Genomic DNA, 111,998 nt, shown 5'->3' with positions numbered 1-111,998 from the left:
CGCGGTGGTGCTCCTGCTGGCCTTCCAGCGGCACTGGGGCTGGATGCGCCCGCTGCTGCGCCAGCCCCGCCGGGTCGCGATGCTGGCCGCCGCGGCCACCGTGATCTCCGTCAACTGGGGCGTCTACATCTGGGCGGTCAACAGCGGCCACGTCGTCGAGACCAGCCTCGGCTACTTCATCAACCCGCTCGTGACGATCGGCTTCGGCGTCCTCGTCCTCAAGGAGCGGCTGCGCGCCGCCCAGTGGACGGCGGTCGGCGTCGGCGCGGCGGCGGTCGCGGTGCTCACCGTCGCGTACGGGCGGCTGCCGTGGATCGCCCTCACCCTCGCGCTGTCCTTCGCCACCTACGGCCTGCTGAAGAAGACGGTCGGGCTGAGCGGTGTGGAGAGCCTGGCGGCGGAGAGCGCCTTCATGTTCCCGTTCGCCCTGGCCTACCTGGTCTACCTGCAGGTCAGCGGGCACGGCACCTTCGGCCACACGGTGGCCGACTCGTACGGGTGGGGCCACTCCGGGCTGCTGGCGCTCAGCGGCCTCATCACCGCGATCCCGCTGCTGTGCTTCGGCGCGGCGGCCGTGCGGGTGCCGCTGACGGTGCTCGGGCTGCTGCAGTACCTGGCGCCGGTGTTCCAGTTCCTCATCGGCGTCGCGGTGTTCCACGAGTCGATGCCGCCCGCGCGCTGGGCCGGCTTCGGCCTGGTCTGGGCGGCGCTCGCCATCCTGACCTGGGACGCTCTGCGTCGGGTGCGGGCCGACCGCGCGGAGCGGGCGGCCGCGGCGCGGACGCCGCGACCGGCCCCCGCCCCGGCGGCCACCCGCTGAGACACCTGCGGGAAGGGCCGCTCAGGCGCTGATGTCCCGGCTGGAGAACCGCGCCCAGGCCGCCGAGCCGAACACGGCGACGTAACCGGCCTGCAGGGCGAGGTTCTTCAGCACCCCGTCCCAGTACATCGGCTGGCGCAGCAGGTCCGCGAAGCTCAGCCAGTAGTGGGTGAACAGGAACGGCCGGACCGCGTCCAGCTGCGGGAAGCTGTCCAGGATCTGGACGGTGATCACCAGCACCACCGTGGCGGCCATCGCCGCGATGCCGCTGCCGGTGAGCGTCGAGACGAACAGCCCGATCGCCACCAGCCCGGCCAGCGAGAGCGCCACCACCGCGGCGACCAGCAGCGCGCGCGGCAGCGCGTCGCCGAGGCCGATGGTGTCGCCGGACAGCAGCGTCACCTTTCCGAGCGGGAACAGCGCGGCGCCGGTGGCCAGGGCCGTCAGCGCGACGGCCGCGGTGGCCGCCAGGCAGAAGGCGAGCCCGGCGGTGAACTTGGCGGCCAGCAGCCGCGTCCGCCCGGCCGGGGCGACCAGCAGGTAGCGCAGCGTCCCGGTGGCGGCCTCGCCGGCCACCGAGTCCCCGGCGACGACGCCGACCGTCATCGGCAGGAAGACCGGCAGCGCCACGGCGAGCGCGGTGAACACCAGGAACAGGCCGTTCTGGGTGGTCTGCGCGATGAAGCTCGGACCGCCGCCGTCGCCGTGCGGGCTGTCCGTGTTGACCTTGATGACCACGCCGATCAGGACCGGCAGCGCCGCCAGGATCGCCAGCAGCACCAGGGTCCGCATCCGGCGGAAGGTCAGGTGCAGCTCGTTGCGGAACAGCGCCAGGAACCCGGACGCCGTCTGCGGCCGCCGCCCGGCGGCCCCCGCCCCGGCTCCGGGCGCGAGCGCCACCGCCTCAGCCCGCGACATCGAAGCCCTCCCCGGTCAGCGCCACGAAGGCGTCCTCCAACGTGCCCCGCTCCAGGCCGAAACCGTGCACCCGCACGCCGGCCTCGACCAGCGCCGCGCACAGCTTCGGCAGCGCCGCGTCGTCGACGGCCGCGAGCTCGCCGTCCACCCGGTCCTCGCCGCGCACGACGTCGGCGACCTGGTGGGCCGCGAGCACCTCGGCGGCCCGGTCGGCGTCCGGCGTGCGGACCACCAGCCGGCCCTGGGCCCGGGCGGCCAGCTCGGCGACGGTGCCCTGCACCACCAGCCGGCCGCGGGACATCACGGCGGCGTGCGTGCAGACCTGCTCGATCTCGTCGAGCAGGTGCGAGGAGAGGAACACCGTGGTGCCCTCCGCCGCGACCTCCCGCACCAGCGTCCGGATCTCCCGCATGCCCTGCGGGTCCAGGCCGTTGGTCGGCTCGTCCAGCACCAGCAGTTCGCGCGGCTGCAACAGCGCCGAGGCCAGGCCGAGCCGCTGCTTCATGCCGAGCGAGTACGCGCGGGCCTTCTTGCCCGCCGCCGCGGTGAGCCCGACCCGGTCCAGCGCCTCGTCGACGCGGCGGGTGCGGGTGCGCGGATCGGCCGTCGGGTCGGCGGCGTCGAAGCGGGCGAGGTTGTCGCGGCCGGACAGGAAGCCGTACAGCGCGGGGCCCTCGATCAGCGCGCCCACCCGGGGCAGCACGGTCGCGACGGACTGCGGCATCGGCTCGCCGAGCACGGTCGCCACGCCGGAGGTGGGCGAGATCAGGCCCATCAGCATGCGGATGGTGGTGGTCTTGCCGGAGCCGTTCGGGCCGAGGAAACCGAAGACCGAGCCGCGCGGGACGGCCAGGTCCAGGCCGTCGACGGCGAGCTGGCCGCCGCGGAAGCGCTTGGTGAGGCCGCGGGTGCGGATCACGTCATCGGAACGTGAGGGGGCGGCAGCGGGAACGGGGACCGGACGCGCCTCGGCGCCCCGGCCCCCGGCCGACTCCGTAACGTCCCCCGTTACGGGAGTCTTCGTCACCCCTACTTCACCCCGGCCGCGTTCTGCAGGACGGACTCCGTGACGGCGCCGGCGAACACCCGGCCGTCGTCGGTGATCAGGACGTTGAGCACCTTGGTGCTGATCAGCGTGCCGCCGGCGACCGGCTTGCCGAGCGACTTGGCGAGCGCCGCCGGGTTCTGGAACGAACCGTGGCCGCCGCGCTTGCCGTCCTTGGCACCGCTGTCCGGCGCGCCCGCCGGGGCGCTCGGCAGGTGCGCGGCGATGACCGAGGTCCAGCCCTCGCCGATCACGTTCGTCCCGGCCCGCTCGCCGGACTCCTCCGTGCCGTCGGTGCCGCGCTTGGCCTCCGCCTCGCCGCGTGCCTGCTTCCCGTCCGCCGTGTGCTCCGTCACCTTGGCGCCCTTGGGCACGGTGAAGTCGAAGGTCTTGGCGGCCGGCTCGGCGAAGGAGACGTCCGTGAAGTGCACGTCCAGCACGGTGCCGCCGCCGGTGCCCAGCACCTTGACCGCGAGCGGCACGCCGTTGTCGGCGGCCACCGCGATGCGGACCTCGGAGATCGTCGAGCCGGACTGCTTCGGCTTGACGCTCAGCTGGTAGGCGTTCTGCCCGGCCACCTTGGCGGTGCCGGCCACCGTGACGGAGGTGGTGCTCGCGCTCTTTGTCAGGAACTGCTTGGCGGCCTCCTGCGGCGTCGTCGGCACGCCCGACAGCGGGGCCTTCGGGTGCTCGGCGCCCCGGTGCTCGGCGACCTGACCGGACATGTGCACGGCCTGGTTGGACGAGCTGTCCCACGCCCAGGCCTGGTCGCCGTTGTGGACCAGGGTGTAACCCGCCATGTTCTCCAGCAGGTCGATCCGCTGGCGGTCCGGCCCGTCCACCGCGACCCGCAGGGTCTGGTCGCCGCCCAGCAGGCCGAGCAGCTTGGCCTGCGGATCGGCGGACGAGCCGCCCTGCCCGCCACCGCGCCCGGCCGCGGCGCCGAGGCCGCCGGCCGCCGCGCCGAGCAGCTGGCTCGGCACCCCGAGGTCGGTCGAGAGCGAGACCGTCCCGGAGAGGGCCTGGGCGTCCGAGGCGAGCGCCTTGGCGACCACCTGCTCCGCCGTCAGCGAGGGGAGGTCCGGCGGGGAGTCGGCGGCCAGCGCGGGCACCAGCCCGATGCCCGTGGCGATCGCCGCGGCCACCGCCACCGGAACGCCCGCGCGCATCAGGGTGCGCCGCCGTGAGCGGTACGGCGCGCCGCCGTCCACGTTCTCCCCCGCCGCCGTCTCATTCGTCATGGCGTCATCAACTCCTCTGCGAACCCGCCCGATTGCCTTGCCCTTCCATTAGAGGCCCGCGCCGCGCGCGCGTCATCGCCCTGAGGGGCCACTTCGGGGTAAACCGCCGGGGTACGTCAACCCTGAGACGTCCTCAGGGTTGGCTCCTCCCGGTGTACGACTCCTGGCGTAGTGTCGCCGCATGGACGCAACCGCCGCCGACCGCACCGACTCCCCGACCTCGCCGCCCCCCACCGCCAGCGCCATGCGCCGCGCCCTGCGCCGCGCCCGGGACGGCGTCGCGCTCGACGTCACCGAGGCGGCCGTGCTGCTCCGGGCCAGAGGCGAGGACCTGCGGGACCTCTGCGCGAGCGCCGCCCGGGTGCGGGACGCCGGTCTGGAGGCCGCCGGCCGGCCCGGTGTCATCACCTACTCCAAGAGCGTCTTCATCCCCCTCACCCGGCTGTGCCGCGACAAGTGCCACTACTGCACCTTCGTGACCGTCCCCGGCAAGCTGCGCCGGGCCGGCCACGGGATGTACATGTCCCCCGACGAGGTCCTCGCGGTGGCCCGCCGAGGCGCCGAACTCGGCTGCAAGGAAGCCCTGATCACACTCGGCGACAAGCCCGAGGACCGCTGGCCCGAGGCCCGCGAGTGGCTCGACGCGCACGGCTACGACGACACCGTCGCCTACGTCCGCGCGATGTCCATCCGCATCCTGGAGGAGACCGGCCTCCTCCCGCACCTCAACCCCGGCGTGCTGAGCTGGACGGACTTCCAGCGCCTCAAGCCCGTCTCCGCGTCCATGGGCATGATGCTGGAGACCACCGCCACCCGGCTGTGGAGCGAGCCCGGCGGCCCGCACCACGGCTCCCCGGACAAGGAACCCGCCGTCCGGCTGCGGGTCCTGGAGGATGCGGGCCGCAGTTCCGTCCCCTTCACCAGCGGCCTGCTGATCGGCATCGGCGAGACGTACGAGGAGCGCGCCGAGTCGCTGTTCGCGCTGCGCAAGGTCTCCCGGGCCTACCACGGGATCCAGGAACTGATCCTGCAGAACTTCCGCGCCAAGCCGGACACCGCCATGCGCGGCATGCCCGACGCCGAACTCGACGAACTGGTCGCCACGGTGGCCGTCGCCCGGCACGTCCTCGGCCCGGCCGCGTGCCTCCAGGCGCCGCCGAACCTGGTGGACGGCGAGTACGAGCGGCTGATCGGGGCCGGCATCGACGACTGGGGCGGCGTCTCCCCGCTCACCCCCGACCACGTCAACCCCGAGCGCCCCTGGCCGCAGATCGAGCGCCTCGCCGAGCGCTCCGCGGCGGCCGGCTTCGAGCTGCGTGAACGCCTGGCCGTCTACCCCGAGTACGTGCGCCGCGGCGAGCCCTGGCTGGACCCGCGCGTCCTGCCGCACGTGCGCGCCCTGGCCGACCCGGCGACCGGCCTCGCGAACCCGGACGCGCCCGTGACCGGCCTGCCCTGGCAGGAGCCCGAGGACCTCCCCGAGTCCTACGGGCGCACCGACCTGCACGCCACCATCGACACCGAGGGCCGCACCGGCGACCGCCGGGCCGACTTCGAGGACGTCTACGGCGACTGGGAGGTCCTGCGCGAGCAGGTGCTCGCGGAGGGCGCGCCGCAGCGGCTCGCCGGGGACCTCCGCGAGGCGCTCGCGGTCGCCGCCGACGACCCGACGCGGCTCACCGACGACCAGGCCCTCGCCCTGTTCCACGCCGACGGACCCGCGCTGGACGCGCTCTGCCGCATCGCGGACGACGTGCGCCGCGACACCGTCGGCGACGACGTCACCTACTGCGTCACCCGGAACATCAACTTCACCAACGTCTGCTACACCGGCTGCCGGTTCTGCGCCTTCGCCCAGCGCCGCACCGACGCCGACGCCTACACCCTCTCGCTCCAGCAGGTCGCCGACCGGGCCGCGCAGGCGTGGGAGGTCGGCGCCACCGAGGTCTGCATGCAGGGCGGCATCCACCCGGACCTCCCCGGCACCGCCTACTTCGACATCGCCCGCGCGGTGAAGGAGCGCGTGCCCGGCATCCACGTGCACGCCTTCTCGCCGATGGAGGTCGTCAACGGCGCCACCAGGACCGGCCTCCCGATCCGCGACTGGCTCCAGCGGGCCAAGGAGGCGGGCCTCGACACCATCCCCGGCACGGCCGCCGAGATCCTCGACGACGAGGTCCGCTGGGTGCTCACCAAGGGCAAGCTGCCCGCCGCCACCTGGGTCGAGGTCGTGACCACCGCGCACGAGCTGGGCATCCGCTCCTCGTCCACCATGATGTACGGGCACGTGGACACCCCGGCGCACTGGCTCGGGCACCTGCGGCTGCTGGCCGAGATCCAGCAACGGACGGGCGGCTTCACGGAGTTCGTCACCCTGCCGTTCGTCCACACCAACGCGCCGGTCTACCTGGCCGGCATCGCCCGGCCCGGCCCGACCGCCCGCGACAACCGCGCGGTGGTCGCGATGGCCCGGCTGCTGCTGCACCCGCACATCCCCAACATCCAGACCAGCTGGGTCAAGCTGGGCGCCGAGGGCGCGGCCGAGATGCTGCGCTCGGGCGCCAACGACCTCGGCGGCACGCTGATGGAGGAGACCATCTCCCGGATGGCCGGTTCGGCGTACGGGAGTCACAAGTCGGTGCGCGACCTCCAGGCGATCGCCGAGGCCGCGGGCCGTCCGCACCGCCAGCGCACCACCACCTACGGCGAGGTGCCCGCCGAGCGCCGTGCCGCCGCGCTCGCCTCGGACGGCCACCTGCCGGAGCTGCTGCCCGTCCTCGACTGACGCTCCGCACGACGAGGGGTCCGGCACACCGCCCGCACGGCGCGCCGGACCCCTCGTCGTCGTCGGCGGGGTGGTCGCGCTCGACGGACTGCCGGGCGGCGGCCGGCGCGTCCGCGGGACGGATACGGAGCAACAATTTGTTGAAAGACTGGTGTGCGACGGGACCCGTCGAGCCGCACGGGTCTTCGCATAAGGTGCCAGGGCGCGCGACCGGCCCGAGCGTCGCGCCGCCCCGTACCCCGCAGCTTCCGGACGAAAGGCGCACCCGTCGTGATGCCACTGTGGTCACGCGCACAGCAGCAGGACTTCCGCAGCCGGGTGCGGGGCTGTCTGCTCGGCGGCGCGATCGGGGACGCGCTGGGCGCCGCCGTCGAGTTCGAGGCGCTGGACGAGATCCTCGCCCAGCACGGCCCGCACGGCGTCACCGGCTACGTCCCCGCCCACGGGCGGACCGGCGCGGTCACCGACGACACCCAACTGACGCTGTTCACCGTCGACGGCCTGATCCGCGCCCACATCCGCCGCGACACCGGCAGCTGGCACCCGCCCACCGACCTCCACCTCGCCTACCTGCGCTGGGCCGCCACGCAGCGCGACTGGGGCCCGGACGAGCGCCGCCCCGACCTCGGCTGGCTCGGCCGCGAGGAGTGGCTGTACGCCCAGCGCGCCCCCGGGCAGGGCAGCCTCACGGGCCTCAGCGGGCCCGACGGCGAGCGCCTCGGCACCCTGGAGCACCCGAAGAACCCGCACTCCAAGGCCTGCGGCACGGTCGTGCGGGCGGCGCCGTTCGGGCTGCTCACGACCTGGGAGCCGGGCCTGGTGTTCCAGCTCGCGGTGGAGTGCTCGGTGCTCACCCACGGCCACCCGACGGGCTACCTCGCGGCCGGTGCGCTGGCGGTGATCGTCCAGAGCGTCGCCCGCGGCGGCACCCTGGAGGAGGGCGTCCACCTCGCGCTGGCGCTGCTCTCCGAGCGGCAGGCGCACGAGGAGACGACGGCCGCGCTGCGGGCGGCGCTGGACGCCGTGCGGGCGGGCGAGCCGTCCGCGGCCCGGGTGGAGGCGCTGGGGGAGGGCTGGGTCGCCGAGGAGGCGCTGGCGATCGCGGTGTACTGCGCGCTGGTCGCGCACGACGTCCGGTCGGGCCTGCTGCTCGCCGTCAACCACTCCGGGGACAGCGACTCCACCGGCGCGATCTGCGGCAGCCTGCTCGGTGTCCTGCACGGCGACACCGCGCTGCCGCCGGGGCTGGTGGCCGGGCTGGAGGGGCGCGGCGCGATCCTCGAACTCGCCGACGACTTCGTGCTGGAGCTGGTGCACGGCGCCGAACTGCACGGCCGGGACACCCCGGAGGGCGCCGCGTGGGCGGCCCGCTACCCGGTGGTGCACTGAGCGGCGCTGGGCTGTGTGGTGGGGGGGCTGAGTGGCGGTGGCCCGGCCGGCCGGTCCCGGGCCGCGCGCCCCGGGAAGCACAGTTGCCCGTAGCCGTGTCCGCCGCCGGGGCGACGGGCACCGCTACGGGCAACTGGGCCGAGAGCGGCCCGGGTTCAGGCTGCGCCGAGTTCCGTGCCGGACCCCGCCGGGCCGAACGCCCCTGCTCCGGCGGCGGTGGCGAACGCGTGCCAGGCTTCGGCGGAGAAGCGCAGTTGTGGGCCGTGCGGGTCCTTGGAGTCCCGGACGGCGACGGCCCCCGCGGCCGGCGTGGCGATCTCCACACAGGCGCCGTTGCCACCGCTGTGACTGCTCTTGCGCCAGAGTGCGCCGCTCTCGATGGTGGTGCTCATGTGTGGAATCCCTCTTCAATCTCTGCTATCAGTGTCCGGCTCTCCGCCACACCGAGCGCCGCCGCCCTCAGGTGGTCGTAGAGACTGGTATAGCGGCGCACGTCGGTCTCCTTCTCCAGGTAAAGATCGCTCGTCACCCCTTCGAAGTAGACAACCGTGGAATCGGCTGACTCCGGGAACTCCAGCAGGGAGAATGTCCCGGTCATGCCGGGGTGCGCACCGGCGGCGAACGGGATCACCTGGATCGTGATGTTCGGCCGCTGGCTCAGCTCCAGCATGTGCTTGAGCTGGTGGGCCATCACCTCGCGGCTGCCGACCTCGCGGCGCAGCACCGCCTCGTCTATGACGGTCCACAGGCTGCCCAGCTGCTGCTCGCCGTGGATGCGGTCCTGGCGCTTCATCCGCACCTGTACCCGGCGCTGGACGGCGAGCGCGTCGGTGTCCGGCTGGGTGCCCTCGACGACGGCCTGGGCGTACTGCTCGGTCTGCAGCAGCCCGGGGACGAAGGAGGACTCGTAGGCGCGGATCGAGGAGGCCTCGGCCTCCAGGCCGATGTAGACGCTGTAGGGCGTCGGCATGTCGTTGAAGTCGTGCCACCAGCCGCGCTGGCGGGACTCCTTGGCCATCTCCATGAGGCTGTTGCGCATCTGTTCGTCGGACACGTTGTACACGTCGCAGAGGTCGCGGACGTCCCGCTGGCTGATGCTGCGGCGGCCGTTCTCCAGCCGGCTGATCTTCGACTGGGAGACCATCAGCCGGCCGGCCACCTCCTCCGCGGTCATCCCGAGGCCCTCGCGGAGCTTGCGCAACTCGGAGCCCAGGCGCCGTCGGCGCACGGTGGGATTGATGTTGGCGGACACGTCGACCTCCGGCCGGACCTCTGGTGATCGTTGGAACGGCAGTCCTCGGAACACTTCGGACATTGGGACCAACCCCCCTGACTCGGAGCAGCATGACACCTTGGGCCAGGTCGGCGCCGGGGATTCACAGCAGCGCAATAGAACTGATCATCGGAAAAGCGCTTCTGCGAGACAGCGAGGCCTTCCAGGTGGTAATGCGGCTCAGCGGCTCGAACCGGTACTGCTACCGGCGCTGATTCGTGTGGGCTCCCGGCGGCGCACGTGCTGGTGGCACATGCTGCGGCAGGCTCCGCCGGACGTCCCCGGGCGACCCGGGGCCCTCGGGGACGGCAGAGGGGCGGTCGCCGGGCGACTTCCGTCGCGGGCGACCGCCCCTCCTTGCTCCTGGTACTGCTGGTGGTGCCGGTGCTGCTGGTACTGCTGCTGGTACTGCTGGTGGTGCGTCAGGTGGTCCGGCGCTCACGAACGGCGCGAACGCCGTGGCGCGCGCCGTCGGGTGCGCCCTGGGCCGCGGCGCGGGACGACACACCGGACGTCCCGCCCGGTGTTCCCGGGTGGACTCCCGGACCCCGGAGCGGGCGTCAGCGGACGCCGACCCGGGAGGCGGCCACCCGGCCGCCGGTGCCCCGGCCCGTCGCGCGGGCGCCGGAGGTGCCGGCCGCCCGGCCGGTGCCCGTCGCCGACGGCCCCTGGGCCGAGCGGTTCTGCTGCGCCGGCAGGCCGTTCTGCACGTCCATCACGGCGTGCGCGACCATCCCGCCGAGCGGGTCGTACCGGATCAGGTCGCGCAGCCGCGACCGCGAGGACCGGCCCTCGTTGCCCGGGTACAGGTGCTTGCCCAGCCCCACGGAATGGGCCAGCGCGGCGAGCGCGGCCGTCCGCGGGTCCGGCGGCACACCGGTGCGGATCGCGGTGTCCAGCCGCTGCTTGATCGCGGCGTTGGTGCAGTCGTCGGACGCCTGGTAGCGCGTCGTCGGCAGCACCCCGCACACCTGGCCCGGCACGGCGGTCACCATGCCGCAGCGCTCCAGGTGCGCCAGGTACGTCTGGCGCAGCCCCAGCCGGGGCCCGCCGATCCAGTGCGCCGCGCGGACCGGACTGCCGCGCCGTCGCAGCAGTTCCAGTGCGTGGTCCAGGGTCGGGTCGCCGGTCGGCCGTGCGAGCACGACGGCGATCCGGTCTCCCTCCGGTACGATCCGTCCGGCCAGGGACAGCTCGACGAGCTGCGCCCCGGCGAGTCCGAGGTCGAGGGTCTGCGGCTGCGCCGTGGTACCCGTGGTCGGGTCCAAGGCGAGCAGCAAGAGTTCCTCGGGAACAGTTCTGCGGCTCTTGCCCATCCAAGCCTCCCCGCGTGGATGAGAGACAGGGTGACGCCTCTCACACGGGCTTGTCGAGTACGCCTCCGAATCGTGACCTTGCGGTGAAGGGCTGGAACCACGGGGCGCGGGCCGGGCGTCTGTTCGGTGAACGGTCCGCGATACGGCCGTGTGACGGCAATAAGGGCCGGTCGGGCGGGGTGTGCGCGGCCGGATCGCCCGTCGGTGGCGGAGACTGTACAGGTACACGGGGCGGGGCGTCGGCTTCCCGAAATCGGGTCTGCCGGTGCCCCGCCGGGCGTTGAGGAGGCTGGGTTACGTGGGCGAGTCCCCCGACAGGGTGCTGCGGGACGGCGGGAGCGGGAAGGACCGGGAGCGCGAACGGACCGGATCGACCGCCGCCGGAACGGCCGCTGACGGCGCCTCCGCCGACACCTCGGCCGACACCTCGGCCGACTCCGCGGGCGGCGACGCGCCGAAGGCGGGGGCCAAGGGCGGCTCGACCGTGCAGCTCCGCGTCCGCGATGTGGACAGCAAGACCACGATGCTGCGGCTGCCGGTGGACAACCGCACCACCGCGCTGCGGCTGCCCGACGAGCTCGTGAAGCCGTCCGGTGCCGGAACTTCCGAGGACGAGAGCCCCGAGGCACCCGACGGGGCGTCGGATGCCACCCCGGAGAAGGGGACGAAGCCGTCCGGCAAGCCGTCGGGCGCCGATCCGCGTCTCGGCATGCGGACGCCCGCCGCGGAGCCGGAGAACGGGGCGGACGAGACCGCTGACGCCGACGACGCGCCGGGGGAGGACGCCGAACCGGCGGCCGACAACGACACGCCCGAGAACGACGCTCCCGAGGCTGACGCTCCCGAGGTTGACGCTCCGGCGGATGAGCGTGACGCGGAGGACGCGGAGGCCCCTGCCGAGGACGCCGCTGACGCTCCGGTCGTCGCGGTGCGGCTGAGCAAGCCGGAGAAGCCGGCTCCCGCCGCTCCCGCCGCTCCCGCCGCTCCCGCCGAGAAGCCCGTGCCGGCCGAAAAGCCCGCTCCCGCCGATGCGCCCGAGGACGCCGAGAAGCCGGCCACTGCCGAGCGGGCCCCCGGTCGGGTGCAGTCCGAGAAGCTGGAGAAGTCGCGCCTCTCCCCGCTCAAGGCCGCCTCCGCGTCCGGCACGGCCCCCGCGTCCGGCACCGTCCCCGAGCCGCCCGCCCCCAAGCCCCTGCCCGAGCCCGAGCCGCAGCCCGGCCCGGAGCCCCTGCCGAAGCCGAGCCCCGCCCCGGAGCCCGGCCCGGCCCCGGCGCCCGAACCGCTGCCCGCGCCGGACCCGCGGCCGGTGCCGCCCGTCCCGCCGCTGCCCAAGCCCGAGCCGCTGCCCGGCCCCGAGCCGCTGCCCTCGCCGGAGAACACCGCCGAGGCGATGGAGGTCCTGGCGACCCTCAACGCCCGCCCGGTCTCCCCGCTGCGGCGCGCGCTCAAGCGGGTCACCATCTGGACGGTCTTCCTCGCCGTGGTGCTCGGCGCGGTCGTCGTGGCCCAGCTGCTGCGCCCGCTGCCGGACGCGAAGGTGCGGATGTCCGTCGCCGCCAACTACAGCTTCCCGGGCGACCCGCTCGACCTCGCGTGGCCGGCCAAGGGCCAGTCCGCGGCCGAGGTGGTCGGCGTCGGCAGCCTCGGCAGCTCCGGCCCGGAGACCCCGGCCTCGATCGCGAGCGTCACCAAGGTGATGAACGCCTACCTGATCCTGCAGAAGTTCCCCCTCAAGAAGGGGGAGAGCGGCCCGAAGATCACCGTCGACAAGCAGGCCGCGCAGGAGTCCGGCAACGTCGACGAGTCCAAGGTGACGCTCACCGAGAACCAGGTGCTGACCGAGTACCAGGCCCTGGAACTCCTGATGCTGCCCTCGGCCAACAACGTGGCCCGTCTGCTCGCCCGCTTCCACTCCGGCTCCGAGGCGGAGTTCGTGAAGCAGATGAACGACACCGCGGCCAAGTTCGGCATGACCAACACCACCTACGCCGACCCGGCGGGCTACAACGCGGACACCAAGAGCACCGCCAAGGACCAGCTGAAGCTGGCCGAGCAGGTCATGCAGGACGAGATCTTCCGGCAGATCGTGTCCACCCCGGACACCACCTTCAACAACCAGAAGATCCCCAACACCAACAACCTGATCAACCCCAAGACCGGCGTCATCGGCGTCAAGACCGGCTCCAGCACCCCGGCCGGCGGCTGCCTGATGTGGGCCGCCTACAAGGAGGTCGGCGGCGTGAAGCGGCTGATCCTCGGCGTCACCCTCGGCCAGCAGGCCACCTCGCCCAACCCGGGCGACGGCATCCTGCCGACCGTGCTGAAGGTCAGCGGCAAGCAGATCCAGGCCGCGCAGAACGGCGTGACCGGCCAGACCGTGGTCAAGAAGGGCGACGTCGTCGGCTACGTCGACAACGGCCTCGGCGGCAAGGTCCCGGTCGTCGCGACCAAGGACCTCGTCGTGGCCGGCTTCCCCGGCATCAGCGGCACCGTGACCCTGGACGCCGGCAAGGTCGACCACCACGCCGCGGCGGGCACCGAGATCGGCACGCTGCGCGTCGGCGAGGGCGACGGCAAGAGCGAGGTGCGGGTGGCCCTTCAGACGGACCTCAACCCGCCGTCCATCCAGTCCCGGCTGACCCGGACGCTCTGAGCCCACAACCCGTCGAAGGGGGAGCCGGACCGACCGGCTCCCCCTTCGACGTTTCATCGAGTCGCCGGCCCGAGCCGCGCGCGAGCGGTTCCTCCTCCGCGAGCACCGGCCCGAGGGCCGGCACCACGGTGTGCGCCGTGAAGCTCGCGATCGGCCGGGACAGCCCGGTGAACACCTGGGCGCCATCGCGCGCGGCAGATAGATCCGCCCGGTCCCCCGGAGGCCGACCACCCCTACCCCCACAGCAGCGCGTCCGGCAGCAGCCGAGGCGCGGGCTGCCCGACCAGGTGCCGGTGGTCGCCCGGGCGGTCCGCCGACCGGTCCCCGACCGCCCCGGCGCCGCGCTCCCTGAGCGGGGCCGTCCGTCACCGCGGCGGCCGTCCCCCTCGGGCGCGCCGTCCGCCAGTCCGCCCAGCCCCCACTGAGGCCGCCCAGGCCCCACCCGGGCCGCACTGGGGCCGCGTCCGGGCCCGTCCGGGCCCGGCCCGGCTCAGCCTCGGCGGTCGAGCAGCGCCAGGGTGGCCCCGTCCAACGGCGTCACCCGGGTGGGGGCACCGTAGTGGGCCCGCAGGGCCTGGGCGTCCTCCGGCCGCATCTCGGAGAGCGGGTCCGCCGTCTGTCCGAGGACGACCAGCCAGATCCGGTCGGCCCGCCCGAGGCACTCGGCCGGGACGGCGCACGCCGTCGGCGACAGCTCCGCCGCCTCGACCGCCCCCCGCGCGACGAACACCGGGTACGGGCGCACGTCCGCCGGCAGGTAGTAGTCGACGCCGGGGCCGATCATCGCCCAGCTCTGGTCGCCCAGCGGGACGGCGAGCCCGTCCCCGGGTCGGTAGCCGGCGGCGATCAGCCCCGCGGCCGCGCGGAACGGCTCGTGCGCGTGCGCCGACTCGTACCGCACCGTGGCCTGCCGCGGCAGCGCGGCCCAGGCGGGCACCGCGAGCAGCCCCAGCACGAGCAGCATGCCGGCCACGCGCAGCCTCGCCCGCCGCGGACCGCGCCGGGCGAGGCCGGTCAGCGCCTTGTAGACCGCCGCGACGCCGCCCCCGCCGAGCGCCGCCCAGGCGGGCACGGTGAACAGCAGGTACCGGTCGACGAAGTACGACGTGCCGCCCTGCGACACCAGCCAGACGCCCACCACCGGCACCACGGCCAGCAACAGCGCCTGCAACGCCTGCACCCGCCGGCCCGGCAGCACCACGGCCGGGACGGCCAGCAGGACGACGGCGATGAAGACGTCCGGCGCCCCGGCCAGGGTCTCCCCGAAGTGCCACAGCGCGTCCAGCGTGGGCGTCCCTATCCAGCCCAACTGCCGCTCCGACTGCCGGGCGCCCAGCACCACCACCGGCACCAGCGGCAGAGCCGCCACCAGCACCGCGGCCGGGTACTGCCACAGCAGCCGCCGGTCCGCCGTCCCGCGCGTGCGCCACAGGTGCAGCAGCACCACGGCGGCCTGCCCGGCCACCGTGCTGAACGAGACCAGGTGCAGGATCCCCGCCGTCGCCATCGCCGCGCAGTACGGAGCCCACCGCCGCCACCCGGGCCGCTCCAGCGCCCGCAGCAGGAACCAGGTCGCCGCCGCGATCGCGCAGGTGACCAGCGCGTAGGCGCGCGCCTCCTGGGCGAACCGCGACACCTGCGGCACCGCGCAGAACAGCAGCCCCGAGCCGACCGCCGTCACCCGCCCGCCGAACAACCGCTCGGCGGCGAGCCCCACGAAGGCCGCCGCCCCGGCCATCGCCAGCACCGACGGCACCCGCAGCGAGACCGCGCAGTCCCCGAACACCGCCGTCCAGGCGTGCATGAACAGGTAGTAGGCGCCATTGCTGGCGTCCACGTGCTGGAGCAGCCGCAGCACGTCCGGCAGGGACCGGGTCGCCACCGTCCACGTCGCGACCTCGTCCCGCCACAGCACGGGCGTCCCCAGCCGGAACAGGCCCAAGCCGAGCATCACCACCGCCGGCCACAGCCACACGGACCGCAGGAGTCGGCCGACGGGGCGTACGAGGCTCATCTGGACCTTCGATCGGAGATTCGAGGTTCGAACACGCTCCTCGAAGGCTACTTGCCCCAGTCTGACACCCCGTCGGCACCCGTACCATCCGTCGCCGCCGACGCCCCCATCCCCGATCCGGTACGCTGTGGACGGCCTCGTGACCACACGGCCCGCCTCAGTAGCTCAGGGGATAGAGCACGGCTCTCCTAAAGCCGGTGTCGCAGGTTCGAATCCTGCCTGGGGCACAGAAGCGCAGACGCGCTCAGGCCCAGATCAGAGGGGAAATCCCTCTGATCTGGGCCTCAGTCGTTCCGGAGTGTCAGTCGTCCTGTGCCACGTCCGTGCCAGATTCCTCCGGCGGGGCCTGCTTCTCCAGCTCCTTGCGGACCATCTCGCCCATCCTGTCGGCGATGGCCCGATCCCGGTCGCTGGTCATGTGCTGGTAGATCAGCGCGGCCCGCGCCGTGCTGTGCCCCATGCGGGTCATGAGCTCCCTCGTGCTCGCGCCGCTCTGCGAGGCGAGGGTGTTCCCTGTGTGGCGCAGGTCGTGGAAGTGCACGTCCGGCGAGATCTTCGCCTTCGTCTTCGCGGCGCTCCAGTCGTCCCGGAAGTTGCTACGGCGCAGCCGGCCCCCGCGCGGCCCGATGAACATGTGGCCGTTCGGGCCCTGCCCGGCGTAGTGCTCCAGATGGTGCCGGAGGGCGTCCACGATCGAGGCGGGGAACGCCACAGGGCGGAACCCGGCTCGGCTCTTCGGCGCCTTGTCGTAGAGCTTCCCGCTGTACAGCTCGGCCTGGTTGCGGCTGACCCGCAGAAGCCGGGCGTCCAGGTCGACGTCCCGCCGGCGCAGGGCTGCCAGCTCGCCGAACCGCAGCGTGGTGAACGCGGTGACCAGCACCAGCGCGCGCCACCGGGGCGCGATGGCGTCGGCTGCGGCGAAGACCTCGGCCACCGAGAGAACCGGCCGCTCCGGCACGTCGTACGCGTCGGCGCCCTTGATCCGGCACGGGTTGCGCTTGATCAGCTCGTCGTCCAGGGCGGTGTTCATGATGGCCCGCAGCATCTGGTACGCCTTGACCACGGTCGGCTCCCCAACCCCGGACTCCAGCAGCCGGGTTCGCCAGGTCCGCACCCGCGCCGGGGTGATCTGCACGACGAACCTTGGTCCCAGGGTGGGCAGGATGTGCAGCCGCAGCGCCGTCTCGTACCGCTCGCGCGTGGTCTCCTCCAGCTTGCGCTCCTTGAGCCAGCGGGTGGCGTACTCGCCGAAGTTCACCTTCCCGGCGTCCGGATCGGTCCACTTCTCGCGGGTGATGTCGGCTTCGAGCTGGCTGAGCCTCACCTCGGCGTCCGTCTTGGTGGTGTACGTCTTCTCGTCGGGCCGCAGCGCGCCTGTAAGCGGGTCGCGGTACCGGACCTGCCAGCGGCCGGAGGGGAGCTGGCGGACAGCACCGAAGCGACGTCGGCTGTTCTTCTTGTTGGCCATCAGGCGGCATTCCTGTTCGTGGCGGAGCGGCGGGCGGTGATGGGCTGCACCGTGTTGGCGGCGATGAACTCGGCGACAGCGGAGGCCGGGATGCGGACGAGGCGCCCGACCTTGACGAAGGTGATCCGGCGCTCCTCGATCAGCCGGCGGGGGAAGCGCTCGCCGCTGGTCTCCCAGGTGCCGAGAATCACGGCGACCTCCCGGACGCTCAGCAGCTGCTCCGGCAAGGCCGGGGTGGTCTGGGTGCGCTTCGGTGCGTGGTGGTTGGCCAAGGTGTCCTCCTGTGCGGGTCGGGCCTGCCTGCGGGGCGGATTGGGCGAGCTGAGGGTGGGTCCGGTAGCGGAGACGGGCAGCGCCGCCAGAGTTCGGGGCTTCTCGCGGCGCGTGGTTGTCCTAGGTGCGGATTTCTGCGTCACCGCGTCATCAGCGTCATCCAGGTCTCTGACCTGGGGCTTTGGGCGACGCAGCGGTCGGGGGCTGCGTCACCGCTGCGTCATGGGCTGCGTCATGGGGTGACGCGGGTGACGCAGGGGTGACGCAGCGGCCGTCGTCTGCGTCACCCTCTCCGGTGCAGGTCAGGGGCCGTTTTCCGGTCCTGGTGACGCAGGTGACGCAGTGTCTTCCTACTTAGGAAAAAGGAGGGCTGATTGCTTGTAGTCGGGTGCACCTCAGGGCGTGAAGAAGGAGCCGCTTCGCGGCGCGACCTTTGCGCTTCGCCCGAACAGCAAGAAGAGCACCCGGGCGCCGGTGCTCTTCTTGCTTGTCCGTGCCGCAGTACGGGTCAGAACACCTGCTGCTGCTCGTGCGGGGCAGATGCGGCGGGACGGGCCATTTCGAGGTAGCGGCCCTCCTTCGTGCGGCCGGTGTCGATGAGGACGCCCCGGGCGGCGAGCGTCGGCTGAAGGCGCTTGAGCCGGTCGGACAGCACCTTGCCGGTGGTCGGCCACCCCTTCGGCAGGGACCGCAGCTCGTCGCCGCTGTAGAGGCGGCTCAGGCAGGACAGCCACTCGGTGGACGTCATGCGCTGCGCGGTGCCCTTCTCGATGGTGTCGGCGTGCTTGAGGACGGTCTGCGCGAGCAGGTCGCCCTCGATAACGTCGTCGTTCAGGTCGTTCAGGCTGGCCCGGTAGGCGGGGAGCACCCCGAACCCGGTCGCGGCGTCGAGCTGGGCGCACAGGTGGGCGAAGTCGGCCATGCGCAGGTCGGTCGGGGTCGCGGCCTCGGCCGCACGGACCTGGACCGTGAGGTCGAGCAGGGATCCGAGGACGACGGGCAGCGCCTCGGCGTACTCCGCCCACAGCTCAGCCTCGGTGCGCCGTACCTTCGGCCGCTCCAACCGCAGGGGCAGGAGGCGTTCTGCGAGGTCGGGGCGGATGACGCCGACGTCGATGCCAGTCAGGAGCAGGGGGCGCCGGTAGGCGGAGCGGTGGACGTCGCCGTCGGTGAACAGGGCGCGCTTGACGGACTCGATGCCGGTCACGATGCAGCACATGGCGTCCGACAGGTCGGGGGTCATGTGGGAGAGGTTGTCCAGGGCGGTGACCCACCCGGCGGCGACGGCCGCGACCAGGTTCTCCTCGTCCTTCGGGGCCCGGCGCAGGTCGCCGCTCATGCCCTCGATGATCCGCACCATCATCCGGCCGGCCGTGGACTTGCCGGCCCCCTGCGGCCCGGTGAGGAACGGGGCGGGGACGGGCACCCCGGGCCCCAGGCAGCCGATCAGCCACGCGATGGCCAGGCACTCGGTCTGGGCGTCGGTGAAGTTCGTCAGCCGCAAGAGCAGGTCGATGCCCTTGCCGTCGGTGTCCTTGACCGGGACCGGCAGCTCTCCTGTGAGCTGGGTGCGCTTCCAGCAGACCTCTCGCGGGTCGGGGACGGTGATGTCCCAGCCGGTGGGGTGGATGCGCACGGACAGGCCGTCGGCGCGCCCGAGGTCCAGCCAGGTGGCGCCGTCGAACCCCGGGGCGACGCGGATGTGGACTGGCTGCACCTCCTCGGTCAGGGCCAGGGCCTCGATCAGGTCCAGTGCCTCCTTCATCGCGGTCCCGTTGAAGACTCCGCGCCCGTCCCTGTAGAGGCCCACAAGGAGTTCCTGGCGGTGGCTGCCGGTCGTGCCCTGGGAGCGGATCGGCCGGGCCACCGGGTGGCCGTTCCGTTGGGCGTACACGGTGCCGTCGGCGGTGCGGAAGTACCGGAAGTGCGTCTGCGCGTACTCGGCGATGACCTCACGCGCCGGGTTCTTCTCGTCGTCGGCCACGGCTACATCCCCAGCCTGTGGACAGCGTTGGCCCACGCCTCCGTGCAGTGCCGGGCGGTTTCGCCCTTGGCCTGCGCGGCGGCGAACAACCGGGCGGTGTGGGCGCCGGTCAGGCACCCGCACCGGCCGTGCGTCGACAGCACCGCCAGGAACGTCCCGTAGACGGCGGCGTGCACCGAGCTGTGCGCTTCGGTGATGCGCTGGACGGCCATGGTGATGCCCCGCTCCAGGTACGCCGGGGTGCGGTGCGGGCACCGCCCGCTCCGGGCCGGGACAGGCACCGTGACAGGCGCCGGCCAGGCCGGGACGGGGTCCTTCACCAGAAGGCCCCGGACGGTGTCCGGCAGGGCTGTGAGCGGCCCCTCGCCGTAGCCGAGCCAACGGGCGTAGGCCATCAGCGACTTGATGTCCACGCCGGGCCGCACGGCGTTCGCGGAGGTCATGGCGCCCCGGTAGATCCAGTGCTCGCCCCGGGTGGTCGCGACGGTCCGGGTGGCGGGCAGGTTGGCGCGGGCCCAGGCGATGGCCGGCTGGTTGTCGAGGTCGACGACGGTCATCCCGGCGCCGCCGGGGTGGTAGGCCACTGTCGCTCCTTCGCGCCACGCCCGCATCCACTGGCGGGAGGTGATGGCGCTGGGGCTGCTGGTGGCGGCGGCCCAGCCGTGGCAGGGAGCGAAGCAGTTGCAGGGGCCGGGGGTCTTCATGTTGGGCCGTCCGCCGCAGGCGTTGTCCGCGCAGTTGCGGCAGTTACCGAACGGCAGCTTCCCGGCGCGCAGCGGCAGCACCGGCACACCCTCGGCCGCGAGGTTGAGCGCGGTGGCGAGGTGCTCTCCCCGGATGGGGGCAGCGTGGGTCATGCTGAATGCCTCCAGTTCTCGAAACGGGCTGGATCAGCGGCGGCCCCGGTTCTTGGCGGAAGGGGGCCGCCGTCGTCGCTGTTCAGGGCGTTCTCGGCGCAGACCTTGTGCGAGGGCCTGCGCTGGTCGTCCCGCAGCGGGGTGGGACGGCCGCACCAGCGGCACGGGCGGTCGCCGGTGCGGTCGAAGTGGCGGGCGTCGTGCCAGTCCAGGAAGGCGGGCACGACGTCTCCTAGGCGGCTCGGCGCGCGCGGGCGCTGGGGAGCTGGTGGACGGTGGCGAGTCGGGCGGGCTGCTCGGCCATGGCCGGGGCGGGGGCGCCTTCGCCGCCGTCGGGCGGGGCGGTATCGGTCCCGGCCGCCGCGCGGGCGGCGCGTTCGGCGGCGGATTCGGCGAGGACCTGCATCACGGCGACGGACTCGGCCTTGGCGCCGCGCTGGGAGATGAGGATGGCGGCGGACAGGGCGGCGCCGGTGCCGAGCAGGGCGGCGGTGACGATGTCTGCGGGGGTGCTCACGGGGTTCCTCCGGTGCGGGCGGCGGTGGCGAGCAGGTCGATGAGGTCGGTGCCGAGCAGGGCGGCGCGCTGCTGGATCGCGGTCCAGGAGTCAGGGTCGATGTGCATCAGGGCGGCGAGGGCGGCGGCGGGTTCGCTGTTGGCGGCGGCGGTGAGGGCTTCGCGCAGGTGGACGGCGGCGAGCGGCCGGATCGCGGCGGGGGCGGTCATCTGGGGCGCCGGGTCAGTGGTGGCTGACGGCGGTGACGATCGCGCCGAGCATGTCGTTGACGGGTCCGGCCAGGCCGGTGGAGGCGGCGGTGAGGCCGGAGAGCCAGACCACGGTGGCGGTGCCGGGGCCGACGCGCTTGGTCCACACGAGGACGATCGTGATGACGCCGGTGACGGCGGCGATCGAGAGGGTCACGTTCACGGGCTTGTCTCCTGGTCTTCGGGGGCGGGCGGGTCAGTCGGTGCCGGCGGTCCAGGTGCGGTGGGCGACGTTGTAGAGGTGGCGGCCGACGCGGATGCGCTTGCCGACGCCCCGGCAGCGGCGGCAGTGCTTGCCGCGCTTGGGCTTGCCCTTGCGGTCGGTGACGACCTTGAAGCCGAAGCCGCCGCACTTGCGGCAGTCCCCGAAGGGGCTGGACGCGCACAGGGCGGCGTAACAGAGCGCGATGAGCAGGGCGGCGGCTATCACGGCGAGGATGAGGGGGGTCATGGTGCCTCCAGGGCGGGTTTCGGGAGGTCCAGGGGGTGGCGCGCTAGGAGCTAGCGCGCTGATCAGGGCATGTATGGGCCGCTAGCGGGGGTGCTAGGTCTAGCGGGGGTGGCCGCTAGACCTAGCACCCGTGATGGGCGGTCCAGGGCTATCCGGCGTCGCGCTTCTTGTCGCGCTCGGTGACGGCCGCGTGGACGTCGGTGCGGGTGATGCCGCGCCGGTTGGCGCCCTTGCCGTCCTCGGTGGTGCCCCACACCTGGCCGGTGGCGATGCCGTACGGCTTGAGCGCGGTGACGAGCTGGTCGGCCTTGGCCCGGCCCTCCAGCGCGCCCCACGGCCCGTAGGCGTCCGGCCGCAGCTCGGCGAGGCGGGCGACGATGGTCTCCGACCAGAGCTTGGGCTCGTCGGGGCCCATGACGGCGAGGATGTCGGCGAGCAGGTCGAACCTCGGGGCCGTCGCGGGGGCGGTGTCGGTGCCGCCGGCGGCGTGGCCGGTCAGCAGTCCGGCCTTCTCGCGGGCCTCGCGTCCGCGCTGGGCGATGGCCTCGGCGCCGGGTGCGTCCACGAAGACTGACCGGATGATCTGCGCGTCGGCGCCCTCACCGCCGATGTAGTAGGCCAGGCCCTTGTCGTCGCGGGTGAAGGTGGTGGCCCGGATACCGTTCTTGTAGGTGCTGGTGCCCAGGACCATGTCGTTCTCGGTCTGCCCCATGACCTTCAGGCACAGCCGCAGGATCGCGTTCGCGGAGATGCCGGTGGGCAGGGACTTGGCGTCGGGTCGCTGGGTGGCGGCGAGGAACGTCATGCCGAGCGCCGGGCCGCGCTTGACCAGGTCCGTGCCGATCTCCTCGAACTCCGCCCCGTACTTCGGGTGCTCGAACCACACCTGGCACTCGTCCACGGCGATCACGACCGGGTGCAGCTTCAGCGACTTGTTGTCGGCGAGCTTGCTGGTCACCTTCGACTCCGGGCACACGTCCCGGGGGAGGGACCGGATCACCTTGGCCCGGCGCCGCAGCTCGGCCCGCAGCTCCCGCATGTCGGCGATCGCGTACTCGATGTCCTCGTCGTCGTCCCCGGCCCGGTGCCGGTGGGACACCTTCTCGCCGACCGGGTCGAGGTCGCCGGTGCCCTTCAGGTCGTAGGTGTGCAGCTCGGCCCGGGGGTCGAGGGCGGCGATCAGCAGGAGCAGGCGGAGCAGGAAGGTCTTGCCCATGCGCGGGACCGCGCCGATCACGCCGGAGACGAACATCAGGGTCACGGTGACCCAGGCGCCGCGCTGGTCGGTGGCGAAGGCGACCGGGTCGAACAGGTCGACGGTGCCCTTCTTCGCGAGGGACCAGGCGGGCTGCTTGGCCTTGGCCATGTCCTGGTCACCGACCCAGAGGATCATCCGGCCGGGGTGCTCACCCGCTTTCTGCTCCGGCCACACGGTGCCAAGCGGGCGGCGCAGGCCGGAGGCGAGCTGACCGCGCTTGCCCATCACGTCCGCCACCTCGACGCCGTGGGGCAGTTCGACGTCCGCGCGCCACCCCGGCCCGTCGCGCATGATCGGGGCGGGGAAGGTGATGCCGGAGCCCTTGGACTTGGCGGAGGTGATGCCGCCGATCCCCAGGGACTCCAGGGCCCGCACCACCATGTCCGACGTCAGCTTCGGCGCCTTCGCCTTGACCACCGCCCGGCCGATCAGCGGCTCATCGGCCGGCGCCCCGGCGACGCCGAGCGCGAGCACCAAAGCCGCGGCGAGGGCGAGCAGGGCCGTCGTGCTCGTCATGACCAGCAGCACGATCACGGCGGTCAGACCGAACACCGAGGCCAGCAGCGTGATCAGGGTCCGCAGCCGCACCCGGCCGTCACGCTGCCGCGAGAGCTTCAGGTAGAGCTCGGCGTCCTCACGCCGGGCCGCCGCCGCTCGCAACGGCAGCCCCTCCGCGTCGGACGTCCAACGCCCCAGGAACGTCAGGGCACGGGCGGCGCCGCGCGGCGAGCGCACCGCGAGACGGCCGGCGTAGAGCGGGGTGCGGATCGCGTGGTAGGCCACCGCGTGACCCATCTGCCCGGCGGTGTAGGCGAGTTGGGTCTTCAGCTCGGCCGTGGACAGCAGCCACGCCGGGAGGATCGGGCGGCGGGCGCCGTCGGGCACCGGCAGCGGCGCCGGGGCGGGCTGGTCGACGTAGACGGACGGGTCGTCGTCCTCGCCGTCGTCGTTCACGGCCGTGGCGGTGGGGCGGCGTTCGGCGCGGGCCTTGGCGAGGTCGACCACGCCCTCACCGGCCATCTCGGCGGCCAGGCGCTCGAACAGCTCGTTCTCGGCGTCGTCGCCGGGAGTGCGGTGGTTCACTGGGGGTTTCCTTCCTCACTGCTTGGTGGTGCGGAAAGGGCCCCGGGGCGGCCGGACGCCGGCCAGCTGAGCGGCCGTCCCGGGGATCGTGCGAACCGGGCGTGCCGCGCGCTCTGCGCGGGTCAGGCTCCGGTGTTCAGCGGTTCAGGACCGCCTGAAGGGCGGCGGCGCCCTCGGTGGTGGTGATGGGCTCGCCCTTGAGGTAGCCGCCGTACATGGCGTTCGCTTGGCGGGCGACGTCAGCAGGGGTCGCGGTCGGGCGGCCGTCCTCCCAGGGGCCGAAGGTGACCAGCAGGCCGGCGGCATGGCGGGCCATGCGGCTCCGGCTCTCGGCCTTGCGCTGGGCTCGGCGGCGCTCGTTGCGGGTCTTGCGGTACTGCTGGTTCTCCCATGCGGCCTGCTTGGCGAGAAAGTCGGTGTGGAGCGGGTCGCCGACCGGGCAGGGCCGGGCGGCCTGGCAGGCCTCGCAGCCGAGCAGGTGCTCGGCGGCGGTCTGGAACACGGTCATGTAGGCGATGAACAGCGGGTCGGACGGCAGACCGGGCGTGGTGTTGATCTGCGGAACGCCACTCAGGGGTGCGGTGGTCACGATGCCTGCTCCTCGGGGGAGTCGGGGGTCTCGGTGGTCGTGTCGGCCGCGTTGTCGTCGGCCGGGGCCGGGTCGGGCACGGCGTGCAGCGCGGGCCGCTCCGACTCGACGGCCGCGACGGCGGCGCGCTCGGCGGTGAGGGTGTCGCGCAGGGTGCGCGCGTTCTCGGCCGACGTGCGGACCGCCTTGCGGATCCGGTCGGCGGTCAGTTCCGCGTCGGGCCACCCGGCGGTGGCCGACCGCGCTTCGGCGAGCAGTTCGTTCAGGGTGCGCTTGGGTCGGGTGGTCCGGGCCGACTGCGGGACCGTGCCGGTCGCCCGACGCGGGCGGGCCGCCGGCGGGGCGGTCGGCTTGCGGGTCGGCTCTGCGGGCGCCTGCTCGACCGAGGGCTCGGTCGGCTCGACGGCCGGCGCGGACGGTGCCGGGGCGGGTGTTGGGTCGGCCGACTGATACAGCGGGAAGTCCGGTTCGACCGCCTCGGGTTCGGGCAGGTCAGACCCCGACCGTTTCATCATGGTCTGGTCTGTTTTGTCGACCTTGGGCTTGGTGTGTAGGACCTTCGCCACGAGGTCCGAACCGAAGTAGATCGACCCGACCGGCAGCGACGACGCGAGCAGGACCAGGGCCCAGTGCGCGGGCGCCCACTCGGCCAATCGGGTCCGGCCGCCGCCGTGCAGAGTCGGCACCAGGCCGTGCACGTAGTTGAGCACCAGCGAGGCGGCCGTGTACCCGGCCAGGACCCGCAGGGCGAACCGGCGGTCGGCATCGGTCAGCACCAGGGCGACGACCAGAGCCAGCGCCATCAGCCCGTCGACCACGAGCGGATAGACCGTGGCGGCGGTCGAGTCGGCCCCGATCGCCGACGCGACGTCCCGCAGCGCGTTCCACGAGACGCGGAACGCCATCGCGGCCACGGCCAACAGGCCGACGACCAACCAGAACTTCCCAGCCTTGGTCATCGCCTCCACCCCCGCTTCGGCTTCTCGCCGTCGGTGGTGAAACCGGCGTACCCGCCCTCCGGCGGCTCCGGCGTGCCGTGGAGTTTCTGGGCGACGATCGCGGCCACCCCCAGACCGGAGGTCGCGGCGGCGACCGTCGTCAGGTCGGCGTCGTGCGCGACCGAAGACGCGAACGCCACCACGGTGGAGAGCGTGTGGTTCTCCGGCATCGCCCGCGCCGCGCGGTCGGCGGCCTTTCGCAGGATGCCCATCACGCACCCCCGGATGCGGCGGCGATTAGGGTCTGCGCCGCCTCCCGGGTGGCGCGGGCAGCCTCAGCAGCCGCAGCGGCGGCGATCCGGGCGGCTTCCGCAGCGGCGGCGGCCTGCGCGGCCGCCTCGCGGGCCTCGGCGCTCACGCCGCCACCGCCGGGCGGCCACGGCGGGCGGCGGGGCTCCGGCGCCGCAGCGGGATGGGGGCGGTCCGCATCAGCTCGGCCGCGACCGCCGCCGACTCCGAGTCCGTCTCCCGCAGCTCCGCCAGCACCTCACGGGCGACGTCGGTACGGGCAGCGAACTCCGCCGGGCTCTCGCCGGCCACGCCGCCGAACAGCGCGTCGAACGGCGCGTTGTCGACGCCGAGCGCCAGCTCAGCGAACTCCAGGGCGGTGCAAGCCTGCTGGCCTGCAACAATCGACTTCACGGGTTCACCTCTTCGTAGATGGGTGAGTGAGCCCGAGGGCCGCCGCGCGTTCCTTGGCCGGGAGCGCGGCGGCCCGACTTATTCGGGCTCAGCCACTCGCGATGTACGAGTAGCCATGACCCCCGACCCGCCACAGGCGGCACGGATCGGGGACCAAAGACACTCGTTCTTGATCAGCACACTGTTGAGTTCTCAAGGAGCAAGCGCTGCCTTCAGGGGCTGTCACCCCATCCCTCCGGGCGCCTTTGGCCAGCTCGGAGCAGCCCAAAGAGGAGCCACTCTCTCGCAGTCCTAGGACTGCGAGCGGCCGAGAAAGACGATGCCTGACTGTGCCTCAGCTGTCAACAGTCCTAGGACTGTGTTTGACTGGTCTCGTTGAGAGGAGCTCGCATGGCACCCAAGTGGCGAGAGCTGGCGGACAAGCTGGCTGAACGGATCAGAAGCGGGGAGTACGCGCCGGGGCATCGGTTGCCGCACATTCGGACGCTCGTGGACGCGGGCGAAGGCTCCAAGGCCACGGTGCACGCCGCTTACAAGGCGCTTGAGGCGGAAGGGCTAGTCACCGCTTCGCGAGGGCACGGGACCATCGTGCGGCCGCAGACCCCGCTCAAGCGCTTGGGCATCGATCGATACGACAAGGCCAAGTGGCGCGACGGCGATGAAGTGGCCTTCATCGCGGACCGTGTCGCATCCGGGCGTGCGTACCGTCGGGATGAGCAGACCCAGACGGTGAGCCGCATCGAGGCACCATCCGTTGTTGCTGCGGCGCACGGCCTTCCGGCTGGCGCCGAGGTCTATGCGCGCGCTCGTCTGGTCAAAGATGGCGAGCAGCCGACGCACGTCCTGACCAGCTACTACCGGCCTGAGCATGTGGAAGGGACCCGAATCGTCGATCCGACCCCCGGCCCGGCCGGGCGCGGCGGCGGATTCCGGGTGCTCTACGACGCGGGATATGAGATCGACCACATGCGAGAGGAACTGTTCGCACGGGCCGCCACCGCCGAGGAGGCCAGGCTCCTCCAACTGCCGGCCGGTGAGCCGGTGGTCGAGATGCACCGAACGGTGTACACGGCTGACGGCACGGTGGTGGAGTTCGCCATAGGTGTCCATGCCGCCTCGCGGTTCGCCTGGAGCTACGACTTCCAGGTCCCCGATTCGGCGCAGGGCAAGGAGGAAGATCGATGATCTCGGCGCAAGCATGGGCGGACGCCAAGATGGTCTGGGACTTTCACCAGATGCATCACGAGCCTCGCCCATGCTCGGTTGCCATCGGTCTTGGCAGCCACGACCTGGGCGTGGCGGACGCGACCGTGGATCTGTACCGGCGCGGCATGGCGCCCCTGATCGTATTCACCGGCGCCACCAGTCGCACGACGCAAGCGCTCATGCCGCGAGGGGAAGCCGTCCATTACCGAGAGCGGGCGCTGGAACTCGGCGTGCCGGCGTCGGCGGTGATGGTGGAGCCGCGAGCCCGGAATACCGGCGAGAACATCCGTTACTCACGGGAACTGCTCGAACAGGGAGGCGTGGACGTCTCGTCCGTGCTGCTGGTCAGCAAGCCTTACGAGGAGCGACGAGCGTACGCCACCGCACGGAAGCTGTGGCCAGGGGTTGATGTTGTGAGCGCTTCCACGCCCATGACCTTCATGGAATACGTGGACTCTATCGGGGACGCGAAGCGCGTGATTGACATGCTCGTTGGTGCCTTGCAGCGCTTGCTGATCTATCCCCAACAGGGCTTTATGGTGAGTCAAGCAGTGCCCAATGACGTGAGCGCTGCCTACGCGAGGCTCGTCGACGAGGGCTTCACAAGTCGGCTCGTGCCCGTGCCGTGACGGCATCCAGCGTGACCCTCCGGGAGCGGGGGAGGGTCGGGTTAAGGCCCCCAGACCGGATGGACTCCGCCGCCGTGCTTCAAGCAGGACGACGATGCGACCGTCGCGTTCTGCTAACTGCCGTAATGGGGCAGTGCCGCTCGTGCCACAGCCGTGCCAGAACGGCCGGGGAACCACGGGGAATTGGGGACGGCGGCGGTTAGAACTTGGACTGGGGCCCAGCACCGCTTCGGCGCAGGTCAGGGCGCTTAGGCGACAACTGGGCTCCTAAAGCCGGTGTCGCAGGTTCGAATCCTGCCTGGGGCACGTAGCAGCGAGAGGCCCCCGACCCGTGCGGTCGGGGGCCTCTCGGCGTTCCTGGGCGCTCGCGCGGATCCCGTGGCTGAGGCGGGATCAGGCGAGGACGTGCCCCGCGCGGGCGGTGGGCGTGGGGTGGGCGGCCAGGTCGGCGAGCAGGGTCTCGGTCTCCCGGGCGGCGCGCAGGACGGCGGGGTCGAGGTCGGCGAGGACGATCTCGCGGTCGTCCTCGCCGGCCTCGGCGATCAGGCGGCCGTCCGGGCCCCAGACCGCGCTGCCGCCGCAGGTCTGCCAGCCGCCGGTGACGCCGACGTGGTTGGCGAGCACCGTGTAGAGGGTGTTGTCGAGCGCGCGGGCCGGGAACCAGGTGCGGGACTCGTGGTGGCCGTGCCCCACGCTGAACAGGGCGCCGACCAGGTAGGCGTGGCAGCCGTCCAGTGCGGCCGATCGGGCGTGCTCGGGGAAGCCGGAGTCGTAGCAGATGCCGAGACCGAGCCGCCAGCCGTCCAGCTCCAGGCTGCAACCGACCGCCCCCGGGCGGTAGTAGGCCTGCTCGGACTTGAACAGGTGCTGCTTGTCGTAGCGGGTGACCACCGCGCCGTCCGGACCGAACACGAACGCGGAGACGAGCAGGTCGGGGCCCTCCTGCGCGGCGGCGCCGACCACGGCCGCTGTGCCGGTCTCGCGGCAGGCCTCGGCGATCGGCGCGAGCCGCGGATCGCCGGGCTGGACGGCGCACTTGAGCGGGTCGGCGCTGATCAGCTCGGGCTCGTAGCCGGCGAGGAACTTCTCCGCGAACAGCACCAGCCGGGCGCCGGCCGCGGCGGCCTCGCGGACGAGCCCGGCGGCGGCGGCCGCGTTGGCGGGGATGTCACCGGCGACGGCCTGGGCCTGGACGGTGGCGATCCGCAACGGACGCTCGGGGTAGCGGGCGTGGGCTGAGGACCGGTGCGGGGCTTCCTGGGTACGGGACATGCGCGCCACGTTAGAGGGCGCTCAGAGGGCGGCCCCGTCGGGGTGATCGGCGCCGTCGGCCGGGCGGTCGCCGCGGGTGGGACGGAACGAGGGCACGATGACGCGCTGAACCCTGGGCCTGGTCCGCCAGTTGACCCGCCGGACGTCGCGCGCCAGGGCGCCCGGGCACCAGATCTCGACCGCCGCGGTGACGGCGCCCAGCACGAAGCCGGCCGCCAGCCAGCCGCCCAGCACGTCGCTCGGCCAGTGCACGCCGAGGGCGATCCTGGTCCAGCCGATGGTCAGCACGGCCGCGGTCGCCACCGCGCACGCGGCGATCCGCCCGGAGCGCCCGGCCCGGGGCCAGAACAGCCCGACCAGCACCGCGCAGGTGATCGCGGAGGCCATCGCGTGCCCGGAGGGGAAGGCCGGCCCGCCCGCGTGCGAGACCGGGTCGGTGAAGGACGGCCGCTGGCGGCCGAAGGCGAGCTTCAGTGTCCACTGGGCGCCCCATCCGACCAGGGCCTGTGCGACGGCCCACCCGGCGAGCGTCCGGGCGCCGATCAGCAAGAGCCAGCAGGCAGCGATGGCCAGCAGGGCACGCATCGTGACCGTGCCGCCGATGTCGGAGAGGGTCTGCACCGCGGCCGTCCAGGCCCGGTGCCCACGGGCGTACGAGTGCGTGTCCGCGATCCAGTCGTGGTCGAACCGGTAGAGGGGTTGCCAGTGCCGGGTCACCAGGACCGCCAGTAGGCCGAACAGCAGGGCGCAGCCCACAGCCACCGCCGTGCCCCGCAGGGCCCGACGGTGACGCACGGTGGCGGCAGGCGCGCTGTTGGTCAGGTGCATGTCTGACACCTTCCCAGCGTGCCGCGCCGATCGGGCGCTCGGGTGATAGCGATTCCGCATCTTTTGTGCGGAGGATCTGAGTGTGCGGGGGTGTGGACGCGCGGGAAGGGCGGGGCGTGCGGGAACGAGCGGGGCGCCCAGGGGGTTTCTCTGGATATCGCAGCGAAGCGGTCGCGCCGCGCGCACTCGACGTGCCCGGTCGATCACCCTGCGTCCAGAACCGGGGTGAAAATCGGCAGGATACTGCATCCCTGGGAAGAATCTGAGCGACTTGGGAATGTTGTCCGGAATCTGTTCGTTGGATCGTTACGTGTGAGCCCCCGGGGCCCGCATTCTTGCCCTCTCGGGGCAGGCAGGCATTCCTCGGCAACCAGCAAAGGGAGCAAGCATGGCCACCCGTGCCGTCGTTCGCGACAGGGCCGACCGGACTCGCGCGGCCCGCCCGACCAACCTTGAGGCCGACCGCGACCTGGTCGGCATGTACCTCGACGAGATCGCCAGGACGCCCCTGCTCGATGCCGCCGAGGAGGTCGAGCTCTCGCTGCGGATCGAGGCCGGCGTGTACGCCCAGCACCTGCTGGACGAGGGCGGGCTCCCCGAAGGCGCCACGCGCGAGGAGCTGGAGGCGATAGCCGACGACGCCGAGCGCGCCAAGGACGTCTTCATCCGCTCCAACCTCCGGCTCGTGGTGGCGGTCGCCCGCCGGTACCCGCGCAGCGGCCTCCCGCTGCTGGACCTCATCCAGGAGGGCAACGCGGGCCTCGTGCGGGCCGTCGAGAAGTTCGACTACGCCAAGGGCTTCAAGTTCTCCACCTACGCGACCTGGTGGATCCGGCAGGCGATCACGCGCTCGATCGCCGACCAGTCCCGCACCATCCGGCTGCCCGTGCACCTGGTCGAGGAGCTGGGGCGGATCCGGCGGGTGCAGCGCGAGAAGTCCAAGGAGCTGGGCCGCGAGGCCGAGCCGGCCGAGATCGCGGCCGAGCTGGACACCACCGAGGCCAGGATCAAGGACGTGCTCGACTGGGCCCGCGATCCGGTCAGCCTCAACATGTCGGTCGACGACGAGGGCGAGACCCAGTTCGGCGACCTGGTCGAGGACACCGGGGCGACGTCCCCCGAGGACGCCGTGATGGTGATGCTGCGCCGTGAGGAGCTGGACGACCTGATCGGGCGGCTGGACGACCGCACGGCCTCGATCATCCGCTCCCGGTACGGGATGGAGGACGGCCGCGAGCGCACCCTCACCGAGGTGGGCAAGCAGCACGGCCTCACCCGCGAGCGGATCCGGCAGATCGAGAAGCACGCGCTGGCCGAGCTGAAGAAGATCGCCGACCACGCGGGCTTCGAGGCGGCGTGAGGGACGGGACCACGGAGCAGACGGATCTCGGGCCCGGGTGCGGAGCGCTCCGCACCCGGGCCCGAGGCCGTCCCGGGCTCCTAGGCTGGAGGGACAGGACGACGACCGGGTCGAGCAGCGGGGTGAACAGGGTGAGCGAGCAGGAACAGGACCGGGCGCAGGAGCCGGAGACGCCGGAAGCGGCGGAGCGGGCGGAGAATGCCCGGGCGAAGGCACGCCTCGTCTTCGGGGACCCGCTGGACCGGCAGTCCCGGGACGACACCGACTCCGGTTGGGGCGACCGCCCCGGATCCGGGAGCGGGCGGGGGCTGGACTGGTACCTGAGCCAGCGCCCGCCGCACCACGGGGACTGAGCGGGGGCAGGGGGGAGGGACGGGGGTAGGAGGGGCCGCGCTCAGCGCAGCGGAGCGACCAGCGCGTCGCGGATCTCCGTGAGCAGCTGGACCTCCTTGGCCTCGGCCTCCGCCACTTCCTCGGGGAGGGTCTTGCGCCGGGCGGCCAGGCGGTTCATGGGCACGATCAGGACGAAGTAGACGACGGCGGCCGTGATCAGGAACTGGAGCGCGGCGCTGACCACCGGGCCCCAGAGGATGAGGATCCCGGACACGACCTCGCCGGTGGGAGACACCTCGCAGGGCCCCTTGAGGCAGGAACTGTAGGACCCGAGGTCCTTCGTCCCGAAAACACCGACGATCGGATTGATCACGCCCTTGACGAAGGCGTTGACGATGTTGGTGAAGGCCGCACCGATGACGACGGCGACGGCGAGCTCGACGACATTTCCACGCAGCAGGAATTCCTTGAAGCCCTTCATGCCGCCTCGAACGACGAAGTCGTCGGCCGGTTACGGGTGATCATCCGAAGCTCCGGATTGACAACCCGTGTGGCCCATCGCGCCACCCGACAGCGGCGGCGGCAGGCCCGCCCGCGCGGGCCCGGACGCGAGCGCCGCGGCCACCGCGAGCAGCACCAGCGACGGCACCCCGGCCCGCCGCCGGACGGCGCGCCACCAGCGGTGCCGCCCGCCGGCTCCGCGCCGGATCGGCCGGAAGCTCGGCACGGCCCGCCGGGGCGGCACGGTGGGTGCGGGCAGCGGGACGGCGTGGCTGAGGGCGTTCATCGGGAACCACCTCCGAGTCGTTCGGTCTCTGGTGACCCCACGGTGACCGCCCGCGGCGGAAGCCGGAAGACGTTATCCGCAGCCTGTGGATAACCCCGACCCTGTGGACGATGGCGTGCACCCGTTCGAGCTAGTCGGGTCGTTCGACGTTGACGGGAAGGCCCATCAGGCCGTCCATCAGGCCGTCCACCGGGGCATCCACCAGGGCGTGCACCAGGGCGTCCACCGGAAACGGCCACGGGAACGCCACCGGAACGGCGAAAGGCCCGCCGCCACCGCGAGGAGCGGGGCAGCGGGCCTTCCGGTGCGTACTGGGGTCAGCCGGCGGCCGGAGCCGGGGCGGACGAGCCCGAGGAGGACGACGCCGGGGCCGAGGGCGCCGAGGACGCCGGGGTCGACGTCGACGAGCTCGACGACGAGGAGCTCACCGAGCTGCTCGACGAGGAGCGGCTGTCCGTCCGGTAGAAGCCGGAGCCCTTGAAGACCACGCCCACGGCCGAGAAGACCTTGCGCAGCTTCCCCTGGCAGTCGGGGCAGGTGGTCAGCGCGTCGTCGGTGAACTTCTGCACCGCCTCCAGGCCGTGGCCGCACTCGGTGCACTGGTACTGGTACGTGGGCACTTGTCTTCCTCCTGGCACTCGCGCCTAATGAGTGCTAACGATGGTCAATGATGCGGTATTCCGCTTGATGAGTCCAGCGACTCCGGTGTGACGTGGGCCCGGTCGTCCCGCCGTCAGCCCTTGGCGGCGCCCACCAGCTGCGGCTCGGCGGCGGCCGGGACGGCGCCCGCGCCGGATCCGGCGACCACCGTGCTCGCCCCGCCCGAGGGCGCCAGCAGGTGCCGCAGCGAGACCAGCGCGGCCAGCCCCAGCCCGGCGCCGACGGCCGGCACCAGGAACCCGGCGGACGGCCCGTGGCCGTCGATCAGCCGGCCGGCCACCATCGAGCCGATCGCCAGGCCGAGGCCGATGGCGCCGGTCAGCCAGGTGAAGGCCTCGGTCTTGGCGCCGTCCGCGACCAGCGTCTCGACCAGCGTGTAGCCGCTGATCAGGGTCGGCGCGATGGCCAGGCCGCAGACCAGCCCGGCGATCGAGAGGGTGACCAGGTTGGGCATCGCCCACAGCGTCGAGCAGCCCAGCACCAGCAGGGTGTAGCTGATGATCATGCGCTGCTGCACCGCGCGCCGCCAGGCGATCACGCCGTACAGCACACCCGCCACCATCGAGCCGCCGGCGAAGATGCCGTACACGGTGCCGGCCGCGCCGTGCTGGCCGACCGAGTCGGCGAAGGCGTTGACCGAGACCTGCATGCCGCCGAACACCGCGCCCACGCCGAGGATGACGCCGGCCAGCAGCCGGACGCCGGGCGAGGCGAGCGCGGAGGCGCGCCGCACCCCGGGTCGAGGCACGATCCGGGCCGGCGCGGTGCGGCGCTGGGCCGCGAAGGCCAGGCCGCCGACGAAGGTGAGCGCGGCCTCCGTGATCAGGCTCGCGGAGGGGCTGACCGAGGTGGCGATCTTGGCGGCCAGGATCGGGCCGACGACGAAGGTGAGCTCGTCCGTCACGGACTCGAACGCGAACGCGGTGCTGACCTTGGCGGCGGAGGAGGCGCCGGCGCCCTCCGCGCCGAGCTTGGCCACCCAGCGGGCGCGGACCATCGCGCCGATCTGCGGCACGCTGGCCCCGGCCGGGACGGCGGCCAGGCACAGGCTCCAGGCCGGCGCGTGGCCGTTCGCGAGGACGATCAGCGCGGCGACCGAGGCGGCGTGCACGAAGACCGTCGGGACGAGGACGGTGGCCTGCCCGTACCGGTCGGAGAGCCGGCCGGTCTGCGGGCCGATCAGGGCCTGGGCGACGGCGGCGACCGCGGTGACGGTGCCGGCCGTGCCCCATGAGCCGCCGGTGCCCGTGACGAGCATCAGGATGCCCATGCCGAGCATGGCGTAGGGCAGCCGCGCGACGAACGCGGGTGCCAGGAACGTCCAGGCACCCGGCGTGCGCAGCAGCGCTCCGTACCCGACGCGCGCGGGGGCGGCGTCCGGGGCGGTGGGGGTGTCCGTGGTGTCGTCGACCGTTCGGCGGGCCGTCACGGTCGTCCTTCCTGCTGCCTGGTAGCGCGGCCAGGGCATGGGGTGGCCCCGACGGCGCCGAGAGTCGTCCTCTCGCGCGTCGACCGGGGTAGATACCGGGCCGCTCCGGCGTGGTTGCCGAGAGCCGGGCCGCAGCCGCCGAGCGGTCGCGCCAACTCTGCATCAGGCAGATGACGGGTTGGTCAAAAGCGGTGTTCCGCCAGCATACAGTTACGCGCGTAGATAGCGCTAGGCCCCAACGGATCCAAGCCGGAGCGGGCTTCCCGGCCCCGAAAGCCCGGCCGCTCCCACGGTACGGCTCACTTTCCGTACAGCCACCCCGCGAGCTTGCCGCCCTTGTCCACGGCCCGCAGCCGCTTCTCCGCGGCCTCTCCGACGTCGTCCGTCGTGACGACGAGCAGTTCGTCGCCGCCACGCAGCACCGTCGCCCGGTCCGGCACGAAGGAGTTCCCCTCCCGGACCACCAGGGTGACCGCCGCCCCCTTGGGCAGCCGCAGTTCGCCGACCTCCACGCCGGACATCCGGGAGTCGCCGGAGAGCGCGACGGACAGCAGGTGTCCGTGCAGCTTCTCCAGCGGCGCGGACTCGATGTCGAGGTCCTGGCCCATCGTGCCCTCGCCGATCTTCAGCTGGCGGGCCACCCAGGGCAGGGTCGGGCCCTGGAGCAGGGTGAAGACGACGACGAGGATGAAGACGATGTTGAAGACGTCCTCGGCCTTGTGCGCGCCGGAGACCACCGGGATGGTGGCGAGCACGATGGGAACCGCCCCGCGCAGCCCGGCCCAGCTCAGCAGGGCCTGCTCCTTGCCCGGCACCCGGAACGGCGTCAGCGTGAGCACCACCGACAGGGGCCGCGCGAGGAAGACCAGCACCCCGCCGATGACGAGCGCGGGGACCACCGCGTCGCCCATCGTCTCGGGCGTGCACAGCAGGCCGAGCAGGACGAACATCCCGATCTGCCCGATCCAGGCCAGGCCGTCCGCGAAGCCGCGCACCGCCGGGCCGTGCGGCAGCTTGGAGTTGCCGAGGATCACGGCGCAGATGTAGACGGCGAGGAAGCCGGAGCCGTGCAGCAGCGCGCCGCCCGCGTAGGCGAGCACGGTCAGCGCCATGACGGCGATCGGGTAGAGGCCGGAGGACGGCAGGGCGACCTGCTTGATCCCGAACGCGCCGAGCTTGCCGACCGCGAGGCCGATCGCCGCGCCGATCGCGAGCTCGGCGGCGATCGTGGCGATCAGGACGTACCAGGAGTCCAGCTCGCCGGTGGTGGCGAAGGCGACGACCAGGATGACGACGGGCGCGTCGTTGAAGCCGGACTCGGCCTCCAGCAGGCCGGTGAGGCGGTGCGGCAGCGGGACCATCCGCAGGACGGAGAAGACGGCCGCGGCGTCGGTGGAGGAGACGATCGCGCCGAGCAGCATCGAGGTGCGCCAGTCCAGGCCGACCAGCCAGTGCGCGCCGGCGGCGGTGACGAACACGCTCACCCCGACGCCGACGGTGGCGAGCACGGTGGCCGCCGGCATCACCGGCTTGACCTCTCTCCAGCTGGTCTTCAGGCCGCCCTCGGCGAGGATCACCACGAGGGCCGCGTAGCCGAGCACCTGGGTCAGCTCGGCGTTGTTGAAGGTGATGCCGATGCCGTTCTGGCCGAGGGCGACGCCGATCCCGAGGTAGATGAGGAGGCTGGGTAGCCCTGATCGGGTCGATATCCGCACGGCGACCACCGCGACCAGGAGGATCACGGAGAACTCGAGGAGCAGGTGGTTCAGGTGGTCGACGTTCACGCAGGGGCACCTCGTGCAGGCATGGGGGCGGGCGGGGTGTCTCTCGGTGGTGCTGGTGGGGTTCTCGTGTCTCCCGGCGGTGCCGGGGACGAGCCGGACGCGTTAAGAAGCCGTCAATACTCCTCTTGCGGATCGTTACTCATTCTAACATTTTGCCATATCTTTAGTTGGCCTCCTCACACGGGCCCCGTTCCGGGCCGTCCCCGTGCACGCCGTGCCATGGACTCGGCCTAATGTGGTGCCCTGTCACGGCCCCAGGCCCTGGACACGCCCGCCCGCCCCGAAGTCGAGGACCGCAAGGACCCAGATGCCCCGCTCGAAGAAGTTCCGGCGCGCCCGTCTGATCGTGATCGTGCTGGTCGTGCTGCTGGTGGCCGGTGCCGGCTACGGCGGTTACCGGGGGGTCGCCGCGGTCCGCGCGTCCTTCCCGACGGTCGACGGCACCGTGAAGGTGGCGGGCATGAGCGCGCCGGTCGACGTCAAGCGCGACGCCAACGGCATCCCGCAGATCTACGGCGACACCTCCGAGGACGTCTTCCGCGCCCAGGGCTACGTCCAGGCGCAGGACCGTTTCTGGGAGATGGACGTCCGACGGCACATCACCGCCGGCCGCCTCTCCGAGATGTTCGGCGACTCCCAGGTCGACACCGACTCCTTCATCCGCACCATGGGCTGGCGCCAGGTGGCGGAGCAGGAGTTCAAGAACAAGCTCTCGCCGGAGACCAAGAAGTACCTCCAGGCGTACTCGGACGGCGTCAACGCCTGGCTGGCCGAGCACCCGGGCGGGGAGAAGGCCTCGCTGGAGTACGCGATGCTCGGCGCCGTCAACAGCGGCTACCAGCCCGAGCAGTGGACCCCGGTCGACTCGGTGGCCTGGCTCAAGGCGATGGCCTGGAACCTCTCGGGGAACCTCCAGGAGGAGATCGACCGCTCGCTGCTGTCCCAGGACTTCACCCCGGACAAGATCGCCGAGCTGTACCCGGACTACCCGTACGCCCGCAACGGCACGATCGTGAAGACCGGCACGGTCGCGGGCGACGCCTACCGCCCGGCCGACGGCTCCACCGCGCCGGGTGCCGCCGCGGCCGCCCCCGCCGCGCAGGGCGCGGCCACCACCAAGGCCCTCCTGCAGGGCCTCACCGACCGGGTCGACGCGATGCCGCAGCTGCTCGGCCGCCCCGGCCAGGGCCTCGGCTCCAACTCCTGGGTGGTGGCCGGCTCGCACACCACGACCGGCCAGCCGCTGATGGCCAACGACCCGCACCTCGGCCCCGGTCTGCCCTCGGTCTGGTACCAGACGGGCCTGCACTGCCGCACCGTGTCGCCGGCCTGCCAGTTCGACGTCACCGGCTTCACCTTCGCGGGCATGCCCGGCGTGGTGATCGGCCACAACAAGGACATCGCCTGGGGCTTCACCAACCTGGGCGCCGACGTCACCGACCTGTACCTGGAGAAGGTCACCGGCCCGGACACCTACCAGGTGGACGGCAAGGACGCGAAGTTCGACCTCCGCAAGGAGACCATCAAGGTCGCCGGCGGCGAGGACCGCACCATCACCGTCCGCACCACCCAGACCGGTGCCCCGCTCATCTCCGACCAGAGCACCGAGCAGCAGAACGTCGGCAAGTACGCCCCGAACGGCAGCGCCGCCCCCGACCGCGGCACCGGCGGCTACGGCGTCGCCCTGCAGTGGACGGCGCTGAACCCCGGCAAGACGATGGACGCCGTCTTCGGCCTGGACAAGGCGAAGAACTGGGACGACTTCCGCGCCGCCGCCAAGGACTTCGCCGTCCCCGCGCAGAACCTGATCTACGCCGACGCGAAGAACATCGGCTACCAGGCGCCGGGCGACATCCCGGTCCGCGGCAAGGGCGACGGCACGCTGCCGGCCCCGGGCTGGGACTCCGCCTACCAGTGGAAGGGCTCGATCCCCTTCACCGCACTGCCCTACAGCTTCAACCCGTCCGCCGGCTACATCGTCACCGCCAACCAGGCCGTGGTCGACCCGACCTACAAGTACGGCCTCACCAAGGACTGGGAGTACGGCACCCGGGCCAAGGAGATCACCGACCAGATCGACGGCCTGCTCAAGAACAACGGCAAGATCTCGCCGGACGACATGCAGACCCTCCAGCTGGACAACACCAGCGTCATGGCCAAGACGCTCGTCCCGCTCCTGCTCAAGCAGCAGATCGACGACCCCTACGTGCGCGAGGCCCAGGACCTCCTGAAGGACTGGAACTACCACCAGGACGCCGACTCGGCCGCCGCCGCCTACTACAACGCGGTCTGGCGCCAGCTGCTCACCCTCGCGTTCGGCCAGAAGTTCCCGGCCGACGTCCGCGCCAAGGGCAACTGCCTGCTGGTCCGCCAGCAGGACGACCCGACCAAGCCGGACAGCTCCAGCAAGATCGTCACCGAGTGCGGCACCCGCGATCCGGACAAGGCCCAGCCCGACGGCGGCGACCGCTGGACCGAGGTCGTGCGCCAGCAGCTGACCAAGCCCGACAGCAGCTGGTGGACGTACATCGACTCGCAGCACAAGGAGCAGAAGGGCCTGGACAACCTGCTCCAGGAGGCGATGAAGAACGCCCGCCAGGAGCTGACCTCGCTGCTCAGCAAGGACGTCTCCACCTGGAGCTGGGGCCGCCTGCACAAGCTGACGCTGCGCGAGCAGACCCTGGGCACCGACGACTCCTCGATCGCCTCCGGCGTCGTCCACAAGCTGCTCAACCGCGGCCCGTACCGCCTCTCCGGCAGCTCGGCGGCGGTCGACGCGGCGGGCTGGAACGCGGCGGCCGGCTACCAGGTGGACTGGATCCCGTCGATGCGCATGGTCGTCGACCTGAGCGACTTCGACGCCTCGCGCTGGGTCAACGTCGGCGGCGCCTCCGGCCACGCCTTCCACGAGAACTACAACGACCAGACCGACCTGTGGCTCAAGGGCAAGCTGCTGACCTGGACCTACACGCCGGACGCGGTCGAGAAGGCGACCAAGCACAAACTGGTCCTGACCAACGGCTGACGCCCGCGACACCGGTGGCCCCGCTCGAACCCGAGCGGGGCCACCGCCGTTCCCGGGCTCACCCGAGGGGGTGGCGCCCCGACGGCGTGACGGCCACGTCCACCGGACGGTCGTGCGGCTCGGCCGGCACCTGCGCCAGCAGCTCGTGCTCGTACAGCAGCACCGCCAGCACCGGCCGCGCCCCGGCCCGCTCCAAGCGGGCCAGCACCCGGTCGTAGCTGCCGCCGCCGCGGCCCAGCCGCAGCCCCCGCCGGTCCACCGCCAGCCCCGGCAGCAGGACCACCGACGCCCCCACGACCGCCTCCGGCCCCAGCCGTGGCCCGACCGGCTCCAGCAGCCCGCGCCCGGCCGGGGCCAGCGCCTCCACGCCCTCGTAGGCCGCCCAGTCCAGGTCGTTGTCGGCCAGCAGGACGGGCAGCAGCACCCGCACGCCCCGCGCCCGCAGCCCGTCCAGCAGCGGCCCCGTCCCGGGCTCGGCGCCGACCGAGACGTACGCGGCGACCGTGGCCCCCGGCGCGGCCAGCCCACCGGCGTGCACGGCCAGTGCGCGCGCCGCCTCCGCGCGCTGTTCCGCGGCGAGTGCACGACGCTCGGCCAGCAGCCGTGTCCTCAGCCCGCTCTTCTCGTTGTGCATGGGATCTCCCCTGTTCTCCTCCGAGGTCCTCCGAACCCCGCCGCGGCCCCCGACACCGACGGGCCGAGCCTGACACGCGAAAGGGCGCCCCGATTGCCCACCCCGCTGCTGGTCCACGCCCTGGCCGCGCTGAGCGTCCCCGCGCTGGCCGGCGCCACCGTGCTCGGCCTGCGGCTGCGCCGGGCGCACGGCGAGGCCGCCGACCGGGAGGCGCTGCTGCACGAGCGGGTCGCCGAGCTGGAGGGCCGCTGCGCCGAGCTGGAGCGCACCGCCTCCTGTGACCCGCTCACCGGAGTGTGGAACTACCGGCACCTCCAGCTCACCCTGGACCGCGAGATCGAGCGCGCCCGCCGCGCCGAGCAGTCCGAGCAGCAGGAGGGGCCCCGCCCGCTGGCCGTGCTGCTCCTGGAGATCGCCGGCTTCGACGCGATCGTCACCGAGCACGGGCGCGCGCGGGCCGGCGCCGTGCTGCGCGACCTCGCCCAGCGCCTCGCGATGGAGATCCGACGGGCCGACACCCTCGGCCGCTACAGCGGCGAGGAGTTCCTGGTGATCCTGCCGGACACCGGAGCGGAGGGCGCCGCGCAGGTCGCCGCGCGGCTGGTCTGGTCGGTGCGCCGGCACCTGCTGCTCGACTGGTCCTCCGGCCCGCGCGAGCCCCGCGCGGCGCGCGGCAACGGCCTCTCCGCCGCCGTCGGCGTCGCCGTGCTCCCCGAGGACGGCACCCACGCGGCCGTCCTGCTCCGGGCCGCCGACCGGGCGCTCGCCGAGGCCCGTGCGGCGGGCGGCGACTGCTGGCGCGGCAGCCTGCCGGCCGGGCACCACGAGCCCGTCACTTCCGGTGCGCAGGAGGGTCCGACTGCCGAGCGTGACCGTTCGGGAAAGGCGGGTAGTCTGTCGCCCTGTGCCGGCGGGGACCCCCTCGCCCAGCCGGTCATTTCCCAGACGCCTGCCACCGTGGCCGGCCCCGGCGACGGGCTCCCCCAGTCGTCCGACCGCGCCCGGACGGGTGAAAACGTGCCTTAGTAAGGTTTGCGCATGACGACGACCAACACTCGAATTCCGGTAACCAAGGCCGTGGTACCCGCGGCCGGACTGGGCACCCGCTTCCTCCCGGCCACCAAGGCCACGCCGAAGGAGATGCTGCCGGTCGTCGACAAGCCGGCGATCCAGTACGTCGTCGAGGAGGCCGCCGCCGCCGGCCTGTCCGACATACTGATGGTCACCGGCCGCAACAAGCGCGCTCTGGAGGACCACTTCGACCGCGCCTACGAGCTGGAGGAGCTCCTCGCCCGCAAGGGGGACGAGGACCGTCTGCGCCGCGTCCGCGAGTCCGTCGAACTGGCGAACATGCACTACGTCCGCCAGGGCGACCCGAAGGGCCTCGGCCACGCCGTGTCGGTCGCCGAGCAGCACGTCGCCGGCCAGCCCTTCGCCGTCCTCCTCGGCGACGACCTGATCGACCCCCGCGACCCGCTGCTGGCCCGCATGATCGAGGTCCAGCAGGAGCTCGGCGGCTCGGTCGTCGCCCTCATGGAGGTCGACCCCTCCCAGATCCACCTGTACGGCTGCGCCGCCGTCAAGGCGAACGGCTTCGGCGAGGACGTCTTCCAGGTGACCGACCTGGTCGAGAAGCCCGACACCGCCGACGCCCCCTCGAACTACGCCGTCATCGGCCGCTACGTCCTCGACCCCTCGGTCTTCGACGTGCTGCGCGAGACCCCGCCCGGCCGCGGCGGCGAGATCCAGCTCACCGACGCCCTGCGCGAGCTGACCACCCGCGACGCGGAGTCCGGCGGCCAGGTGCACGGCGTGCTCTTCAAGGGCCGCCGCTACGACACCGGCGACCGCGCCGACTACCTCCGCGCTATCGTCCGACTTGCCTCCGAGCGCGAGGACCTGGGCCCGGAGTTCCGCTCCTGGCTGCGGGAGTTCGTCGCCTCCGAGCTGCAGGACTGACACACCGACCGAGAGCGAGCCGCCGATGACCGGGTCCGAGCACAGCCACAGCGCCGCCGCAGCCTGCTGCGACGCCACCGCGGACCCGGCACCGGCGGCTCCGCGGCTGTGGACCGTCGACGAGCACCTCGCCGACGTCCTCGCCGCCGTCACCCCGCTGCCGGCCATCGAGCTCGGCCTGCTCGACGCCCACGGCTGCCGGCTCGACGAGGACGTGTCGGCGGACGGCGACCTGCCGCCCTTCGACAACAGCTCGATGGACGGGTACGCCGTCCGCACCGCCGACACCGTCCGCGCCACCGCCGAGTACCCCTCGGTGCTCGCCGTGGTCGGCGACATCGCGGCCGGCGCCGGCGAACTGCCCCGGGTCGGACCGGGCCAGGCCGCCCGGATCATGACCGGCGCCCCCGTCCCGCCCGGCGCGGAGGCCGTCGCCCCGGTCGAGTGGACCGACGGCGGCACCGGCACCGGCGAGGCGGCCGACGCGATGACCGCGGCCGTCGAGGACGAGGAGGTCCGGGTCCTGCGCCCGGTCGCCGAGGGCGCGCACATCCGCCGCCGCGGCAGCGACGTCGCGGCCGGCTCGCGCGTCCTGGAGGCCGGCACCCGGCTCGGCCCCACCCAGCTCGGCCTGCTCGCCGCGATCGGCCGGGCCACCGTGAAGGTCCGCCCCCGCCCCCGGGTCGTCGTGCTGTCCACCGGCAGCGAGCTGGTCCAGCCCGGCGAGGACGTCGGCCCCGGCCGGATCTGCGACTCCAACAGCTTCACCCTCACCGCCGCGGCCCAGGACGCCGGCGCCATCGCCTACCGGGTCGGCGGGGTCCCCGACGACGCCGCCCGGCTGCGCGCCGTCCTGGAGGACCAGCTCGGCCGCGCCGACCTCATCGTCACCAGCGGCGGCGTCAGCGTCGGCGCGTACGACGTGGTCAAGGAGGTCTTCGAGTCCTACGGCGGCGTCGACTTCCGCCGGCTGCGGATGCAGCCCGGCAAGCCGCAGGGCTTCGGGCGGATCGGCGGCTGCGCGGGCGCGGCCGGCGTGCCGCTGCTCGCCCTGCCCGGCAACCCGGTCAGCGCCTACATCTCCTTCGAGCTGTTCGTCCGCCCGGTCATCCGCACCATGCTCGGCGCCCCCGACGTGCACCGCCCGGTGGTCCGCGCGACCTGCCCGGTGGCGCTGCGCTCCCCGGCCGGGCGGCGGCAGTTCCTGCGCGGCCGGTACGCGCCTCACGGCACGGTCGAGCCGGTCGGCGGGGCCGAGTCCCACCTGGTCGGCGCGCTGGCCCGGGCGAACTGCCTGATCACCGTCCCCGAGGACGTCACCGAGCTGCCCGCGGGCAGCTCCGTGGACGTGGTCCTGCTCGACTCCTGATGCCTGTCCCGTCCCGTGATCCGGCCCCTCCCACGCGGAGGGGCGGGGGAGCTGTACGGTAGCGCGGTATTCGATCTGCGCGCCCCTGGAGCCCCCGTGACGACACCGCCCCCCGGCGACCGCCTCACCCACGTCGACGACCAGGGCGCGGCCCGGATGGTCGACGTCTCCGAGAAGGCCACCACCGCGCGCACCGCCGTCGCGGCCGGCCGGGTCAGGGTCTCCCCGAAGGTGGTCGAACTGCTGCGCGGCGAGGGCGTGCCCAAGGGCGACGCCCTCGCGGTCGCCCGCATCGCCGGGATCATGGGCGCCAAGCGGACGCCCGACCTGATCCCGCTCTGCCACCCGATCGCCGTCTCCGGCGTGAAGGTCGACCTCGCCGTCGCCGACGACGCGGTCGAGATCACCGCCACCGTGAAGACCGCCGACCGCACCGGCGTCGAGATGGAGGCGCTGACCTCCGTGACGGTCGCCGCGCTGACCGTCATCGACATGGTCAAGGCGGTGGACAAGGGCGCCGCCATCGAGTCCGTCCGGGTGCTCAGCAAGACCGGCGGCAAGAGCGGCGACTGGTTCGCCCCGGAGGCGGACGCGTGAAGGCCCTGGCGGTGACCGTGTCGAACCGGGCCTCGGCCGGCGTCTACGAGGACAAGGGCGGCCCGCTGCTGGTCGCCGGGCTGACCGCGATGGGCTTCACCGCCGACGGCCCCCGCGTCGTGCCGGACGGCGAGCCCGTCGAGGCCGTCCTGCGCGAGGCCGTCGCGGCCGGCTACGACGTCGTGCTGACCACCGGCGGCACCGGCATCTCGCCGATGGACCTCACCCCCGAGATGACCGCCCGGGTCATCGACCGGCAGATCCCCGGGATCGCCGAGGCGATCCGTGCGTACGGCCGCGAGAAGGTGGCGACCTCGGCGCTCTCGCGCGGGCTGGCCGGCCTCGCCGGACGTACGCTGATCGTCAACCTGCCGGGATCGACCGGCGGCGTCCGGGACGGCCTCGCCGTGCTGGAGCCGCTGCTCGCCCACGCCGTCGACCAGCTCGGCGGCGGGGACCACCCCCGGCCCGACGACGCGGCACCCGGGAGAGCGCACTGAACGCCGGCTGGCCGGTAGAGCTCCACGAGGGGGAGGTCGTGCTGCGCCCGATCAGGGTGCGCGACCAGCGCGACTGGCAGGAGGTCAGCCGCCGCAACCGGGACTGGCTGCGCCGCTGGGAGGCCACCGTGCCGCCCGGCCCGGCGGGCCAGGCGGCCGGACCGCGCCCGACGTTCCGGCAGATGGTGCGCTTCCTGCGCGGGGAGGCCTCGGCCGGGCGGATGCTGCCCTTCGTCGTGCTCTACGAGGGCAAGCTGGTCGGCCAGCTGACCGTCGGCGGCATCACCTGGGGCTCGATGTGCTCGGCCAACGTCGGTTACTGGGTCGACGAGGGGGTGGCCGGCCGCGGCATCATGCCCACCGCCGTGGCCCTTTCGGTCAACCACTGTTTCCGCAACCTCGGGCTGCACCGGATCGAGGTCTGCATCCGCCCGGAGAACGTCCCGAGCCGCCGGGTGGTGGAAAAGCTCGGCTTCCGTCCGGAGGGAATGCGCCCGCGCTATCTCCACATCGACGGCGACTGGCGCGACCACCTCGTGTACGCGCTGACCGCCGAGGAGGTCCCCGAGGGGATGCTGGAACGCTGGCGGGCGCTCAGTTCCGCTGCGGGCCGCGATAATTGAATACATGTTCGAATCAAATATCGATATGGCATCGACGTGGCGACGGACGGTCACAAATGCCGTCAAAATAGTCGGAGAATCAGCTTGATCACACGACACGCCGCGTCAAATTGCTGTCGGGCCTTCCCCGTCGCCCGTACGGTGTGAATCGTGAGCAGTAGCGGCCTTATCTACGCCGTCATCGTAGGGGCCTGGGCCGCCTATCTGGTGCCCATGTGGCTTCGCAGGCAGGACGAACTCAACGAGGCGCGCCCGACGGAACGCTTCAGCACCGCCATCCGCCTGCTGGCCGGGCGGTCGGCGCTGGAGCGGCGGGCGGCCCGGTCCCTGGGCGACGAACCGCGTGACGACGAGCAGAGCAGCGACGGCCCTCCCGCACGGGACGAGGCCGTCTCCGGCGATCCCGCGGACCGGGGGCCCGAACCCCCGGCACCGGCGGAGCGGTCCGAGCGGTCGGTGCCGGTCCCGCAGACACCCGGCGGGACGGAGCGCCGGGCGCGCCTGCTGGCCCGCCGGCGCCGGATGGTCACCGCCCTCTTCCTGGCCTTCGCGCTGGGCGCGGTGGTCGCGGCGGTGGCCGGACTGGCGTTCCTGTGGGTGCCGACCGTCCCGGCGGTCCTCCTGACCCTCTACATCGGTCACCTGCGCAGGCTGGAGCGCCAGCGCTACGAGGTGAAGCTCGACCGGGCCCGCGCCGCGCAGGCCGCCGAGCGGCTGCGCAGGCGCGAGCGGCAGCGGGCCGAGGTCCGGGCGGCCGACGAGGTGCCGACCGCGGTCGTCGCCCCGCCGGAGCCGTCGGCCCCGGTCGAGCCGCAGGTCGCCCGCCGTCCGCACCTGCGGCTGGCCACCGGGTCCGAGGAGGCCCGGGGCGGCGCGTCGTCCGCCTCGGCGCTGGCGGAGGCGACCGAGCACGAGGAGTGGGTCGACGGCATGCGCGAGCGCGGTGCCGCTGGCCCGGACTCCTGGGAGCCGGTGCCCGTTCCGCTGCCGACCTACGTGACGGCGCCGGTCGCCCCGCGGGTCTCCCGTGACCTCGACCTGACGGCCCCGGGGACGTGGACCGCCGGGCGTCCGGCGGAGCCGCGCACCACCCCGCTCTTCGACCAGTACGCCGAGCCCCCGGCCCCCGAGCCCCGCCAGCGCGCCGCCAACGAGTGAGCGGCCGCGGGCCCCGGCCGGCACCCGGATCGGGGGGTGGTCACGAGCCCCCTCCGAAAGGTGCTAAAGTTTCTTCTCGTTGGGGCTGTGGCGCAGTCCGGTAGCGCACCTCGTTCGCATCGAGGGGGTCAGGGGTTCGAATCCCCTCAGCTCCACCCAACAAGGGCCCCGCCCGGTCGACAAGACCGGGCGGGGTTCCTGCATTGTGGCGGCGTTCGCGCCAACTGCCCGTGGGGGCAGGCGTCCTGGCGGTCGGTCCGGTCCCGGAGGCGACCTGTGAAGAAGGTCACATGACGCCGCTCCCGCCCGTTCCGGAGCCACGGTCGGCCCTCAGGGGGGTCGGTTATGGTGGGTTGGCCCAGACGGCGACGAGGGAACGATCTGGTCTATCTCAACGGGGTGCCATCGCGGTGCGCGAGTTCGGTCTGACACGGTGGGCACGACGGACTGACGCGGAGGACCGCGGCACCACTCCAGCCCCCGGAGGACCGGCCCCGAGCGTGATCGTCGCGGGCTGCGCCGCGGCGCTCTCCCTGGCGGTGTACGCCGTCGTGCGCCACTTCCACGGCCAGACGATGGTCGACATGCTCGTCTACCGGGCCGAGGGCGCGGCCGTCGTGCACGGCCAGGACCTGTACGCGATGCGGCTGCCCGGCTGGGACCTGCCCGCCACGTACCCGCCGTTCGCCGCGATGCTGTTCGTGCCGAGCACCTGGTTCGACGTGAGCACGCTGCGCGTCCTGGTGCAGCTGCTGAACCTCGCTCTGCTGGCGATCGCCGCCCACCTCTCCTTCCGCCTGGTCGGCCGGCCCGCGGCGCGGCACCGCACCGCCGCGGTGCTCCTCGCGACCGGGTTCGGCGTCTGGCTGGAGCCGGTCTTCACCACGTTCCAGTACGGGCAGGTCAACCTCGGCATCCTGTGCCTGGTCCTGTGGGACCTGACGCGCCCGGACCGCAGCCGCGCCAAGGGCGTGGGCATCGGCCTGGCCACCGCCATCAAGATCACCCCCGGCCTGTTCGCGGTGTACCTGCTGCTGACCGGCCGGATCAGGGCCGCGCTGGTCTCCGGGGGCACCTTCCTCGCGGCCGCGCTGGTCGGCTGGCTCGTGCTGCCCGACGCGTCCTTCGGCTTCTGGACGACGTACCTGTGGGACCCGAGCCGGGTCGGGGTCACCGTCATCGCCGACAACCAGTCGCTGCGCGGCGCCCTCTGCCGGCTGCTCAGCAGCAACGAGCCCGGCACCGTCGGACTGGCCGTCTGCGCGGCCGTCGGCGTCCTCGGCCTCGCCGTCGCCGTCCTGGCCGGGCGCTCGCGCTCGCTGCGGCGGGCCGACGCGTGGGGCGCCCTGTGCACCGCGTTCACGGCGCTCCTGGTGTCGCCGATCAGCTGGACCCACCACTGGGTGTGGTGCGTCCCGCTGCTCGCCCTGCTGGCCGTCGAGGCCAGGACCACCGGGCGCAAGATCCTGCTCGGGGTGGCGCTGGTGGTGTTCCTCTCGCACGCGATGTGGACCGTGCCGCACCGCTGGGGGCTCGGCGTCGCCTGGTACTGGCAGTTGCCGTCCTCGGTCTACGCGCCGTTCGGCATCGCCCTCCTGGTCGTCGTGGCGCTGCGGCTGTACCGCCTGCGCGCCCCGGGCGAGCTCGGGGCCGAGGCGGACGAGGTGCTCCGCCGCGCCGAACTCGGCGTCGAAGCGGCCCTGACGAAGCAGGTGTGACCGTGGCCGTCGACACCCGCTCCGCGACCCCGGCCCCCGCCCGGCTGCCCGGCGCCGCCGTCCGCTCCGCGCTGGCCGGCAGCCCGGCCCGGCGCACCGTGCTGCTCAGCGCGCTGTGCTTCGCCCTCATGTGCGCCGTCGGCATGCAGGGCTGGACCTCGGTCGCGCTCGGCGGCTTCGACCTCGGGATCTTCGACCAGGGCGTCCGCGGCTACGCGCACTTCGGGCTGCCCGTCTCGACGCTGAAGAGCTACCACCACGAGTTCCCGCCGGGCTTCTCCCTCCTCGGCGACCACTTCTCGCCGGTCCTCGCGCTGCTCGCGCCGCTGTACTGGATCTGGGACGACCCGCGCTCGCTGATCATCGGGCAGGCCCTGCTCTTCGCGTCCGGCGTGCCGCTGATCCGGCGGATCGCCGTTCACGCCTTCGCGTTCACCGCCCCGGCGACCGCCCGGCGCGCCGCCGACCTGGCGGGCCTCGTCTACGCCCTCGGGTGGCCGCTGCTGGTCGCCTCCCGGGTGGGCTTCCACGAGGTCGCCTTCGCCGTGCCGCTGACCCTCCTGATGCTGGAGCGCGGTCTGGCCCGCGCGTACTGGGTGGTGGTCCTGGCCGCCGTCCTGCTCTGCTGCACCAAGGAGGACCTCGGCCTGATGGTGGCCGCGTACGGGCTGGTCCTGTTGCTGCGCCTGCGCGGCTCCGGGGACCGCGCCGGCCGGTACACCGGCATCGGGCTGCTGGTGGGCGGGCCGCTCGCGTCGGTCGTCGCGATCACGTGGCTGATCCCGGCGATGGGCGGCGAGCCGGGCTACTACTGGAACTACGGCTCGATCGGCAGCGACGCCGGGGACGCCCTGCACAACCTGCTGGGCAACCCGTTCCTGCTGGTCCAGGCCGCCGTCGACCAGCCGCTCAAGCCGCTGCTGCTGCTCTGGCTCTTCGGCACGATGTTCCTGCTGCCGCTGCGCTCGGCGACCGTCCTGTGCGCGGTGCCGCTGCTGGCCGAGCGGATCCTCTCCAGCAACCCCAACCACTGGTCGATCGCCCGGCACTACGACTCGATGCTGTGGCCGATCCTGCTCGCCGCGGCCGTCGAGGTGACCGGCCGGCTGATGGCCGAGGAGCGCACGGAGCGGCGGGGCCGCCTGCTGGGCCTGGCCGCGGCGGGCTGCGCCCTGCTCGCCGCCGTGCCGCTCGGGCTCGCGCAGCTGGCCGTGCCGTCGTCCTGGGAGCCCAAGACGAGCGAGGCGGCGCTCGTCCGGGCGGCCGCGCTCGTCCCCGACGGTGCGTCGGTGGAGGCGGACAACCAGATCGCGCCGCGGCTCACCGCCAGGACGGACGTGGTGCTGGTGGACGGCACCCCGCGCGGGCGCGAGTACGTGCTCACGCGGGCGGACAAGCGCTCGTTCCCGTTCGAGACGGACAAGCAGCAGGCCGAGCGGATCCAGCTGCTGCTGGCCCACGGGTACCGGCAGATCTGGGCGGAGGACGGCGTGGTGCTGCTGCACCGGGAGGGCTCCGAGCCGATCCCGGGCGAGCACGTGCCCGGCAAGGACAGCGAGCCCGTCCAGGACAAGGTGCCGTCCGACGTGGGGCACAACCTCTTCCGGGGCTGACGTCCGGGGCCGACGTCCGGGGCTGACGCTCAGGCCCGGACGACCACGACCGGGCACCCGGCGTGGTGGAGGCAGTACTGGGAGACGGTGCCGAGCAGGACCCCCGGCGGGGCGCACCGGCCGCGGCCGCCGACGACCAGGGCGGCGGCGCCCTCCGCGGCGGCCACCAGGGTGGGGCCGGGAGCCCCGGCGGCCAGGTGGCGGCGGACGGTGAGCCCGGCCGGGCAGGCGGTCAGCGTCTCGTCGAGGATCTCGGCGGCGCGGCGCTCGGGCCCGAAGCCGTCCAGGGCGGGCGGGACGAAGCCGTGCTCGCCGTACAGGCAGGGGAAGTCCCAGACGGTCACGGCCTCCAGCGGGGCTCCGCTCAGGCCGGCCAGGCGGGCCGCCCAGCGGACGGCGGCGCGGGAGGCCGGGGAGCCGTCCACGCCGACCACGATCCTGCCGCCGGGCTGCCGGGTCATGCCTCCACCGTAGGACGGCCGGGGGCCGGCCGGAACGCGTCCGGCCGGCCCCCGGGGTGCGCGATCCGCGTCAGATGCGCTGGGTGTCCGGGTACGCGCCGTGCTGGTGGCCGCCGGCCTGGGGCGGCACCGGGCCGTAGCGGCCCGGTCGGCGGCCGCGCGGGTGGCGGGTCAGGTGGAAGCCGAGGACGCCCGCGACGGCGGCCAGGGCGCCGCCGCCGATCGTCCAGTACCAGCGGCTGTTCCAGCCGGAGAACCAGCCGGTGTACCAGTGTTCCTCCGGCTGCACCGGGGCCGCCGCCTTGGCGGTGCTCGCGCCGCCGCCGGCCGGCGGGACGAGCGGCGCCTTGAGTTCGCCGCCCTCCGGCTGCGCGTTGTCGGCGTCGCCCTTGGCGGCCACGTGCAGCTGGACCGAGGCGGCGAGGCCGAGGTCCGGCTGCGGGGTGTCGGTGACCGCGAGCTTCACGTAGTACGTGCCGGGCAGCGGGTCGCCGGACCACGGCTCGGCCCAGGTGCGGACCTCGCGCAGGGTGCAGCTCAGGGCGAGCGTCGCGGTGTTCTGGTCGCCGGTCGCGTTCTGGGTGCCGGCGGTGCAGGCCTGGCGGCGGCGCAGCCCGTCGAAGACCTCGACGGCCCAGCTCTGCGGGCCGTGCCGGTCGGTGCCCGGGGGCAGGTTCACGGTCACGGAGACCGTCGGGGTCTGGCCCTCGGAGGCCCCGAACGCCCAGTACAGGTAGTCGCCGGTGGAGGCGGCGACGTTGGCGTCCTGGCCGGGGGAGAGGTTGACGGCGGTCAGGAAGGAGGTGCCGGCCTTGGTCACCGGGGCCGCGGTGCCGCTCGCGCTCGGCGAGGGGGTCGGCGAGGCGGCGGAGGCCGCCGGGGCGACCAGCGCGAGGGCGGGCAGCAGGGCGGAGGCGGCGAGCAGGCCGCGAAGAGTCCTACGCATGATCAGTTCTCCCGCCAGACGGCGATCCGCCAGCGGGCGATCCAGCCGGCCACCAGGCCGGTCAGCAGGCCGGCGCCGGTGAGGGTGAGCAGCAGGATCCAGCCGCGGCCGAGGCCCATCGCCGCGCCCTCGGGGGCGGGGGAGGAGGAGGCCAGGTCGACGGTCAGCTCCAGCGGCAGGCCGGGGTCGGCCTGGACTCCGGGCTGGGGGGCGAGCGAGTTGCTGACGACCAGGCAGACCGTGGTCGGCGGCTGCTCGCTCGGCGACGCCTTGGGCTTGGTGATGACGTAGCCCTTGGAGTCGTTCGTGGACCAGCGCAGACCGGTGGAGATCACGTCGTTGCGGCCGTTGTCCGCGTCGGTGCCGCGGACCAGTTCCTGGCCGGTCGCGCTGGTGGCCTGGAGCAGGACGCCGTAGTCCCGGGCGACGGCCCGGTCGAGCGAGACGCTGACCGAGGCGCGCAGCTCCTGGCCGGACTTGACCGGGACCTTGTAGACGCGGTGCTCGGAGAACTTCTCGCGGTCGCTGTAGACGCCGGGGGCGAGGACGGGGGCGTTCTCGCACTTTTCGGTGCCGGCGGTCTTGACCGGGTTGACGGTGTAGGTGTCGTCGCTGCGGTCGATCAGCTGCTTCACCTTGTTGGTGAGCTGGTCCTGGCTGCGGACGTCGGTGTAGGTGCCGCCGGTCGCGCTCGCGATGCAGAGCAGCTGCTGGCGGGTCTTGTCGTCGTGGGCGAGGCCGAGGGTGTCGACGACCAGGTGGATGCCCTGGGCGGCGAGTTCGCGGGCGACGTCGCACGGGTCCGGCGGGGCGCAGTCGTCCTCGCCGTCGGTGATCAGGACGATCCGGCGGGTCGCGTCGCCCTTGCCGAGGTCCTGGGCGGCGCCGCGCAGCGCCAGGCCGATCGGGGTGAAGCCGGTGGGGCGCAGGGTGGCGACCGCGGTCTTGGCCTGGACCTTGTCGGTCTTGCCGACCGGGAAGAGCTGCTTGGTGTCCTGGCAGCCGACCGTCTTGTCGGTGCCGGGGTAGGTGGCACCGAGCGTGCGGATGCCGAAGTCCGTCTCCGCGGGCAGGGCGTCGATCACCTCGTTGAGGGACTGCTGGGCCACCGAGATGCGGCTCTTGCCCTGGATGTCGGCGGCGTTCATGGAGCCGCTGACATCCAGGATCAGGTCGACCCTGGGGGCCTCCTTGGGGGCCGGGGCGCTGCCGCCCGGGGGTTCGTCGGCGTGGGCGGGCAGGCCGAGGAGCAGCGAGGCGCCCGTTATCGCCGCGGCGGCGAGCAGGCTGCCCAGCCTGGTCGTTGGTCGTCGTCGTCCGGTAATCACGCGGCCGATCCTAGGGATCATCAGTTCGCCATGGCCAAACGAGTCCGCAGCGTGGCGGTGGTGCGCCCGCGCGTGAACTCCCGCGCGCGGGCGGGGGTTCACGGGCGCCGGGCTCACGCGGCGCTTATGCGCGGTGGTTAGCCTTCCGTGCGTACGGTTCGCACGGGCCGGTCGGCGAAGGGGGCGCGGTGGAGCTGGCGGGCGTGGGGAAGCGGTACGGGCGGGGCGGGAGGTGGGTCCTGCGCGGGGTCGATCTGGCCGTCCGGCCGGGTGAGTTGGTGCGGATCGCGGGGGCGAACGGGACGGGCAAGTCGACGCTGCTCAGGCTCGTCGCGGGGATCGAGCGGCCGAGCGCGGGGCGGGTGGTGCGGCCGGGGCCGGTGGCGTACGTACCGGAACGGTTCCCGCCGGCGCTGCCGTTCGACGCGGCCTCCTACCTGCTGCGGGTCGGCTGGGTGCACGGACTGACGGACGCGCGGGCGCGGCGCGGGGCGCAGGAGTGGCTCGACCGGTTCGGCATCGCGGACCGGGCGGGCACGCCGCTGAGCAGGCTATCGAAGGGCACCTGCCAGAAGGTCGCGGTCGCGCAGGCGCTGCTGCCCGGCGCGCGGGTGCTGCTCCTGGACGAGGCCTGGACGGGGCTCGACCCGGCGGCCCGGACGGTGCTGGACGAGGCCGCCGCCGAGCGGGCGGCGGGCGGCGGCGCGGTGCTGTTCGTCGATCACGACCCGGCGCGGCTGGCCGGACTGACCACGGCCGCCTACCGGGTCGGCGCGGACGGCGGGCTGCGGCCCGCGGAGGAGCAGGTCGTGCCGGCGGACGGCCCGCCGGTGGACGTGAACGTGGAGGTGGACGTGGACGTCCTGGACGGCGGCCCGCTGCCCGCGTGGCTACCGGGCGCCCCGGAGCTCACCGCGCTGGAAGGGACGGCGGTGCGGCTCACGGTGGCGGCGGCGCATTCGGACGCGCTGCTGCGCCGCCTGCTGACCGGCCGTCCGGCCGTGAGCGTGCTGGCCGTCCGGCGGCGGGAGGGGAAGCGGTGAGGCAGGTCGGGGCGCTGACCCGGTACCACCTGGAGCTGCTGCTGCGCGGGCACGGGTGGCTGCCGCCGTTCCTCGCATATGCGCTGCTGCTCGTGCTGGGCGTGACGGCGGGCGATCCACTGCTGGGCGGGCTGGGCTACGGCGCGGGCGTGCTGCTGCCGGTCAGCGCGTGGTACGTCCGCAGTGCGCTGAACGCCGAGCCGCCGGCGTCGCGGGCGTGTCTGGTGGCGGCGGCGGGGCCGGCCAGGGTCCAGCTGGGTGGGCTGCTGGCGGCGTTGACGGTCGGTCTGGTGCTGGCCGTGGCGCAGGTGGCCGGGCTCTGGTTCGTGAGCGGGCCGGTCGCCAACCCGAAGGCGGACCAGCCGCCGGTGGGGGTGTCGCTGCTGGCCGGACTGCTGGCCTCGGTGGTCTCCGTGCTGCTGGGGGTGCTGGTCGGGGCGCTGTGCAACCGGCCGGTGCTCGCGCGGGCGCAGTACGGGATCCCGCTGGCGCTGGCGCTCGCGACGGCGGTGCTGGTGGCGCCCGGTTCGCCGGCGAACGCGGCGGTGAGCGCTCTGGTCGCCGCCGACCGCTCCGGGAGGGTCGGACCGCCCTGGTTCGCGCTGTCGGCGGCCGCCGCGCTGCTGGCGGCGGTCGCGGCGGGTTCGGCGGCGCTGGCGGGGCGGCGGCCGGAGTGAGCGGTCGGGCGCGGACTCCGGGGACCCGGGACAATCACTGACACACCGTGAAGAAGAGCCGATACATGGGGATAGCGCTCGTTAGGGTGACGATTCGGGGCGCGGGCGCCTGCCGCTCCCCGGCACGTCCGACGCGCGGGAAGGACCCGCCTTGCGCACCCACCCAGGACGGTCCGTGGCGACACCCTCCGCCGTGACCAGAACCGCCGCCCGGCCTCCCCGCCCGGTGGCGACCCGGCGCACCACCGAGCTCGTGCTGGTGCTCGCCGCGGTGCTGATCGCCGTGTTCGGCTACGTCGAGGTCGGCGTCAACCTGGACGGCGCGGTGCCCGCCGACACCGCGGGCTACGGCACCGCGCTCGGCGTGCTCGCCCTGCTGGCGCACGCCGTCGTCCGGTGGCGGGCGCGGTACGCGGACCCGCTGCTGCTGCCGGTCGCGGTGCTGCTCAACGGGATCGGGCTGGTGGCGATCTACCGGCTGGACCGGGCGACCTCCGGCCCGGGCGCGGCCTCCACGCAGCTCCTGTGGTCCGCCCTCGGGGTGGCCCTGTTCGGCGCGGTGGTCCTGCTGGTGCGCGACCACCGGCGGCTGCGGCGGTACGCCTACGTGGGCGCGCTCGCGGCGCTCGTCCTCCTGGTGCTGCCGATCCTCTTCCCGCCGGTGTACGGCTCCCGGATCTGGATCGTCGTCGGGCCGCTCTCCTTCCAGCCGGGGGAGTTCGCCAAGGTCCTCCTGGCGGTCTTCTTCGCCGCGTACCTGGCCGTGCACCGGGACGCCCTCGCGCTCACCGGGCGGCGGGTCTGGCGCTGGCAGCTGCCGCGCGGGCGGGTGCTCGGTCCGGTGCTGCTGATCTGGGCCGCGTCCGTCGGCGTCCTGGTGCTGGAGACCGACCTCGGGACGTCGCTGCTGTACTTCGGGCTGTTCGTCGTGATGCTCTACGTCGCCACCGCGCGCACCGGGTGGATCGCGATCGGGCTCGGCCTCGCGGCGGCCGGCGCGGTGGTGGTGGGCTCCGTCGAGACCCACGTGCACAGCCGGGTGGCGGACTGGCTGGACCCGCTCGGCTCGATCGCGGCCGGCAAGGGGGCCAACCAGATCGCCCAGTCGCTGTTCGCCTTCGCGTGGGGCGGGGAGCTCGGGACGGGCCTGGGCAACGGGCACTCGGTGCTGATCGGCTTCGCCGCCAAGTCCGACTTCATCCTCGCGACGATCGGCGAGGAGCTCGGCCTGACCGGGCTGGTCGCCGTGTTCCTGCTGTACGCGCTGCTGGTCTCGCGCGGGTTCCGGGCGGGCATCGCGCTGCGCGACCCGTTCGGTCGGCTGCTGGCGATCGGGCTGGCGTCGATCGTCGGCCTGCAGGTGTTCGTGGTGGCGGGCGGGGTGCTCGCGCTGATCCCGCTGACGGGGATGACGCTGCCGTTCGTCGCCCAGGGCGGCTCGTCGGTGGTCACCAACTGGATCATCGTGGCGCTGCTCGTGCGCATGAGCGAGCGCAGCGAGCGAATCAAGGTCGGGTGCGTGTGTCGCGAAGCGGCCGGTGAGCGACGCGAGGCGGACGCATGAGCGATGTCGCGCTCCGGCCCGCTCCGGGGGAGGCCTGATGGCGCGCTTCGGGCCGGTCAGGGGGAACGGGCCGCAGGGGCTCCCGGGGATCTCGGTCACCGGCCGCCGCGCCGGCACGTTCTGTCTGCTGCTCATCGCCGCGCTGTGCGTCCAGGCCACCCGGGTGCAGGTCTTCGAGGCGAAGGACCTCGACCACAACGGCGCCAACCAGCGGCTCACGGTCGAGCGCTACGGGCAGCCGCGCGGGAACATCCTGGTCGGCGCGGCGACCGTCACCGGTTCGGCGCCCACCGGCGGCCGCTTCGCGTACAAGCGCACCTACGGCGACGGCCCGACGTACGCGGCCGTCACCGGCTTCGCCTCGCAGGCGTACGGCAACACGCAGTTGGAGGGGATCGAGGACGACCTGCTCACCGGGACGGACAGCCGGCTGGCCGGCTGGGCGGTCTGGGACGCGGTCGCGCGCCGGCAGAACCCCGGCGGGGACGTCTACACCACCCTCGACCGGGCGGCCCAGGAGGCGGCGATGCGCGGGCTCGGCGCGCAGAAGGGCGCGGTCGCCGCGATCGAGCCCGCCACCGGGCGGATCCTGGCGCTGGCCAGCACGCCCTCCTACGACCCGGGGAGCTTCGCCGGGTCCACCTCGGCCGACCAGACGGCCTGGAACCGGCTGCAGGCCGACAGCGGTCAGCCGATGCTCAACCGGGCGCTGCGCCAGACCTACCCGCCCGGCTCGGCCTTCAAGGTGGTGACGGCCGCCGCCGCGCTCGCCGGCGGGACCGTCACCGACATCAACGCGCCCACCGGCGCGCCCTTCCCGTACGTCCTGCCGGGGACGACCACGCCGCTGGTCAACGACACCGGTGCCTGCGACCGGCCAGGGCAGTCGCTGGACACCGCGATGACGTACAGCTGCAACAGCGTCCTCGGCTACCTCGGCGTGCGCACCGGGCTGGACGCGATGGTGGCGATGGCGGGGAGCTTCGGCTTCAACGACGCCAGGCTCGACATGCCGGTGCGGCCCTCGCGCTCGAACTTCGACACGACGATGAACGACTCGCAGCTGGCGCTCTCCTCGATCGGGCAGTTCGACACCGCCGCGACCCCGCTGGTGATGGCGATGGTCGCGGCCGGCGTCGCCAATGACGGGACCGTGATGCGTCCACAGCTTGTGGACAAGCTGACGAAGGGCGACGGGACGGTGGTGCAGCTGATGAGGCCGACCGTCTACAAGCGGGCGATGGAGCCCGGGGTCGCCGCGCAGGTGCAGCGGCTCATGACGGACGTCGTGGACAACGGCACCGGGAAGAACGCCCGGATCCCGGGTGCGGTGGTCGGCGGGAAGACCGGCACCGCCGAGCACGGCGTGGACAACAGCGGGACCCCGTACGCGTGGTTCGTGTCGTGGGCCAAGCCCGCCGGATCGGACCGGGTGCCGCCGGTCGCCGTCGCCGTGGTGGTCGCGGACAGTGATGCCACGGACGTGACCGGTGGCGGGCTCGCGGCGCCGATCGCCCGCTCGGTCATGCAGGCCGTCCTCGGGCGGTGACCGGGCCGACGCCCCTGAGCTGCGGCGTTACCTCGCCGCGGAGAGGTCCGCCGTCTACGAAGCGTCCGGTTTGTCCTTGTCCATTCGACAGTTCGTATAATGCGGAACCTCGGACTGTTCGTTTGCGACACTGGTGCATTCGCGCGGTACTGTCCCATCTTTGTTCGGTTGGTCCCCGATGACACCCCGTATCGCACCTGGTGACCGACCGCTAGGACACCCTCCCTCGCCTAGAAAGACCGCGGTTTTGGCCAGCAACTCCCTTGGTGCGCGTCTGCTGCGACGCAAGCCCGTGTCGACACTGATCGCCGAGAGCGAGGGCCGGGACAGCCTCCCGGCCGGCGCGCCGGAGGAGGGCGGACGCTCCGGCATCCACCTCCGCCGCTCCATCGGGCTCTGGCAGCTGTCGTCGATCGGCATCGGCGCCACCATCGGCACCGGCATCTTCTTCGTGCTCAACACCGCGGTGCCCTCGGCCGGACCGGCCGTCATCCTGTCCTTCGTCATCGCCGCCGTCACGGCGGGCCTCACGGCGCTGTGCTACGCCGAGATGGCCTCCGCGATCCCGGTCTCCGGCTCGTCCTACTCCTACGCCTACGCCACCCTCGGCGAGGGCGTCGCCTTCGGCGTCGGCATCTGCCTGCTGATGGAGTACGGCGTGTCCGCCTCCGCGATCGCGGTGAGCTGGGCCGAGTACCTCGACAAGTTCCTCGACCTGGCGTTCGGGGTCAAGATCCCCGAGCAGCTGGCGGGCGCGCCGGACAGCACCCACTGGTTCAACCTGCCGGCGCTGCTGCTGGTCGCCATGGTCTGCTTCCTGCTGATCCGCGGCGTCAGCGAGTCGGTGAAGGTCAACGCGGCGATGGTCGCGATCAAGATCCTCATCCTGGTGCTGTTCATCGGTGTCGCGCTCACCGGCTTCCACTCCGGCAACCTGACCCCGTTCATGCCGCTCGGCGTCGGCGGCGTGCAGGTCGCGGCGTCCAGCATCTTCTTCTCGTTCATCGGCCTGGACGCCGTGTCCACCGCCGGCGAGGAGGTCAAGAACCCCCGCCGCACCCTGCCGTTGGCGATCATCATCTCGCTGGTGGTGGTGACCCTGCTCTACATCCTGGTCGCGCTGGCCGGCATCGGCGCCCAGCCGTGGCAGAAGTTCGACGGCCAGGAGGCCGGGCTCGCCCAGATCCTCCAGGACATCACCGGCCAGAGCTGGCCCGCGATGGTCTTCGCGGTCGGCGCGATCCTCTCGATCTTCAGCATCACCCTCGTGGTGATCTACGGCCAGACCCGCATCCTGTACTCGATGGGCCGCGACGGCATGCTGCCCAAGCGCTTCGCCGAGCTCTCGCCGCGCACCGGCACCCCGGTCTGGAACACGATCGTGGTCGGCGTCGGCGTGGGTGCGCTCGCCGCGTTCGTCCCGCTCAACATCCTGGCCGACATCACCAGCCTCGGGACGCTCATCGCCTTCTCGGTCGTCTCGGTGGGCGTCATCGTCCTGCGCCGCACCCAGCCCGATCTGCCGCGCGGCTTCAAGGTGCCCGGCTACCCGGTCGTGCCGCTGCTCAGCGTCGGCTTCTGCGGCTACCTGATCACCGGCCTGCACGCCGACACCTTCCGCGCCGGGGCGATCGCCCTCGCCGTCGCCGTGGTCGTGTACTTCGGCTACAGCATCAAGCACTCCAAGCTGGAGCGTGGAGCGCAGCAGCAGGCCGCCCCGGTGGACAGTCACACCGGCTGATCCGTCTCGCGCTCCGGATCCGGCGCCGGTCACCGCCTGTTGCTACGGATGCGAAGGGTCGCCCGGTGGTACGACACCTGGCGACTCTTCGCGCGTAGATCGCGACTCTCCGTCGATCCCGGTGACGACAGGGCGGGGCTCCCACCCATAACCTTCCACCATGGTGAGCACCCGCACGCCCGGCTTCTCCCGCCCGCGCGGCCGCTTCACCGGCCGTTCCAGAACGCCGGTCCCCCAGCCGGTCGGACCGCCCTCCCGGCCCGACCGCCCCCTGCGCGGCCTGGCGTTCAGGGCCGTCCCCCGCCAGCGCCGCGAGAACACGTTCCCGCCCACGGCCGCGCGGAACGACCCCGCCCGGCTCGCCTCCCTGCGCAGCGTCCAGCTGCTCGGCTGCGCCGTCGCGGCCGGCTGGGCGGCGGCCTTCCCACTCGTCTCCGACCTGCCCAACCAGCGCGTCTGGGGCATGATCGCGGCCCCCGCCTACGCCCTGGCCGGGCTGCTCTGCCTGGTCCTGCCCCGTCGGTTCGCGGCCCGCTCCGCCGCGGCGGTGGCCCTGCTCGGGGCCGTCGTCGTGCCGCTCGCGCTCCTCGCCGTCCAGGGCCGCCACCAGTCCGAGGTGATGGTGGTCGAGCGCTCGGCCCACCTGCTGCTCACCACGGGCAGCGCCTACCTGCAGCACCCCGTCGTGGTCACGGACTACAACCCGTACCTGCCGGCGATGTCCCTGTTCGGGATGCCCCGCCAGCTGCTCGGCAGCGGCGACGCCTTCACCCGGGTCGCCGGGGACGCCCGGATCTGGTTCGCCCTCACCTTCTTCGCGTGCCTGCTGGCCAGCTGGCGCCTGCTGCGGCCCTCCCGGGACCGCGCCCCGCTGCTGCCGCTCGCGGTGCTCACCGCCTCGCCGCTGATAGCGCTCGCCCTCGCCGTCGGCGGCGTCGACCTGCCGCTGATCGGCGTCTGCTGCCTGGCCATGGCGCTCGCCGAGCGCGACCGCACCGTCGGCGCGGGGCTCGTCCTCGCCCTCGCCTGCACCCTCAAGTGGACGGCCTGGCCCGCGCTGCCCGTCGCCGTCCTGCTGCTGTGGCGGCTGTACGGGCGGCGCCCGGCGGCCCGGACCGGGCTGATCGCGGTCGGCACGAGCCTGGCCGTGCTGCTGCCGTCCGTGCTGACCAAGGCGGCCGAGCTGCGCGAGCAGGTGGTGCTCTTCCCGCTCGGGATGACCGCCATCCGCACCCCGGCCGGCAGCCCGCTGCCGGGCAAGGTGCTGGCCGGCTTCGGGCCGACCGGGCACACCGTCTCGCTGACGCTGATGACCATCGGCGGCGTCGCGGTGGCGATCTGGCTGCTGGCCCGGCCGCCGGTGTCCGCGACCGGCGCCGCCGACCTGCTGGCCGCGGGGCTCGCGATCGCCTTCATGCTGGCCCCGGCCGGTCGCTTCGGGTACCTCGCGCTGCCGGCCGTGCTGGTGATCTGGCCCCGGCTCGCCGCCCGGCGGTGGAGCAACCGGCCGGCTGCCGTGGCCCGCAGGCGCCAGGACCGGCCGGAACGGCCGGAGCCCGCTCTGCCGAGGGGCTGAGCGGGCTCCGGGGGCGCGTTCCGGCGGGCGTTCCGGTGGGTGACGCCTACCGGTTGCCGAAGGGCTTGAGCAGCGAGGCGACGGCCGGACCGGCCGCGTCGACGCCGTGGCCGCCGCCCTGCACCTCGGCCGCGACCGCGATGTTGCCGCGGTAGGCGGTGAACCAGCTGTTGGTGGTGGCCGCGCCGGCGACCTCGGCGGAGCCGGTCTTGGCGCCCGCGTTGTCGGTGATCCCGGCCATCACGGCCTGGGCCGTGCCGCCGGTGGCGGTGGCGTTCATCATCGCGCGCAGCTTGCCGGCGACGTCCGGCGAGATCTGGCGGGCGGCCGGCTGCTGCGGCAGGCCGGCGACCAGGATCGGCTGCTTGAACGCGCCGCTCTGCACGGTCGCCGTGATCGAGGCGATCGCCAGCGGGTTCATCTGGACCTTGCCCTGGCCGATGTAGTTCATCGCCTGCTCGTCCTTGCTGCCCGGGGTGGCCGGGATCCTGCCGTCCGAGTTCGGCAGGCCGGTCTTCCATTCCAGGCCGACGCCGTAGACGTCCTTGGCGGTGGCCGCGAGCGTCTCGGGCTTCAGGCTGGTCAGGCCCTGGTTGATGAAGGCGGTGTTGCAGGAGACCTTGAAGTCGTCCTGGAGCGTGTTGTTCGGGAAGGCGCCCGGGAAGTCGTTCGGGATCGCCACCGGGTTGCTGCTCTTCTCCGGGCAGGCCACCGTCGAGTCCGGGTTGATCCCGGCCTCCAGCAGCGCCGTCGAAGTGACGATCTTCATCGTCGAGCCGGGCGCGAGCAGGCCCAGGAACGCCCGGTTCTGGCCGTTGGCCGGCGAGTTGGCGAAGGCCAGCACCTGACCGGTGCTCGGCTCGATCGCGACGATGGAGCCCGGCTTGCCGCCCAGGTCGGTCATCGCCTTCTCGGCGGCGGCCTGGATCGCGTTGTCGATCGTCACCTTGAACGGCTTGCCGGGCTTGGGCTCGACGATCGTGAACAGCTTGTCCGGGGTGGTCTTGCCGGCCGGGTCGCTGATGACGACCGCGCTGCCCGCGTCCTGGTCCTTGGTCGGGTCCGGCGGCAGCAGCTTGCGGGCGGTGTCCTGCAGGGAGTTCATCAGCGCCGGGGTGAGCGAGGCGCCCTGCAGCGACTTGCCGTTGCGGTCCACGACGGTGGACGGCGGGGCGAAGACCTGCTGGGTGGAGATCGTCTCGTTCCCGGACAGGTGCGGGTGGATCACGCTCGGCGCCCAGTGCACGGCCGGGGTGTCGTCGCTCATCTTCACGACGCTGAGGAAGCCGTTGTAGTCCCAGACCCGGGCGGTGCCCTCGAACTCGGCGCGCGCCTTGAAACCCATCAGCACCCCGGAGGGCGCGGGAGTGGCCGCGGCGGACGGCGAGTCGCTCGCGCCCGGCGTGCCCGCGGACGAGGGGGTCGCGGACGCGGAGGGCGCGCCGGTCGGCTTGGCCGGGGTGGGGGTGCCGGTGGCCGAGGCGAAGGCCTGCGGGGTGGCCGGGCCGGACGGGGTCAGCGTCAGCGCGCTCGGCTTGACCTGGTCCTTGAAGGCGGTCAGCGCGGTCGTGGCCGCGTTCGGGTCGTCGGTCAGCGAGGCGGCCTTGGCGACGTCGCCGGCCGCCCAGGCCGCCAGGAAGTCCTTGGCGCCGTTGGCCGCCTGGTCCGCGGAGGGGGGCTCGGCAACCACCGTGCGGGGCTTCTTGGCCCCGGAGGACCCGTCGCCCGAGCCGCCCATCAGGCTGTAGGCGCCGTAGCCGCCGCCCGCGAGCACGGCGAGGGACACGCCGGTGATGATGCCGATATTCGCGCCTTTGCGCATGGTGCTGCTCCCCCAAGGGTCTGGCGACTAACGCGGTATTGACCCCCCACCCTAGGCAGACCGACTCGGTGCGCCGACGAAACGCCCGGGACTTGTGACGGTTCTGGTACGTGTCGAACACCGCATGCGTACCATCCGTGCACCCGCGGCCGGAGCCGGGGCGCGGCGCGCCGGTCCGGCCCCGAGCCGGTTCAGATCCAGCTGTTGAACCACATCCGCTGACGCCAGTCGTCCATCGGGATCGTCTGCCCGGAGAACAGCGGGAAGAAGAACAGGAAGTTCCAGACGATCAGCAGGACCAGCAGGCCGGCCGAGGTCCCGCCGATGATCCGGCGCTCCCGGGAGGCGCCCGGCGGCCCGATCATCGCGCCGAGCATCATCGTCACCGCGAGCACCAGGAACGGGACGAAGGCGACCGCGTAGAACAGGAAGATCGTCCGCTGCTGGTACTCGAACCAGGGCAGGTAGCCGGCCGCCAGGCCGCACAGCACGGCGCCGGCCCGCCAGTCCCGTCGGGCCGCCCAGCGCCACAGGCAGTACACCAGGGCGATGCAGCCGGCCCACCACAGCAGCGGGGTGCCGAGGCCGAGCACCTCGCGCGCGCACTCGGCCGCGGTGCAGCCGTCCTGGCCCGTCTTCGGGGACTCGTAGTAGAAGGAGACCGGCCGGCCGAGGACCAGCCAGCTCCACGGGTTGGACTGGTAGGTGTGCGGGTCGGTCAGGTGGGTGTGGAAGTCGTACACCGTGGAGTGGTAGTGCCACAGGGCGCGCAGGCCCTCCGGGATCCACGGGTAGTCGGTGCTCCGGCCGGCCGCCCAGTCGCGGCCCCAGCCGCCCTGGCCGGGCGCGTCGCTGCTGGCGAACCAGCCCCACCAGGACGTGATGTAGACGCCCAGCGCGACCACGACGATCGAGACGAAAGCGGGCAGGGCGTCCCGGGTGAGCGCTGCCAGGTAGGGACGCGGGGCCCCGGCCGTGCGGCGGGCGCCCGCGTCCCAGAGGACGGTCATCAGGCCGAAGGCGGCGGCGACGTACAGGCCGCTCCACTTGGTCGCGCAGGTCAGGCCGACGCAGACGCCGGCCGCGATCCGGTACGGGCGCCAGCCCAGGCGCACCCGCTGGGCGAGCGCGGCGTTCGCGACCCCGTCGAGCCGGGCGGCCAGCAGCGCCCTGGTGCGGTCCCGGTCCAGGACCAGGAAGCCGAACGCGGCGAGGATCCAGAACATCACCACGAGGTCCAGCAGGGCCGAGCGGCTCAGCACGAAGTGCAGGCCGTCCACCGAGAGCAGCAGCCCGGCCACGCAGCCCAGCAGCGTGGAGCGGAACAGGCGGCGGGCGATCCGGGCGATCATCAGCACGGACACCGTGCCGAGCAGGGCCACCGCGAAGCGCCAGCCGAAGGGGTTCATCCCGAACAGCCACTCGCCGAAGCCGATGATCCACTTGCCCACCGGCGGGTGGACGACGTAGCCGGCCATCGGACGGTAGGGGGCCGTCCCGTCCTTCATGATCTGGTCGTTGGCGCCGTCCGGCCAGTTGATCTCGTAGCCGCCGTGCCAGAGCGCGTACGCGTCCTTGGCGTAGTACGTCTCGTCGAAGATGATCGCGTGCGGCTGCCCCAGGTCGGTGAACCGCAGGACTGCGGCGAAGACCGCGACGGCGACCGGACCGAGCCAACCCGACCAGCGGCACAGGAACGCCCACAGGACCGGGGGCACCGGGATGCCCAGGCGCAGCAGCAGCGGGGACGGCGGGACCTCGTCCGGCGTCACCCCGGGGCCGTCCGGCATCGGCGGCGCCAGGCGCTCGGCCAGCGGTGCGGCCGGTCGCGGGGCGTAGCCGAAACCGGCCAGGCGCCGGCGCCAGTCGGCGGGCGCGGCGTCGGGAGAACCGGCGCGGGGGCCGGCGGGAGGGTCAGAGGGAGGGGCGGCCACCGGCGGGCGCGGGGCCGGGACGGCGGGCACGGAACCGGACGGCTGGTCCGTCGCGCCGAGGCCACCCGGTGTGCTGCGGTCTCTACCAGTGGGCGTCTGCGCCGCCGTGTCGCCGTTCATCCGCCACATCGTAGGGGCGCGGTCCTATCGTCGGACCGGCCCCTCGGAAGCTGCCCGAATCGTCACCATAAGCACGCGGGCTGCAAGGATGGGGCCCGTGACAGGAGTACTCGTTCTCGCAGGCACCCCCATCGGCGACGTCTCGGACGCCCCGCCCCGGCTGCTCACCGAACTCTCGACCGCGGACGTGATCGCGGCCGAGGACACCCGGCGGCTGCGCCGGCTGACCCAGGCGCTCGGGGTGGCCCCCGCCGGGCGGGTGGTCTCCTACTTCGAGGGCAACGAGGTCGGCCGCACCCCCGAACTCGTCGAGGCGCTGCTCGGCGGCGCCCGGGTACTGCTGGTCACGGACGCCGGGATGCCGTCCGTGTCGGACCCCGGCTACCGGCTCGTCGCCGCGGCCGTCGCGGCCGGCGTCAAGGTCACCGCGGTGCCGGGGCCGTCCGCGGTGCTCACCGCGCTCGCGCTGTCCGGGCTGCCCGTCGACCGCTTCACCTTCGAGGGCTTCCTGCCCCGCAAGACCGGCGACCGGGCCCGCCAGCTCGCCTCGATCGCCGCCGAACCGCGCACGATGGTCTTCTTCGAGGCGCCGCACCGGATCGCCGAGGCGCTCGCGGCGATGGCGCAGGCCTTCGGGCCCGAGCGGCCGGCGGCGGTGTGCCGGGAGCTGACCAAGACCTACGAGGAGGTCAAGCGCGGCCCGATCGGCGAGCTGGCCGCCTGGGCGGCCGAGGGCGTCAAGGGCGAGATCACCGTGGTCGTCGCCGGGGCCCCGCCGGCCGCGCCGCAGGAGCTCACTCCGGCCGAGCTGGCCCGCCTGGTCGCCGTCCGCGAGGAGGCCGGTGAGCACCGCAAGGAGGCCATCGCGGCCGTCGCGGCGGAGCTGGCGCTGCCCAAGCGGGAGGTGTTCGACGCCGTCGTCGCGGCCAAGAAGGACGGCGCCGGGGCCGGGAAGTAGCGGCCCGGCGCACGAGGGCTTGATAAGCCGGTGAATTCCGGGGGTTGCGTGGCGGGCGGTGCGTCGTACCTTGGAGTGAAGGCCCCGGTAAACGCCAACTGAGCTGAAGTTTTGGCCGCGGTTTCCGCAGCGGATCCGACCTTTCGTCTAGGGATCCCCAACCCGCATCCAAGTCTTCACAAGCAGGGCATCGCCAGGGGAGGTCCGGGCATTTCCTGGAATGGAAAGACCCAGCCGGGCGAGCGCCCGGCGGGCGCTGGGAGACGGCTATGAGCGAGATGATCGGTAGCCCCCGCACTGGCGATGCGCTGAGCGACCCCGGCCTGGCCGGGCGGCCGCACGTCCCCGTCGAGACCGTACGGGAGGCCTACTCCTTCGCGTGCCTGAAGTGCGGGTACGGGTGGGAGCAGGCGTACGACATCGAGCACCACGTCGCCAGGGACGGCCACGTCGTGTTCGAGTACCACGCCAACGGTGTCCGGGTACCGTCCCCGCTGCTCAAGCCGACCTGTCCGGGGTGTGGTGGCCACACCGTCCGGATCATGCGCGAGGGCCGGGTGGCCGTCGCCGACCAGCCCTGGCAGCACGCCCCCGGCTACCCGGCGCACGCCGAGCCGGCCGGGCCGCCCGCGGTGTCCGGGCCCGCGCAGCCGCGCGGACGCTGGGCCCGGTTCTGGTCGCGGCTGCTGGGCTGACACCCGGGCGGGCAGCGGGGCCGCCCTCCCGCGACGGCCGGGGCGGCCCCCTCGCGTCCGCGGGGCGGAACGCGGTCGAGGGCCGCCCGCGTGCCCGACTAAGCTTTCCGACCATGGCGGCCACTGCAGACCACAGCACCACCGGGGCGAGCGCCCCGGCGTACTACGTTTCCACCCCGATCTACTACGTCAACGATCGCCCGCACCTGGGCCACGCGTACACCACCGTGGCGGGCGACGTCCTCACCCGCTGGCACCGCCAGCGCGGCGAGAAGGTGTGGTACCTGACCGGCACCGACGAGCACGGTCAGAAGATCATGCGGACCGCCGAGGCCAACGGCGTCACCCCGCAGGAGTGGTGCGACAAGCTGGTCGAGGAGGCGTGGAAGCCGCTCTGGGAGCACCTGGAGATCGCCAACGACGACTTCATCCGCACGACCCAGCAGCGCCACACCGACCGCGTGCAGGAATTCGTCCAGGACCTCTACGACAAGGGCGAGATCTACAAGGGCGGTTACTCCGGCCCGTATTGCGTCGGCTGCGAGGAGTTCAAGCTCCCGGCCGAGCTGCTCGACGGCGCCACCGCGGACGAGAAGCTCTGCACCGTGCACAAGCGGCCGGTGGAATGGCTGGAGGAGGAGAACTACTTCTTCCGTCTCTCCGCCTACGGACCGAAGCTGCTGGAGTTCTACGCCGCCAACCCGGACTTCATCCAGCCCGCCTCGGCCCGCAACGAGGTGCTGCGCTTCGTCGAGCAGGACCTCAAGGACCTCTCGATCTCCCGCTCCACCTTCAACTGGGGCGTCCCGCTGCCCTGGGACGAGACGCACGTCCTGTACGTGTGGGTCGACGCGCTGCAGAACTACATCACCGCCGCCGGCTACGGCAGCGACCCGGAGCGCTTCGCCGAGCTGTGGCCCGCCTCCGTCCACCTGGTCGGCAAGGACATCCTGCGCTTCCACGCGGTGATCTGGCCCGCCATGCTGATGGCCGCCGGACTGCCGCTGCCCAAGCGGGTCGTCGCCAACGGCTGGCTGATGGTCGGCGGCGAGAAGATGTCCAAGTCCAACCTGACCGGCATCGCCCCCACCGACCTCACCTCGCACTTCGGCGTGGACGCCTACCGGTACTACTTCCTGCGCGCGATCCCGTTCGGCACCGACGGCTCGTTCTCGTGGGAGGACTTCACCGCCCGGTACACCTCCGAACTCGCCAACGACTTCGGCAACCTGGCCTCCCGCGTCGCCGCCATGGTCGGCAAGTACTTCGACGGCGCGCTGCCCGCCGCGACCGCCTCCGGCGACGCCGAGAAGGCGGTCCAGGACGGGCTCGCCGCAGCCGTGGCCGCCGCCGACCAGAAGATCGGCGAGGACCTCGACTTCGCGGGCGGCCTCGCGGCGATCTTCGAGTTCGTCAAGCAGGTCAACGGCTACATCAGCGACCAGGAGCCCTGGAAGGTCGCCAAGGACGACTCGGCGGAGGGCCGGGCGCGCCTGGCCACCATCCTGTACACCGCCGCCGAGTCGCTGCGTGCGACCGCCGTCCTGCTCAACCCGGTGATGCCGTCCACGGCCGAGAAGCTGTGGGCCTCCCTCGGCGCCGAGGCCGGACTCGGCGCGCTCGCCGCGCAGCCGATCGCCACGGTGGCCGACTGGGGCCGGCTGCCCGCCGGCGTCACCGTCACGAAGGGCGAGATCCTCTTCCCGCGCCTCGAGGAGAAGCCCGCCTCCTGAGGGTGGGGAAGGCCCGCCCGCTGAGGGTGGGGAAGCCCGCCGCTCGGGGTGGGGAAGTCCGCCTCTTGGGGTGGGGAAGCCCGCCTCTTGGAGGCGGAGAAGGACGACGGACGACTGATGGCGAAGAAGGACGACGACCGGTCGACCCCGCCGCCGCTGCCGGAACCCCTGGCGGTGGCGGTGGCCGACTCGCACACCCACCTGGACATGCAGTCCGGCACGCCCGAGGAGGGCCTCGCCCGCGCGGCCTCGGTCGGGGTCGACACCGTCGTCCAGGTCGGCTGCGACGTGCCCGGCTCGCGCTGGGCCGCCGAGCTGGCCGCCCGCTTCAAGCAGGTCCACGCAGCCGTCGCGCTGCACCCCAACGAGGCGCCGCGGATCTTCCTCGGCGACCCCGACGGGTGGTCCGGGCAGCAGCGCCCGGCCGGCGGCGCGGCGGCGCTGGACGAGGCGCTCGCCGAGATCGACGCCCTCGCCGCGCTGCCGCACGTGCGGGCCGTCGGCGAGACCGGCCTCGACTACTTCCGCACCGGGCCCGAGGGCGTGGAGATCCAGAAGGAGTCGTTCCGCCGGCACATCGAGATGGCCAAGCGGCACGGCAAGGCCCTCGTCATCCACGACCGCGACGCCCACGAGGACGTCATCGCCGTCCTGCTGGAGGAGGGCGCCCCCGAGCGGACCGTCTTCCACTGCTACTCGGGCGACGCGGAGATGGCCAAGGTCTGCGCCGAGCACGGCTGGTACCTGTCGTTCGCGGGCCCGGTCACGTTCAAGGCCAACCAGCCGCTGCGCGACGCCCTGCTGGCCACCCCGCTCGACCGCGTCCTGGTCGAGACGGACGCGCCCTTCCTCACGCCGCACCCCTACCGCGGCCGGCCCAACGCCCCGTACCTGATCCCGGTCACGGTCCGGTCGATGGCGGCCACGCTGGGGCTGCACGAGGACGAGCTGGCGACGGCGATCGCGGCGAACACGGCGCGGGCGTTCGGGTACTGAGGCGGGCCCGCCGACGGGTGGGGCGGACGCCGGCCGGGTGTTGAGCGGGGTGCCGCACGGCGTGCTGCGCGGGGTGCCAGGCCGGGTGCTGAGCGGGGCGCCGAGCCGGGTGCTGAGCGGGACGCCAGGCCGGGAGATGCGCGGGGTGCGCCTGATCGGCGGGCGGCGCCCGGGAGCCCGGCCCTCCCGCCCTCCGGTCCGGCGCGTCCGGCCGGGCGGGCCCGCGCCCGTATCCTTGGCGCGTGAGCACCACCGAACCCACCCCTGACAGCCACCTGCTGGGCGCCGCCGACATCCGGGAGCTGGCCGCCGCGTTCGGCGTGAAGCCGACCAAGCAGCGCGGGCAGAACTTCGTCATCGACGGCAACACCGTGCGGCGGATCGTCCGGGCCGCCGACGTGACGGAGCAGGACGCGGTGGTGGAGGTCGGCCCCGGGCTCGGGTCGCTGACGCTCGCCCTGCTGGAGGTCGCCCGGCACGTCACCGCCGTCGAGATCGACCCGGTGCTCGCGCAGCACCTGCCGGACACCGTCGCCGCCCGGATGCCCGGCAAGGCGGACGCCTTCGACCTGGTGTTCAGCGACGCCATGGAGGTCACCGAGCTGCCCGGCCCGGCACCCACCGCGCTCGTCGCCAACCTCCCGTACAACGTGGCGGTGCCCGTCCTGCTGCACATGCTGGCCACCTTCCCCAGCATCGAGCGCACGCTGGTGATGGTGCAGAGCGAGGTCGCCGACCGGCTCGCCGCCAAGCCCGGCAACAAGGTGTACGGCGTCCCGTCGGTCAAGGCCAACTGGTACGCCGACGTGAAGCGGGCCGGCGCCATCGGGCGCAACGTCTTCTGGCCCGCGCCCAACGTCGACTCCGGCCTCGTCTCGCTGATCCGCCGCGAGCCCCCCGAGACCACCGCGAGCCGCGAGGAGGTGTTCGCGGTGGTCGACGCCGCGTTCGCCCAGCGGCGCAAGACCCTGCGGGCCGCCCTGGCCGGCTGGGCCGGCTCCGCCGCCGGGGCCGAACAGGCCCTCGCCGCCGCCGGGATCGACCACAAGCTGCGCGGCGAGATGCTGACGGTGGAACAGTTCGCCGCCATCGCCGAGCACAAGCCGAAGGCCGGGAACGAGTGATCACCGTACGGGTTCCGGCCAAGGTCAACGTCCAGCTGGGGGTCGGCGGCCTGCGCGCCGACGGCTTCCACGACCTCGCCAACGTCTTCTTCGCCGTCGCCCTGGGGGACGAGGTCACCGCGACCCCGGGCGAGGGCATCACGCTGAGTTGCAGCGGACCGGACGCCGACGCCGTCCCGCTCGACGACAGCAACCTCGCCGCCCGCGCGGCCCGGCTGCTCGCCGCGCACCACGGCATCGCCGACCCCGGCGTGCACCTACACATCGCCAAGGCCATCCCGGTCGCCGGCGGCATGGCCGGCGGCAGTGCCGACGGCGCGGCGGCACTCGTCGCCTGCGACGCCCTGTGGAAGCTGGACACCCCGGCCGACGTCCTGCTGGACCTCGCCGCCGAACTCGGCTCCGACGTGCCCTTCGCCCTGGTCGGCGGCGTCGCGCTGGGCCGCGGCCGGGGCGAGATCCTGGAGCCGCTCCCGGTCGAGGGCAGCTACCACTGGGTCTTCGCCGTCGCCGACGGCGGCCTCTCCACCCCCGCCGTCTTCCGGGAGTGCGACCGCCTGCGCGACGAGGCCGGCACCGGCTCCAGCGCCGCCGACGTCCCCACCCCCGACGCCGACCCCGCGCTGCTCACCGCCCTGGCGGACGGCGACGCCGTCGCCCTCGCCGCCGCGCTCTCCAACGACCTCCAGGCCGCCGCCCTCTCGCTGCGCCCCGGCCTCGCCGCCACCCTGCGGGCCGGCACCGAGGCCGGCGCGGTCGGTGCCCTCGTCTCCGGCTCCGGGCCGACCTGCGCGTTCCTCGCCAAGGACGCCGACGGCGCCGCCGCCATCGCGGCCGCGCTGCGCGCCTCCGGCACCTGCCGGACGGCGCACGCGACGCACGGGCCGGTGGCGGGGGCGGCGGTGGTGGATCCGGCCGCGTAGTCCAGTGCAGTGGGGCTGAGCTCGGCGGTGCGGGCGCTTCGGCGGGCCCATTAGGCTGGGGAGATCGGGGCGTCCCCGAGAGGGGTGCCCGGCCGGGTGAACGGCGGGCCGCCCCGGCACCGCCGAACCCCAGGAGCGCAGCACACGTGGCCGTCAACCTCGCCACCATCGAGTCCGTCACGAAGGTCTACGGCACCCGCACCCTGCTGGACGCGGTCAGCCTGGGCGTGAGCGAGGGCGACCGGATCGGCGTCGTCGGCCGCAACGGCGACGGCAAGACCACCCTGGTCCGGATGCTCGCCAAGCTGGAGGAACCCGACGGCGGCCGCATCACCTGGAACGGCGGCCTCGAACCGGCCGTCCTCACCCAGCACGACTCGCTCGACCCCGAGGCCACCATCCGGCACGAGGTCATCGCCGGCCGCGCCGACCACGAGTGGCTCGGCGACGCCCGCATCCGCGACATCATCGAGGGCCTCTTCGGCGGCCTCGACCTGCCCGGCTTCGCCGACGGCCTGGACACCGTCATCGGCCCGCTCTCCGGCGGCGAGCGCCGCCGGATCGCCCTCGCCAAGCTGCTCCTCGGCTCGCCCGAGCTGATCATCCTCGACGAGCCCACCAACCACCTCGACGTCGAGGGCATCAACTGGCTCGCCCAGCACCTGCAGAAGCGCCGCTCGGCCCTCGTCTGCGTCACCCACGACCGCTGGTTCCTCGACCAGGTCTGCACCCGGATGTGGGACGTCCAGAACGGCACCGTCCACGAGTACGAGGGCGGCTACTCCGACTACGTCTTCGCGCGCGCCGAGCGCTCCCGCATCGAGGCCGTCGAGGAGCAGAAGCGCCAGAACCTCGCCCGCAAGGAGCTCGCCTGGCTGCGCCGCGGCGCCCCCGCCCGCACCTCCAAGCCGCGCTACCGCATCGAGGCCGCCAACGCCCTGATCGCCGACGTGCCGGAGCCGCGCGACAAGTCCGAGCTGATGAAGTTCGCCAACGCCCGCCTCGGCCGGACGGTCTTCGACCTGGAGGGCGTGACCGTCAAGGCCGGCCCCAAGCTGCTCCTGGAGAACCTCACCTGGCAGCTCGGCCCCGGCGACCGCATCGGCCTGCTCGGCGTCAACGGCGCCGGCAAGACCTCCCTCCTGCGCGCGATGCGCGACGCCTACGCCTCCGAGGGCGACGTGCAGCCGGACTCCGGCGTGATCAAGGTCGGCAAGACCGTCCGGCTCGCCTACCTGTCCCAGGAGATCGCGGAGTTGGACCCGGCGGTCCGGGTGCTCCAGGCCGTCGAACAGGTCCGCTCGCGCGTCGACCTCGGCAAGGGCCGGGAGATGAGCGCCGGCCAGCTGTGCGAGCAGTTCGGCTTCGGCAAGGACAAGCAGTGGACGCCGGTCGGCGACCTCTCCGGCGGCGAGCGGCGGCGACTGCAACTGCTGCGCCTGCTCATGGACGAGCCCAACGTGCTCTTCCTCGACGAGCCGACCAACGACCTCGACATCGAGACCCTCAACCAGCTGGAGGACCTCCTCGACGGCTGGCCCGGCTCGATGGTCGTCATCAGCCACGACCGCTTCTTCATCGAGCGGACGACGGACGTCGTGCACGCGCTGCTCGGCGACAAGCGGATGCGGATGCTGCCGGGCGGCGTCGACGAGTACCTGGAGCGCCGGGCCAAGATGGCCGCCGCCGCGGCCGCCGCCGCATCCGCGGCTTCCGCCTCGGCCGCTCCCGCGGTCGGGGAGGCCGCCGCGACCGGGCTCTCCGGCGGGGACCTGCGCGCCGCCAAGAAGGAGATGCAGAAGCTGGAGCGGCAGATCGCCAAGCTGGACGAGAAGGAGTCCAAGCTGCACTCCCAACTCGCCGAGCACGCCGCCGACTTCTCCAAGGTCGCGGAGCTGGACGCGCAGCTGCGCGCCGTTCGGGACGAGAAGGAGGAGCTGGAGATGAGCTGGCTGGAGCTGGCCGAGCAGGTCTGATTCTCTGCTCGTCAGTCGGTGAGCAGGGCATCGAGTTCGTCCGCCGCACGGCCCAGCGCACTGCGCGCCGGGTCGTGCGGCGTCGTCGGGCCGGCTGCGGGGCCCGTCGGCGGGCGGTGCGCGCGGGCGGCGGCCGTCAGGTCGTCCAGCGCCCGGCGCACCCGGTCGACCTCGGCGGGATCGGGCACCCGTCCGCCGTACCGGATCTGCGCCGCGTACGCCGCCACCCCGCCGCCCAGCCGCTCCAGCGCGGCCGTCGCCGGCAGCCACCGCTCGGCGAGCCGGCCGGTCGGGGGCGGTTCGGCGAGGCCCTGCTGCACTTCCAGGCGGGCGTCGGCGAGCGACCGGTACGCGGCGCGGCGCAGCCACACCTCGGCCCGCCCGGTCGTCGTCACGGCGTCCAGGTAGGCCCGGAGCGTGGTGGCCGCGTCGACCAGACGGGGCTCGATCCGGTGGCGCGGGCGCTCCGGCCACAGCAGGTAGCCGAAGACCAGCACGATCGCGCTCGCGAGGGCCGTGTCGAGCACCCGCGGCCGGAACTCGGCCGCGCTGCTCTGGCCACCGAGCTGCAGCAGGAGCAGTGCCATCGGCGTCATCGCGAGCGTCGTCAGCCCGTAGTGCGCCGCCGTCGCGTACGGGAGCAGGGCCACGCAGAGCGCGGCGACGGCGGTGAGGACCCACTCGTCGGTGGTCGCGCTCAGGACGGCGGCCGTGAGCGCGACGCCGAGCACGGTGCCGACCGCGCGGCTCGTGGCTCGCAGGAACACCGACCCGAGGTCCGGCTTGAGCACGAACGCGATCGTCATCGGGACCCAGTAGCTCTTGCTGAGCGGGTAGTTGGCGGTGACGACCGCCCCGACCGCGATGCACAGCGCCACGCGCAGCCCGTACGTCGCCGAGCTGCGCGACAGCAGGCGTGCCCGGAGGCGCCACGGGTCGGGCGGCGGCGCGGGCGCGGTGCCGAGCGCGACCTCGCGGCCGGCCACCGTGTCGGCGGCGGCGCGCAGGGCGGCGTCCAGGGCCCGGCGGGCGGGGGTGTCGGGGTGCCAGGCGGGGACGGTCGTTGGTCCGGCTGTTCCGACTGTTCCGGCTCCTGGGTGTTCCGTCGTGCGTTCTGTCGTGCGTTCTATCGCGCGTGCGAGGCGGACGGGGACGTCGGCGACCTCGGGCGGGACGGGGCGGCGTGCCCAGAGCAGCCCGGTGGCCGCCTCGGAGGCGGCGAGGGCAGCCTCGTACCGGGGATCGCTTCGGTCCGGATGGAAGTCCTGCACCTGGTTCAGCCGGGCCGTCAGGACCCGGCGCGAGGCGGGGCCCTGCGGGGTGCCGAGATCGGCCAGCATGCGCCCGAGCGCGTCGTACGCGGCGGCCAGCGCGCGGTTGCGCGCGTCGGGACTGGCCGGCAGCCCGAGGACGACGACGAACGCCGCGCCCACCAGCATCATCGGCGCCGCCGCCCACCAGGGACGGGCCAGCGGCATCCCGCTCCCCAGTGCCGTCGACACCAGCAGCAGCATGCCGGCGGCGGAACCGCGCGGGCCGGTGGCGCTGAGGGCGCCGGACACGAACGCGACGACGGTGAGCGCGGCACCGAGGACCACCGGCGAGACGTGGGCGTACTGCAGCACCGTCCCGATCAGCATCCCGAGGGCGGAGGCCAGCACAGCCGTCCCGATCCGCCGCACTCGCAGCCCGTTCGGCTCGGCCCGGTCGTTCATCGTCGCGTGCATCGCCCCGAGCCCGGCGAACACCCCGAGATCCAGCCGGTGCGCCACCAACCCGAGAACGAGCGGCACCCCCATGCCGGCAGCCGCCCGCACCACCAGCGCACCCGGGAACGCGACCGGCGACGGCCGCACGGCACGGGCCCACCAGGCGGTGGCGGGGATCTCCTCGACAGGCATGCGGTCACGTCCGTTCTGCGGCCAGGGGGTCGCTGCTGTGCGACATTGCGCGGCAGATCGGGTCGTACTCCGCGATTCTACCGGCGCGCGCCCGCCCGTTCGTACCGATCGGACCCAAGCGCACCAAGGCTGACGGTGCCGATCGCTAGCATGGCCCGTGTCGGCAACCCGTCGGGGTGGTGGCGTCGCCGACAGTGACTACACGGCTTGGTAGTTGACGGTGCGTTGCGGGCCGCCATCCGCAGCCGGGGGAGAGGGGTGTTCGCAGTGCCAGGAGAAGTCCCGCCCGGTCCGAGGCCGAAGCCGAACCAGCCCGTGGGGGTGCCGGAGACGCCCAACGTCGCCGATCTGGTGTCCGCGTTCGGCAAGCAGGACGTCAAGGTGGAGCTCGACACGCTCACGACGTTCGCGAACCGGATCGAGGTGTTGCTGCAGACGATGGAGGGCTCGGCGGCGGCCCCTGACAAGTTGCAGGAGCAGACGCTGACGGGGAAGGTCCTGATCAGCGGGGCGTACAGCGGCAACGTCGTGGAGGCGGTGGCCCTGACGGCCGCGTACGACAAGGTCCACACCCAGCTCGTCAAGCTCCACAAGGACTTCGCCTCCCAGATCGAGGCGATGAAGCTCGCGGTGGCGAAGACGGCCGGCAACTACGCGGGCAACGAGCAAGCCACGGCCGACGCGCACAAGGCCGTGCACGCGAACCTGGGCGAGGCGGGCGGGGCAGCGTCGAAGAGCGTCGAGGGGCTGTGACGACATGGCAGGCGGAACGAACTTTGGGCAGTTCGACCATGCCCAGCTGAAGGACATGGTCCGTTCGACGGATGCGAAGACCGTGGTGGACCGCGGTGTACAACTGCATGCGGCCGGCGAAGTCCTGAAGGACCTGAGCGCGGCACTCAAGTCGCACGTCGACAACGTCGGGTGGGAAGGACCGGCTGCCGAGAGCTTCAAGACCTGGGCTGGAAACCTGCAGAAGTCGGCCGCGCTGCTGGGTGACTACTCCACCAAGGCCGGCGACGCGATTCTCCAGGCAGGCGAGGCACTCAGCCTCGCCCGGGCCGCCGTCCCCGAACCCCCGCGTGCGGAGATCGCTCTGCTCGCCACCGCCATAAGCCAGCGACAGGGCCTTCCGGCCAGCGGGACGCCGAAGGTCGGCACCCCCGAGTCCTCCGACTACATCGCGAGGACGAGCAGTCCGGATTGGATCAGCGACGATCGGGCGGCGATAGCGAAGTCGATCGTCGATCGGGAACATACCGAAGCCATCCGGCAGATGGAGAGGCTGGCGCAGGCCTACTCCGCGGCCGGCGCGACGCTGAACGCGCTGGAGGAGCCGAACCTGCCGCGGGCGCCGGACAAGGACAGGGTCGGCTCGTCTGACTACTCGCCAGGTGGGAGCGCCCAAAGCGCGGTTCCTGGTGATGCCAACCGACACTCCCGCGCGAGTACAGGCAGCACAGTTGGAGACTACGGTCGAAGCAGCGGCAGCTACAGCGGGGGCTCAGTAGGGCTCCGCCAGGCGGCGCCAGCATGGCAGGTGCCGGGCGCGGCGGCGTATACGGAGCCGGTCTCTTCGCACGTCGACGGGTATGTGCCATTGGCAGAGGGGGGTGGAGCTCTCACCCTTTCGCCTATCCCGATGGGTACTGTCAGCCGCCCTGGTATGGGCCTTGACAGCCTGCCGGCTATTCCAACCCTCCTAGGCCAAGGCAGTCCGGCGGGTGCTGTCGACGGCGGGAGTGAACCGTTCGGTAGTCTGGGAGGACCCCCTGGGCGCTCAGGCGGAAGTGGGGAGGGCGGAGGTAACCCTGCTCTCCCGATTGGCAGTCCGGTTTCGATGGGTGGTTTCTTCCGGAACGGCGGGTCGGCCTCGGTCAGCGGCGTCGGGTCGATCTCCGGCAAGAGGGGTGGATCGGTTTCCAATCGTCCAGCGCCCTTCGGTGGCGGGGCTCTTCCAGGGGAGACGAGCACTCCTGGCCTGCCCACCGGGGCCGTCTTCGGCTCCCGCGAGGCTCAGCCGGGTCAGGCCGGCACGTCTGGTATGCCCGGGGTAGGTGGCGTGCACCCCGGAGCAGTGGGCCATGGATCGAGTGGTTCAGGTGGGGGCACACGACGCAGGGCGGGTCTGACCTCGACGCCTGGCGGGGTTGTTGGAGAACGCAAGGGACCCTCCGTCGGCGGGGAGTTCACTCCTGGTGGGACCGGCCTACGCAGGCGGGTTGGCGCTGGCGGGGGTCCTGCCGGTTCGGGTCAGATCGGCATGATGGGATCTGGCGTGCACGGAGGCGGGGCAGGACGGAATGAGCGAGACCGCCGCCAACGGCCCGATTACCTGGGCGAGGACGAGGAGACCTGGACCAGCGGTACACCGCACAGCAACCCGAACGTGGTTGAGTAGAACTGACTGCCTGCCCGGCCGCCGGGGTACCCCCGCCGCCGGGCAGACCCGTCCGGGGTGTAGCCCTTGGCTGGCGGGGAGACCGACGAGGAGTCGTGATGTGGCGGAGGAATGGACGAGCACGTGGGCAGATCTTCGCTGGAGCGCTCCTGGCAGCCGGTTTCGTGACTGGCTCGGCCATGACTCCGGCAGTTGCGGACGGATCGATCCGTGATGATCAGTGGCATCTGGACGCAATGCATGCACCCGAGATGTGGAAGACATCGACTGGGCAGGGCGTGACGGTCGCAGTCATTGACGGGGGCTTCAAGTTTGATCACCCGGACTTGGTAGGGCAGTTGCTCCCAGGGAAGGACTTCAGTCGAAGTGTGGGTGGGGTTGGTACTGACCTCAAGGGCCACGGGACGCAAATAGCAAGCATCATCGCGGGGACCGGCAATGGCATGGGAGGCAGAGGTGCCTATGGTCTGGCCCCAGGAGCCAAGATCCTTCCGCTGAAAATCGATAATGGCGAGGAAAGTGGAGTTACGTCACACATCTTCCTGGACCAGATCGGTCAAGCTATCGATTACGCCATTGATCAAGGCGCGAAGATCATCAACATCTCGCAGGGAACGGCGGAAGTCACCGTGGCCCCTGACGACACGGCGAAACTGACCAGCGTGCTCGCGCGTGCAGCGGCGAAGGGTGCGCTGGTGGTCGCGAGTGTCGGAAACAGTGCCCGGGACGGGAATCTGGTCGAGTATCCGGGTGGTCTTCCTTACGTGGTCGGCGCTGGGGCTGTTGACAAGAACTTGACGGCTACGACGGAGTCCCAACAGGGGCCGCAGGTTGACCTCGTGGCACCCGGCATGGACATTATCGACGCGTGCACCGGCGCGACGGGCTACTGCAAGGCCCATGGCACCTCCGCGTCGACCGCCCTGGTCTCTGCCTCAGCGGCCTTGGTGTGGGCAGTGCACGCCGACTGGACGGCAAACCAAGTACTGCGAGTGCTCATCAACACGGCGGGTAAGCCGTCCGACGGTTCCAGCCGCAATGACAGTGTTGGATACGGCGCCGTCCGGCCGCGCATCGCGCTGACTACGCCGGGCGATCCGGGGCCGGCGGATGTGTATCCGATTCCGAGCAAGACGGCTCTGCTGCCCTCGGCATCGTCGTCGATCACTGCCCCTTCTGCTCTGGCGACCTCACCCGCTATCGTGGCCGTAGGGCCGACGAATTTAAGTTCTCCGGCAGTGGCGCCCATCACGGACAAGTCATCTGATTCAGGCAGCGTGGTATTACCGATTGCGATTGCCATGGTCAGCGGGGTGGTGCTGACGGCGGGTGCGGTGTTCTTCGTGGCCCGGCGGCGAGACGTGGCCGGAAAGGTTTCCGCCTATGAGCCGCCGACGGCTCCCGGGGACAACCCGTCCACGAGATAGTCGGCGGCAGTCGCAGCATGGTTTAACTGCCTCGACTGCGCCGACTGGGATGGCAGAAGGAAGTAGAAGATCGGTATGCCTAATTCAAATGGCAGAAGTCAAGCCACAGCCGCGTGACCGACGAGCGGGTCAAAGCGCCCACGGTCGACGGCATTGTCGAAGTTGATAAATGGCGATTGACATGGGTCTCGGAGGCCCGGCTCAGGTCGCTGGCTGGTATGTGGTGCGCGGGTCGCTGGGGTGCGGGAGTTGGGCCGGCAAGGGTTGTGCGGAGGGCGCGAGTGGCTCTGGCCTCAGCCTCGGTCTGTCCGGCCTGACCTGGCGGTGCTGCGCTGGCTGTCAACGTACAGCGATAGTCGTCTGAGAGCCAGTGCCACCGTTTACTAACTCGTTCACGCACTGATAGTGCGGCCGGGGCGGGTTGCCGGGCTCGCGGTTGAGGGCCGGTTGGCGAAGCCAGAGCAGGCCGGTGTCAGCGAGGAGTCTCTGTTGCTGTGGGGGGCATCAGGCAGGGGGTTCGGACCCGGAAAGCGAGAAGGCCTCCGGTCGTGGTCTCGACCGTGATCAGGTATCGGCTCGATGGCTGAGAGGCGTCGAGAATCGTGTCCACCTTGCCGTTGATGCTCTCCCGGTAGCCGTCGATCTTGAAGCCCTGCTGTTCGAGCATCGTGCGGACCTTGCGGATGGCCTCAGGGTGCTGCTCGAGCGGGGTGGAGCTGTAGACCGCGTACATCAGTTTGTACCGGCCGTCATTTACGACCTCGTCGTTCTTGCCGACACAGTCGCTGAAGATCGGCTCGGTGCTTCCGGTGTCCAGGACTGCTCCGGCAGTCTGCGCCATGTACTCGGTCATGTGTTTGGCCCAGTCCTGGGCGTCCTGGCGGGCCTTGACGGGGAGAGGATCGTTGGGACCGGGCGTGGACATGCATCCTCCGAGAATCAGTGGCAGGCAGAGTGCTATTGCGGCAGCACTCAGGCGCCGGGGTCCGACAGGGCGTACAGCGTTTCGTGGAGCGTGGAACAGCACAATGGAATCCTTGCGGCCGAGGCAGGGTGAGGACCGGTCCGGCTGGGCCGAGGCCGGGCCGGCGCTGACGGTCACGGGGGAGGCAACGGGCTGTCGTGCAATTTGGGAACAATGCTCGGCGGTCTCCCGACGATGATGCGACCCTGGTTGTCGAGGCTCTTGCCGCCGTCCCAGTACCCGCTGTGCCCGGACGTGTCGACCTCGAAGTTGTTCCCGCCGAACCGGTCGATCATCGGGTCGTCGCCGAGGGTCAATCCCGCTGCGAGTTCGATCGGGTCGTCCGCCGCTCTGCCGGTCCAGAAGTGGCTCGGGTCGATGTGGAGCTGGTCGGCGCGCTGGATGGTCATGCCGGGACTCGCGATCGCGACGATGTCGTCGGCGCCCAGTCCGTTCCCACCCGCGGCGGCCGCGCCGACGAGCGTAGTCCCGTAGCTGTGGCTGAAGACCGAGAGGTGACTGTGGTGGTCGCCCTGGGCGACCCGGGTGCCCTGAGTGAACTGGCGCAGGGCTTCGGCGCCGTCCTCGGCCCGGGTGGTGCCGCCAACGGCGAGGTTCGGCGCTTGCATGACCGGGATCTCGGGGGCGTCATATCCGAGCCAATAGACCACCGACACCTTCTGATTCGTCCCCTTGGACGCCGACCTCGCAGCGTCCTGCATGTCGTTGACGCGTGCGAGGTTTCCGCCAGTGCTGTCGATCGTCGTTCCCGTCCCCGGCACAAGGAGGGCGGTGTGGTCGGCTATGTCGGGGTTCCCCATGGCGATGATCACCTTGCCGTCGCCGTGGTAGGCCTCGGCATCGAACCCGAGCAAGAACAACTGCTTGTCCTCGGCTGCGCTGTCGTGCTGGTCGAGCTGCTCCTTGAGCTTCATCAGATTGTGCTCGCGGGTGTTGTACTCGTCGGCCGTCATGCCGCTCCCGCGCGCGTTGCCGGTCTGCAACCCGTCCAACTCCTGCTCGAGGGCCAGCCGGTTCGCCTCATCCCGGACCGTTGCGGGCAGGCCGTCCAGTCCTCCGATCTTGGCCGGGTAGAGCGCAAGGTAGCTGCTCTGCTGCTCAGGGCTCAGCGACTTCCACCAGTCGGCGGACTTCTGCGGGTCCTTGTTGTCAGGGACGGACGGTTCGGCGAGACCGAGGTCCTTGGCCACGTCCTTCACATCGGCGGCGGTCTCGGCCGTGGAGCCGAACACCCGCGGCCGGGTCAGGATGTCGGCATCGAGGCGGCTGAGGGCGTGGTCGCCGTTGTCGCTCGCCTCTTTCGCATCGGCCAGTGCCTTGTCGATCCATTCCTGGGCGTCCCCGCGCAGAGTAGTCAGCGCCGTGCGTTCCGGGCTGGACACGGCGTCGGGATCGTGCGTTTCGCCCTTGCCCAGCGGCGGGAGGCTTACCGTCCCGTCGGAACCGACGGTCAGGCCCCACTCCTCGGCGTGGTGCACGGCGTTCTTTAGATTTGTCTGTGCCTGGGAGATCCGCTCGGCGACAGTGTCCAACACAAGTGCGGCAGCTGCGGACTCGACTCGTACGATCTCCAGAATCTGCTCGGTCCGGCCCATGGTGGAGAACGCGTACTGGGCGTCGTTCCCCTCCCAACGCATCTCTCGCAGCGGGCCGTTCACCTGGTTCCGATGCCTGGTCTCGGCTGACTCGGCGCCGTTGGCCAGCCCGCGCCACGCCTTGGCCGCGTCGTGCAGGCCGGTCGGGTCGAAGCTGAGCAACAGCTCGAACAGGTTGCTCATTGGGCCGGCTTCTCCCATGCCTCGCCGATCTTCTGCTTCTGCCAGACCTCGACGTTGGCGTTCTCATTGGCCGTGTAGGCCTGCGCGGTGACCTCAAGGTTGTCGGCCGTCTTGTTGAGGCGGTCGCGAACGCCGGCCAGCACGGGCGCCCAGTCGCCCGCCACTTTGTCCAGCCTTGCGGTGACCGACCAACCTGTCAGCTGACTGGCGGCCGTGTGGCTGGCGGATATGGCCGTCTCGTAAGGCTTAGTGAAGTCCTCGCCGATTGCCCGTGCGGCGCCAGCCGATTTGTGTATTTCGCCTGGATTGACCTTGACATGGCCCCCCACTACGCCCTCCTCCAAAGTGTTGCGACGCTCGAACGGTTGTCGTTGTGTCGTGAGTCTGTCAGGGGCGCTCGGATCGCGCATGAGTATCGCTACTCAGGATCGCGCGCCCCAGTCACTCGGGTGGGGGCTGGGGGTGGGATGGGTGGTGCGGGCAGGGTTGGCGGCATGGGTGCGCAAGTGCGGCGGGCGGCGGCTGCGGCTTTGGTCGGAACGGCGATCGAGTTCTACGACTTCTTCATCTACGGGACTGCGGCTGCGCTCGTGTTCGGGACGGTGTTCTTTCCTGGACTGGGCACCGTGGGCGCATTGCTGGCGGCGTTCTCGGTGTACGCGGTGGCGTTCCTGGCGCGGCCGTTGGGGGCCGTGGTGTTCGGGCACTTCGGGGACCGGCTGGGGCGGAGGGCGACGCTGGTGGTGTCGCTGCTGGTGATGGGGGTGGCCACGGCGGCGGTGGGGGTGTTGCCGGGGTTCGCGCTGTGGGGGTGGTGGTCGCCGGTGGCGCTCGTCGTGTTGCGGGTGTGCCAGGGGGTCGGGCTCGGCGGGGAGTGGGGTGGGGCCGCGCTGTTGTTGGCGGAGCACGCGCCGGCCGGGCGGCGCGGGCGGTACGGGGCGTTCCTGCAGTTGGGGCCGACGGTGGGGTTCGTGCTCGCCAACGGGGTGTTCCTGCTGCTGCAACTCGCCCTGGACGAGCGGTCGTTCAGGGAGTGGGGGTGGCGGGTTCCGTTCATCGCCTCGCTCGGGCTCGTGGCGGTGGGGTTGTTCGTGCGGTTGAAGGTGGAGGAGTCTCCGTTGTTCCGGGGCGGGGGGCGGGGGCAGGGAACGGGGAAGCAGAGGCTGCCGGTGGTCGAGGTGCTGCGCGAGCACCGGCGCACCGTGCTGGTGGGCTGCGGTGTGATCACCGTGGGGTACGCGCTGTTCTACCTGACCACGACGTACGCGCTGGCGTACGCGACGACCGGTCTCGGCGTGCCGAGCACCGTCCTGCTGCCGATGTTGCTGGTGGGCGCGGTGGGCATGGGCGCGGCCGGGTGGACGAGCGCGCGGCGCAGTGACGGTTGGGGGCGGCGGCGCACGATGCTGTGGGCGACGGCGTTCGCGGCGCTCTGGTCGCTCGTCGAGTTCCCGCTGCTGGAGACGGCGCGCCGGCCGCTGATGTTCGTGGCGCTGGCCGGGGCGATGGTGGTGCTGGGCGCCGTGCTGGGGCCGGTCGCGGCGTTCCTGCCGGAGCTGTTCCCGACCCGGGTGCGCTACACGGGCGCGGCGCTGACGTACAACCTGGGCGGTGTGGTCGGCGGGGCGCTGACGCCGCTGGTGGCGACCCGGCTGACGGCGGCGTACGGGACGGCGGAGCTGGTCGGCTGGTACGTGGCGGCGCTGGGCGTGGTGGCGGTGCTGTGCCTGCGGCTGCTGCCGGAGACGTGCGGGGCGGAGCTGGCACCGGTGGACGGCGAACGCCGCCGGACGCCCGTGCTGGGGACGGATCCGGCGGCGTGACCGAGTGGAGGAGCGTGGGTCAGGCGGCCAGGGCGGCGCGGCCGGCCAGGACCACCGCGGTGTGCTTGGCGACGCGCTCGCCGAGGTGCTCGGCGGTCGCGATGTCGGCCTTGTGGACGGCCTCGGTGCCGGCGTCGGCCGGCGAGGAGGCGGCGGCGCCGCTGAAGAAGCCGAGGCGGTTGAGGTCGTTCTCGCTGGCGGTGGTGGCGTTCCAGCCGGGCTTGAGGCCCAGGTTGACCCAGTTCATGCCGTGCTGGGCGGCCAGGGTCTGGAAGTAGCCGAGGGTGCCGGCCTTGTCGCCGCTCTTGGAGGCGGAGTTGGTGAAGCCGGCCGCGACCTTGTCCTGCCAGACGTCGCCGAACCAGCGCTTGCTGGTGGCCTCGGCGAAGACGTGGAAGGCGCCGGAGGCGGTGCCCATGTAGGTGGGGGAGCCGAAGACGATCGCGTCGGCGGCGTCGAGCTGGGCCCACTGCTCGTCGGTGATGGTGTCGACGGCGATCGAGACGACCTCGGCCCCACCGGCGGCGGCACCGCGGGCGACGGCCTCGGCGATGACGGCGGTGTGGCCGTAGCCGGAGTGGAAGGCGATGGCGACGGTGGGGCGGATGGCGGTCATGCGGCACTCCTGTGTGGGCGGCGGCGGGAAGGGGGGAGGCAGGGCGAGGGGAAGGGGCCCTGTTCGGTCTCCAATATAGACCAAGTCTCCAAAAGTTACCAAGAGTGGATTGGAGACCGTCGGGACTACCCTGGGCGGCATGACGACGGAGGAATCGGCCAGCGCCGACATCGGATGGCACCAAGACCACCAAGACCACCAAGGCCACCAAGGCCATCAAGACCACCAAGGCCACCAAGAGCGCCAGGAGCAGGACGAGCCGGAGCACGACGTCTTCGCCCAGCTCTGCCCCAGCCGCGAGATGTTCGCCGAGCTGGCCGACAAGTGGTCCCTGCTGATCCTGATGAGCCTGGCCCTCTGCGGGCCGCAGCGGTTCTCCGAACTCCAGCGCGGGATCGGGGGGGTCAGTCGCAAGATGCTCACCCAGTCGCTGCGCACGCTGGAGCGCGACGGTCTGGTGCGCCGGACGGTCCACCCGGAGACGCCGCCGCGCGTGGTCTACGACCTGCTGCCGCTCGGCCGGGAGCTGGCCGAGTTGGTCTCCCCGCTCGGCCGTTGGACGGAGCGGCGCGCCAAGCAGATGCTCGCGGCCCGCGAGGTGTTCGATGCGGCGCACGCCGGGGCCTGAGGGCGGATGGTCAGCCGGGGCGGCGGGGGCAGCGGAAGGTGGCAGGGGCAAGAGGGGGCGCCGGGGGCTGTGGAGGGCGGTGCAAGGGGGAGGGGAGCGGGGCAGGTCGGAGCCGATTTCCCTTCCGGGCCGACGGCCGTGTAATGTCTTCCTTGTTCGACCGGCCCGGCGGAAACGTCCGGCAAGCCCCTATAGCTCAGTCGGTAGAGCGTCTCCATGGTAAGGAGAAGGTCTGCGGTTCGATTCCGCATGGGGGCTCCACTGAAAGACCCTCGCCAGCAGGCGGGGGTCTTTCGCGTTTCCGGCCCGGCCGGGCCGCCGACACGCGGTGGCCTAGCGAGTCGGGCACGGAATGCGCTGTGATGGTGCGTCATCGGCCGCCCGCCCGTGGGAAGCGGGCGCGAGCCGGACCCCGACCGGGAGGCGTCATGGGTGTTCGACTCGTGGTGGTCGACGACCACCGGCTGCTGGCCGAGGCACTCGCGACCGCGCTCCAGTTGCGCGGTCACCGGGTGCTCGCGGTCGGCTCGCCGGTGGGCGTGGCCGCCGACCTGGTGGCCGGGCGCCGGCCCGAGGTGTGCCTGCTCGGCGTGGCCGCGCCGGCCGAGCAGGGGGCGTTCGACGGGCTGCGCCGGATCCGCCGGGAGCGGCCCGAGGTGGCCGTGATCGTGCTCGGCCCGGTGGGCGAACTGCGCGGCGTGGCCGGGGCGTTCGCGGCCGGGGCGGCGGGGTACGTGCCGAGCGACGAGCGGATCGAAGTGGTCGAGCGGGCGATCGGGCGGGCCCGGGCGGGCGAGGCGGCGGTGGCCGTGGACGTGCTGCGCGGGGCCTTCGACCAGTTGCTGCGGCCGACCGCCGAGCCGGACGACGAAGCCGTCCGGCTGCTGCGCCTGCTGACCCGGCGTGAGGTGCAGGTGCTGGCCCGGATCGCGGACGGCGAGGACACCGCGGCGATCGCCGCGGGGATGCGGATCGCGGCGAGCACGGCCCGGACGCACGTCCAGCGGGTGCTGATGAAGCTGGGCGCGCGAACGCGGCTGGAGGCGGCGGCGGTGGCCGCCAGGACCGGTCTGCTGGAGCGGATGGCCGCCGACTGAGGACGGCCGCGCAGCGCCCGGACGGTGCCGTCGGAGGGCGCCGCGGGAGGTGGTCGCGGACCCGGCGGACCGTGGTCCGGAGCACCCCCGGAGGGCAGGGAGAATAGGCGCCAGTCGTTCGCACGTTTCCGATGGCCCGCCGATCCGGCGGACCATCGCCCGCTGGAGGTCTCATCATGAGTAAGTACCTGGTCACGGGTGGCGCCGGCTACGTCGGCAGTGTGGTGGCCGCCCACCTGCTGGAGGCGGGGCACCAGGTGACCGTCCTGGACGACCTCTCGACGGGTTTCCGCGAGGGCGTGCCGGCCGGTGCCGAGTTCGTCGAGGGCCGGATCCAGGAGGCCGGCAAGGTGCTGGACGGCTCCTTCGACGGCGTGCTCCACTTCGCCGCCTCCTCGCAGGTCGGCGAGTCGGTCGCGGACCCGGAGAAGTACTGGCGCAACAACGTGGCCGGCTCGCTGGAGCTGATCAGCGCGATGCGCGAGGCCGGCGTGCGCAAGCTGGTGTTCTCCTCGACCGCCGCCACCTACGGCGAGCCGGAGGTCGTGCCGATCGCCGAGACCGCCCGCACCGCGCCGACCAACACCTACGGCGCCACCAAGCTGGCCGTCGACCACCTGATCACCAGCGAGTCCGTCGCCCACGGCCTGGCCGCCGTGTCGCTGCGCTACTTCAACGTGGCCGGCGCGTACGGCGCCTACGGCGAGCGGCACGACCCCGAGTCGCACCTGATCCCGCTGGTCTTCCAGGCCGCGCTGGGCCAGCGCCCGCACATCGCGGTGTACGGCGACGACTACCCGACCCCGGACGGCACCTGCATCCGCGACTACATCCACGTCGCCGACCTGGCCGACGCGCACCTGCTGGCGCTGGACGCCGCCAAGCCGGGCGAGCACCTGATCTGCAACCTGGGCAACGGCAGCGGCTTCTCGGTGCGCGAGGTGATCGAGTCGGTCAAGCGCGTCACCGGCCGCGAGATCCCGGTGCAGGTCTCCGGCCGCCGCGCCGGCGACCCGGCGGTGCTGGTGGCCTCGGCCGAGCGCGCCCACGAGGCCCTCGGCTGGACGCCGCGCCGTCCGAACCTGGACGACATCGTGGCCGACGCCTGGAAGTTCACGCTGGAGAAGAACGGCCTGTAGGAGGGCCGGCCGAAGTCGGCCGCACGCACCGCAGGCGCCGCCCCGGACTTCCGGGGCGGCGCCCGCGGCGCTTTCCGGGCCTGGCCCGCGACATCGGGCGGAAACCGAAGCTGACGGCTCAAATCCAGTCACATGCGCACCTCCTGACGGAACTTCACCAAACCACCACGAGCGCGTCCCCAGGCCCGTACGCTGAATGCGGTACCGCTTGGGGGCGGCCCGCGTCCGGCCCCGCCGGCCACCGGCGGGCGGGCGGAACGGAGTGCCGCGTCCGCGGGCGCCGGGGCCGGTCCCCGCCCCCGGGCTCGGGCCGGTCTGAGCAGGGGGGTAGTGACGATGGGGCGGATCCGCGTCCTGGTGGTCGACGACCACCGGATCTTCGCCGAGGCCCTGGCCGCGGCGCTCGCCGCCGAACCCGACGTCGAGGTGGGCGCGGCGGGCAGCGCGGCCGCCGCCGAGCGCGCCCTGGAGCGCGCCGCCGTCGAGGGCCGGGCCTTCGACGTGGTCCTGATCGACGCCGACCTCGGGTCCGAGGCCGCCGTGGCGCCGGGGCCGCGCAAGCCCGTCCGCGCCGGGCCCGAGCCGCTGGACCCGTCCCGCCGGCGCCCGCCCCCCGTGGCGCCGCCGCCGCGCCGCCCGGCCGTGCCGCCGTCGGGTCCGGACGGGCGCTCGGCGGATCCGCTGCGGCCCGATCCCCAGCGCGCCGAGCACGTCCGCGCCGAGCACCTGCGCACCGACCAGCTGCGGCCGCTCGCCCCGCCGCCGGACGGGATCACGCTGCTCGGCCGGGTCCGCCGCAGTCACCCCGGGCTGCGCGCGATCGTCCTGGCCACCGCCGACGACCCGCACCGCGCCGCCCGGGCGTTGCACGCCGGGGCCACCGGCTGGGTGGCGAAGGAGAGTTCGCTCGCGCGCCTGCTCGCGGTCGTGCGCGGGGTGCTGCGGGACGAGACGCACCTGCCGCCGGCGCTGCTCACCGGGGTGATCCGGGAGCTCACCACCGCCCGGCGCGACCGCACCGAGAGCGAGCGCCTGGTGGACACGCTCACCCCGCGCGAGAAGCAGATCCTGCGGTGCATGGTCGCGGGCCTGGGCCGGCAGGCGGTCGCGGAGCGGCTCTACCTGTCCCCGCACACCGTCCGCACGCACATGCAGAACGTGCTCGGGAAGCTCGGCGTGCACTCGACCCTGGCCGCCGTCGCGGTCGCCCGCCGGGCGGGGGTCAGTCCCGCGGAGCCCGCCGCGCCGCCGTCGGTCGCCTCCACCGGCTGAGCCGGCCTGGGCCGTGCCGGCGGGCCGATCGGCCGGTCAGCCCGGGATGTTGTCGAAGGGGGCGACCAACAGCCGCAGCAGCTTGGCGAGTTCGCCCTGCTGGTCGCCGGTGAGCTGGGCGAGGAGTTCGCGCTCGTGGGCGAGCAGCCCGGCGAGGGCCTGGTCGGCGCGGTCGCGGCCGTCGTCGGTCAGCCGGACCAGGACGCCGCGGCGGTCGTCCGGATCGGGCAGGCGCTTGACCAGGCCCTTGCCGGTGAGCCGGTCGATCCGGTTGGTCATGGTGCCGGACGTGACGAGGGTCTGGGTGAGCAGTTGCCCGGGGGAGAGCTGGTAGGGGGAGCCGGCGCGCCGCAGGGCCGTCAGGACGTCGAACTCCCAGGGCTCCAGGCCGTGCTCGGCGAAGGCGGTGCGGCGCGCACGGTCCAGGTGCCGGGCGAGCCGGCTGACCCGGCTGAGCACCTCCAGCGGCTCCACGTCGAGGTCGGGGCGCTCCCGGCGCCACGCTGCGACCAGCCTGTCGACCTCGTCCTCCATGACGATCAGTGTATCGGTGGATGTGTCGATGTGAAGTCTCTTGACATCGAGAAATGTGCCAGCGAGGCTAAACGTAGATATCTTGATATCGAGATACTTTCGAGGTGTGCCATGCCCGCTCCCGCCTGGGACCCCACCCAGTACCTGCGCTTCGCCGACGAACGGACCCGTCCGCTGCGCGACCTGCTCGCCCGCGTCCCCGCGCTGCCGAACGAGCCCGCCGCGACGGTCCTGGACATCGGCTGCGGCCCGGGCAACTCCACCGCCGTCGTGCGCGAGCGCTGGCCGCAGGCCCGGATCACCGGCGTCGACAACTCCGCCCCGATGTTGGAGACCGCCCGCGCCGAGGGTGAGCCGAGCGCCGCGTACGTGCTCGCCGACGCCGCGGAGTACGACCCGGCCCCGGCCCGTCCCGACCTGATCGTCTCCAACGCGGCCCTGCAGTGGATCGACGGCCACCTGGCGCTCCTGCCGCGCTGGGCCGAGGCGCTCCGCCCCGGGGGCGTCGTCGCCTTCCAGGTGCCCGGCAACTTCGACGCGCCCAGCCACACGCTGCTCGCCGAGCTGCGCCGCAGCCCGCGCTGGGCCGACCTCCTCGGCGATGACGCCACCCGCAGCGGCGTCCACGAGCCCGGGACGTACCTCGACGCGCTCGTCGGGGCCGGCTGCACCGCCGACGTCTGGGAGACCACCTACAGCACGCTGCTGCCCGGCCCGGACCCGCTGGAGAGCCCCGTTCTGGAGTGGATGAAGGGGACGGCCCTGCGGCCCGTGCTCGGCCGGCTCACCGACCCGCAGCGGCGGGCCGCCTTCCTGGCCGAGTACGACGCGCTCCTGCGCGAGGCGTACCCGGCCGGGCCGCACGGCACGGTCTTCCCGTTCCGGCGGATCTTCGCGGTCGCGACCAAGCGGTAGGCGGCGGGCGGTAGGCAGTAGGGGGTAGGCGGAGAGCGGTAGGCGGCGGGCGCGGATCAGATCTTGCGCTCGCCGACCAGGTTCGGGTGCCGCTCCAGGCCTTCCAGTCCGTGCCAGGCCAGGTTCACCAGGTGCGCCGCGACCTGCGCCTTGTCCGGCTTGCGGACCTCCAGCCACCACTGCCCGGTCAGCGCGACCATCCCGACCAGCATCTGCGAGTACATCGGGGCCAGCCGCGGGTCGTACCCGCGGGACTTGAACTCCAGCCCGAGGATGTCCTCCACCTGCGTCGCGATGTCGCTGATCAGCGAGGCGAAGGTGCCGGTCGACTGCGCCACCGGCGAGTCCCGGACGAGGATCCGGAAGCCGTCCGTCGAGGTGTCGATGTAGTCCATCAGCGCGAACGCGGCCTGTTCCAGGAGCTCGCGCGAGTGCCCACCGGTCAGCGCCCCGGTGACCATGTCCAGCAGGAGCTGCATCTCGCGGTCCACCACCACCGCGTACAGCCCCTCCTTGCCGCCGAAGTGCTCGTACACCACCGGCTTCGACACCCCGGCCCGCTCGGCGATCTCCTCCACCGACGTGCCGTCGTAGCCGCGCTCCGCGAAGACCGTCCGGCCGATCTCCAGCAGCTGCTCGCGCCGCTGCTTGCCGGTCATCCGCACCCGGCCGCCGCGGCGGCGGGGCCCTGCCGTGGCCGGGGCAGCGGCACGCGGACGGACCTGCGCCGCTTCGGGCGCCGCGTCCGTCCGCGTGCCGTCATGACCGCCTGTGCTGTCTGCGCTGCTCCCGTTCACCCCTACATCATGCTGGAAGCGCGCCCTCATGCGGCGCGGCGGGCGGCGATCCGCTGCGCGTCCGGCCAGCGGACGTCCCGGACCCAGCCGGCCAGCTCGAACCAGCGGATCAGCCGGGCCGAGGAGTCGATCTGTCCGCGCAGGACGCCGTGCCGGGCGGAGGTCGGGTCGGCGTGGTGCAGGTTGTGCCAGGACTCGCCGCAGGAGAGGACGGCCAGCCACCAGACGTTGCCCGAGCGGTCGCGCGAGCGGAACGGGCGCCGGCCGACGGCGTGGCAGATCGAGTTGATCGACCAGGTCACGTGGTGCAGCAGCCCGACCCGGACCATCGAGCCCCAGAAGAACGCGGACAGCGCGCCCTGCCAGGACAGCGTCACCAGCCCGCCGACCAGCGGGGGCAGCAGGAGCGAGATGGACGTCCAGAGCCAGAACAGCCGGGAGATCCGCCGCAGCGCCGGGTCGTTGACGAGGTCCGGCGCGTACGTGCTCTGCGGGGTCTGCTCCTCGTCGAACATCCAGCCCATGTGCGCCCACCACAGGCCCTTCAGCAGGGCGGGCAGGCTCTCCCCGTAGCGCCACGGCGAGTGCGGGTCGCCGTCCTTGTCGCTGAAGCGGTGGTGCTTGCGGTGGTCGGCCACCCAGCGCACCAGCGGACCCTCGACGGCGAGGCTGCCGACGACGGCGAGGGCGAGGCGCATCGGGCGGCCGGCCTTGAAGGAGCCGTGGGTGAAGTAGCGGTGGTAGCCGACGGTGATGCCGTGGCAGGTGAGGAAGTACATGGCGACGGTGACCGCCACGTCCGTCCAGCCCAGGCCCCAGCCCCAGGCGACCGGGACGGCGGCCAGCAGGGCCGCGAACGGCACGACGATGAAGAGGGCGAGCGCGAGGCGCTCGGCGAAGCCCTGGCGCTCCCCGCCGCGGGTGGCGGACAGTGTCGCAGGGGACGGTTCGGGGGAGTCGCTGGGCGGCGCAGTGGAACCGGCGTGCGCCTCACCGGCCTGGATGGTCATGTTCTCGTCCCTCGGCGGGCCCTCTGCGGGCGGAGGTAGGAAGGCTACGGTGCCGTAACCTACGGCATCGTAGGTTGTGCTCCGTGACGAAGGGAACACGCCGCCGCACGGCGCTCGAGTGAATTCACCCGACTGGATGGATGAACCACCGGCCCCGCGAGTGGGCGTCAGCCGCGTCGGAGGCGGACGGGACGGCGGCGGGCGCGGGTCGGCCATGGAGGTAGATGTGGAGCCGCATACCCCGTAGTCTTGCCCCAGCGCGCCTCCGGCGACCTTCGGGCCGGCGTGCCGGTCCCGGATCGTCTAAGGGCAGGACAGCTGGTTTTGGTCCAGCTTATGGGGGTTCGAATCCTCCTCCGGGAGCCATCTGAGCGGCCCCGGCCCGGTATTGCGGCGGGCCAGGGGGTGGCTTTTCGGCCACTTTCCTCGCACTATCCTCGAACTGCCGGGGCCTATGTGCGGATCCTCGCCCCTGGCCGCTCTGCCCTCTCTGTGAACCGACCGAGGAGCCTCCCCGCATGGGTGCCAATTCGCTTGCCGCCGTTGTCGTTCTTGCCGCCGGTGGCGGGACACGGATGAAGTCGAACAAGCTGCCCAAGGTGCTGCACGAGGTGTGCGGCCGGACGCTGGTCGGTCACGCCGTCTCGGCGGCGCAGGAGTTGACACCGGGGCAGCTGGTCGTCGTCGTCGGCCACCAGCGGGAGCAGGTCGAGGAGCACCTGGCGGCGCACTACCCGGCCGCCCGCCCGGTCGTCCAGCACGAGCAGAACGGCACCGGCCACGCGGTGCGCACGGCGCTGGAGGCGCTCGCCGCCGACGGCGTGGTGCTGGACGGCACCGTGATCATCACCGCCGGCGACTCGCCCCTGCTGACCGGGGTGACGCTGCAGCGCCTGGCCCGTGCGCACGCCGAGCAGGAGAACGGCGTCACCGTGCTGACCGCCGTCGTGCCCGAGCCCTTCGGCTACGGCCGGATCCTGCGCGACGAGGACCGCTCGGTGGCCGCGATCGTCGAGGAGAAGGACGCCACCGACACCCAGCGCCTGATCACCGAGATCAACTCCGGGGTCTTCGCCTTCGACGCCAAGCTGCTGACCGCGGCGCTGGCCGAGCTGACCACGGACAACTCGCAGGGCGAGGAGTACCTGACCGACACCCTGCAGATCCTGCGCGAGGCCGGGCACCGGGTCGGCGCCGTCGTGGCCGAGGACCCCCGGGACATCCTCGGCATCAACGACCGCGTGCAGCTCGCCCAGGCCCGCCGCCTGCTCAACGACCGCCTGTTGGAGCGCGCGATGCGCGAGGGCGTCACCGTGGTCGACCCGGCGACGACCTGGATCGACGTCCAGGTGACGTACGAGCCGGACGCCGTCGTGCTGCCGAACACCCAGCTGCACGGCGCCACCCACCTCGGCGAGGGCTGCGAGGTCGGTCCGAACTCGACCCTGCGGGACACCCGGATCGGCGCGGGCGCCGTTGTGAGCAACACCACGGCGGACCGCGCCGAGGTGGGCGAGCTGGCGAGCGCCGGCCCGTACGCCTACCTGCGTCCGGGCGCGAAGCTGCTGCGCAAGGCGAAGGTCGGCACGTACGTCGAGGTCAAGAACTCCGAGCTCGGCGAGGGCGCCAAGGTGCCGCACCTGTCGTACATCGGCGACGCCACCATCGGCGAGGGCACCAACGTCGGCGCGGCCTCGGTCACCGTGAACTACGACGGCGTCAACAAGCACCGCACGGTCATCGGCGCGCACTGCCGGACCGGTTCGGACAACATGTTCATCGCACCGGTCACCATCGGTGACGGCGCCTACACCGCGGCCGGCTCGGTCATCACCTCCGACGTCCCGCCGGGCGCGCTCGGCGTGAGCCGGGCGCAGCAGCGCAACATCGAGGGCTGGGTGGAGCGCAAGCGCCCCGGCACCGCATCGGCGCAGGCCGCGAAGGTTGCGACGGACGGGGCGGCGGAGGCCTGACGGGACGCGCGGGCGTCCGAGGGGCGGTCCCGGGGCGGACGGTTTCTGCGCGGGCGCGTAACCTTGGGGACATACGTGCGCCACTGGGCTTACCGCCCGTGTCCAGGCGTACCGACATTCCCCGACCCCATCTTGCGTGCGGGCCGCGCCTGCGCGCGTCGGATGGTCGGGGTTCAGCGTCCGCAACGCGAGGAGACGGTGCAGTGAGCGGGATCACGACGTCGGGTGAGAAGAAGCTGAAGCTCTTCTCCGGCCGTGCCCACCCGGAACTGGCGAAGGAGGTGGCCGCGGCGCTGGGGACCGAGCTGGTCCCGACCAAGGCCCTGGACTTCGCCAACGGCGAGATCTACGTCCGCTTCCTGGACTCCGCGCGTGGTGCGGACTGTTTCGTGATGCAGAGCCACACGGCTCCCATCAACCAGTGGATCATGGAGCAGCTGATCATGATCGACGCTCTGAAGCGGGCCTCCGCCAAGAGCATCACCGCGATCCTGCCCTTCTACGGCTACGCCCGCCAGGACAAGAAGCACCTCGGCCGCGAGCCCATCTCCGCCCGCCTGGTCGCCGACCTGCTGCGCCAGGCCGGCGCGGACCGCCTGATGGCCGTGGACCTGCACACCGCGCAGATCCAGGGCTTCTTCGACGGCCCGGTCGACCACCTGTTCGCGCTGCCGCTGCTGGCCGACTACGTCGGCGAGCGGGTCGACCGCTCCAAGCTGACGATCGTCTCGCCGGACGCCGGCCGGGTGAAGGTGGCCGACCAGTGGTGCGACCGCCTGGACGCGCCGCTGGCGATCATCCACAAGCGCCGCGACATGAGCCAGGCCAACACGATCCTGTCGGCCGAGGTCGTCGGTGACGTCAACGGCCGGGTCTGCGTCCTGGTCGACGACATGATCGACACCGCCGGCACGATCTGCGCCGCCGCCGACGCCCTGTTCGAGAACGGCGCCGCGGACGTCCTGGTCGCCGCCACCCACGGCGTGCTCTCGGGCCCGGCCGCGGACCGCCTGAAGAACTCCCGGGTCAGCGAGTTCGTGTTCACCAACACGCTGCCGACCCCGGCCCAGCTCCAGCTGGACAAGATCACCACGCTGTCCATCGCCCCGTCGATCGCCGCCGCGATCCGCGAGGTGTTCGAGGAGGGTTCGGTCACGAGCCTCTTCGAGGGCGTGCACTGACGAAGTCCCGCGCAGGCGGCCCCGGTCCGGAGAGGGCCGGGGCCGCCGCCGATTTCGCGGGAGGGCACCCGTGCGGTTAGACTCGTGAAACTGCTCGGCGAGGGACGCCGTGTGCCCGTTTCGCGGGTGCCCGCTCCGTGATCGACGCGCTGCCGGTGCCGGTTCTCCGGACCCTGGCAGAGGTCGTTGCCGCCGAGTGACCCCCAAGTACTGAGGGTGTGGTCCCGGCGGTTTTTCGCGTTGCCTGCACCCCCGCGCCAGTCTTCACGAGGAGTGCAGTCGTGTCCGAGATCCGCCTTGCCGCTGAGACCCGCACCGAGTTCGGCAAGGGCGCTGCCCGTCGCGCCCGCCGCGCCGGTTTCGTCCCCGGTGTCGTCTACGGCCACGGCCACGCCCCGGTTCACCTGAACCTGCCCGGCCACGACCTGATGATGGCCCTCAAGACCCCGAACGCCCTGCTGGTCGTCCCGATCGAGGGCAAGGACGAGTACGTCCTGCCGAAGGCCGTTCAGCGTGAGGCCATCAAGCGCACCATCGAGCACGTCGACCTGCTCCTCGTGAAGCGCGGCGAGAAGGTCACCGTCGAGATCCCGGTCCACACCGAGGGCGAGCTGGCCCCGGGCGGCAACCTGCTGGAGCACGTCCTGCAGGCCCTGCCGGTCGAGGCCGAGGCCACCCACCTGCCCGAGGCCGTCACCGTCTCGGTCGAGGGCCTGGAAGCCGGCGCCTCCGTCCACGCCAAGGACATCGTCCTGCCGGCCGGTACCACCCTGGCCGTCGACGCCGACGCCGTCGTGCTGCAGGTCATCGCCGCCCAGGCCGCCCCGGCCGAGGACGAGGCCGCCGAGGCCGAGGGCGCCGAGGCCTGAGCCTCGCGCTGACGACTGCTTGAGACCGCTGCCCCGGTCGCTCCCGTTGGAGCGGCCGGGGCAGCGGTGTGTCCGGGAAGATGGCGTGGAGCGCGAGGGCGAGGAGTAGGGACATGGCGGAAGAAGCGTACGAAGGGCCGTGGCTGGTCGTGGGGCTGGGGAACCCGGGCGAGCAGTACGCCCGGAACCGGCACAACATCGGCTTCATGGTGGTCGACCTGCTGGCGCAGCGGATGGGTGCCAAGTTCAAGGCGCACAAGAGCCGGGCGCAGGTCGCCGAGGGCCGGCTGGTCGGCAAGCGGGTCGTGCTGGCCAAGCCGATGTCGTTCATGAACCTGTCGGGCGGTCCGGTGACGGCACTGCGGGACTTCTACAAGGTCCCGGCGGCCGGGATCGTGGCGGTCCACGACGAGCTGGACATCGACTACGCGACGCTGCGGCTCAAGCTCGGCGGCGGCGACAACGGGCACAACGGCCTGAAGTCGATCACCAAGTCCCTGGGGCCGGACTACCACCGGATCCGGTGCGGCATCGGCCGCCCGCCGGGCCGGATGGAGGTCGCGGACTTCGTCCTCAAGGACTTCTCCAGCACCGAGCGCAAGGAGCTGGACTGGTTCGTCGACCGCTCGGCGGACGCGGTGGAGGCCCTGTTGACGGAAGGGCTGGAGCGGGCGCAGGGGACGTACAACTCCTGAGGATGTGACATCGGCCACAGCGGCGAATCCGGACTATTCCGGCTCCGGGCCGTTCAGGGGGCGGGGGTGACACGTGTTCCGCAAATGGAGGATGTGCATCCGATGTCCCGTCGGCGCACGGGCTGCTTCAATCGACGGTCGGGGCCGCACAGGGGGGTGCGGTTCCTCGCCCTGAGAGGAGAAGTCGTGCCCGAGGGTCACACCTGCGTCAGCGCCGCGTGCCCGTGCCGGGTCCCGCCGTTGACGGAGGGGGAATTGGACGCGCTGTCGGAGCGCGAGTACGAGGTTTTCGAGCATCTGGGGACGGGGGTCACCAATACCGAGATCGCCCATCTGCTGTACATCACCGAACGCACCGTCAAGGCCCATGTCGGCCGGGTGGTACGGAAGTTGAACGTGGACACGCGAACCGCGGCGGCACTCGCCGCGCAACGGCACCTGCTCAGGAATGTCCGTTCGGACAATTGAGCGGCCGCCGTCGGATTGATGTGATGGGCAGCGGTCCGATCGGACCGAGAACCCTCAGGCTCATACCGAAAACTAGGGGGAACCATGTTCAACTCCCGTTCGCTGCGCGGGATCACCGTCGCCGTGGCCGCCGCTTCGGCGCTGGCGCTGGGCGCGGGCATCGCGAGCGCCGGCACGCTCGACGGCGACTACAACACCAGCGGTGTCCGGATCCGCTCCGCGGCCGACACCAACGCCAGCGTCTACGGCCTGGGTTACCCGGGCCAGGGCAACTGGGACTACTGCTACACCACGGGTACCAGCGTGAACGGCAACAGCTTCTGGGACAACAACAAGGACAAGGCCACCGGAGTCCAGGGCTACAGCTCCGAGGTCTACCTGACCCAGGGCGTGAACCAGTACACCCACTGCTGACCGGTGATCGGTAGCACCCGGTAGTACGGCGGTGCCGTTCGCCCTCGGAGAAGGAGGGCGAACGGCACCGCTCCGCAGCCTACTCACAACCTCAGCCGAAGGGCACACCGGTCGATGTCGAGGCGCACCATTCCCGTCGCAGCCGCGCTCGCGCTGACGTCCGCCCTGCTCGTGGGCTGCACGTCGGGCTCGGGCGGCCAGTCCACGTCCGGTGGGGGATCGCCGGGCGGCCAGGCGGCCGGCACCGGCGCCGCGGGTGCGCCCGCCGTCACCGCGACGCCGACGCCGACCGCCGCCTCGGACCTGACGGCGCTTCCGCTGCGGGCCTTCGTCCCCAGCGACGACGAGGCGAAGACGCTCGACAAGGCCGAGGGACTGCTGGCCCAGGACTGCATGCACCGGCTCGGGTTCGGCGGCTGGCAGCCGCCGTCGACCGGGCCGACCGCCAAGCCGGCGGACGTCGCCAACCAGTACGGCTACCTGGACGAGGCGCAGGCCGCCCAGTACGGCTTCCGCAGCGCGGCCGGCGTCAAGGGCAAGCCCGCCGACGGGCCCAAGCTGGACCCGGCCCAGTTCACCGCGGAGACCGGCGCCACCTCCGTCACCGACTCCAAGCAGGTCGGCGGGAACGTCCCGGACGGCGGCTGCTTCGGGGAGGCCGGGCGCAAGATCGACGAGGGCCTGACCAAGCCCACCGGCTCGGTGTACGAGGACCTGATGAGCGAGTCCTACCAGCGCACCGACGTGGACCCCCGGGTGGTCGCCGGGACCAAGGCCTGGGCCGACTGCATGAAGCAGAAGGGCTACTCGTACAGCAGCCCGCAGGCGCTCTCCACCGAGTCCTGGGGCGCGACCGTCACCCAGCGCGAGATCGACACCGCCAAGGCCGACGTCGCGTGCACCAAGCAGACCAACCTGCCCGGGATCGCCTTCGGGGTGCAGAGCGCGATCCAGCAGCAGCAGATCGCCCAGCACCAGCAACAGCTGAAGGCCCAGCGGGACTTCGTCGACGCCCGGCTGCGCAAGGCGGCCGACGTGCTGAAGAGCCGGGGCCAGTGAGGCCGCGCGGGGCGGGTGCCGTGCTGGCGCTGCTGGCCGCGCTCGCGACGGCCTGCACGGGAGCGTCCGGCGCGGAGCGGCCGTACGGGACCGGACCGGACGGCGAGCACCTGGACAAGCCGGACCCGGCCGTCGAGCAGGCCTACCTCGGCTACTGGGACGCCTGGCTGAAGGCCTACCGGACGCCGGGCGCGCCGGAGGACGGGCTGGCCCGCTACAGCGACGAGCCCAACCTCAGCTCGATCCGGGCGACGCTGGCGGACTCGTACCGGAAGAAGCAGTACAACGAGGGCACCGTCGACCACCGGCTGGCCGGCATGCGCACCGAGGGGGACAGCCGGATCGTCTACGACTGCGCGGACCTGAGCGGCTGGCTGATCCACGACGCGGCCACCGGGGCGGAGATCGAGCAGGTGAGGCACACGTCGCGCCAGATGGCCGTCATGACGCTCCGCCGGATCGACGGCTCGTGGAAGGTCACCAACAGCCGCAAGCCCCTCGAATGCACAGTGCAGGACCGAGCGAAGTAAGGCGGACGCGGGCATGCTGCGCAATCTGCGGCGGACGGCCGGGAGCGGCGACGACGGAGCGGACCGGGTGGACGGGTCGGACGGAGCGGACGGGTCGGACGGAGCGGACAGCGGGGACGACCGGTCGGCCCGGGGCGGCGCGGCCCGGCGGCGGCGCCGGATGGTGGTCGTGATCGCGGTGGGGGCGGCGGTCGTGTCCGCGGCCGGGCTGGCCGCCGCCACGCTGGTGAGGTCGCCGGAGCAGGTGGCCGCGGACACCAAGCCGCCGGCCGCCTCGCCGCTCACCGCGCCGGTGGTGCAGCGGGTGCTGGCCAACACGACCGTGCTGCGCGGGGTCTTCTCGGCCGGGCAGACCTACGCGGTGCAGCCGGCCACGGTCGCCGCCTCGACCGGCGGGCCCGGCGGCGGCACGCCGATCGTCAGCGCGCTGAAGGTCGCCGCCGGGGACAAGGTGGACAGCAGGACGGTGCTGGCCGAGGTGTCCGGCCGGCCGGTGTTCGTGCTTCCCGGGCCCATCCCGGCCTACCGCGACATGCAGCCGGGGGAGTCCGGGGACGACATCGCCCAGCTCCAGTCCGTGCTCAGGGACCTCGGCCTGCCCGTCGGCGGTGACGCCAAGGGCACGTTCGGGGCCGGGACCAAGGCCGCGGTGACGAAGCTCTACCAGCAGCTCGGCTACGGCGTGCCGGTGACCGGGGAGACCACGGCCGCCGCCGTCCGGAGCGCCCAGCAGGCCGTTCAGCAACAGGAACAGGTGGTGCAGGACCTCCAGAGCCGCCGGGCGGCGCCCGAGCCGGGCGGCGACGCCGGCGGCACCCCGAAGACGGACGGCGGTGCGGCGGGCGGTGGCGCGGCGGGCGGCGGTGCGGCGGCGGGGGGAGGCGGCGACAGCGCCACCCAGCTGGCGCGGGCGAAGACCCTGCTGGACCAGAAGCGCCAGGAGCTCGCCCAGGCCCAGGCCAAGGACGGTCCCCAGGTGCCCCTGTCCGAAGTGCTCTTCCTCCCGTCGCTGCCCGCCCGCGTGCACGCCGTCTCCGCCAAGGTCGGCGACAAGGTCACCGCGCCGATCCTGAGCCTCACCGCCGGCGGCCTCGGCCTCACCGGCCACCTGCTGCCGAGCGACGCGCCGCTGGTCAAGCAGGGCATGAAGGTCACCGTGCTGTCCGAGTCGAGCGGCGTCCAGCTCTCCGCCACGGTGGGCGGGGTGGGTGCCCTCGTCACCCCCGGCGGCAACGCCGCGCCCGGCGCGGGGACGGCCGGTCAGGCGGGCCAGGGCGCGGACGCGGCCGGCGGGGCCCGGCAGGATCCCTACGTGCCGGTGTCGATCACCCCGGACGAGCCGTGGAACCCGGCGCTGGAGGGCCAGGACGTGCGGATCACCATCGTCGAGGCCGCCACCTCCGGGGAGGTGCTGGCGGTGCCGGCGTCGGCGATCAGCTCCAGCGTGGACGGCCGCACCACCGTGACGGTGGTCACCGCCGACGGCAGCCGTCGCTCGGTCGAGGTCACCGCGGGCGTGGTGGCCGACAACCACGTGCAGGTCACCGCCAAGAACGGGGACCTGAAAGCCGGCGACGCGGTCCTGGTCGGGATCGGCCAGGCGGGCGCGGGGACCGGCGCCGGCGGCGCCGGCGGCGCCGCCGGCGGCGCGGCCCAGGGCGGGGCCGGCTGATGGCGGGGCCCGACGACCCGCCGGTGATCCGCTTGCGCGGGGTCTCCCGGACCTTCCCGGGGCCGCCGGCCGTCACCGCGCTGCACCCCACCGACCTGGAGATCGCCCGCGGCGAGTACGCGGCGGTGGTCGGTCCGTCCGGCTCCGGGAAGTCCACCTTCCTCAACCTCCTGGGCCTGCTCGACCGGCCCAGTGGCGGCAGCTACGAGCTCGACGGCATCGACACCGGCGCGCTCTCCGAGGCCCGCCGCACCTCGCTGCGCGGCAACCGGATCGGCTTCGTGTTCCAGTCCTTCCACCTGCTGCCGTACCGCACCGCCGAGGAGAACGTGATGCTCGGCCAGGTCTACAACCGCACCCCGCGGGCCGGCCGGCGCGGCGCCGCACGGGACGTCCTGGCGCGGGTCGGGCTCGGCCACCGCATGGACGCGCTGCCCTCCAGGATGTCCGGGGGCGAACGGCAGCGCGTGGCGATCGCGCGCGCCCTGGTCAACGCGCCCTCCCTGCTGCTGTGCGACGAGCCGACCGGCAACCTGGACTCGGTGACGGCCGTGCGCGTCATGGAGCTCTTCGAGGAACTGCACGCGGGCGGGCTCACCCTGCTCGTCATCACGCACGACCGCGAGGTCGCCGCCCGGGCCCGGCGCACCGTCACCATCCGCGACGGGCGCCTGGACGGCGAGGAGGTGGCCGCCCGATGAGGCCGCCCAGGCCGGGCCGCAGGCGCCCGGGCGGGGACATCCCGCTCTCCCGGCTGAGCCTCGCCGACCTGTTCGCCGAGGCGCTGTCCGGGATGATCCAGCGGCCCGGCCGCTCGGTGCTCACCCTGCTGGGCACCGTCCTCGGGGTCGGCGCCTTCGTGGCCGTCCTCGGGCTGACCTCCTCGGCGGCCGGGCAGATCGGCAAGCGGTTCTCGATGCTGGAGAACACGACCGTCACGGTGGTCGACGTCGGCAAGCCGCCGCCGGCCCAGCAGGGCGAGCCGAGGGCCGCGCTGGACTTCCCGGACGACTCGGACGCCAGGGTCGGGCGGCTCAACGGCGTGCTGGCGGCCGGCGTCTACTGGCCGGCCCCGCTCACCGACCCCCGGATCTCCAACTCGCCCGTGGCCGGCACCGATCCGGGCGGCGGCCTGAACCTCTACGCCGCGTCCCCCGGACTGTTCGACGCGATGCAGCCCACCCTCCGGAGCGGCACGCTCTTCAACGCCTTCCACGCCTCCCGCAACCTGCGGGTGGCCGTGCTCGGCTCCACCGCCGCCGACCGGCTGGGGATCAACCGGCTGGACGCCGCGCCCGCGGTGTTCGTCAACGGGGTCGGCTTCACCGTCATCGGGATCGTTGCGGACACCCAGCGGCTGCCCGAGACCCTGCTCGGTGTCATGGTGCCGTCCACCACCGCGCACGCGCTCTGGGGCAATCCGCTGACCGGCGACAAGGGGCAGGCCCGGATGCTGGTCCGCACCCGGACCGGCGCCGCGCCGCTGATCGCGGGCCAGGCGCCCACCGCCCTGCGGCCCGAGGACCCGGCCGCGTTCACCGTGATCGCCCCGCCGGACCCGCACGGGTTGCGCGACGGCGTCTCCGGCGACCTCACCGGGCTGTTCCTGCTGCTCGCCGCGATCTGCCTGGTGATCGGGGCGGTCGGGATCGCCAACACGACGCTGGTCGCCGTCCTGGAGCGCACCGGTGAGATCGGGCTGCGCCGCTCGCTCGGGGCTCGGCCGCGGCACATCGCGGCCCAGTTCCTGACCGAGTCCACGGTGCTCGGGACGCTCGGCGGGCTGATCGGCACGGCGATCGGGGTGGGCGTGGTGGTGGGGGTCGCGATGGTCCGCGACTGGTCGGCCGTCCTCCAGCCGTGGGCGGTGCTGCCCGCGCCGCTGCTGGGCAGCCTGGTCGGCCTGCTGGCGGGGCTCTACCCGTCGCTGCGGGCCGCCTGGGTGGAGCCGGCCGAGGCGCTGCGGCGCTGAGCGGGCGTGGTCGGCAACAGTCGTACAACGCTTGACGGTCCAAACCTGAATAGGTGTGAGAACCGTGTGCGGGATCGGATAGCGTCGCTCCCGTACGCGAACGGGTCCTGGGGAGTTGCTCGATGCGGAGATTGCGTCCGGTCCGCCGACTGCGGCGGATCCGGGTGAGGCGGTTGGGGCAGTTCGGCCGGCGGGTGGGCACGGCCGGTGCGCTGGGGGCGGCGGGGATGCTGCTGTCCAGCGGCGTGGCACACGCCGATCCGGTGGCGGAGCCCGACCAGGCGGCGTCGCCCGAGCCCGCGGCGGCCCAGTTCGCGCCGGTGCTCGGCGACTCGGTCGGGCCGGACGCCGGGCTGCTGGCGGTCGGCGGCGGCCTGGTGGTCGTGGCCGGCGGCGCCGCGCTGTGGCTCAAGCGCCACCGGGCCGGCGGATCGCCCGAGTAAGAGGAAGAGCGGCTGACGGGCCGGGGTCCACGCACGTGGGCGCCGGCCCTTTCGCGTGCCCGGAATCCGGGCGCCGGCGTGTCATCCGTTTCCGGCCGGCCGTGCGTCCTGTGGGTATGAAGCGCGAATCGATGGGCCCGGGGGGCGTCGACGGGGACCCGTTCGACGAGTTCGTCGCGGCGCGGTACCAGGCGTTGCTGCGTGGTGCCTTCCTGATCACCGGCGACGTCCACGACGCCCGGGACCTGCTGCACGACGCCCTGGCACGGGTGTACGCCAGGCGGTCGGCCATCCGGGAGCCGGCGGCGACGGAGGGGTACGTGCGCCGGACGATGGTCCGCACGCACGTCTCGCGGTGGCGCCGGACCAGGCGCGAGGTGCTGACCCCCGCGCTGCCGGACGGGCCGGCGGTCCAGGAGGCCGAGCGGGACGAGGAGTTGGCGGCGGCCCTCGGCGCGCTGCCGCGGCGCCAGCGCGCGGCCGTGGTGCTGCGGTACTACCTCGACCTGCCGGTCGCCCAGGTGGCGGAGGAACTGGGCTGCACGGTGGCGACGGCCAAGACCCACCTGGCGCGGGCGGTCAGGACGCTTCGGCAGGAACTGGAACCGGCGAAGGAGTTGGTGGGACGTGAGCGCTGAGGACGGGTTCGAGGAGGAACTGGTCCGCCGGCTCGGACTGCGGGCGGCGGCGGTCGGCGGCAGCCCGCCGCTGGCCGCGCTCAAGGCGGCCGGGCGGCGGCGGGCCAGGCAGCAGGGCGCCGTGCGGGGCGTGACGGCGGTCGCGGTGCTGGCCGTCGGCGCGGGGGCGCTGACGCAGCTGGGCGGCGGGGGGACGCCCTCCGGCGGAGGCCTGGGCGTGGGCGGAGGACCCGCCGGGGCGCCGTCAGCGTCGGCCGGGCGGGACTCCGGGACGGTGCGGCCGTTGTACGCGTGCAACGCGGGGCCGTCCTCGCTGCGGACGCCGGGGATGCACTTCCACCCGACCGACCTGCCGACGGGCCCGCCGAGGATCACACCGTCGTTCACGCCGTCGTCCACACCGTGGTCGGGCTCGCCGTCGTTCACGCCGCCGTCACCCCCGCCCACGCCGTCGTTCCCGCCGTCGTCCGGCTCGCCGTCGACGCTGACGTCGGCCCAGGTGTCACAGGCCGAGCTGGCGCGCGCGGGCGAGGCCGTCGACAGGATGGCGACGGCGGGCTACCCGGACCGCTACTTCGGGATCTGCCGGGACGCCGGTCTGAACACCGTCTACGTGATGCGCGTCCCGGGTGACGGCGCCCTGGACGAGGCGGTGACCCGGGTGCTGGCCGGCTGGCCCGCGGTCAGGCTGCAGTTCACCGACGCGGTCGGCTCGTACGGCGAGCTGACGGAGCTCCGGGACCGGATCGACGGGGACCGCGCCTACTGGCAGGACAAGGGCGTGAAGCTGGAGTTCGTGCAGGTCGCCCACGACGGCTCAGGAGTGGTGGTCGACACCCCGCAGTGGGAGTCCGCCGGCGCACAGATCAAGGCCAGGTACGGCCCGAAGGTGGTCGAGGTCCGCTAGGGGCCGGGCAGAGCCGGGGGCTGGGCGGACCGAGGGGCCGGTGTCCGACGGGGGTGGACACCGGCCCCTTGAACGCGCCTGCCGTCAGCCGGTGTTGCGCAGGCCGGCGGCGATGCCGTTGACGGTCAGCAGGAGCGCGCGGGCGCGCAGCGGGTCCTCCTGGCGCCCGGCCGCGACCTCCTCGCGCTGGCGGCGCAGCAGCGCGACCTGGAGGTAGGAGATCGGGTCGAGGTAGGCGTCGCGGACGGTGAAGGTCTGCTTCAGTACCGGGTTGTGCTCCAGCAGTTCGCTCTCGCCGGTGAGGCGCAGCACCTCGCGCAGGGTGAGCTCGTGCTCGGCCACGATCTGGTCGAAGACGTGCCGCAGGTCGGCCGGCACCAGCTGCTCGACGTAGTGGCGGGCGATCCGCAGGTCGGTCTTGGCCAGCGTCATGGCGACGTTGGACAGGAAGTTGCGGAAGAAGTGCCACTGCCCGTGCATCTCGTCCAGCACGTGGCCGAGGCCGGCCGCGCGGGCGGCGGCGAGGCCGGAGCCGACGCCGTACCAGCCGGGGACGATCTGGCGGGACTGGGTCCAGCCGAACACCCACGGGATGGCGCGCAGTCCGTCCAGGCCGGCGCCGGAGTCGGGGCGGCGGGACGGGCGGGAGCCCAGGTGCAGCGAGGCGAGCTGGTCGACCGGGGTCGAGGCGAAGAAGTACTTCGGCAGGTCCTCCTGCTCGACCAGGGCGCGGTAGGCGGTGTGGGCGGCCTCCGAGACGCGGTCCATCGCGGCGTCCCAGCGGGCCAGTTCCTCGGGGGCCTGGCGCGGGGCGGTGTGCAGCGCGGAGGCGGAGAGCGTCGCGGAGATGGTCAGTTCGAGGTTCTCCCGGGCGAGGGAGGGCAGCAGGTACTTGTCGGAGATGACCTCGCCCTGCTCGGTGACCTTGATCTCGCCCTCCAGGGTGCCCCACGGCTGGGCCAGGATGGCCTCGTGCGAGGGGCCGCCGCCGCGGCCGACGGTGCCGCCGCGGCCGTGGAACAGGCGCAGCCGGATGCCGTAGCGGTGGGCGACGTCGCGCAGCCGGCGCTGGGCGCGGTGGATCTCCCACTGGGAGGTGGTGATGCCGCCGAACTTGGAGGAGTCGGAGTAGCCGAGCATGACCTCCTGGACGTCGCCGCGCAGCGAGACGAGCAGCCGGTAGGAGGGGTCGGAGAGCATCTCGTCGAGGATGCGGTCGGCCTGCTGGAGCTCGTCGGTGGTCTCCAGGAGCGGCACGATGCCGATCTTGGCGATGCCGGCGTGCAGGTCGATCAGGCCGGCCTCGCGGGCCAGGACGGTGGCGGCGAAGACGTCGTCGGCGCCCTGGCACATCGAGATGATGTAGCTCTCGACGATCTCGTCGCCGAAGCGCTCGAAGCCCTGGCGGATGGTGTTGAAGACGCCGAGGGTCTTGGTGCCGGCCTCGTCCAGCGGGGCCGGGGTGGGGGCGAGCGGGCGGCGCGAGCGGAGCTCCTTGGCGAGCAGCCGCTGGCGGTACTCGCGGGGCATGTCGGCGTAGCGCCAGGCCTCCTCGCCGAGGCGGTCGAAGAGCTGGCCGAGCGCGTGGTGGTGGGCCTCGGCGTGCTCGCGGACGTCCATGGTGGCGAGCTGGAGGCCGAACGCCTCGATGGTGCGGATCGCGCGGGCGAGGCGGCCGTCGGCGATCAGCTCGCCGCGGTGGGTGCGCAGCGACTCCTGGATCAGGCGCAGGTCGGCGATGAGCTCGCGGGTGCCCAGGTAGTCGCGGCCCTCGACGTGCGGGGTGCCGCCGGCCAGGCGCTCGCGGGTGTTCTCCAGCTTGAGCCGGATGCAGGTGGCCTTGAGGCGGTAGGGCTCCTCGGCGTTCATCCGCTTGTAGCGCGGGCTGAGTTCGGGGAGCAGGTGCAGGTCGGTGTTGAGCGAGGCGAGCAGCTCGGCCGAGGCGCCGGCCAGGCGCTCGGAGGTGGAGAGCGTGTTGCGCAGGTCGTCGATCGCGGCGAGCGCGTCCTTGATGCCGTACTCGTGCTGGAGGTTGAGGACGTCCCAGGTGACCTGCGGGGTGACGTTGGGGTTGCCGTCGCGGTCGCCGCCGATCCAGGTGCCGAAGGTGAGCGGGCGGACGCCGTCGGGCAGGCTCAGGCCGACCCGGGCGAGTTCCTCCTGCAGCTCCTCCAGGACCTCGGGGACGGCCTCGCGGTAGAGCTCGTCCAGGTAGTAGACGGCGTTGCGGGCCTCGTCGGTGGGCTCCGGGCGGGCGATGCGCAGCTCGTCGGTCTGCCAGAGCAGGTCGATGACCTCGGCCAGGCGGCGGTCGGCGGAGCGCTTGGCGCTGCTGGTGCGGGCCGGGCCGGCGGCGGCGAGGCCGGAGCTGAGCTGTTCGCGGTGGATGCGGTCGAGGAGTTCGCCGATCCGGCGGAGCTTGTTGAGGACGCTGCGGCGGGCGGCCTCGGTGGGGTGGGCGGTGAAGACCGGGCGGACCGCGAGGTGGGCCAGGGTGTCCTGGAGGTGCTTGGGGTCGGCCTCGGCGAGCTGGTCGGCGGTCTGCGCGAGCAGCGAGCCCTCGCGGGCGCGGCGGGTGGCGAACTCCCGGCCGCGGTGCACCTGTTCGGTGACGTTGGCGAGGTGGAAGTAGGTGGAGAAGGCGCGGACGAGCTTCGCCGCGGTCTCCAGGTCGATGTCGGAGAGGAGTTCGGCGGTGGCCTCGCCGTCGGTGCGGCTGAGCAGGCGGACCTGTTCGACCAGGCCGAGCAGCTGGGGGCCCTCCTGACGGACCAGCGTCTCGCCGAGCAGATCGCCGAGGCGGCGGATGTCCGCGCGCAGCGCCGCGTTGTCGGCGTCTGGGCCGGCGGAGGCGACGGAGGCGGGGCTGTCCGCCGGGTTGGGGACCGGAGCGGTCACGGCTGGCTCCCTGAGGTGGTGGGGTTCGGCAACGGCTCATCGTCACAGGTCCGCCCGCGTGTGGCGGGTGTGACGCGTGCGGACCGCGCTGTCCGACGCGACCAGCATAGGTGTCGGGGAGGTCGGTGTCCGCGAGGTGGCCGGATGGCGGACAGGATCACCGCGACCGCCATGTGGTCTGGACCACTGGAAGGCCCGGGGAAGTCGGCGGGGCCATCCCGGTGGGGAGGCAACGGGGCTGCGCCTTAGGCTGTCAGGCATGAGCAAGTCGCCTGGGGAGCGCGCGCCGGTCCGGTCGTTCTGGTGGTGGGAACGGCCGCGCAGCGCATTCCTCGACATCGGGCTGGCGCTGCTGGCCGCGGTGGAGTGCTCGCTCAGCACCATCGCCTTCCTCTCCGCCCGCGCCCACCTGAGCGCCGCCGGCGCGGCCGGCATCGCGGTGCTCGGCGCGCTGGCCGGCGGCTCGCTGGTGCTGCGGCGGCGCTGGCCGGCCGTGCCGGTGCTGGTCACGCTGGCGGCGATGCCCGGGATGCTGGGCGTCGTGCTGCTGGTGGTGGCCCTGTACACGCTGGCCGAGACCTGGGAGTGGCCCTCGCGCCGCCGCCGGGTGGTCGCGCTGTCGGCGCTGGCCTTCGCCGAGGCCGTCACCGTGATGCTGGTGTCGATGCTGCTGCCCGGCGGCGACGGCCCCCCGGACCCGACGCCGCTCTGGGTCCAGGTGCTGATATCCGTCCTGGTGGCGGTCGGCCTGACCGTCCCGCCGGTGGTGACCGGTCTCTACGTGGGCGCGCGGCGGCGGCTCATCGAGTCGCTCAAGGACCGCGCGCACGGCCTGGAGACCGAGCTGGACCTGCTGGCCGAGCAGGCCCAGGAGCGCGCCCGCCGGGCCCGGCTCGAGGAGCGCACGCGGATCGCCCGCGAGATGCACGACGTGGTCGCGCACCGGGTGTCGCTGATGGTGGTCCACGCGGGGGCGCTGGAGCGGGTCGTCGCCAAGGACCCGCAGAAGGCCGCGCAGAGCGCCAAGCTGATGGGCGAGGTCGGCCGGCAGGCGCTCAACGAGCTGCGCGAGATCCTCGGCGTGCTGCGGATGGACGACGAGCGCCCGGCCGAACCGGACTCGCTGGCCGGGCTGCCGCGGCTGGTCGACCAGTCCCGGGCGGCCGGGATGGCGGTCACCCTGACGGTCAGCGGCAGCCGGCAGCAGTTCACCGGCGAGGCCGAGCAGACCGCGTACCGGGTGGTCCAGGAGGGCCTGACCAACGCGCACAAGCACGCCGGCGGCGCGGAGGTGTCCGTCCTGCTCGCGTACGCGCCGAACGGGGTGCGGGTCAGCGTCGTCAACGCCTGCCCGGGCGGCGAGCACGGCTCGGCGGCGCTGCCGAGCGGGGGCAACGGGCTGGTCGGGATGCGCGAGCGGGTGATCGCGCTCGGCGGCACCTTCTCGGCCGGGCCGGAGGCGGACGGCGGGTTCCGGGTGGAGGCGGTGCTGCCCTCCCGGCTGGCCGTCCGCGCCGAACCGCTGCGGTAGCCTCCCGTCCTCGCGCCGGCCTCAGTACTCGTCCGCGGTGCGCAGCCGCTCGGGGGCGGTGCCGAGGACCAGGGTCGTGATCGCCTGGTCGATCCCGTGGCCGAGAAACCACTCTCCCGTGTGATCCAGGCTGTAGACGCGGCCCTCCTCGTCGACGGCCAACAGCGCCTGCCCGTACGCCTCCTCGCCGAGCGGCGCGACCTTGCTGCCCAGCGCGCGGCCGAGGTCGGCCAGGGTGCGCGGCAGGTGAAGCCCGCACATCGGATCGATCAGGAACGGCGTGCGGGCCAGCTGGCGGCCCGCGCCGGACAGGTCGAAGGCGAGGCCGCCGAACTCGGCCCAGGCCTCCACCGCCGCAGGGAACACCGCGTGCGGCACACCGGCCGGATCGCCGTGTCCAGCCAGGGTGTCGGCCCACTCCTCGGCCCGCCGGATCTCCCAGCGGCCGGGGTGCCAGCCGGCCGCCTTGAGCTCGGCGGCGACGTCGGCGGGGAAGCGCGGGCGGGTCCGCCCGGGGGGACCCGCGACCAGGGTGGCCGGCGGGGGCGGTGGCGGGCTGGGCGGGTTCAGGACGGGCTCCGGTGGTTCGGGGGCAGGGCGGCGGCAGGACGTCGGCCGGGACGCGGCACCGCGCCGACGGCGGGCGCCGGTGCGGGTGGCGGTCAGCGGGCGGGCGGCCCGACCGCGACGCTCTGCACGGTGAAGTGCTCCAGCAGCGGGACGCACGAGCGGCACGGCGGCGCGTGGGTGCCGTGCGCCGGGTCGTCCTCCTCGCGGATCCGGACGGTGGTCATCCGGGAGCCCTTGAGCGCCTTGCGGGCCTCGTGCAGGCTCATCGGCTTGCGGGCGGCGCGCTTGGAGCGCTTGCCGTCCACCGCGGTCAGGTACTGCGACAGCAGCACCGCCTCCGGGCAGCGGCCGGTGAAGCGCTCGCGCAGCTCGACCGGCAGGCCGTCCAGGAACCCGCCGACCAGCGGATGCAGGACCGGGCGCCGGGCGGACTTGTCCCCGGCCAGGGTGTGCACCTCGCCGCCCTTGAGCGACAGCGCGGCGGCGACGGCGGGCAGCAGGCTGTCGCGCAGGTGGCGCAGCACGGGCGGGCCCGCCGGCTCACCGGTGGTCATGCGTCTGCCTCCTCGTCCGCGCCGACGGCCGGACTGGTCCGTCCAGTCCGGGGGCAAGCCTGTCAAACGACACCGACATCTGCACAACCGGGGTGCGGGGGTGGGCGAACGGACTCCGGGACCCGACGGGTTCAGGACGCGGTCCCGACGGAACACTGGCTCAATCTGCACGCCGCCGTCATGACTTGTCCGCCGATTCACCGAAACCGTCCCCCGTCCCCGGCGGTGGCCGGTACCGTTCCGGCAGCGAGCCGAGGGGACGCGGCCGCCCGTCCGGGACGCCGGGCGGCGGGCCCGGATCCGGTGCCCGCGCCGACCGTTGGGGCCGCCGGGGCGCGCCTGCCCGGTGCCGGAGCGAGGGGGCTCGTGCGATGACTTCTCCGACGTCGGGACGGGACGCGGGGCGTGGCGGCGGACCGGGCGCGGCCGAGGACGCCAACGAGGCGCCCGGCGGACACGTGCCCACCCCGGGCGAACCGCCCCGGCCCGTCCCCGCCCGGCCGGTCGGCGTCGCCGTGGTCGGCGCCGGCTACTGGGGCCCCAAGCTGGTCCGCAACGCCCAGCACACCCCGGCGCTGCGGCTGCACTGGCTGTGCGACCTCGACGAGGCCAAGGCCCGTGCGGTGCTGGGGGAGTACAGCACCGTCGGCGCGACCTCCTCGTACCGGCGGGTGCTGGACGACGAGCGGGTCGGGGCCGTCGCGGTGGCCGCGCCCGCCGCCGCGCACTACGGGCTCGTCCGGGCCGCGCTGGAGGCCGGCAAGCACGTCCTGGTCGAGAAGCCGATCACCACCTCCGCCGCCGAGGCCGCCGAGCTCGTCGAACTCGCCGGGCGGCGCGGGCTCGTGCTGATGTGCGACCACACCTTCTGCTACACCCCGGCGGTGCGCCGGATCCGCGAGCTCGTGCACGGCGGCGAGATCGGCGACGTCCAGTTCTTCGACTCGGTGCGGATCAACCTCGGCCTGGTGCAGCCGGACGTGGACGTGCTGTGGGACCTCGCCCCGCACGACCTCTCCGTCCTCGACTTCGTCCTGCCGCCCGGTGTCGAGCCGGTCGGGGTGTCCGCCCAGGGCGCCGACCCGATCGGCGCCGGGCGTGCCTGCGTCGCCTACCTGACGGTCCGGCTGAGCAACGGCGCCCTCGCCCACTGCCACGTCAACTGGCTCTCCCCGACGAAGGTCCGCACCACGCTGATCGGCGGCTCCCGGCGCACCCTCGTCTGGGACGACCTCAACCCGCAGGCCCGCCTGGCCGTGCACGACCGGGGCGTCGACCTCACCCCGCCGGAACAGGTCACCGACGCGATCCGGCACCGGGCGCTGATCTCCTACCGCGTCGGCGAGATGGTCGCGCCCGCGCTGGTCGAACAGGAGGCGCTGCGCAACGTGATGGCCGAGTTCGCCGCCGCGATCGTCGAGGGCCGCGCGCCGCTCACCGACGGGCACGCCGGGGTGCGGGTGCTGCGGCTGCTGGAGGCGGCCTCGCTGAGCCTGCGCCTCGGCGGGGCGACCATCCCGGTGGGGGCGGCCGACCGGGCCGAGGAGGCCGCGGGGGTGGTGGTCCTGTGACCGGCGGCACCGGCGCCGTCCCGCTGGTGGACCTGGCCGCCGCCCACACCGAGGTCGCGGCCGAGGTCCGGGCCGGCTTCGAGCGCGTCCTCGCCCGCGGTGGCTTCGTCAAGGGCCCCGAAGTGGCCGCGTTCGAGCGGGAGTACGCCGACTTCACCGGCACCCGGCACTGCGTCGGCGCCGCCAACGGCACCGACGCCCTCGAACTCGCCCTGCGCGCCCTCGACCTGCCGCCGGGCGGCGGCGTCGTGCTGCCCGCCAACACCTTCGTCGCCACCGCCGAGGCCGTGCTGCGGGCCGGACTGCACCCGGTGCTCGTCGACGCCGACCCGGCGCACCTGCTGATCGACCCGGCGCGCGCCGCCGACGCGCTCCCCGGGGCCGTCGCGCTGCTGCCCGTCCACCTCAACGGCCAGCTCGCCCCCATGGGCCCGCTGCTCGAACTGGCCGACGGGCGGCCGGTGGTGGAGGACGCCGCGCAGTCCCAGGGCGCCCGGCAGCACGGGCGCGGCGCGTACGGGCGGATCGCGGCCACCAGCTTCTACCCCGGCAAGAACCTCGGCGCCTACGGCGACGCCGGCGCGGTGCTCACCGACGACCCCGGACTCGCCGACGCCGTCCGGCTCATCGGCGACCACGGCGCCCGCGAGAAGTACACCCACGAACGCGTCGGCCTCAACTCCCGGATGGACGCCCTCCAGGCCGTCGTCCTGCGCGCCAAACTCCGCCGCCTGCCCGCCTGGAACGCCGCCCGCCGTGCCGCCGCCGCCTGCTACGACGCGCTGCTCGGCGACGTCGACGGCCTCACGCTGCCCCGCACCGCCCCCGGCAACGAGCACGTCTGGCACCTGTACGCGGTGCGGATCGACCCCGGCCGGGACCGCGACGCGGTGCTCGCCGCCCTGCACGCCGCCGGGATCGGCGCCGGCGTCCACTACCCCGTCCCGGTGCACCTCCAGCCCGCGTTCCGCTTCCTCGGCCACCGCGAGGGCGCCTTCCCGACCGCCGAACGGGCCGCACGCGAACTGCTCACCCTCCCGCTCTACCCGCAGATGACCGTCGCGCAGCAGGAACGGGTGGCCGAGGTCCTGATGAAGGCGCTGCGCGGCGCTCACGGCTAGTAGGGCTTGGTCAGGTCTGTTTTCGTGTGGGTATGTCGCGGTGGCAGGTGGGGCAGGCGCCGGCCCAGGTCGCCAGAAGGATCTGGAGCTCGCGGACGACTTGGTAGAGGCTCAGGCCGGCCCCGCGTCTTTTGGGG

102 protein-coding genes and 4 tRNA genes (1 of these 106 running past the window's edge) are annotated in these 111,998 nt (G+C 72.9%); 60 read left to right on the top strand and 46 right to left on the bottom strand.

Annotated features, from left to right (window positions below; translation table 11 throughout):
• Window positions 1-820 carry the 3' portion of an EamA family transporter RarD gene (gene rarD, locus PUR71_RS39625; RefSeq protein ID WP_329932151.1) on the top strand. Its footprint begins 152 nt before the window's first position, so 820 of the gene's 972 nt are visible here — the last part of the coding sequence; its start codon lies beyond the left edge, outside the window; the stop codon is at window positions 818-820.
• A 21-nt stretch (window positions 821-841) separates the two neighbouring features.
• Here the strand turns inward: rarD and PUR71_RS39620 are convergent, their stop codons facing one another.
• The 3 genes from PUR71_RS39620 to PUR71_RS39610 all read right to left on the bottom strand — a co-directional run bounded on the left by PUR71_RS39620 (window position 842) and on the right by PUR71_RS39610 (window position 4,024).
• The gene (locus tag PUR71_RS39620) at window positions 842-1,738 is read right to left on the bottom strand and encodes an ABC transporter permease (RefSeq protein WP_329932150.1); all 897 of its coding nucleotides are present in this window, start codon (window positions 1,736-1,738) and stop codon (window positions 842-844) included.
• Window positions 1,725-2,657: an ABC transporter ATP-binding protein gene (locus PUR71_RS39615; RefSeq protein ID WP_329932149.1), complete on the bottom strand. Its 933-nt coding sequence runs from the start codon at window positions 2,655-2,657 to the stop codon at window positions 1,725-1,727. The genes PUR71_RS39620 and PUR71_RS39615 overlap by 14 nt, the downstream gene beginning before the upstream one ends.
• Before the next feature lie 110 nt (window positions 2,658-2,767).
• On the bottom strand, window positions 2,768-4,024 hold the full coding sequence (locus tag PUR71_RS39610) for a LolA family protein (protein ID WP_329932148.1): 1,257 nt from the start codon (window positions 4,022-4,024) through the stop codon (window positions 2,768-2,770).
• 181 nt (window positions 4,025-4,205) lie between these two features.
• On the opposite strand from PUR71_RS39610, the gene PUR71_RS39605 reads away from it, so the two are divergent.
• Both PUR71_RS39605 and PUR71_RS39600 read left to right on the top strand, forming a co-directional pair.
• Window positions 4,206-6,809, top strand: coding sequence for a bifunctional FO biosynthesis protein CofGH (locus tag PUR71_RS39605; RefSeq protein WP_329932147.1), 2,604 nt, complete (start codon window positions 4,206-4,208; stop codon window positions 6,807-6,809).
• Between the two features lie 273 nt (window positions 6,810-7,082).
• Window positions 7,083-8,198 (top strand): ADP-ribosylglycohydrolase family protein, encoded by a 1,116-nt coding sequence (locus PUR71_RS39600; RefSeq protein ID WP_329932146.1) that lies wholly within the window; start codon window positions 7,083-7,085, stop codon window positions 8,196-8,198.
• Window positions 8,199-8,353: 155 nt separating this feature from the next.
• Here the strand turns inward: PUR71_RS39600 and PUR71_RS39595 are convergent, their stop codons facing one another.
• From PUR71_RS39595 to PUR71_RS39585, 3 genes are all read right to left on the bottom strand, one after another.
• Window positions 8,354-8,590 (bottom strand): DUF397 domain-containing protein, encoded by a 237-nt coding sequence (locus PUR71_RS39595; protein WP_329932145.1) that lies wholly within the window; start codon window positions 8,588-8,590, stop codon window positions 8,354-8,356.
• Window positions 8,587-9,450: a helix-turn-helix domain-containing protein gene (locus PUR71_RS39590; RefSeq protein ID WP_329932357.1), complete on the bottom strand. Its 864-nt coding sequence runs from the start codon at window positions 9,448-9,450 to the stop codon at window positions 8,587-8,589. The genes PUR71_RS39595 and PUR71_RS39590 overlap by 4 nt, the downstream gene beginning before the upstream one ends.
• A gap of 581 nt (window positions 9,451-10,031) precedes the next feature.
• A complete protein-coding gene (locus PUR71_RS39585) occupies window positions 10,032-10,787 on the bottom strand; it encodes a GOLPH3/VPS74 family protein (RefSeq protein WP_329932144.1) in 756 nt (251 codons plus the stop codon).
• 298 nt (window positions 10,788-11,085) lie between these two features.
• Between PUR71_RS39585 and PUR71_RS39580 the strand changes: the two genes are divergently transcribed.
• On the top strand, window positions 11,086-13,440 hold the full coding sequence (locus tag PUR71_RS39580; RefSeq protein ID WP_329932143.1) for a serine hydrolase: 2,355 nt from the start codon (window positions 11,086-11,088) through the stop codon (window positions 13,438-13,440).
• 490 nt (window positions 13,441-13,930) lie between these two features.
• Here PUR71_RS39580 and PUR71_RS39575 read toward each other — a convergent pair whose 3' ends face one another.
• On the bottom strand, window positions 13,931-15,454 hold the full coding sequence (locus PUR71_RS39575) for a glycosyltransferase family 39 protein (protein WP_329932142.1): 1,524 nt from the start codon (window positions 15,452-15,454) through the stop codon (window positions 13,931-13,933).
• A gap of 154 nt (window positions 15,455-15,608) precedes the next feature.
• On the opposite strand from PUR71_RS39575, the gene PUR71_RS39570 reads away from it, so the two are divergent.
• Window positions 15,609-15,681 (top strand) — tRNA-Arg (locus tag PUR71_RS39570).
• Window positions 15,682-15,755: 74 nt separating this feature from the next.
• On the opposite strand, the gene PUR71_RS39565 is transcribed toward PUR71_RS39570, so the two are convergent.
• The 15 genes from PUR71_RS39565 to PUR71_RS39495 all read right to left on the bottom strand — a co-directional run bounded on the left by PUR71_RS39565 (window position 15,756) and on the right by PUR71_RS39495 (window position 25,822).
• Window positions 15,756-16,922, bottom strand: coding sequence for a tyrosine-type recombinase/integrase (locus PUR71_RS39565; RefSeq protein ID WP_329932141.1), 1,167 nt, complete (start codon window positions 16,920-16,922; stop codon window positions 15,756-15,758).
• Complete coding sequence (locus PUR71_RS39560; protein WP_329932356.1) at window positions 16,922-17,149, bottom strand: excisionase family DNA-binding protein; 228 nt, start codon at window positions 17,147-17,149, stop codon at window positions 16,922-16,924. Before PUR71_RS39560 ends, PUR71_RS39565 begins: the two co-directional genes overlap by 1 nt.
• Window positions 17,150-17,703: 554 nt before the next feature.
• Window positions 17,704-19,179 (bottom strand): ATP-binding protein, encoded by a 1,476-nt coding sequence (locus PUR71_RS39555; protein WP_329932140.1) that lies wholly within the window; start codon window positions 19,177-19,179, stop codon window positions 17,704-17,706.
• Window positions 19,180-19,181: 2 nt separating this feature from the next.
• The gene (locus PUR71_RS39550; protein ID WP_329932139.1) at window positions 19,182-20,036 is read right to left on the bottom strand and encodes a bifunctional DNA primase/polymerase; all 855 of its coding nucleotides are present in this window, start codon (window positions 20,034-20,036) and stop codon (window positions 19,182-19,184) included.
• Window positions 20,033-20,260 (bottom strand): hypothetical protein, encoded by a 228-nt coding sequence (locus PUR71_RS39545; protein WP_329932138.1) that lies wholly within the window; start codon window positions 20,258-20,260, stop codon window positions 20,033-20,035. The genes PUR71_RS39550 and PUR71_RS39545 overlap by 4 nt, the downstream gene beginning before the upstream one ends.
• 8 nt (window positions 20,261-20,268) lie before the next feature.
• Window positions 20,269-20,553 carry a hypothetical protein gene (locus tag PUR71_RS39540; RefSeq protein WP_329932137.1) on the bottom strand — a complete coding sequence of 95 codons (285 nt, stop codon included), beginning with the start codon at window positions 20,551-20,553 and terminating at the stop codon, window positions 20,269-20,271.
• A complete protein-coding gene (locus PUR71_RS39535; RefSeq protein ID WP_329932136.1) occupies window positions 20,550-20,762 on the bottom strand; it encodes a hypothetical protein in 213 nt (70 codons plus the stop codon). The genes PUR71_RS39540 and PUR71_RS39535 overlap by 4 nt, the downstream gene beginning before the upstream one ends.
• A 13-nt stretch (window positions 20,763-20,775) precedes the next feature.
• Window positions 20,776-20,964, bottom strand: a complete 189-nt coding sequence (locus tag PUR71_RS39530) for a hypothetical protein (RefSeq protein WP_329932135.1) — start codon at window positions 20,962-20,964, stop codon at window positions 20,776-20,778.
• Window positions 20,965-20,997: 33 nt separating this feature from the next.
• On the bottom strand, window positions 20,998-21,252 hold the full coding sequence (locus PUR71_RS39525) for a hypothetical protein (RefSeq protein WP_329932134.1): 255 nt from the start codon (window positions 21,250-21,252) through the stop codon (window positions 20,998-21,000).
• A 148-nt stretch (window positions 21,253-21,400) separates the two neighbouring features.
• Window positions 21,401-23,593, bottom strand: coding sequence for a cell division protein FtsK (locus tag PUR71_RS39520; protein ID WP_443077735.1), 2,193 nt, complete (start codon window positions 23,591-23,593; stop codon window positions 21,401-21,403).
• 136 nt (window positions 23,594-23,729) lie between these two features.
• Window positions 23,730-24,182 carry a hypothetical protein gene (locus PUR71_RS39515; protein ID WP_329932133.1) on the bottom strand — a complete coding sequence of 151 codons (453 nt, stop codon included), beginning with the start codon at window positions 24,180-24,182 and terminating at the stop codon, window positions 23,730-23,732.
• Window positions 24,179-25,141, bottom strand: a complete 963-nt coding sequence (locus PUR71_RS39510) for a DUF2637 domain-containing protein (protein ID WP_329932132.1) — start codon at window positions 25,139-25,141, stop codon at window positions 24,179-24,181. Before PUR71_RS39510 ends, PUR71_RS39515 begins: the two co-directional genes overlap by 4 nt.
• A complete protein-coding gene (locus PUR71_RS39505) occupies window positions 25,138-25,392 on the bottom strand; it encodes a hypothetical protein (protein WP_329932131.1) in 255 nt (84 codons plus the stop codon). The genes PUR71_RS39510 and PUR71_RS39505 overlap by 4 nt, the downstream gene beginning before the upstream one ends.
• Window positions 25,392-25,538 carry a hypothetical protein gene (locus tag PUR71_RS39500; protein WP_329932130.1) on the bottom strand — a complete coding sequence of 49 codons (147 nt, stop codon included), beginning with the start codon at window positions 25,536-25,538 and terminating at the stop codon, window positions 25,392-25,394. Before PUR71_RS39500 ends, PUR71_RS39505 begins: the two co-directional genes overlap by 1 nt.
• Window positions 25,535-25,822, bottom strand: a complete 288-nt coding sequence (locus PUR71_RS39495; RefSeq protein WP_329932129.1) for a hypothetical protein — start codon at window positions 25,820-25,822, stop codon at window positions 25,535-25,537. Before PUR71_RS39495 ends, PUR71_RS39500 begins: the two co-directional genes overlap by 4 nt.
• A gap of 390 nt (window positions 25,823-26,212) precedes the next feature.
• Here PUR71_RS39495 and PUR71_RS39490 point away from each other — a divergent pair, with 390 nt between their 5' ends.
• Both PUR71_RS39490 and PUR71_RS39485 read left to right on the top strand, forming a co-directional pair.
• Window positions 26,213-27,007 carry a GntR family transcriptional regulator gene (locus PUR71_RS39490; RefSeq protein ID WP_329932128.1) on the top strand — a complete coding sequence of 265 codons (795 nt, stop codon included), beginning with the start codon at window positions 26,213-26,215 and terminating at the stop codon, window positions 27,005-27,007.
• Window positions 27,004-27,657 (top strand): YdcF family protein, encoded by a 654-nt coding sequence (locus PUR71_RS39485; protein WP_329932127.1) that lies wholly within the window; start codon window positions 27,004-27,006, stop codon window positions 27,655-27,657. The genes PUR71_RS39490 and PUR71_RS39485 overlap by 4 nt, the downstream gene beginning before the upstream one ends.
• Window positions 27,658-28,050: 393 nt before the next feature.
• Here PUR71_RS39485 and PUR71_RS39480 read toward each other — a convergent pair whose 3' ends face one another.
• Together PUR71_RS39480 and PUR71_RS39475 are read right to left on the bottom strand one after the other, a co-directional pair.
• Window positions 28,051-28,929: a carbon-nitrogen hydrolase family protein gene (locus PUR71_RS39480; RefSeq protein ID WP_329932126.1), complete on the bottom strand. Its 879-nt coding sequence runs from the start codon at window positions 28,927-28,929 to the stop codon at window positions 28,051-28,053.
• Window positions 28,930-28,950: 21 nt separating this feature from the next.
• Entirely contained in the window at window positions 28,951-29,757 is an 807-nt protein-coding gene (locus PUR71_RS39475; RefSeq protein ID WP_329932125.1) for a phosphatase PAP2 family protein, read from the bottom strand.
• 388 nt (window positions 29,758-30,145) lie between these two features.
• On the opposite strand from PUR71_RS39475, the gene PUR71_RS39470 reads away from it, so the two are divergent.
• Window positions 30,146-31,117 (top strand): sigma-70 family RNA polymerase sigma factor, encoded by a 972-nt coding sequence (locus PUR71_RS39470; protein ID WP_329932124.1) that lies wholly within the window; start codon window positions 30,146-30,148, stop codon window positions 31,115-31,117.
• 131 nt (window positions 31,118-31,248) lie between these two features.
• Window positions 31,249-31,470, top strand: a complete 222-nt coding sequence (locus tag PUR71_RS39465; protein ID WP_329932123.1) for a hypothetical protein — start codon at window positions 31,249-31,251, stop codon at window positions 31,468-31,470.
• A gap of 41 nt (window positions 31,471-31,511) precedes the next feature.
• On the opposite strand, the gene mscL is transcribed toward PUR71_RS39465, so the two are convergent.
• From mscL to PUR71_RS39440, 5 genes are all read right to left on the bottom strand, one after another.
• Window positions 31,512-31,931, bottom strand: coding sequence for a large conductance mechanosensitive channel protein MscL (gene mscL, locus PUR71_RS39460; RefSeq protein WP_329932122.1), 420 nt, complete (start codon window positions 31,929-31,931; stop codon window positions 31,512-31,514).
• Window positions 31,932-31,961: 30 nt separating this feature from the next.
• Entirely contained in the window at window positions 31,962-32,237 is a 276-nt protein-coding gene (locus PUR71_RS39455; RefSeq protein ID WP_329932121.1) for a hypothetical protein, read from the bottom strand.
• Between the two features lie 317 nt (window positions 32,238-32,554).
• Window positions 32,555-32,857 carry an FmdB family zinc ribbon protein gene (locus PUR71_RS39450; protein WP_329932120.1) on the bottom strand — a complete coding sequence of 101 codons (303 nt, stop codon included), beginning with the start codon at window positions 32,855-32,857 and terminating at the stop codon, window positions 32,555-32,557.
• Window positions 32,858-32,970: 113 nt separating this feature from the next.
• A complete protein-coding gene (locus PUR71_RS39445; protein ID WP_329932119.1) occupies window positions 32,971-34,326 on the bottom strand; it encodes an MFS transporter in 1,356 nt (451 codons plus the stop codon).
• A 299-nt stretch (window positions 34,327-34,625) separates the two neighbouring features.
• Window positions 34,626-36,110, bottom strand: coding sequence for a potassium/proton antiporter (locus PUR71_RS39440; protein WP_329932118.1), 1,485 nt, complete (start codon window positions 36,108-36,110; stop codon window positions 34,626-34,628).
• 307 nt (window positions 36,111-36,417) lie between these two features.
• On the opposite strand from PUR71_RS39440, the gene PUR71_RS39435 reads away from it, so the two are divergent.
• The gene (locus PUR71_RS39435) at window positions 36,418-39,135 is read left to right on the top strand and encodes a penicillin acylase family protein (RefSeq protein WP_329932117.1); all 2,718 of its coding nucleotides are present in this window, start codon (window positions 36,418-36,420) and stop codon (window positions 39,133-39,135) included.
• Between the two features lie 58 nt (window positions 39,136-39,193).
• Here PUR71_RS39435 and PUR71_RS39430 read toward each other — a convergent pair whose 3' ends face one another.
• Window positions 39,194-39,769 (bottom strand): 5-formyltetrahydrofolate cyclo-ligase, encoded by a 576-nt coding sequence (locus PUR71_RS39430; protein ID WP_329932116.1) that lies wholly within the window; start codon window positions 39,767-39,769, stop codon window positions 39,194-39,196.
• A 93-nt stretch (window positions 39,770-39,862) separates the two neighbouring features.
• Between PUR71_RS39430 and PUR71_RS39425 the strand changes: the two genes are divergently transcribed.
• The 10 genes from PUR71_RS39425 to PUR71_RS39380 all read left to right on the top strand — a co-directional run bounded on the left by PUR71_RS39425 (window position 39,863) and on the right by PUR71_RS39380 (window position 49,306).
• A complete protein-coding gene (locus PUR71_RS39425) occupies window positions 39,863-40,795 on the top strand; it encodes a GGDEF domain-containing protein (protein WP_329932115.1) in 933 nt (310 codons plus the stop codon).
• A gap of 12 nt (window positions 40,796-40,807) precedes the next feature.
• Complete coding sequence (gene galU, locus PUR71_RS39420) at window positions 40,808-41,728, top strand: UTP--glucose-1-phosphate uridylyltransferase GalU (protein WP_329932114.1); 921 nt, start codon at window positions 40,808-40,810, stop codon at window positions 41,726-41,728.
• Window positions 41,729-41,753: 25 nt separating this feature from the next.
• Window positions 41,754-43,097 carry a molybdotransferase-like divisome protein Glp gene (gene glp, locus PUR71_RS39415; protein ID WP_329932113.1) on the top strand — a complete coding sequence of 448 codons (1,344 nt, stop codon included), beginning with the start codon at window positions 41,754-41,756 and terminating at the stop codon, window positions 43,095-43,097.
• A 156-nt stretch (window positions 43,098-43,253) separates the two neighbouring features.
• The gene (gene moaC, locus PUR71_RS39410) at window positions 43,254-43,694 is read left to right on the top strand and encodes a cyclic pyranopterin monophosphate synthase MoaC (RefSeq protein WP_443077761.1); all 441 of its coding nucleotides are present in this window, start codon (window positions 43,254-43,256) and stop codon (window positions 43,692-43,694) included.
• Entirely contained in the window at window positions 43,691-44,194 is a 504-nt protein-coding gene (locus tag PUR71_RS39405) for a MogA/MoaB family molybdenum cofactor biosynthesis protein (RefSeq protein WP_329932111.1), read from the top strand. The genes moaC and PUR71_RS39405 overlap by 4 nt, the downstream gene beginning before the upstream one ends.
• Window positions 44,191-44,817 (top strand): GNAT family N-acetyltransferase, encoded by a 627-nt coding sequence (locus tag PUR71_RS39400; protein WP_329932354.1) that lies wholly within the window; start codon window positions 44,191-44,193, stop codon window positions 44,815-44,817. The genes PUR71_RS39405 and PUR71_RS39400 overlap by 4 nt, the downstream gene beginning before the upstream one ends.
• Before the next feature lie 213 nt (window positions 44,818-45,030).
• Window positions 45,031-45,975 carry a divisome protein SepX/GlpR gene (gene sepX, locus PUR71_RS39395; RefSeq protein WP_443077733.1) on the top strand — a complete coding sequence of 315 codons (945 nt, stop codon included), beginning with the start codon at window positions 45,031-45,033 and terminating at the stop codon, window positions 45,973-45,975.
• A gap of 81 nt (window positions 45,976-46,056) precedes the next feature.
• A tRNA-Ala gene (locus PUR71_RS39390) sits at window positions 46,057-46,130 on the top strand.
• 345 nt (window positions 46,131-46,475) lie between these two features.
• A complete protein-coding gene (locus tag PUR71_RS39385) occupies window positions 46,476-47,693 on the top strand; it encodes a glycosyltransferase 87 family protein (RefSeq protein WP_329932109.1) in 1,218 nt (405 codons plus the stop codon).
• 2 nt (window positions 47,694-47,695) lie between these two features.
• The gene (locus tag PUR71_RS39380; RefSeq protein ID WP_329932108.1) at window positions 47,696-49,306 is read left to right on the top strand and encodes a DUF2079 domain-containing protein; all 1,611 of its coding nucleotides are present in this window, start codon (window positions 47,696-47,698) and stop codon (window positions 49,304-49,306) included.
• Between the two features lie 29 nt (window positions 49,307-49,335).
• On the opposite strand, the gene PUR71_RS39375 is transcribed toward PUR71_RS39380, so the two are convergent.
• From PUR71_RS39375 to PUR71_RS39365, 3 genes are all read right to left on the bottom strand, one after another.
• A complete protein-coding gene (locus tag PUR71_RS39375) occupies window positions 49,336-49,767 on the bottom strand; it encodes a universal stress protein (protein ID WP_329932107.1) in 432 nt (143 codons plus the stop codon).
• 70 nt (window positions 49,768-49,837) lie between these two features.
• Window positions 49,838-50,713 (bottom strand): peptidase, encoded by an 876-nt coding sequence (locus PUR71_RS39370; protein WP_329932106.1) that lies wholly within the window; start codon window positions 50,711-50,713, stop codon window positions 49,838-49,840.
• A 2-nt stretch (window positions 50,714-50,715) separates the two neighbouring features.
• Window positions 50,716-52,038: a VWA domain-containing protein gene (locus PUR71_RS39365; protein WP_443077759.1), complete on the bottom strand. Its 1,323-nt coding sequence runs from the start codon at window positions 52,036-52,038 to the stop codon at window positions 50,716-50,718.
• Window positions 52,039-52,229: 191 nt separating this feature from the next.
• Between PUR71_RS39365 and PUR71_RS39360 the strand changes: the two genes are divergently transcribed.
• The 6 genes from PUR71_RS39360 to PUR71_RS39335 all read left to right on the top strand — a co-directional run bounded on the left by PUR71_RS39360 (window position 52,230) and on the right by PUR71_RS39335 (window position 60,191).
• Window positions 52,230-53,084, top strand: coding sequence for an ATP-binding cassette domain-containing protein (locus PUR71_RS39360; protein WP_329932104.1), 855 nt, complete (start codon window positions 52,230-52,232; stop codon window positions 53,082-53,084).
• On the top strand, window positions 53,081-53,761 hold the full coding sequence (locus PUR71_RS39355) for an ABC transporter (RefSeq protein WP_329932103.1): 681 nt from the start codon (window positions 53,081-53,083) through the stop codon (window positions 53,759-53,761). The genes PUR71_RS39360 and PUR71_RS39355 overlap by 4 nt, the downstream gene beginning before the upstream one ends.
• Before the next feature lie 193 nt (window positions 53,762-53,954).
• A complete protein-coding gene (locus PUR71_RS39350; RefSeq protein ID WP_329932102.1) occupies window positions 53,955-55,325 on the top strand; it encodes an FtsW/RodA/SpoVE family cell cycle protein in 1,371 nt (456 codons plus the stop codon).
• A 37-nt stretch (window positions 55,326-55,362) separates the two neighbouring features.
• Window positions 55,363-56,874: a penicillin-binding transpeptidase domain-containing protein gene (locus PUR71_RS39345; RefSeq protein ID WP_329932101.1), complete on the top strand. Its 1,512-nt coding sequence runs from the start codon at window positions 55,363-55,365 to the stop codon at window positions 56,872-56,874.
• Between the two features lie 178 nt (window positions 56,875-57,052).
• A complete protein-coding gene (locus tag PUR71_RS39340) occupies window positions 57,053-58,615 on the top strand; it encodes an amino acid permease (protein WP_443077732.1) in 1,563 nt (520 codons plus the stop codon).
• Between the two features lie 160 nt (window positions 58,616-58,775).
• Window positions 58,776-60,191, top strand: coding sequence for a glycosyltransferase 87 family protein (locus PUR71_RS39335; protein WP_329932099.1), 1,416 nt, complete (start codon window positions 58,776-58,778; stop codon window positions 60,189-60,191).
• 46 nt (window positions 60,192-60,237) lie between these two features.
• Here the strand turns inward: PUR71_RS39335 and PUR71_RS39330 are convergent, their stop codons facing one another.
• Window positions 60,238-62,013: a penicillin-binding transpeptidase domain-containing protein gene (locus tag PUR71_RS39330; protein WP_329932098.1), complete on the bottom strand. Its 1,776-nt coding sequence runs from the start codon at window positions 62,011-62,013 to the stop codon at window positions 60,238-60,240.
• Between the two features lie 191 nt (window positions 62,014-62,204).
• Complete coding sequence (locus PUR71_RS39325; protein WP_329932097.1) at window positions 62,205-64,067, bottom strand: dolichyl-phosphate-mannose--protein mannosyltransferase; 1,863 nt, start codon at window positions 64,065-64,067, stop codon at window positions 62,205-62,207.
• Window positions 64,068-64,164: 97 nt separating this feature from the next.
• Here PUR71_RS39325 and rsmI point away from each other — a divergent pair, with 97 nt between their 5' ends.
• The 7 genes from rsmI (at window position 64,165) to PUR71_RS39290 (ending at window position 72,472) form a co-directional block, all read left to right on the top strand.
• Complete coding sequence (gene rsmI, locus PUR71_RS39320) at window positions 64,165-65,025, top strand: 16S rRNA (cytidine(1402)-2'-O)-methyltransferase (protein WP_329932096.1); 861 nt, start codon at window positions 64,165-64,167, stop codon at window positions 65,023-65,025.
• A gap of 278 nt (window positions 65,026-65,303) precedes the next feature.
• Window positions 65,304-65,720, top strand: coding sequence for a hypothetical protein (locus PUR71_RS39315; RefSeq protein WP_443077758.1), 417 nt, complete (start codon window positions 65,304-65,306; stop codon window positions 65,718-65,720).
• Window positions 65,721-65,833: 113 nt separating this feature from the next.
• Window positions 65,834-67,453, top strand: coding sequence for a methionine--tRNA ligase (metG, locus tag PUR71_RS39310; protein ID WP_329932094.1), 1,620 nt, complete (start codon window positions 65,834-65,836; stop codon window positions 67,451-67,453).
• A gap of 117 nt (window positions 67,454-67,570) precedes the next feature.
• Window positions 67,571-68,449, top strand: a complete 879-nt coding sequence (locus PUR71_RS39305; protein WP_329932093.1) for a TatD family hydrolase — start codon at window positions 67,571-67,573, stop codon at window positions 68,447-68,449.
• Between the two features lie 242 nt (window positions 68,450-68,691).
• Entirely contained in the window at window positions 68,692-69,573 is an 882-nt protein-coding gene (gene rsmA, locus PUR71_RS39300; RefSeq protein ID WP_329932092.1) for a 16S rRNA (adenine(1518)-N(6)/adenine(1519)-N(6))-dimethyltransferase RsmA, read from the top strand.
• Window positions 69,570-70,496, top strand: a complete 927-nt coding sequence (locus PUR71_RS39295) for a 4-(cytidine 5'-diphospho)-2-C-methyl-D-erythritol kinase (RefSeq protein ID WP_329932091.1) — start codon at window positions 69,570-69,572, stop codon at window positions 70,494-70,496. The genes rsmA and PUR71_RS39295 overlap by 4 nt, the downstream gene beginning before the upstream one ends.
• A gap of 146 nt (window positions 70,497-70,642) precedes the next feature.
• Window positions 70,643-72,472 (top strand): ABC-F family ATP-binding cassette domain-containing protein, encoded by a 1,830-nt coding sequence (locus tag PUR71_RS39290; protein WP_329932090.1) that lies wholly within the window; start codon window positions 70,643-70,645, stop codon window positions 72,470-72,472.
• An 11-nt stretch (window positions 72,473-72,483) separates the two neighbouring features.
• Here the strand turns inward: PUR71_RS39290 and PUR71_RS39285 are convergent, their stop codons facing one another.
• Entirely contained in the window at window positions 72,484-74,373 is a 1,890-nt protein-coding gene (locus tag PUR71_RS39285; RefSeq protein WP_329932089.1) for an FUSC family protein, read from the bottom strand.
• A 321-nt stretch (window positions 74,374-74,694) separates the two neighbouring features.
• On the opposite strand from PUR71_RS39285, the gene PUR71_RS39280 reads away from it, so the two are divergent.
• Complete coding sequence (locus PUR71_RS39280) at window positions 74,695-75,126, top strand: hypothetical protein (RefSeq protein WP_329932088.1); 432 nt, start codon at window positions 74,695-74,697, stop codon at window positions 75,124-75,126.
• Window positions 75,127-76,953: 1,827 nt separating this feature from the next.
• Complete coding sequence (mycP, locus tag PUR71_RS39275; protein ID WP_329932087.1) at window positions 76,954-78,201, top strand: type VII secretion-associated serine protease mycosin; 1,248 nt, start codon at window positions 76,954-76,956, stop codon at window positions 78,199-78,201.
• A 472-nt stretch (window positions 78,202-78,673) separates the two neighbouring features.
• Here mycP and PUR71_RS39270 read toward each other — a convergent pair whose 3' ends face one another.
• From PUR71_RS39270 to PUR71_RS39260, 3 genes are all read right to left on the bottom strand, one after another.
• Window positions 78,674-79,126: a hypothetical protein gene (locus tag PUR71_RS39270; protein ID WP_329932086.1), complete on the bottom strand. Its 453-nt coding sequence runs from the start codon at window positions 79,124-79,126 to the stop codon at window positions 78,674-78,676.
• Between the two features lie 173 nt (window positions 79,127-79,299).
• Window positions 79,300-80,964, bottom strand: coding sequence for an alpha/beta hydrolase (locus PUR71_RS39265; RefSeq protein ID WP_329932085.1), 1,665 nt, complete (start codon window positions 80,962-80,964; stop codon window positions 79,300-79,302).
• Complete coding sequence (locus tag PUR71_RS39260; protein ID WP_329932084.1) at window positions 80,961-81,374, bottom strand: hypothetical protein; 414 nt, start codon at window positions 81,372-81,374, stop codon at window positions 80,961-80,963. Before PUR71_RS39260 ends, PUR71_RS39265 begins: the two co-directional genes overlap by 4 nt.
• A gap of 84 nt (window positions 81,375-81,458) precedes the next feature.
• On the opposite strand from PUR71_RS39260, the gene PUR71_RS39255 reads away from it, so the two are divergent.
• Window positions 81,459-82,787, top strand: coding sequence for an MFS transporter (locus PUR71_RS39255; protein ID WP_329932083.1), 1,329 nt, complete (start codon window positions 81,459-81,461; stop codon window positions 82,785-82,787).
• Window positions 82,788-82,806: 19 nt separating this feature from the next.
• On the opposite strand, the gene PUR71_RS39250 is transcribed toward PUR71_RS39255, so the two are convergent.
• Entirely contained in the window at window positions 82,807-83,403 is a 597-nt protein-coding gene (locus PUR71_RS39250) for a flavodoxin family protein (protein ID WP_329932082.1), read from the bottom strand.
• A gap of 139 nt (window positions 83,404-83,542) precedes the next feature.
• Here PUR71_RS39250 and PUR71_RS39245 point away from each other — a divergent pair, with 139 nt between their 5' ends.
• The 5 genes from PUR71_RS39245 to PUR71_RS39225 all read left to right on the top strand — a co-directional run bounded on the left by PUR71_RS39245 (window position 83,543) and on the right by PUR71_RS39225 (window position 87,539).
• On the top strand, window positions 83,543-84,031 hold the full coding sequence (locus PUR71_RS39245) for a winged helix-turn-helix transcriptional regulator (RefSeq protein ID WP_329932081.1): 489 nt from the start codon (window positions 83,543-83,545) through the stop codon (window positions 84,029-84,031).
• Between the two features lie 185 nt (window positions 84,032-84,216).
• A tRNA-Thr gene (locus PUR71_RS39240) sits at window positions 84,217-84,292 on the top strand.
• A gap of 167 nt (window positions 84,293-84,459) precedes the next feature.
• The gene (locus tag PUR71_RS39235; protein WP_329932080.1) at window positions 84,460-85,128 is read left to right on the top strand and encodes a LuxR C-terminal-related transcriptional regulator; all 669 of its coding nucleotides are present in this window, start codon (window positions 84,460-84,462) and stop codon (window positions 85,126-85,128) included.
• A gap of 176 nt (window positions 85,129-85,304) precedes the next feature.
• Entirely contained in the window at window positions 85,305-86,267 is a 963-nt protein-coding gene (gene galE / locus PUR71_RS39230; RefSeq protein ID WP_329932079.1) for a UDP-glucose 4-epimerase GalE, read from the top strand.
• Window positions 86,268-86,603: 336 nt separating this feature from the next.
• Complete coding sequence (locus PUR71_RS39225) at window positions 86,604-87,539, top strand: response regulator transcription factor (RefSeq protein WP_329932078.1); 936 nt, start codon at window positions 86,604-86,606, stop codon at window positions 87,537-87,539.
• Between the two features lie 36 nt (window positions 87,540-87,575).
• On the opposite strand, the gene PUR71_RS39220 is transcribed toward PUR71_RS39225, so the two are convergent.
• Complete coding sequence (locus PUR71_RS39220; RefSeq protein WP_329932077.1) at window positions 87,576-88,073, bottom strand: MarR family winged helix-turn-helix transcriptional regulator; 498 nt, start codon at window positions 88,071-88,073, stop codon at window positions 87,576-87,578.
• Between the two features lie 111 nt (window positions 88,074-88,184).
• Between PUR71_RS39220 and PUR71_RS39215 the strand changes: the two genes are divergently transcribed.
• Window positions 88,185-88,988: a methyltransferase domain-containing protein gene (locus PUR71_RS39215; RefSeq protein ID WP_329932076.1), complete on the top strand. Its 804-nt coding sequence runs from the start codon at window positions 88,185-88,187 to the stop codon at window positions 88,986-88,988.
• Between the two features lie 56 nt (window positions 88,989-89,044).
• Here PUR71_RS39215 and PUR71_RS39210 read toward each other — a convergent pair whose 3' ends face one another.
• Window positions 89,045-89,647: a TetR/AcrR family transcriptional regulator gene (locus PUR71_RS39210; protein WP_329932075.1), complete on the bottom strand. Its 603-nt coding sequence runs from the start codon at window positions 89,645-89,647 to the stop codon at window positions 89,045-89,047.
• 164 nt (window positions 89,648-89,811) lie between these two features.
• Window positions 89,812-90,795: an acyl-CoA desaturase gene (locus PUR71_RS39205; RefSeq protein ID WP_329932074.1), complete on the bottom strand. Its 984-nt coding sequence runs from the start codon at window positions 90,793-90,795 to the stop codon at window positions 89,812-89,814.
• A gap of 292 nt (window positions 90,796-91,087) precedes the next feature.
• Between PUR71_RS39205 and PUR71_RS39200 the strand changes: the two genes are divergently transcribed.
• From PUR71_RS39200 to PUR71_RS39130, 15 genes are all read left to right on the top strand, one after another.
• Window positions 91,088-91,161 (top strand) — tRNA-Gln (locus tag PUR71_RS39200).
• Window positions 91,162-91,313: 152 nt separating this feature from the next.
• Window positions 91,314-92,768, top strand: coding sequence for a bifunctional UDP-N-acetylglucosamine diphosphorylase/glucosamine-1-phosphate N-acetyltransferase GlmU (gene glmU / locus PUR71_RS39195; RefSeq protein ID WP_329932073.1), 1,455 nt, complete (start codon window positions 91,314-91,316; stop codon window positions 92,766-92,768).
• A gap of 203 nt (window positions 92,769-92,971) precedes the next feature.
• Window positions 92,972-93,949, top strand: coding sequence for a ribose-phosphate diphosphokinase (locus PUR71_RS39190; protein WP_329932072.1), 978 nt, complete (start codon window positions 92,972-92,974; stop codon window positions 93,947-93,949).
• Window positions 93,950-94,230: 281 nt separating this feature from the next.
• A complete protein-coding gene (locus tag PUR71_RS39185; protein ID WP_329932071.1) occupies window positions 94,231-94,818 on the top strand; it encodes a 50S ribosomal protein L25/general stress protein Ctc in 588 nt (195 codons plus the stop codon).
• A gap of 113 nt (window positions 94,819-94,931) precedes the next feature.
• Window positions 94,932-95,513 (top strand): aminoacyl-tRNA hydrolase, encoded by a 582-nt coding sequence (gene pth, locus PUR71_RS39180; RefSeq protein WP_329932070.1) that lies wholly within the window; start codon window positions 94,932-94,934, stop codon window positions 95,511-95,513.
• 186 nt (window positions 95,514-95,699) lie between these two features.
• Complete coding sequence (locus PUR71_RS39175; protein WP_329932069.1) at window positions 95,700-95,981, top strand: response regulator transcription factor; 282 nt, start codon at window positions 95,700-95,702, stop codon at window positions 95,979-95,981.
• A gap of 84 nt (window positions 95,982-96,065) precedes the next feature.
• A complete protein-coding gene (locus tag PUR71_RS39170; protein ID WP_329932068.1) occupies window positions 96,066-96,395 on the top strand; it encodes a hypothetical protein in 330 nt (109 codons plus the stop codon).
• 114 nt (window positions 96,396-96,509) lie between these two features.
• On the top strand, window positions 96,510-97,454 hold the full coding sequence (locus PUR71_RS39165) for a hypothetical protein (protein WP_329932067.1): 945 nt from the start codon (window positions 96,510-96,512) through the stop codon (window positions 97,452-97,454).
• Window positions 97,451-97,984: a hypothetical protein gene (locus PUR71_RS39160; RefSeq protein ID WP_329932066.1), complete on the top strand. Its 534-nt coding sequence runs from the start codon at window positions 97,451-97,453 to the stop codon at window positions 97,982-97,984. The genes PUR71_RS39165 and PUR71_RS39160 overlap by 4 nt, the downstream gene beginning before the upstream one ends.
• A gap of 13 nt (window positions 97,985-97,997) precedes the next feature.
• Entirely contained in the window at window positions 97,998-99,656 is a 1,659-nt protein-coding gene (locus PUR71_RS39155; RefSeq protein WP_329932065.1) for a peptidoglycan-binding domain-containing protein, read from the top strand.
• A complete protein-coding gene (locus tag PUR71_RS39150; protein ID WP_329932064.1) occupies window positions 99,656-100,357 on the top strand; it encodes an ABC transporter ATP-binding protein in 702 nt (233 codons plus the stop codon). The genes PUR71_RS39155 and PUR71_RS39150 overlap by 1 nt, the downstream gene beginning before the upstream one ends.
• Window positions 100,354-101,628 (top strand): ABC transporter permease, encoded by a 1,275-nt coding sequence (locus PUR71_RS39145; protein ID WP_329932063.1) that lies wholly within the window; start codon window positions 100,354-100,356, stop codon window positions 101,626-101,628. The genes PUR71_RS39150 and PUR71_RS39145 overlap by 4 nt, the downstream gene beginning before the upstream one ends.
• Before the next feature lie 122 nt (window positions 101,629-101,750).
• Window positions 101,751-102,071: a hypothetical protein gene (locus PUR71_RS39140; protein ID WP_329932062.1), complete on the top strand. Its 321-nt coding sequence runs from the start codon at window positions 101,751-101,753 to the stop codon at window positions 102,069-102,071.
• 116 nt (window positions 102,072-102,187) lie between these two features.
• A complete protein-coding gene (locus PUR71_RS39135; protein ID WP_329932061.1) occupies window positions 102,188-102,709 on the top strand; it encodes a SigE family RNA polymerase sigma factor in 522 nt (173 codons plus the stop codon).
• Window positions 102,699-103,616 carry a hypothetical protein gene (locus PUR71_RS39130; protein ID WP_329932060.1) on the top strand — a complete coding sequence of 306 codons (918 nt, stop codon included), beginning with the start codon at window positions 102,699-102,701 and terminating at the stop codon, window positions 103,614-103,616. The genes PUR71_RS39135 and PUR71_RS39130 overlap by 11 nt, the downstream gene beginning before the upstream one ends.
• A gap of 84 nt (window positions 103,617-103,700) precedes the next feature.
• On the opposite strand, the gene ppc is transcribed toward PUR71_RS39130, so the two are convergent.
• Entirely contained in the window at window positions 103,701-106,514 is a 2,814-nt protein-coding gene (ppc, locus tag PUR71_RS39125) for a phosphoenolpyruvate carboxylase (protein WP_443077730.1), read from the bottom strand.
• Between the two features lie 259 nt (window positions 106,515-106,773).
• Here ppc and PUR71_RS39120 point away from each other — a divergent pair, with 259 nt between their 5' ends.
• Window positions 106,774-108,045 carry a sensor histidine kinase gene (locus tag PUR71_RS39120; RefSeq protein WP_329932059.1) on the top strand — a complete coding sequence of 424 codons (1,272 nt, stop codon included), beginning with the start codon at window positions 106,774-106,776 and terminating at the stop codon, window positions 108,043-108,045.
• Between the two features lie 21 nt (window positions 108,046-108,066).
• Here the strand turns inward: PUR71_RS39120 and PUR71_RS39115 are convergent, their stop codons facing one another.
• Complete coding sequence (locus PUR71_RS39115; protein WP_329932352.1) at window positions 108,067-108,576, bottom strand: SUKH-3 domain-containing protein; 510 nt, start codon at window positions 108,574-108,576, stop codon at window positions 108,067-108,069.
• Between the two features lie 131 nt (window positions 108,577-108,707).
• Window positions 108,708-109,169 carry a YwqJ-related putative deaminase gene (locus tag PUR71_RS39110; protein ID WP_329932058.1) on the bottom strand — a complete coding sequence of 154 codons (462 nt, stop codon included), beginning with the start codon at window positions 109,167-109,169 and terminating at the stop codon, window positions 108,708-108,710.
• Window positions 109,170-109,540: 371 nt separating this feature from the next.
• Between PUR71_RS39110 and PUR71_RS39105 the strand changes: the two genes are divergently transcribed.
• Window positions 109,541-110,740: a Gfo/Idh/MocA family protein gene (locus PUR71_RS39105; RefSeq protein ID WP_329932057.1), complete on the top strand. Its 1,200-nt coding sequence runs from the start codon at window positions 109,541-109,543 to the stop codon at window positions 110,738-110,740.
• The gene (locus PUR71_RS39100; RefSeq protein WP_329932056.1) at window positions 110,737-111,861 is read left to right on the top strand and encodes a DegT/DnrJ/EryC1/StrS family aminotransferase; all 1,125 of its coding nucleotides are present in this window, start codon (window positions 110,737-110,739) and stop codon (window positions 111,859-111,861) included. Before PUR71_RS39105 ends, PUR71_RS39100 begins: the two co-directional genes overlap by 4 nt.
• The last annotated feature ends 137 nt before the right edge of the window (window positions 111,862-111,998 follow it).

The sequence above is a fragment of the Streptomyces sp. SP17BM10 genome (genome assembly GCF_036322405.1).
GTDB lineage: Bacteria > Actinomycetota > Actinomycetes > Streptomycetales > Streptomycetaceae > Kitasatospora.
The sequence above is the reverse complement of the archived record's forward strand: the minus strand, read 5'-3'. Positions and strand labels throughout refer to the sequence as shown.

What these genes read in the sequence shown, in the direction of transcription:
- PUR71_RS39620 (WP_329932150.1), bottom strand. Translation starts at nt 1,738, where the DNA reads ATGTCGCGGGCTGAGGCGGTGGCGCTCGCGCCCGGAGCCGGGGCGGGG.
- PUR71_RS39610 (WP_329932148.1), bottom strand. Translation starts at nt 4,024, where the DNA reads ATGACGAATGAGACGGCGGCGGGGGAGAACGTGGACGGCGGCGCGCCG.
- PUR71_RS39605 (WP_329932147.1), top strand. Translation starts at nt 4,206, where the DNA reads ATGGACGCAACCGCCGCCGACCGCACCGACTCCCCGACCTCGCCGCCC.
- PUR71_RS39600 (WP_329932146.1), top strand. Translation starts at nt 7,083, where the DNA reads ATGCCACTGTGGTCACGCGCACAGCAGCAGGACTTCCGCAGCCGGGTG.
- PUR71_RS39595 (WP_329932145.1), bottom strand. Translation starts at nt 8,590, where the DNA reads ATGAGCACCACCATCGAGAGCGGCGCACTCTGGCGCAAGAGCAGTCAC.
- PUR71_RS39585 (WP_329932144.1), bottom strand. Translation starts at nt 10,787, where the DNA reads ATGGGCAAGAGCCGCAGAACTGTTCCCGAGGAACTCTTGCTGCTCGCC.
- PUR71_RS39575 (WP_329932142.1), bottom strand. Translation starts at nt 15,454, where the DNA reads ATGAGCCTCGTACGCCCCGTCGGCCGACTCCTGCGGTCCGTGTGGCTG.
- PUR71_RS39565 (WP_329932141.1), bottom strand. Translation starts at nt 16,922, where the DNA reads ATGGCCAACAAGAAGAACAGCCGACGTCGCTTCGGTGCTGTCCGCCAG.
- PUR71_RS39550 (WP_329932139.1), bottom strand. Translation starts at nt 20,036, where the DNA reads ATGACCCACGCTGCCCCCATCCGGGGAGAGCACCTCGCCACCGCGCTC.
- PUR71_RS39535 (WP_329932136.1), bottom strand. Translation starts at nt 20,762, where the DNA reads ATGACCGCCCCCGCCGCGATCCGGCCGCTCGCCGCCGTCCACCTGCGC.
- PUR71_RS39525 (WP_329932134.1), bottom strand. Translation starts at nt 21,252, where the DNA reads ATGACCCCCCTCATCCTCGCCGTGATAGCCGCCGCCCTGCTCATCGCG.
- PUR71_RS39510 (WP_329932132.1), bottom strand. Translation starts at nt 25,141, where the DNA reads ATGACCAAGGCTGGGAAGTTCTGGTTGGTCGTCGGCCTGTTGGCCGTG.
- PUR71_RS39505 (WP_329932131.1), bottom strand. Translation starts at nt 25,392, where the DNA reads ATGGGCATCCTGCGAAAGGCCGCCGACCGCGCGGCGCGGGCGATGCCG.
- PUR71_RS39490 (WP_329932128.1), top strand. Translation starts at nt 26,213, where the DNA reads ATGGCACCCAAGTGGCGAGAGCTGGCGGACAAGCTGGCTGAACGGATC.
- PUR71_RS39485 (WP_329932127.1), top strand. Translation starts at nt 27,004, where the DNA reads ATGATCTCGGCGCAAGCATGGGCGGACGCCAAGATGGTCTGGGACTTT.
- PUR71_RS39480 (WP_329932126.1), bottom strand. Translation starts at nt 28,929, where the DNA reads ATGTCCCGTACCCAGGAAGCCCCGCACCGGTCCTCAGCCCACGCCCGC.
- PUR71_RS39475 (WP_329932125.1), bottom strand. Translation starts at nt 29,757, where the DNA reads ATGCACCTGACCAACAGCGCGCCTGCCGCCACCGTGCGTCACCGTCGG.
- PUR71_RS39470 (WP_329932124.1), top strand. Translation starts at nt 30,146, where the DNA reads ATGGCCACCCGTGCCGTCGTTCGCGACAGGGCCGACCGGACTCGCGCG.
- mscL (WP_329932122.1), bottom strand. Translation starts at nt 31,931, where the DNA reads ATGAAGGGCTTCAAGGAATTCCTGCTGCGTGGAAATGTCGTCGAGCTC.
- PUR71_RS39455 (WP_329932121.1), bottom strand. Translation starts at nt 32,237, where the DNA reads ATGAACGCCCTCAGCCACGCCGTCCCGCTGCCCGCACCCACCGTGCCG.
- PUR71_RS39435 (WP_329932117.1), top strand. Translation starts at nt 36,418, where the DNA reads ATGCCCCGCTCGAAGAAGTTCCGGCGCGCCCGTCTGATCGTGATCGTG.
- PUR71_RS39430 (WP_329932116.1), bottom strand. Translation starts at nt 39,769, where the DNA reads ATGCACAACGAGAAGAGCGGGCTGAGGACACGGCTGCTGGCCGAGCGT.
- galU (WP_329932114.1), top strand. Translation starts at nt 40,808, where the DNA reads ATGACGACGACCAACACTCGAATTCCGGTAACCAAGGCCGTGGTACCC.
- glp (WP_329932113.1), top strand. Translation starts at nt 41,754, where the DNA reads ATGACCGGGTCCGAGCACAGCCACAGCGCCGCCGCAGCCTGCTGCGAC.
- moaC (WP_443077761.1), top strand. Translation starts at nt 43,254, where the DNA reads ATGGTCGACGTCTCCGAGAAGGCCACCACCGCGCGCACCGCCGTCGCG.
- sepX (WP_443077733.1), top strand. Translation starts at nt 45,031, where the DNA reads ATGTGGCTTCGCAGGCAGGACGAACTCAACGAGGCGCGCCCGACGGAA.
- PUR71_RS39375 (WP_329932107.1), bottom strand. Translation starts at nt 49,767, where the DNA reads ATGACCCGGCAGCCCGGCGGCAGGATCGTGGTCGGCGTGGACGGCTCC.
- PUR71_RS39370 (WP_329932106.1), bottom strand. Translation starts at nt 50,713, where the DNA reads ATGCGTAGGACTCTTCGCGGCCTGCTCGCCGCCTCCGCCCTGCTGCCC.
- PUR71_RS39345 (WP_329932101.1), top strand. Translation starts at nt 55,363, where the DNA reads ATGGCGCGCTTCGGGCCGGTCAGGGGGAACGGGCCGCAGGGGCTCCCG.
- PUR71_RS39340 (WP_443077732.1), top strand. Translation starts at nt 57,053, where the DNA reads ATGACACCCCGTATCGCACCTGGTGACCGACCGCTAGGACACCCTCCC.
- PUR71_RS39335 (WP_329932099.1), top strand. Translation starts at nt 58,776, where the DNA reads ATGGTGAGCACCCGCACGCCCGGCTTCTCCCGCCCGCGCGGCCGCTTC.
- PUR71_RS39330 (WP_329932098.1), bottom strand. Translation starts at nt 62,013, where the DNA reads ATGCGCAAAGGCGCGAATATCGGCATCATCACCGGCGTGTCCCTCGCC.
- PUR71_RS39325 (WP_329932097.1), bottom strand. Translation starts at nt 64,067, where the DNA reads ATGAACGGCGACACGGCGGCGCAGACGCCCACTGGTAGAGACCGCAGC.
- PUR71_RS39315 (WP_443077758.1), top strand. Translation starts at nt 65,304, where the DNA reads ATGATCGGTAGCCCCCGCACTGGCGATGCGCTGAGCGACCCCGGCCTG.
- metG (WP_329932094.1), top strand. Translation starts at nt 65,834, where the DNA reads ATGGCGGCCACTGCAGACCACAGCACCACCGGGGCGAGCGCCCCGGCG.
- PUR71_RS39305 (WP_329932093.1), top strand. Translation starts at nt 67,571, where the DNA reads ATGGCGAAGAAGGACGACGACCGGTCGACCCCGCCGCCGCTGCCGGAA.
- PUR71_RS39285 (WP_329932089.1), bottom strand. Translation starts at nt 74,373, where the DNA reads ATGCCTGTCGAGGAGATCCCCGCCACCGCCTGGTGGGCCCGTGCCGTG.
- mycP (WP_329932087.1), top strand. Translation starts at nt 76,954, where the DNA reads ATGACTCCGGCAGTTGCGGACGGATCGATCCGTGATGATCAGTGGCAT.
- PUR71_RS39270 (WP_329932086.1), bottom strand. Translation starts at nt 79,126, where the DNA reads ATGTCCACGCCCGGTCCCAACGATCCTCTCCCCGTCAAGGCCCGCCAG.
- PUR71_RS39265 (WP_329932085.1), bottom strand. Translation starts at nt 80,964, where the DNA reads ATGAGCAACCTGTTCGAGCTGTTGCTCAGCTTCGACCCGACCGGCCTG.
- PUR71_RS39260 (WP_329932084.1), bottom strand. Translation starts at nt 81,374, where the DNA reads ATGCGCGATCCGAGCGCCCCTGACAGACTCACGACACAACGACAACCG.
- PUR71_RS39255 (WP_329932083.1), top strand. Translation starts at nt 81,459, where the DNA reads ATGGGTGCGCAAGTGCGGCGGGCGGCGGCTGCGGCTTTGGTCGGAACG.
- PUR71_RS39250 (WP_329932082.1), bottom strand. Translation starts at nt 83,403, where the DNA reads ATGACCGCCATCCGCCCCACCGTCGCCATCGCCTTCCACTCCGGCTAC.
- PUR71_RS39245 (WP_329932081.1), top strand. Translation starts at nt 83,543, where the DNA reads ATGACGACGGAGGAATCGGCCAGCGCCGACATCGGATGGCACCAAGAC.
- PUR71_RS39235 (WP_329932080.1), top strand. Translation starts at nt 84,460, where the DNA reads ATGGGTGTTCGACTCGTGGTGGTCGACGACCACCGGCTGCTGGCCGAG.
- galE (WP_329932079.1), top strand. Translation starts at nt 85,305, where the DNA reads ATGAGTAAGTACCTGGTCACGGGTGGCGCCGGCTACGTCGGCAGTGTG.
- PUR71_RS39225 (WP_329932078.1), top strand. Translation starts at nt 86,604, where the DNA reads ATGGGGCGGATCCGCGTCCTGGTGGTCGACGACCACCGGATCTTCGCC.
- PUR71_RS39220 (WP_329932077.1), bottom strand. Translation starts at nt 88,073, where the DNA reads ATGGAGGACGAGGTCGACAGGCTGGTCGCAGCGTGGCGCCGGGAGCGC.
- PUR71_RS39215 (WP_329932076.1), top strand. Translation starts at nt 88,185, where the DNA reads ATGCCCGCTCCCGCCTGGGACCCCACCCAGTACCTGCGCTTCGCCGAC.
- PUR71_RS39210 (WP_329932075.1), bottom strand. Translation starts at nt 89,647, where the DNA reads ATGACCGGCAAGCAGCGGCGCGAGCAGCTGCTGGAGATCGGCCGGACG.
- PUR71_RS39205 (WP_329932074.1), bottom strand. Translation starts at nt 90,795, where the DNA reads ATGACCATCCAGGCCGGTGAGGCGCACGCCGGTTCCACTGCGCCGCCC.
- glmU (WP_329932073.1), top strand. Translation starts at nt 91,314, where the DNA reads ATGGGTGCCAATTCGCTTGCCGCCGTTGTCGTTCTTGCCGCCGGTGGC.
- pth (WP_329932070.1), top strand. Translation starts at nt 94,932, where the DNA reads ATGGCGGAAGAAGCGTACGAAGGGCCGTGGCTGGTCGTGGGGCTGGGG.
- PUR71_RS39170 (WP_329932068.1), top strand. Translation starts at nt 96,066, where the DNA reads ATGTTCAACTCCCGTTCGCTGCGCGGGATCACCGTCGCCGTGGCCGCC.
- PUR71_RS39165 (WP_329932067.1), top strand. Translation starts at nt 96,510, where the DNA reads ATGTCGAGGCGCACCATTCCCGTCGCAGCCGCGCTCGCGCTGACGTCC.
- PUR71_RS39155 (WP_329932065.1), top strand. Translation starts at nt 97,998, where the DNA reads ATGCTGCGCAATCTGCGGCGGACGGCCGGGAGCGGCGACGACGGAGCG.
- PUR71_RS39150 (WP_329932064.1), top strand. Translation starts at nt 99,656, where the DNA reads ATGGCGGGGCCCGACGACCCGCCGGTGATCCGCTTGCGCGGGGTCTCC.
- PUR71_RS39145 (WP_329932063.1), top strand. Translation starts at nt 100,354, where the DNA reads ATGAGGCCGCCCAGGCCGGGCCGCAGGCGCCCGGGCGGGGACATCCCG.
- PUR71_RS39140 (WP_329932062.1), top strand. Translation starts at nt 101,751, where the DNA reads ATGCGGAGATTGCGTCCGGTCCGCCGACTGCGGCGGATCCGGGTGAGG.
- PUR71_RS39135 (WP_329932061.1), top strand. Translation starts at nt 102,188, where the DNA reads ATGAAGCGCGAATCGATGGGCCCGGGGGGCGTCGACGGGGACCCGTTC.
- PUR71_RS39120 (WP_329932059.1), top strand. Translation starts at nt 106,774, where the DNA reads ATGAGCAAGTCGCCTGGGGAGCGCGCGCCGGTCCGGTCGTTCTGGTGG.
- PUR71_RS39110 (WP_329932058.1), bottom strand. Translation starts at nt 109,169, where the DNA reads ATGACCACCGGTGAGCCGGCGGGCCCGCCCGTGCTGCGCCACCTGCGC.
- PUR71_RS39105 (WP_329932057.1), top strand. Translation starts at nt 109,541, where the DNA reads ATGACTTCTCCGACGTCGGGACGGGACGCGGGGCGTGGCGGCGGACCG.